Genomic DNA, 115,343 nt, shown 5'->3' on the forward strand with positions numbered 1-115,343 from the left:
AGGCCTGGATATGTTCAACGGGTTAACGCACATGCACCGCCCGGTTGTTCTCGGGCCGCTGGTCGGCCTGATTCTGGGCGATCTGCATACCGGTATTTTAACAGGTGGTACGCTGGAACTGGTGTGGATGGGTCTGGCCCCGCTGGCTGGAGCTCAGCCGCCAAACGTGATTATCGGCACTATCGTGGGAACCACGTTTGCCATAACGACCGGAGTGAAACCCGAAGTTGCCGTAGGTGTGGCGGTACCGTTCGCCGTAGCAGTACAAATGGGGATTACCTTCCTGTTCTCTGTGATGTCCGGGGTGATGGCTCGCTGCGATCGCATGGCAGCAAATGCCGATACAGCCGGGATTGAGCGGGTCAACTATCTGGCGTTGCTCGCGCTGGGGACCTTCTACTTTTTATGCGCGTTCCTGCCAATTTACTTTGGCGCGGAACATGCCAAAACCGCGATAGATGTTCTGCCGACGCGTCTGATTGACGGCCTCGGCGTGGCAGGCGGCATCATGCCAGCTATCGGCTTCGCTGTACTGCTGAAAATCATGATGAAAAACGTCTATATCCCCTACTTCATCCTGGGTTTTGTGGCAGCAGCCTGGCTCAAACTCCCGGTGCTAGCGATTGCCGCAGCTGCACTAGCCATGGCGCTGATCGATTTTCTGCGTAAATCACCTGAACCTACAGCTCCCGCAGCACAAAAAGAGGAATTCGAAGATGGCATCTAATCAAACGGCTCTGCCGAACGTTTCCGAAACCGAAGAAACGCTGCTGTCCGGCACCAATGAAAACGTCTACGAAGACCAGAATATCGGTGCCGAGCTGACGAAAAAAGATATCAACCGTGTTGCCTGGCGTTCAATGCTGTTGCAGGCCTCTTTTAACTACGAACGTATGCAGGCATCAGGATGGCTGTACGGCCTGTTACCTGCTCTGAAAAAGATCCACACCAATAAGCGCGATTTGGCGCGTTCGATGAAAGGCCATATGGGCTTCTTCAACACGCACCCATTCCTGGTCACGTTTGTTATCGGGATTATCCTGGCGATGGAACGCTCCAAGCAGGATGTGAACAGTATTCAAAGCACCAAGATTGCCGTGGGTGCGCCACTTGGCGGTATCGGTGATGCCATGTTCTGGTTAACGTTACTGCCTATTTGCGGCGGTATCGGGGCCAGCCTGGCGCTGCAAGGCTCTATTCTTGGCGCTGTTGTCTTTATTGTTATGTTCAACGTGGTTCATCTTGGTCTGCGCTTTGGGCTGGCACACTATGCTTATCGAATGGGCGTTGCTGCCATCCCGCTGATTAAAGCTAACACCAAAAAGGTTGGACATGCGGCATCCATCGTTGGGATGACGGTGATCGGCGCGCTGGTAGCGACCTATGTTCGCCTGAGCACTACGCTGGAAATCACTGCTGGCGATGCAGTGGTGAAACTGCAAACAGATGTGATAGACAAGCTGATGCCTGCTTTTTTACCGCTGGTCTACACATTAACCATGTTCTGGCTGGTCCGCCGTGGCTGGAGTCCTCTGCGCCTTATCGCCATTACCGTGGTGCTCGGCGTCGTAGGTAAGTTCTGTCACTTCCTGTAAACATAAGGGGTTGTAGATGTTAGGTATTATTTTGACGGGTCATGGCGGGTTTGCCAGCGGAATGGAAAAAGCGATGAAACAGATTCTGGGTGAACAATCACAGTTCATCGCCATCGACTTTCCGGAAACCTCAACCACCGCCTTACTCACATCGCAGCTTGAACAGGCGGTGAGTGAACTGGATGCGCAGCAAGACATCGTGTTTCTGACAGACCTGTTAGGCGGGACACCATTTCGCGTCGCTTCCACCCTGGCCATGCAAAGGCAAGGCACCGAGGTGATCACCGGCACCAATCTGCAACTACTGCTGGAAATGGTGCTGGAGCGCGATGGCCTGACCAGCGAAGCATTTCGCTTGCAGGCGCTGGAGTGCGGGCACCGTGGTTTAACTAGCCTGGTGGACGAACTGGGACGCTGTCGTGAGGAAAAGCCCGTTGAGGAAGGGATATGAGACAGCTACTTCGCGCCAGACGTCTACTGACCGAACGGGGCTGGCTGGACGATCATCAAATACACATTGAAGACGGCATCATTGCAGAAATAGAGCCAATCCCCTCTGGCGTTATGGTCCACGATGCAGAGCTGCTTTGTCCGGCTTACATTGATATCCACGTGCACGGCGGTGCGGGCGTCGATGTGATGGATGAAGCACCGGATACGCTCGACAAACTGGCGATGCACAAAGCACGTGAAGGGGTAGCCAACTGGCTACCCACTACCGTCACCGCTCCACTACCAGATATTCGCAAGGCGCTTGAGCGTATCGCCCATCGTTACCATTCCGGAGGGCCCGGCGCACAGGTGCTGGGCAGTTATCTTGAAGGCCCGTATTTTACGCCGCAGAACAAAGGGGCGCACCCGCCTGAGCTTTTCAGAGAACTGGAACTCAGTGAACTGGATGAACTGATTGCGATTTCCCAGCAAACATTGCGCGTCGTTGCGCTGGCACCAGAAAAACCCGGTGCATTACAGGCCATCGAACATCTGAAGCAGCGCAACGTACGGGTGATGCTGGGACACAGCGCTGCTACCTGGGAACAAACCCGCGCGGCCTTTGACGCCGGTGCTGACGGACTGGTGCACTGCTATAACGGTATGACCGGCTTACATCATCGGGATCCAGGAATGGTTGGCGCAGGGTTAACCGACCCTCGCGCCTGGCTGGAACTTATCGCTGACGGACACCATGTCCACCCAGCGGCCATGAAGCTCTGCTGCTGTTGCGCCAAAGACAGGCTGGTGCTGATCACCGATGCCATGCAGGCTGCAGGAATGCCAGACGGGCGCTATACGCTCTGCGGTGAGGAAGTGGAAATGCACAGTGGTATTGTGCGTACCGCTTCCGGTGGTCTGGCTGGTAGCACGCTCTCGGTTGATGCCGCCGTACGTAATATGGTCGAGCTCACCGGGATAACGGCAGAAGAGGCAATTCATATGGCCTCTCTCCACCCCGCACGTCTGTTGGGTATCGATCGCCACCTGGGATCGTTAGCAGTGGGAAAACGTGCCGACGCGATCGCGCTTAATAGCGGGCTGCATTTACAACAGATCTGGATTCAGGGTCAGGCTCTCCCCCTTTGACCTTTCATTTTGTCTCGTGTTGGCCTGCGATCTTCGATCGCAAGGCCTTTCTTTTCCTTTCGCTTGAGTAAATACCTAACCATCATTCAACAAGCGTACTTCTTATAGATCAATAAGATAATCGCCCCTTTCGTTCTCACGATCACAAATTTCGTTTTATTTCATTTTGGATCATTGCTCTTTCGATTTCTTTCCTATAGATTTTAATCAATCGACAAGATGAACAAGTGAAACGAAACGAAAGATAGCGACATTCTCGCCAGCGTCTTATGTGGAATTTACAAGACTAAGGACTTAAGTTATGCCAGAAACCTATACCCCTGTTACCGCGGTAACGGGCACCTGGACCGAAGAAGAGATCCGTCAACAACCTGCCAGTTGGATCCGTTCCCTTACGAATATCGACAACATTCGCTCTGCCATTGACAGCTTTCTCGCACCATTACTGCGCAAAAACGATCTGCGGATCATACTGACTGGGGCCGGAACATCAGCATTCATTGGCGACATCATCGCCCCCTGGCTGGCAAGCTATACCGGTAAAAACATCAGCGCTGTGCCAACCACCGATCTGGTCACTAATCCGATGGATTACCTGAATCCCGCACATCCGCTGCTGCTCATTTCTTTCGCTCGCTCAGGAAACAGCCCTGAAAGTGTTGCGGCAGTGGAACTGGCTAATCAGTTTGTACCTGAGTGCTATCACCTGCCAATCACCTGCAACGAAGCAGGTAGCCTCTATCAAAACGCAGTCGCAAGCGACAATGCCTTTGCTCTGTTGATGCCCGCAGAGACACATGACCGTGGTTTCGCCATGACCAGCAGCATTACCACCATGATGGCCAGCTGCCTGGCAGTATTCGCCCCGGAAAAAATCAACAGTCAGACCTTCCGCGACGTGGCCGATCGGTGCCAGGCGATTCTGACTTCACTGGGTGATTTCAGCGACGGCGTATTTGGCAATGAACCCTGGAAACGGATCGTTTACCTCGGTAGCGGTGGATTACAGGGAGCTGCGCGGGAATCGGCACTGAAAGTCCTGGAACTGACAGCAGGCAAACTGGCCGCATTCTATGACTCCCCTACAGGCTTTCGTCACGGTCCAAAGTCGCTGGTTGATAATGAAACGCTGGTAGTGGTCTTTGTTTCCAGCCATCCCTATACACGTCAATACGATCTCGATCTGCTGGCAGAGTTACGCCGCGATCGGCAGGCATTGCGGGTTGTCGCGATTGCAGCACAAACCCATGAGGCGATTGAAGCTGGCCCACATATTCTGCTGCCACCAGCACGCTCTTTCATCGATATGGAATTGGCATTCTGCTTCCTGATCTACGCCCAGGTCTTTGCTTTGACGCAATCCATCAATATCGGCAATACACCGGATACGCCTTCTGCCAGCGGCACTGTGAACCGCGTTGTACAGGGCGTTGTTATTCATCCCTGGAACGCCTAAAAGGATCGTTTTATGAGCATTATTTCCACGAAATACCTCCTGCTGGATGCCCAAAAAAAGGGCTATGCCGTACCCGCCTTTAACATTCATAACGCCGAGACGATCCAGGCGATCCTTGAGGTGTGCTATGAAATGCAATCGCCAGTGATCCTTGCCGGAACACCAGGCACCTTTAAGCATATCGCGCTGGAAGAGATCTACGCGCTGTGCAGCGCTTATTCCACCAGCTACGGTATACCGCTGGCGCTGCACCTCGATCACCATGAGTCGCTGGACGATATCCGTCGTAAAGTGAATGCAGGAGTGCGCAGCGCAATGATTGACGGCAGCCACTTTCCATTTGAAGAAAACGTGAAGCTGGTGAAATCCGTTGTGGATTTTTGCCATGCCAAAGATTGCAGCGTGGAAGCTGAGCTGGGTCGCCTCGGTGGCGTAGAAGATGATATGAGCGTGGATGCAGAAAGCGCCTTCCTCACCGATCCCCAAGAAGCTAAACGGTTTGTTGAGCGTACTGGCGTAGATAGCCTTGCTGTTGCCATCGGCACAGCACACGGTTTATATACCAAAACGCCCAAAATCGATTTCCAACGGCTGGGTGAAATTCGTGAAGTGGTGGATATTCCGCTGGTACTACATGGCGCAAGCGATGTTCCTGACGAATACGTCCGCCGCACGATCGAGCTTGGCGTGTGCAAAGTTAACGTCGCTACTGAACTGAAAATCGCTTTTGCCGATGCGGTCAAAGCGTGGTTTGCGGAAAATCCGCAGGGCAACGATCCTCGCTATTACATGCGGGTCGGTATGGATGCGATGAAAGAAGTCGTGCGAAGTAAAATCACTGTATGCGGGTCAGCAAACCGCTTATTAATCAGTGAAACTGCCGCTCAGTCTTAAGCTCTGTGTTAGCTTATGGCCATACCCTTGTCGGTTTGGCCATCAACAATCGGGCTTACTCTCCCTGTTGTTCCAGTGCGTGCTTATACAGCGCATTCTTTTTCACGCCGTGGATTTCAGCGGCCAGCGCGGCGGCCTTTTTCAGCGGCAGTTCTGCCTGTAATAAAGCCAACGTACGCAGCGCATCGGCAGGGAGATCGTCTTCCTGCGCTTTATGCCCTTCGACAATCAGCACCATTTCACCTTTACGACGGTTTTCATCTTCCTTGACCCACGCAAGCAGTTCGCCGACCGGTGCGCCGTGAATGGTTTCCCAGGTTTTGGTCAGCTCGCGCGCCAGCACCACGTAACGGGATTCGCCCCAGACGGCAACCATGTCTTCCAGGCTATCCAGCAAGCGGTGGGTAGATTCATAAAAAATAAGCGTACGCGGCTCTGCCTCAATGGCTTTCATCGCATCACGACGCCCTTTCGATTTGGCAGGCAGAAAACCTTCATAGCAAAAGCGGTCTGAAGGCAAACCAGCAGCGCTCAGGGCAGCAATCGCCGCGCAAGGGCCCGGCAGAGGAACAACGCGGATCCCCGCTTCGCGACAGGTGCGCACCAGATGGTAGCCAGGATCGTTAATCAGCGGCGTTCCGGCATCGGAAACCAGCGCAATGTTTTGCCCTTCTTTGAGTTTCGCCACCAGCGTTTCCGCTTTTTGTTGCTCATTGTGATCGTGTAACGCGAACAAACGGGCGTTAATCGCGAAATGTTGTAACAATAATCCTGTATGACGAGTGTCTTCAGCGGCAATCAAATCAACGGCTTGTAAAACTTCGAGCGCTCGTTGGGTAATATCAGCCAAATTTCCTATAGGAGTAGGTACAATAAAGAGTTGGCCTTGAGAATTATCCGCCGATTCGTGTTGTTTCATTGTGTCGTCCGTATTGCCGATTTAATATTGAGCATTGAGTAAAAAAATATCACTGGATACAGTATGGTACCCTCAACATTTTCTCGTTTGAAAGCCGCGCGCGCGCTACCAGTCATTCTGGCAGCACTGATTTTCGCAGGCTGTGGCACCCAGGCGCCAGACCAGAGTGCAGCCCATATGCAGGGCACTGCACAGGCTGATTCCGGCTTTTATCTGCAACAAATGCAGCAAAGCTCAGATGATAGCAAGACCAACTGGCAATTACTCGCCATTCGTGCACTGCTGAAAGAAGGCAAGAGCCAGCAGGCTAGCGAGCTGTTCAACCAGCTGCCGCAGAAACTAAACGACACTCAGCGTCGTGAGCAGTCTCTGCTGGCCGTCGAGATCAAGCTCGCACAGAAAGATATCGCTGGCGCTCAGGCCCTGCTGGATAAACTCACTCCTGCCGATTTCGATCAAAACCAGCAGGCCAGATACTGGCAGGCGCAAATCGACGTCAACCAGGGTCGCCCATCGTTGACACTACTGCGCGCCCTGATCGCTCAGGAACCGCTGCTGTCCGCGAATGCTAAGCAGAAAAACATCGATGCCACCTGGCAGGCGCTGTCATCCATGACCCAGGAGCAAGCACAGGCACTGGTCATCAATGCGGATGAAAACGTGCTGCAAGGCTGGTTGGATCTCCAGCGCGTCTGGTTCGATAACCGTAACGATCCAGACATGATGAAAGCCGGTATTGCGGACTGGCAGAAACGTTATCCGCAAAACCCGGGCGCAAAAATACTGCCAACGCAGTTGGTTAACGTCCAGAGCTTTAAGCCCGCCTCCACCAGCAAAATTGCGCTGCTGCTGCCGCTGAACGGTCAGGCCGCTGTATTTGGCCGGACTATTCAGCAAGGCTTTGAAGCGGCAAAAAATATGGGTACTGAACCCGTAGCGGCCCCTGCTGTAGCTGCGCCTGCGGTGGATACAACATCTGCGACGACCACAGAACAGCCGCAAACGACTGACGGCGTTGCCAGCCCTTCTCAGGCGTCAGTAAGCGATCTGACCAACGAGACGCCAGCACAGCCAGAAACACCTGCTGCGCAGCCCGCAGCACCCGCTCAGCCAACAACCGCCAGCGCACCGGCGAATCCATCAGCAGAGCTGAAAATCTACGACACTTCATCACAGCCTCTGAACCAAATTCTGACTCAGGTTCAACAGGATGGCGCCAGCATCGTGGTTGGCCCACTGCTGAAGAACAATGTTGAAGAGCTGATGAAAAGCAATACGCCATTAAACGTGCTGGCACTTAATCAGCCGGAGTCGGTGAAAAACCTGCCGAACGTCTGCTACTTCGCTTTGTCGCCAGAAGATGAAGCGCGCGACGCCGCGCGTCACATCCGCGATCAAGGAAAACAGACGCCGCTGTTGTTGATCCCTCGGAGTTCATTAGGCGATCGCGTTGCCAACGCCTTTGCACAGGAATGGCAAAAGCTGGGCGGCGGCGTAGTGTTGCAGCAGAAGTTTGGCTCCACCGTCGAGCTGAAAATGGGCGTAAACGGCGGCTCGGGAATTTCCCTGACGGGCAGCCCGGTAGCCTCCTCTGTACCTGCGCAACCTGGCGTGACGATTGGCGGCCTGACGATTCCGGCTGCGCCCACCGATGCGCAGATCACCGGCGGCAGCGGCCGTGTTGATGCCGTGTATATTCTGGCGACGCCGGAAGAAATTGCCTTTATTAAGCCGATGATCGCTATGCGTAACGGCAGCCAGAGCGGAGCGACGCTGTACGCCAGCTCCCGTAGCGCGCAGGGAACTGCTGGCCCGGATTTCCGTCTGGAGATGGAAGGCTTGCAGTACAGCGAAATACCGATGCTTGCAGGTGCTAACGCTCCTCTCATGCAGCAGGCGCTTGGCGCGGTTCGTAACGACTACTCACTGGCACGTATGTATGCGATGGGCGTCGATGCCTGGTCACTTGCCAACCACTTCTCGCAAATGCGTCAGGTACAGGGTTTCGAAATTAACGGCAACACCGGGGCCTTAACCGCAACGCCGGATTGTGTGATTAACAGGAAGTTATCATGGCTCAAATACCAGCAAGGACAAGTCGTCCCCGCCAGTTAACGAGTAAACAGACCGGTGACGCGTGGGAATCCACCGCGCGTGACTGGCTGCAAAGCAAGGGACTGCATTTTATCGCCGCCAACGTGCGTGAACGTGGCGGCGAAATCGACCTGATAATGCGTGAAGGCAGCACCACCGTCTTTGTTGAAGTCCGCTATCGGCGCTCGGCCCAGTTTGGCGGCGCAGCGGCGAGTGTGACCCGGAGCAAACAACACAAATTATTACAGACCGCCCGCTTGTGGCTTGCGCGCCACAATGGGAGTTTTGATACTGTGGATTGCCGGTTCGATGTGTTAGCCTTCACCGGAAATGATGTTGAGTGGTTTAAGGACGCGTTCAACGACCGCTCATAGTTGAAGATTCAGAGCCTGGTTCTTAAGGATTAGCGTGTTAGATAGAATTAAAGTCTGCTTTACAGAAAGCATTCAAACTCAGATAGCTGCGGCTGAAGCACTTCCGGATGCGATCTCCCGTGCCGCCATGACGCTGGTTCAGTCCCTGCTCAATGGCAACAAAATTCTCTGTTGTGGTAATGGGACGTCCGCTGCCAACGCACAGCATTTTGCTGCCAGCATGATCAATCGTTTTGAAACAGAACGCCCAAGTTTACCTGCGATTGCACTAAACACTGATAATGTGGTCTTAACTGCGATTGCCAACGATCGCCTGCACGACGAAGTTTATGCAAAACAAGTCCGTGCGCTGGGACATGCAGGAGATGTTCTGCTGGCAATCTCTACGCGTGGTAATAGCCGCGATATCGTAAAAGCCGTTGAAGCCGCAGTGACACGCGACATGACAATCGTCGCGCTGACCGGGTATGACGGAGGGGAACTGGCCGGATTACTGGGGCCGCAGGATGTTGAAATCCGTATCCCCTCACACCACAGCGCCCGCGTTCAGGAAATGCACATGCTGACGGTCAACTGCCTTTGCGATCTCATCGATAACACGCTTTTCCCTCACCAGGATGATTAAGGAGTACACATGAAGGCATTTTCGCCGCTTGCTGTGATTATCGCTGCACTGCTGCTGCAAGGCTGTGTCGCTGCTGCCGTTGTCGGAACTGCTGCTGTCGGCACCAAAGCCGCGACGGATCCTCGCAGCGTCGGCACCCAGGTAGATGATGGAACCCTGGAATTACGCGTCAATACGGCGTTGTCGAAAGATGCCCAGATCAAGAAAGAAGCGCGAATCAACGTGAGCGCATATCAGGGTAAAGTGCTGCTGGTCGGTCAGTCGCCAAATAGCGAACTGTCTGCACGAGCAAAACAGATTGCGATGGGCGTAGAAGGTACGACTGAGGTCTTTAATGAGATCCGTCAGGGCCAGCCAATCGGTCTGGGCGATGCGTCCAACGATACCTGGATAACCACCAAAGTACGTTCCCAGTTACTGACCAGCGATCAGGTGAAATCCTCTAACGTGAAAGTCACGACCGAGAATGGAGAAGTGTTCCTGTTAGGTCTGGTGACCGAACGCGAAGCGAAGGCGGCGGCAGACATCGCCAGCCGGGTAAGCGGCGTGAAACGCGTCACGACGGCCTTTACGTTTATTAAGTAATACTGATGCCGGATAGCGACGCCTGAGCGTCTCATCCGGCCTACAGGACGTTATCGTTTGTAGGTCGGATAAGCGTCAGCGCCATCCGGCATTTTATTTAGCCCTTTCGCGTAACTCGGAAGAGGTCAGGATCGAAACCCCTTCATGCCCAGGCGCCAGCGCTTCTGCCAACATTGCCCGTGCAACATCGCGCGCTTCAATCGACTTCCAGTTACCCGGCAGCAGCCTGAACAACGGCGCTAAAAACATCTCATTCGCCCGCTGTTTGTCCCTATCACCCAGTAGCATTGAAGGCCGGGCAATGGTCAGCCGAGGCCAATTCTGCGCGATCAGCGCCTGCTCCATTTCACCTTTCACCCGGTTATAAAAAAACGGTGAATTGGCATTAGCGCCCATCGAACTCACCACCAGCATATGCTGTGCCCCCAGCCGACGCCCCGTCAGAGCTGTATCCACTACCAGCGTATAGTCAGCGTGGATAAATGCTTCTTTGCTGCCCGCTTCACGTCGGGTCGTTCCCAGACAACAAAAGACAATATCGACCGGATCGGTAACCTGCGCCAGAGCATCGGTTAGCTGCGGATCGTGGGGATTATAGATGCCAACCGTATCAGCCAGCGGTCGACGCGTCGGCGCCGTAATGGCATTGATCCGGGGTTCATTCAGTAGCATCCGCAATAAATGTCCACCCACAAGACCCGTTGCACCGGTTATTAACACCTGACTCATCGTTTATTTTCCCCTGACGCTTCAATCACTCTTTTAACTATAGATCACGTAGCCAGTGCATCTTTTTACCGAAGCCCAGCGTGTTGTCCGTGAATTTGACTTCATCCAGTCGAATCTCCCACACGGGCGCTGGCAACATTCTGGCGACGGGGAAACGGCGGTTGTAGGCGTTACGCGCGGCTTCACTCTCCTGCCCTTCAAGACGGCGAATCTCCCCCTTAAACTGCACGCCACGAATCAGGGCGACCGTTTTGGGCTGACCATTTACCGTGCCGGCAATCGGTGCACACGGTCCCGACATCTGCGCATGGCGCGTTTTATCTTCGGTCAGCACATAGAATGCCATCTTCTGCGCATCAAACAGGTAAAACGCATTGGCGCACCACAATTCACCTTCGTGGTGTACGCACCAGGTCACGACGTGCTGTTTTGCCAGCCAGCGAGACACTGCAGTCAGTGTTTCCATTTCTGTTCTCTTTTATACTGTAGGCCTGAAAATTATCATGTCGATGGTGACAATGACACCCTGGTATCTGTACCTGATCCGTACCGCTGACAACGCCTTATACACCGGAATAACCACCGATGTGCAGCGCCGCTATAAGCAGCATCAAAGTGGGAAAGGCGCGAAGGCGCTACGTGGAAAGGGGGAACTCACGTTGGCATTTGCGGCGCAGATTGGCGACCGTTCGCTGGCCCTGCGCATAGAGTATCGCGTCAAACAGCTCACAAAGCGTCAGAAAGAGCGCCTTGTAGAAGGCGAAGGGCTTGAGGCTCTACTGAGCAGCCTGCAAGCCCCGGATGTTAAAAACGATTGAAGTGGTCGTGGTATTCCACCAGGCCCGTCACGCCCTCCAGCGCATCGTCCGCCAGGCGATGAACCTGGAACGCGCTTTCGGTGCCCGGCCAGCGGCAACGCAGGTCATGATGCGCCGCCAGCTCAAAGCCAAAGCGGCTATACAGTGCCGGATCGCCCAGCGTAACCACCGCGGCGTAGCCAAACTCGTTCAGGGAATCGAGTCCTTCATAGACCAGTTGACGCGCCAGGCCCTGCCCCCGGTAGTTTTCATCCACCGCAAGCGGCGCCATGCCGACCCATTGCAGATCTTCACCCTGAACATCGACAGGGCTGAACGCGACGTAACCCACTACCTGACCTTCATCATCGGTAGCAACCAAACCCAACGTTAAGAAACCATCTTCACGCAGGTCGTGGACTAATTTTGCTTCCGCATCGCTCTCAAATGAACGGCGCAGCAACGCATCAATACCAGGGGCATCAATGGGAATCTCAACTCGAATCAGCATGGCTCACCTACCGAGGTCTGTTTGGTTTCTGGCGACGTTTTCATCCCCGCCTCAACAAAATCCGCCAACTGCATCAGCATGACGCGCAACGCTTTAGGCATCTGCTCCAGTTCGATGGCATCCATCAGATTTTTTACGTATAGCCCTAATTCTGTATCACCTTCAATCACCAGGCGACGCTGGAAGAAAAGCGTATCCGGATCCTGCTTGCGGGCCACGATCATCAGGAGATCGCTGGCATCGGCGCTAAAACTCACATCCGCATCTGCATTCTGGCTGACGATAAGTTTATCGTTTTCAACAGAGGTATACCATTTGAGGTCAATGTCACGCACATGAATGCTCAGCCAGCGACCTTCGAGAAACTCCAGCTCCCCATCGGCCAGCGCCTGACTAAACTGCCAGCTCAGGACCTGCTCCAGAACCTGGCGCTTCAGCGCAAAGGGCGTCAGTTTAACCGGTACACTCATCAGAGAAGGACCTAAATGTACTAAGCGTGAACGCAGTTTATCCAACACGAGCTTTACTCCCTGTTTCAATAGTCCTGCTATTTTGCCATATCAAATAAACGACATAGCGGCATAAATCAACAATTCGCTACGAAATTGTTACCTCTTTATTGGTGTCACCAATACGACTTTAACTGCCTCAAATCAAAAATTGTCTCAGCAAGGTTAACTAAAATCCCTCTTCGTTAACATTTCTGCGCCCTACATGGCGCAACGTTCAGGATAAATTATGGAGCTGCTCTGCCCTGCCGGAAACCTCCCGGCGCTTAAGGCGGCCATCGAGAACGGCGCTGATGCTGTCTACATCGGGCTGAAAGATGATACCAACGCCCGTCATTTCGCCGGCCTTAATTTTACCGAGAAAAAATTGCAGGAAGCGGTGAGTTTCGTTCATCAACATCGCCGTAAGCTGCACATTGCGATTAACACCTTTGCGCACCCGGATGGTTACGCACGCTGGCAGCGTGCCGTTGATATGGCAGCGCAACTGGGTGCAGACGCGCTGATCCTCGCCGACCTCGCCATGCTTGAGTATGCCGCAGAGCGCTACCCGCATATTGAGCGCCATGTCTCTGTTCAGGCATCTGCAACCAATGAAGAGGCGATTAATTTCTACCATCGCAACTTTGACGTCGCCCGCGTGGTTCTGCCGCGCGTGCTGTCTATTCATCAGGTGAAGCAGCTTGCTCGCGTCACACCAGTTCCCCTGGAAGTGTTCGCCTTTGGCAGCTTGTGCATTATGGCGGAAGGCCGTTGCTATCTTTCGTCTTACCTGACGGGCGAATCTCCTAATACCGTCGGTGCCTGCTCCCCTGCCCGTTTTGTGCGCTGGCAGCAGACCCCACAGGGTCTGGAATCTCGCCTGAACGAAGTGCTGATTGATCGCTACCAGGATGGCGAAAACGCCGGGTATCCAACGCTGTGTAAAGGGCGCTACCTGGTGGATGGCGAGCGCTACCATGCGCTGGAAGAACCCACCAGCCTCAACACGCTCGAACTGCTGCCGGAACTGCTGGCTGCCAATATTGCCTCGGTGAAAATCGAAGGTCGCCAGCGCAGCCCGGCTTACGTTAGCCAGGTGGCGAAAGTGTGGCGTCAGGCAATCGACCGCTGTATGGCCGACCCGCAAAACTACGTCCCGCAGGCCGCGTGGATGGAAACGCTCGGTTCAATGTCCGAAGGCACGCAGACCACGCTTGGCGCGTATCACCGTAAATGGCAGTGAGAAAAGCAATGAAATATTCATTAGGACCCGTGCTCTACTACTGGTCGAAAGAAACGCTGGAAGATTTTTACCAGCAGGCCGCCGCCAGTCATGCTGACGTTATCTATCTTGGCGAAGCAGTATGCAGCAAACGCCGTGCGACCAAAGTGGGCGACTGGTTGGATATGGCGAAGTCTCTCGCCGGTAGCGGTAAGCAGGTGGTGCTGTCGACGCTGGCGCTGGTGCAGGCTTCCTCTGAACTGGGAGAGCTGAAGCGCTATGTCGAAAACGGCGACTTCCTGTTGGAAGCCAGCGATCTCGGCGTGGTGAATATGTGCGCCGAGCGTAAGCTGCCGTTTGTCGCCGGGCACGCGCTCAACTGCTACAACGCCGTCACGCTGCGTATTCTGCTCAAGCAGGGCATGGTGCGCTGGTGTATGCCGGTTGAGCTGTCGCGCGACTGGCTGGTGAACCTGCTCAACCAGTGCGACGAACTGGGTATTCGCGACCAGTTTGAAACCGAAGTGCTGAGTTATGGGCATTTACCGCTGGCCTACTCTGCCCGCTGCTTTACCGCGCGTTCCGAAGATCGTCCAAAAGACGAATGTGAAACCTGCTGCATCAAATACCCGAACGGACGCGATGTGCTGTCGCAGGAGAATCAGCAGGTCTTTGTGCTCAACGGGATCCAGACCATGAGCGGCTATGTCTACAACCTCGGTAACGAGCTGACATCCATGCAGGGGCTGGTTGATATTGTGCGCCTTTCCCCGCTGGGGACAGAGACATTCGCCATGCTTGACGCCTTCCGTGCCAATGAAAATGGCAGTGCTCCATTACCGCTTGCCGCCCACAGTGACTGCAACGGCTACTGGAAGCGACTGGCTGGTCTGGAGCTGCAGGCCTAGCCGGATGGCGGCAAATTGCCTTATCCGGCCTACAAATAGCGATCCCGTAGGCCCGATAAGCGCAGCGCCATCGGGCATTGTTTTTGCCGTCAGTCTCATAAAGCTCACTTTGTTAACAACGGTAATCAAATTTTAATGCAGTATTAAAAGATTAACCGGTAACAAAGTGAGCCGTTATGACTGACAAAACTATTCCGTTCTCGGTGCTGGATCTGGCGCCGATCCCTGAAGGTTCTTCGGCAAAAGAGGCCTTCACGCACTCGCTTGATCTCGCCCGACTGGCCGAAAAGCGCGGCTACCACCGCTACTGGCTGGCTGAACATCACAACATGACCGGCATCGCCAGCGCCGCAACTTCTGTGCTGATTGGCTATCTGGCTGCCAATACCACCACGCTGCATCTCGGGTCTGGCGGCGTGATGCTGCCCAACCATTCGCCGCTGGTGATCGCCGAGCAGTTCGGTACCCTGAATACGCTGTATCCGGGACGCATCGATCTTGGGCTTGGCCGCGCGCCGGGGAGCGATCAGCCAACGATGCGTGCGCTGCGCCGCCATATGAGCGGTGATATCGATAACTTCCCTCGCGACGTCGCTGAACTGGTGGACTGGTTCGACGCCCGCGATCCTAACCCCCATGTACGCCCGGTTCCCGGCTACGGCGAACAGATCCCGGTCTGGTTATTAGGCTCCAGCCTGTACAGCACACAGCTGGCGGCCCAGCTCGGCCTGCCGTTTGCCTTCGCCTCGCATTTTGCTCCGGATATGCTGCATCAGGCGCTGCATCTGTATCGCACCCAGTTCAAACCCTCAGCGCGGCTGGCAAAGCCGTATGCGATGGTGTGCATCAACATCATTGCCGCTGACAGCAATCGCGACGCCGAGTTTCTTTTCACCTCGATGCAGCAGGCGTTTATGAAACTGCGTCGTGGCGAAACCGGCCAGCTACCACCGCCGGTAGAGAATATGCATCAGCTGTGGTCCGCTTCTGAACAGTACGGCGTACAACAGGCGCTGAGCATGTCGCTGGTTGGTGATAAGGCAAAAGTGCGTCACGGTCTTGATGCCATTTTGCGTGAAACCCAGGCCGATGAAATTATGGTTAACGGCCAGATTTTTGATCATCAGGCACGTCTTCATTCGTTTGATTTGGCGATGGATGTGAAGCAGGAATTGTTGGGGTAGCGCGCTTTGTGCCGGATGGCGGCTACGCCTTATCCGGCCTACACGATACCATAGGCCCGGTAAGCGCAGCGCCACCGGGCAACGGTTTTACTGATAGACCGGTAACAGATCCACGCTCGACAGAATATGGATGACCGCGTTGCCGATACCGAACACCAGGATCAGCGCAATCATCGGCTTACCGCCCCAGACACGGAATTTCGGGCTACCGAAACGCTCGCGGGATTTACGTGCCAGCAGCGCCGGAACAATGGCAGCCCAGATGGTTGCTGCGAGTCCTGCATAGCCAATGGCGTACAGGAAACCGTTCGGCCATAGCAGGCCACCGATAATTGGCGGGACAAACGTCAGCAATGCCGTTTTGAAACGTCCCATTGCCGAGTCATCAAAGCCAAACAGATCCGCTAGATAGTCAAACAGACCGAGCGTAACGCCGAGGAATGAACTCGCCACCGCAAAGTTGGAGAACACCACCAGCAGCAGATCCAGACTGCGGCTGTTTAGTACGCCGCTCAGCGCCTGTACCAGCACATCAATGTTACCGCCCTGTTGCGCAATACCGATAAACTCTGGACGCGGAATGTTGCCCATCGTTCCCAGCAACCATACGGTATACAGCACCAGCGCCAGCAGCGTGCCGTACACCAGACACTTAACGATGGTCTTCGGATCTTTGCCGTAGTACTTCATCAGGCTCGGGACGTTACCGTGATAGCCGAATGAGGCCAGGCAAAACGGCAGCGTCATCAGCAGATACGGTGTATACGAAGCATTGCTTTGTGCCACGTTAAACAGCGTAGTGGGCGTAACATGTCCCAGCAGACTGCCGAAGGTCAGGAAAAAGGTAATCACCTTTGCGCCCAGCACAATCGCCGTCATGCGGCTAACCGCTTTGGTGCTTAACCACACCACAAATGCCACCAGCAGCGCAAAGCCAAGACCTGCCGCACGCGCCGGAACATTCAGCGACATCTCGGAGAAGGTGTGATGCAGAATCGACCCGCTCGCTGAGATATAGGCGTAAGTCAGGATATAGAGAACGAAGGCGATCGAGATGCCGTTCACTACGTTCCAGCCTTTACCCAGCAGATCTTTCGTGATGGTGTCAAAACTGGAGCCAATGCGGTAATTGAGGTTAGCTTCGAGGATCATCAGCCCGGAATGCAGCATACAGAACCAGGTGAAGATCAGCGCCGCCATTGACCAGAAAAACCACGCCCCGGACATGACCACTGGCAGAGAAAACATCCCCGCGCCAATAATGGTGCCGCCGATAATCACCACGCCGCCGAGCAGCGAAGGTGACGTTTGGGTGGTGGTTAGTGTTGCCATTTAGCCATCTCTCCAGTCATTTATATTGTGACTACATCTCAATGTGCTGCACTGTACCAGTACATGAGTACAAATGAAATAAAAAAAGCCCCGATTGTTGAGATCGGGGCTGTATATATTACTTTACGCAGCGAAACTTATGCGTCACCGCCGAAACGACGACGACCAGCGGAGTCATCACGACGCGGTGCAGAAGAATCGTCACGACGCGGACCACGGTTGCCTTCACGACGTTCGCCGCTAAAACGACGACCATCGCCACGACCGCCTTCACGACGCTCACCGCTAAAGCCACGACCTTCACCGCGACCGCCTTCACGACGCTCACCGCTGAAACGGCCACCGCCACGACGCTCACCACCGGTGTGCGGAACTGCATCGCCAACCAACTGCATGTTCATCGGCTTGTTCAGGATGCGAGTACGGGTAAAGTGCTGCAGCACGTCGCCCGGCATACCTTTCGGCAGCTCGATGGTGGAGTGGGAAGCAAACAGCTTGATGTTACCGATGTAACGGCTGCTGATATCGCCTTCGTTAGCAATCGCGCCAACGATATGACGAACTTCAACACCGTCATCACGGCCCACTTCAATGCGGTACAGCTGCATGTCACCAACGTCACGACGTTCACGACGCGGACGATCTTCACCACCACGGTCATTACGGTCACGAGGGCCACGATCGTTACGATCGCGCGGACCACGGTCATCACGATCGCGGAATTCGCGTTTCGGACGCATTGGTGCATCTGGCGGCAGGATCAGCGGACGTTCGCCCTGAGCCATTTTCAGCAGTGCGGCTGCCAGCGTTTCGATATCCAGCTCTTCTTCCGGCTGCATTTTCGCCAGCAGAGCACGGTACTGATCCAGATCGCTGCTTTCCAACTGCTGCTGTACTTTAGCGGCGAATTTTTCCAGACGGCGTTTGCCCAGCAGTTCTGCGTTCGGCAGTTCTACTTCCGGAATCGTCAGCTTCATGGTGCGTTCGATGTTACGCAGCAGACGACGCTCACGGTTCTCAACGAACAGCAGCGCACGGCCAGCACGACCCGCACGACCGGTACGGCCGATACGGTGAACGTAAGACTCGGAATCCATCGGGATGTCGTAGTTAACAACCAGGCTGATACGCTCAACGTCCAGGCCACGGGCCGCAACGTCGGTAGCAATCAGGATATCCAGGCGGCCATCTTTCAGACGTTCCAGAGTCTGCTCACGCAGGGACTGGTTCATGTCGCCGTTCAGTGCAGCGCTGCTATAACCGCTACGCTCCAGCGCTTCTGCCACTTCCAGGGTCGCATTTTTGGTACGAACGAAGATAATCGCCGCATCAAAATCTTCTGCTTCCAGGAAACGCACCAGCGCTTCATTTTTACGCATGCCCCACACAGTCCAGTAGCTCTGGCTGATGTCAGGACGGGTGGTAACGCTGGACTGAATGCGTACTTCCTGCGGCTCTTTCATAAAGCGACGGGTAATACGACGAATCGCTTCCGGCATGGTTGCAGAGAACAGAGCGGTCTGATGACCTTCCGGGATCTGCGCCATGATGGTTTCAACGTCTTCGATGAAGCCCATACGCAGCATTTCGTCAGCTTCGTCCAGTACCAGACCGCTCAGTTTGGAGAGGTCCAGAGTCCCGCGCTTCAGGTGATCCAGCAGACGGCCCGGCGTACCGACGACGATCTGTGGTCCCTGACGCAGGGCACGTAATTGCACGTCATAACGCTGGCCGCCGTACAGGGCAACCACATTCACGCCGCGCATGTGTTTAGAGAAATCCGTCATGGCTTCTGCTACCTGAACCGCCAGTTCGCGGGTCGGTGCCAGCACCAGAATCTGAGGTGCCTTCAGCTCAGGATCAAGATTGTTGAGCAGCGGTAAAGAGAACGCTGCAGTTTTGCCGCTACCTGTCTGGGCCATACCCAGAACATCGCGGCCGCCCAGCAGATGCGGAATGCACTCTGCCTGGATTGGAGATGGTTTTTCGTAACCCAGATCGTTAAGGGCTTCAAGGATAGGAGCCTTCAGGCCCAGATCTGCAAAAGTGGTTTCGAATTCAGCCATGTAGTACGTGTGCCTCAAAATTAATGGCGGCCAGTCTACATAACTCATCATGAAATTGATCTGCAATTTTCATTGAAAAGTGTGAACCGGCTCAAAGTAGGTGTATTAACGAACAACAACGCCCTCACCCGTGAAGGTGATGGCAATCAAAAAAGATTACGGGCTGATGTGTACGTCAGCTATTGCTGGTCCGATTCTGCCAGGTCATCTTGGTCCTGGCCCAGGAGCGATAATTCCAACAATGCGTATCGGTGCTCAACAAAGTTATGAACGTTGTTAGCCACCGCCAGTTTGAACAATGCCGTAGCGTTGTCCAAATCCCCCAGACTTAGGTAGTACTTACCTAAATAGAAGTTGGTTTCACTGAGATGCTCAGCGAGCGAGGTGTTATCCGTTGCGTCCGCCTTCAGGCGTTCCATCAGCGTTGCTTCGCTAATGTTGCCCAGGTAGAACTCGACAATGTTCCATCCCCATTGCTCTTTATCCGATTTCTCAAAGCGTTGCTTCAACGCTTCTTTAGCCTGCTTCTCATCGAGCTTCTGCTCGGCAAGATAAAGCCACAGACTACGGAAAGGATCATTGGGATCGTCTTGATAAAACGCTAGCAGATCATCTTGCGCTAACTTGTCGCGACCGCCGTAATACAATGCGATACCGCGATTTAAGTGCGCGTAGTTGTAAGTTGGATCAAGCTCAAGTACAGAATCAAACGCTTCATAGGCAGCATCAAAATTGCCTGCCTGCGTTAAATATATACCTAAGTAATTGAATACTTCAGGCATATCTGGTCGGATTGCCAGCGCTTGTGAAAAATCATTTCGCGCCAGTGCCCTCAGACCGAGACTATCATACAACACTCCGCGCTCATATAAAAGCTGTGCGCGTTCGTCATCGGTTAAAGCCCGACTGGCAAGAATTTGTTCCATACGTGCCAGAATCACTTCCTGCTGCAAAGTCGGTTGCAATGGTACTGCGAGGACTTCACTCTTTCGCCAGGCGGAATTACTGCATCCAGCCAGCGTGAGTGCTGTCGCAACGAAACACCAGCGCAAAAAAGGCTTCATTTCCCACTCCCGAAGACAACGATTGAATGAACGTCCAGGTTCCCCGGTTGCTAACAAGGCATCCTGCCGGGTTAAAGGCCCTCCGCTTTCACGGAGGGCAATGGCAACCTTACTCGCCCTGGCTTGCCGGAGCTTCCGGTTCGCCTGCAGGCTGAGACTGCTCAGTTGCTTCTTTAATGCTCAGACGTACACGGCCCTGGCGATCAACTTCCAGAACTTTGACCGGTACTTCCTGGCCCATCTGCAGGTAGTCGGTCACTTTCTCAACGCGCTTATCAGCGATCTGAGAGATGTGTACCAGACCTTCTTTACCGCCACCGATGGCAACGAATGCGCCAAAGTCAACGATACGGGTCACTTTACCATTGTAGATACGGCCTACTTCGATCTCTGCGGTGATCTCTTCGATACGACGGATAGCATATTTCGCTTTTTCGCCGTCGGTCGCAGCAATCTTCACGGTACCATCATCTTCGATTTCAATGGTGGTGCCGGTTTCTTCGGTCAGAGCACGGATAACAGAACCGCCTTTACCGATAACGTCTTTGATCTTGTCCGGGCTGATCTTGATGGTGTGGATACGCGGAGCAAATTCAGAGATATCGCCACGCGGTGCGTTGATCGCTTGTTCCATCACACCCAGGATGTGCAGACGCGCACCTTTAGCCTGGTTCAGAGCAACCTGCATGATCTCTTTGGTGATACCTTCAATTTTGATATCCATCTGCAGTGCAGAGATACCGTCGCGGGAACCCGCCACTTTGAAGTCCATATCGCCCAGGTGGTCTTCGTCGCCCAGGATGTCAGACAGAACAACAAAGTTGTCGCCTTCTTTCACCAGACCCATCGCGATACCCGCAACAGCGGCTTTGATCGGCACGCCTGCGTCCATCAGCGCCAGGGAAGCACCACATACGGAAGCCATGGAAGAAGAACCGTTAGATTCGGTGATTTCAGAAACCACACGCACGGTGTACGGGAATTTATCCAGTTCCGGCATTACTGCCAGTACGCCACGTTTCGCCAGACGGCCGTGACCAATCTCACGACGCTTCGGAGAACCGACCATACCGGTTTCACCTACGCAGTACGGAGGGAAGTTGTAGTGGAACAGGAAGTTGTCAGTGCGCTCGCCCATCAGTTCGTCAAGGTTCTGCGCATCACGAGTGGTGCCCAGGGTCGCAGTAACCAGCGCCTGAGTTTCGCCACGGGTGAACAGTGCGGAGCCGTGGGTACGCGGCAGAACGCCAGTACGCACGTCCAGACCACGGATCATGTCTTTTTCACGGCCATCGATGCGCGGCTCGCCTGCCAGTACGCGGCTACGAACAACGTTTTTCTCGATAGCGTGCAGAATTTCACCCAGTTCGTTAGCGTCCAGGGTTTCGTCTTCAGCCACCAGAGTCGCGATGGTTTCAGATTTGATTACGTCAACCTGAGCATAACGCTCTTGTTTGTCGGTGATGCGGTAAGCATCGCTCAGGCGAGCTTCTGCCAGTGCGGCAACGCGTGCGTTCAGCGCTTCGTTGACGGCTTCTGGCTGCCAGTCCCAACGCGGTTTGCCTGCTTCTTTCGCCAGCTCGTTGATAGCCTGAATCACAACCTGCTGCTGTTCGTGACCGAACACAACAGCACCCAGCATCTGATCTTCGCTCAGCAGTTCTGCTTCGGATTCAACCATCAGTACGGCTGCTTCAGTACCCGCAACAACCAGGTCCAGCTTGCTTTCTTTCAGTTCGTCCTGAGTCGGGTTCAGTACGTACTGGTCATTGATGTAACCAACACGTGCAGCACCGATCGGGCCGTTGAATGGAATACCAGACAGAGTCAGCGCAGCAGATGCACCAATCATTGCCACGATGTCCGGGTTAACCTGCGGGTTAACGGAAACAACGGTCGCGATAACCTGAACTTCGTTAACGAAGCCTTCCGGGAACAGCGGGCGAACTGGGCGGTCAATCAGACGCGCGATCAGGGTTTCGCCTTCGCTCGGACGGCCTTCACGACGGAAGAAGCTACCCGGGATACGGCCAGCAGCGTAGGTACGCTCCTGATAGTTAACGGTCAGCGGGAAAAAGTCCTGGCCTGGTTTCGCTTTTTTCTGGCCAACAACGGTAACGAATACCGCGGTGTCATCCATGCTAACCATAACAGCGGCAGTCGCCTGACGCGCCATCATGCCGGTTTCCAGCGTAACGGTATGCTGACCGTACTGGAATTTACGAACGATCGGATTAAGCAAAATAATATCCTTTCTCTATTTTTTTGACGGCACATTTTGCGCCATCGTTAATACCCGATCTTCTGCGCATCCTCGCGACTAATGACAACCCTAACCCATAAGCATGAGTAAAGCCTCTCATTAGCCGCGCGAACCTCTGCAACGGAAGATCATTCATAGCAACAATACATTAGTTTCCAGCGAATTGCTGCCATCTGCTGGAAAAAAGGGGCCATGAAGGCCCCCTCTTTCTGAAACTCGAAAGAATTAGCGACGCAGACCCAGACGCTCGATCAGCGCGGTGTAACGTGCAACATCTTTACGTTTCAGGTAGTCGAGCAGTTTACGACGCTGAGAAACCATGCGCAGCAGACCACGACGGCTGTGGTGATCTTTTTTGTGCTCTGCAAAGTGGCCCTGCAGGTGGTTAATCTGTGCAGTCAACAGTGCAACCTGAACATCGGTAGAACCGGTGTCGTTTGCATCACGACCAAACTCAGAAACGATTTTAGCGGTAGCTTCAGTACTTAGAGACATTTTAAAACTCCAAAGTGTTAAGAATGAAAGGATGCCGATCTCTAATTCAGCTATCCCAGTGTATACACTTTATCCTTCAAACTGACTCTGCGTTGGCTGCGTCCGCTCACCTCAGTCACTTACCTAAGTAAGCTCCTGAGGATTCTCAGACTTGCCGCCTTGATGCAGCTCGAATGATTTTGTGTATACGTCGCGTAGATTGTTAAACAATTTACGCGACGTTAAGCGGCAGTATTCTACTCGCAGCGCCCTTTTATCGCAAGACAGAGAGCGCTATGCAGGATACTCAACCACCAGGCGACGGGGGGCGACACGACCTTCATCGTCCATCTCCCCCATGCCGATAAACTTGCCGTCATCGCCTTCCGTCACGCGGACCAGCCCTTCCAGCGGCGCGCCTGACGTCCGTACCGGGTTACCATTTTTAAAGTAAACCGAGGATGTTAAAGGCAAATTAACAACAGGATAGTCCGATGCTGGACTGTCCATTGGCATCAGCAAAGGATCAAGCAGCTGTGCCGCCGGAATGTTCTGCTGCTCGGCCTGTTCAACCAGCTCACGCAGATGTTCCAGCGTCACCATTCGATCCACCGGATACTTGCTGACCGTCAAACGACGCAGATACGTGACGTGCGCGCCGCAGCCCAACTTCTCACCCAGATCGTCAACAATGGTGCGAATATAGGTGCCTTTGGAACAGTGAACTTCCAGCTCCAGTTCGTTACCTTCGTGACGGATAAACAGCAGCTCATAGACGGTAATCGGTCGCGCTTCACGCGGCACTTCAATACCCTGACGCGCATATTCGTACAGCTTCTTACCCTGATACTTCAGCGCCGAATACATTGACGGGATCTGCTCGATATCGCCGCGGAAAGTTTCCAGCGCGCTCGCCAGTTGTTCTGCGGTGAAGGTTACCGGACGTTCCTGCACGATTTGCCCATCGGCATCGGAAGTGTCTGTACGCTGGCCCAGACGGGCAACCACGCGATAGCGTTTGTCAGAATCCAGCAAATACTGTGAAAACTTAGTCGCTTCACCGAGGCAGATTGGCAGCATGCCTGTCGCCAGCGGATCCAGTGCGCCGGTATGTCCCGCGCGGTTGGCATTGTAGATGCGCTTTACTTTTTGCAGTACATCATTGCTGGACATGCCCTGCGGCTTATCCAGCAGCAGGACACCGTGAATATCGCGACCACGACGACGAGGACGACTCATCAGTCCTCCTTGCTGTCGTCCGCTGGGTTCACACGACGCTCATCGTCATGTTTCACCACGCTGGTCACCAGATTGGACATGCGCATCCCTTCAACCAACGAGTTGTCGTAGAAGAAGGTCAGCTCAGGCACGATACGCAGACGCATGGCTTTACCCAGCAGAGAGCGGATAAAACCAGAGGCTTCCTGCAGTGCCTTGATGCCGTTTTTCACAGCAGCTTCGTCCTGATCGTTGAGGAAAGTCACGAATACTTTGGCATATGCCAGATCACGAGACATCTCAACACCCGATACGGTGGTCATCATACCAACACGCGGGTCTTTGATTTCGCGTTGCAGGATGAGTGCGATCTCTTTCTGCATCTCTTGCGCGACACGCTGCGGGCGACCAAATTCTTTCGCCATAATAAATTCTCCAGAATAAAGACAAAAAAGGGGCTATCAGCCCCTTTTTAAATTTCTTGCCGGGTGGCGCTTCGCTTACCCGGCCTACACCTAATCATCTTCTAAGGATTTTGGGCTGCAAATTGCGGCCCAAAAGACGACGAAGATTAAGCGATAGTACGTTGGATCTCGATAATCTCGAACACTTCGATCATATCGCCAACGCGAACGTCGTTGTAGTTCTTAACGCCGATACCACACTCCATGCCGTTACGGACTTCGTTAACGTCATCTTTGAAGCGACGCAGGGATTCCAGCTCGCCTTCATAGATAACCACGTTGTCGCGCAGAACGCGGATTGGGTTGTGACGTTTAATCGTGCCTTCGGTAACCATACAGCCTGCGATAGCGCCGAATTTCGGTGATTTGAACACATCACGAACTTCAGCCAGACCAATGATCTGCTGTTTCAGCTCCGGAGACAGCATGCCGCTCATCGCTGCTTTCACTTCGTCGATCAGATGATAGATGACGGAGTAGTAACGCAGATCCAGGCTTTCAGATTCGATAACTTTACGTGCAGAGGCATCAGCACGGACGTTGAAGCCAACCAGAATCGCGTTGGATGCCGCAGCCAGGGTCGCGTCGGTTTCGGTGATACCACCTACGCCAGAACCGATGATCTTCACTTTGACTTCGTCGGTAGACAGTTTCAGTAAAGAGTCGGAAATCGCTTCTACAGAACCCTGAACGTCAGCCTTCAGGACGACGTTCACTTCGTGAACTTCGCCTTCGGTCATGTTAGCGAACATGTTCTCGAGTTTAGATTTCTGCTGACGAGCCAGTTTAACTTCACGGAATTTGCCCTGACGATACAGTGCAACTTCACGGGCTTTCTTCTCGTCACGAACGACAGTAACTTCGTCACCTGCAGCCGGAACACCGGACAGACCGAGGATTTCCACCGGAATGGACGGACCTGCTTCCAGTACTTCCTGACCCAGTTCGTTACGCATAGCACGAACGCGACCGTATTCGAAGCCACACAGTACGATGTCGCCTTTGTGCAGCGTACCTTCACGCACCAGTACGGTAGCAACCGGACCACGACCTTTATCCAGGAAGGATTCGATAACCGCACCGCTCGCCATACCTTTACGCACAGCTTTCAGTTCCAGTACTTCGGCCTGCAGCAGGATAGCGTCCAGCAGCTCGTCGATACCGGTACCCGCTTTCGCAGAAACGTGAACGAATTGGCTCTCGCCGCCCCACTCTTCCGGCATGATGCCGTACTGGGACAGTTCGTTTTTAACGCGATCCGGATCCGCTTCCGGCTTATCGATTTTGTTGACTGCAACCACCACCGGCACACCCGCCGCTTTCGCGTGCTGGATAGCTTCGATGGTCTGTGGCATCACGCCGTCGTCTGCTGCAACAACCAGAACAACGATATCCGTTGCCTGAGCACCACGAGCACGCATGGAGGTAAACGCGGCGTGACCCGGGGTATCCAGGAAGGTGATCATACCGTTGTCAGTTTCAACGTGGTACGCACCGATGTGCTGAGTAATGCCGCCCGCTTCACCAGAAGCCACTTTCGTGGAACGAATGTAGTCCAGCAGGGAGGTTTTACCGTGGTCAACGTGACCCATGATGGTCACAACTGGTGCGCGCGGTTCAGCCGCAGCACCGGTGTCACGGTCGCTCATTACCGCTTCTTCCAGCTCGTTTTCACGACGCAGGATAACTTTGTGGCCCATCTCTTCGGCAACCAGCTGTGCGGTTTCCTGGTCGATGACCTGGTTAATGGTAGCCATTGCGCCCAGCTTCATCATCGCTTTGATGACCTGAGAGCCTTTGACCGCCATTTTGTTCGCCAGATCGCCAACGGTGATGGTTTCGCCGATCACAACGTCACGGTTAACGGCCTGAGCTGGCTTCTGGAAGCCCTGCTGCAGAGCGGAACCTTTACGCTGCTTACCGCCTTTGCCGCCGCGAACCGCTGCACGCGCTTCTTCACGGTCAGCTTTAGATTCAGCGTGTTTGTTGCCTTTCTTCGCCGGACGCGCGGCTTTCGTGCTGCGAGTACGACCACGGCCGCCTTCGACTTCACGATCGTTTTCGTCTTCAGCCTGGCGAGCATGCTGGGAAGTGGTGACGTGATAATCGCTGGTATCTTCAACAGGTTCAGCGTTATTCACACCATTTTTCTCGTTTTCTTCCGCCATACGGCGAGCTTCTTCCGCTACGCGGCGCGCTTCTTCTTCAAGCTTACGACGTGCTTCTTCTTCCGCTTTACGCTTCAGTTCTGCGGCTTCATTTTCACGGCGGGCTTTTTCGGCCTGGGCGGTTTTAGTCATATCGTCGGTCTGTTGATTGCTCACTTTGTCTTTTTCCGCAGCTTCACGTTTCGCTTTATCAGCGGCTTCACGCTTAGCTTGTTCTGCGGCCTCACGTTCGGCTTTTTGTTGCGCCTCGCGTTTGGCAGCTTCTTCTGCCTCACGACGGGCTTGCTCTTCCGCTTCACGCTGCGCCTGCTCTTCCGCGGCAAGGCGTTCAGCCTCTTGCGGATCGCGTTTCACAAAGGTGCGTGTCTTGCGGACTTCGATTTGTACCGATTTGCTTTTTCCACCGGTACCTGGAATATTGAGAGTACTGCGCGTTTTACGCTGCAATGTCAACTTATCCGGCGCTGAGCCGTTTTCACGGTTCAAATGCGCCAGTAAGGTTTGTTTCTCTTGTGCGGACACAGAGTCGTCAGCAGACTTCGGGATACCGGCATCAGCAAATTGCTGTACCAGGCGATCCACGGAAGTCTGTATCTCTGCAGCCAGCGTTTTTACGGTTACATCTGTCATACTGTTCCTTCCTGCTACAGTTTATTACGCTTCGTCGCCGAACCAGCAAATATTACGGGCAGCCATAATCAGCTCACCGGCTTTTTCGTCGGTCAACCCTTCGATATCAGCCAGATCATCAATGCCCTGTTCAGCGAGATCTTCCAGCGTACAAACACCACGGGCCGCCAGTTTGAAGGCCATCTCACGATCCAATCCTTCCAGATTCAGCAGATCGTCAGCCGGTTTGTTATCACCGAGGCTTTCTTCCTGGGCCAGTGCCAGAGTGGTCAGTGCGTTTTTAGCACGCTCGCGCAGCGCTTCAACGGTCTGTTCATCCAGGCCGTCAATTTCCAGCAGCTCTTTCATTGGCACGTAGGCCAGTTCTTCCAGCGTCGCAAAACCTTCTTCCACCAGAACGGTCGCGAAATCTTCATCGATATCGAGATATTTGGTGAAGGTATCGATGGCTGCATGTGCTTCAGCCTGATGCTTCGCCTGCAGGTCATCAACGGTCATCACGTTGAGTTCCCAACCGCTCAGTTGTGAAGCCAGGCGGACGTTCTGACCATTACGTCCAATCGCCTGAGCCAGGTTACCGGCTTCAACCGCGATATCCATGGTGTGCTTGTCTTCATCCACCACGATAGAAGCAACGTCTGCTGGCGCCATTGCGTTAATCACGAACTGCGCCGGGTTATCATCCCACAGGACGATATCGATACGCTCGCCGCCCAGTTCGGTAGAAACCGCCTGAACGCGCGCACCGCGCATACCAACACAGGCGCCGACCGGATCAATACGCTTGTCGTTGGTCTTAACGGCGATTTTCGCACGCGATCCCGGATCACGGGCAGCCGCTTTAATTTCGATAACTTCTTCGCCAATTTCCGGTACTTCAATGCGGAACAGCTCAATCAGCATTTCCGGTTTGGAACGGGTTACAAACAGCTGCGCACCGCGCGCTTCCGGGCGTACAGAGTACAGAACGCCACGAATACGGTCACCTGGGCGGAAGTTTTCACGCGGAAGCATGTCTTCACGCAGGATAACAGCTTCAGCATTGCTGCCCAGATCCAGAGAAATGTTGTCGCGGTTTACTTTCTTTACCACACCGGTGACGATTTCGCCTTCGTGTTCGCGGAACTGATCGACAACCATTGCGCGTTCAGCTTCACGTACTTTCTGTACGATAACCTGTTTCGCGGTCTGGGTGGTGATACGGTCAAAGGTGACAGATTCAATCTGATCTTCAACATATTCGCCCACGTTCAGACTTTCGTCTTCGAAGCGTGCCGCTTCCAGCGTAATTTCTTTGGTCGGCTGAGTAACTTCTTCTACGATTACCCAACGACGGAAGGTATCGAAATCACCGCTTTTACGATCGATTTCTACGCGAACGTCGATCTCTTGCTCATATTTTTTCTTTGTTGCTGTAGCCAGCGCACTTTCCAGTGCTTCAAAAATTTTCTCGCGTGGCAGCGCTTTTTCGTTGGATACGGCTTCAACAACAGCCAAAATTTCTTTGTTCATCGCGGGCTTTTCACCTCAATCCAGACTGTTAAAAGTGGGGAACCAGGTTCGCCTTCTGGATATTACTCAGCGCGAACACTTCATCTTTGCCTTCGACTGTGACCGTGATCATCTCACCGTCCACCGCTTTGATAACGCCCTGCCATTTACGACGGTTTTGTACCGCCATACGAAGAACCAGCGTGACTTCTTCACCCAGGAAACGCACGTAGTGTTCAGCTGTGAACAGAGGACGGTCGAGACCCGGAGAGGAGACTTCCAGGTTATAGGCAACGGTGATTGGGTCTTCGACATCCATCACGGCGCTTACCTGATGGCTCACATCAGCACAATCATCAACATTGATGCCATCTTCACTATCAATATAGATGCGCAGTGTGGATGTGCGACCACGAATAAATTCGATGCCGACCAGTTCGTAGCCCAGGGCTTCAACTGGCGCTGTAATCATCTCTGTTAATTTTTGCTCTAATGTGGACAAGCCCACCCCCAAGACATAAAAAAAGGGCCTAAAGCCCAGTTATTCTGTAGTCAGATAACAAAAAACCCCGATAAATCGGGGCTTTAGATAACTGAACCCTATAACCGCACCTGCGGTTCGGAGAACCTTCCGAAAGAATTTTTTTCAAATCCAGCTACGAAGGCCTAAGTCTTCACAGTATATTTGAAAAAGAACTCTAAGGGAAAGTGGTTGCGGGGGCCGGATTTGAACCGACGACCTTCGGGTTATGAGCCCGACGAGCTACCAGGCTGCTCCACCCCGCGCCTGAAACGTGGCAAATTTTACTCGTTTTGGGTAAAAAATGCAAATACTGCTGGGATTTGGTACCGAGGACGGGACGTAAAATCTGCGCACAGTATATTGATTCACTATGCGTTATGTCAACCTTGTTACGACTATGCAAATCAATGAATGCTGCCCAGCGCCAGCCCAGCAAGATAAATATGCCACCCACGCCGTTATTTAACGAAATTATCACTAAACTCTTCCTGTCATCCAGAAAAGATGATTAAATGAAAACTCATTTATTTTGCATAAAAATGCAATTAGCATAATAAGCGACCTCTTCACCAGTCTATCAAGCAGGGTTTTATTTTATGACGACGATTCTCAAGCATCTCCCGGTAGGTCAACGTATTGGTATCGCTTTTTCCGGCGGCCTGGACACCAGTGCAGCACTGCTGTGGATGCGACAAAAAGGGGCTGTCCCATATGCATATACTGCGAATTTGGGCCAGCCGGATGAGGATGACTATGACGCCATTCCTCGCCGTGCAATGGAATATGGTGCTGAGAATGCTCGCCTGGTAGATTGCCGTAAGCAGCTCGTTGCCGAAGGGATCGCTGCCATTCAGTGCGGTGCATTCCACAACACCACTGGCGGACTGACCTACTTCAATACCACCCCGCTGGGCCGTGCCGTAACCGGCACCATGCTGGTTGCCGCCATGAAAGAAGATGGCGTAAATATCTGGGGTGACGGTAGCACCTATAAAGGTAACGATATTGAACGTTTCTATCGTTACGGTCTGCTGACCAACGCCGAACTGCAGATATATAAACCATGGCTGGATACCGATTTTATCGATGAACTCGGCGGTCGCCATGAGATGTCCGAATTTATGATTGCCTGTGGTTTCGACTACAAGATGTCCGTTGAGAAAGCGTACTCAACAGACTCCAATATGCTCGGGGCGACCCACGAAGCAAAAGATCTGGAATTCCTGAACTCAAGCGTCAAAATCGTCAACCCAATTATGGGCGTGAAGTTCTGGGATGAGAGCGTGAAGATCCCGGCAGAAGAAGTGACTGTGCGTTTTGAACAGGGTCATCCGGTTGCACTGAACGGTAAAACCTTCAGCGACGACGTTGAGATGATGCTGGAAGCCAACCGTATCGGCGGTCGTCACGGTCTGGGTATGAGCGATCAGATTGAAAACCGCATCATTGAAGCGAAGAGCCGTGGCATCTACGAAGCCCCGGGGATGGCATTGTTACATATCGCATACGAGCGTCTGCTGACCGGTATTCACAACGAGGATACCATCGAGCAGTATCACGCACATGGTCGCCAGCTTGGTCGTCTGCTGTATCAGGGCCGCTGGTTCGACTCTCAGGCGCTGATGCTGCGTGACGGTCTGCAGCGTTGGGTTGCCAGCCAGATTACCGGTGAAGTGACGCTGGAACTGCGCCGTGGTAATGACTACTCGATCCTCAACACCGTATCTGACAATCTGACTTATAAACCAGAACGTCTGACGATGGAAAAAGGCGATTCCGTATTCTCTCCGGACGACCGTATCGGTCAGTTGACCATGCGTAATCTGGATATCACCGATACCCGCGAGAAGCTGTTCGGCTATGCGCAGTCTGGTCTGCTGACCGCTTCTTCCACAACCGGCCTGCCGCAGGTTGAGAATCTGGAAAATAAGGCGAAGTAAAGATACACCATCTTAAGGCCGCGAAAGCGGCCTTTTTTATGTGCGGAATGTAGGCCTGATAAGCGTAGCGCCATCAGGCGTTGTAATAATGTCGGATGACGGCGTAAACGCCTTATCCGACCTACAGGACAGCCACAAATAACAGACGAAAAAAAAGACGCTTTGCAGCGTCTTTTTTTTGGAATTTGGTACCGAGGATGGGACTCGAACCCACAAGCCCGTTAGGGCACTACCACCTCAAGGTAGCGTGTCTACCAATTCCACCACCTCGGTACAGAATACTTAGCGTGGGATATCGCTGGTCGGCTGAGCCGGAGCAGCTGGCTGAGTTTGCTCGGTTTTCGCCGGTGCGCTCAGATTTTCCCACTCACTTCCTTTATTGGTCTTGTTGCTGTTCATGTTACCCAGCACCAGACTGATAATGAAGAACAAGGTTCCCAATACAGCTGTCATACGGGTCATGAAGTTACCAGAACCACTTGAACCAAACAGAGTACCAGAAGCGCCTGCGCCAAAAGAGGCTCCCATATCAGCGCCTTTGCCTTGCTGCAGCATGATCAAGCCTACCAGGCCAATTGCCACAATAAGGAAAACTACTAAAAGAGCTTCGTGCATAATCAACCTGTTCCTTGCGGAGTTGCCGCGTACAATGCTTCGACCATTAAAGCGGGAATATTTACTGTTTCCCACTGAAGCGGGTGTGAATACTAACCAAAGCGAATAACCTTCGCAAGGGCAATTTGTTAGCATTGTATCAACTGCAGAAAAAATCGCCATATCAATCAAAAACGCAGCAACTTCTCCCAGCATCTCTGCATGACGGCGCGTTGATCGTCAAGATTCGCCCATACCACAACGGGGATTTCACAAATCAGATCTGCATTTTGTGGCCAGCAGTGAATAATTTGCTGATTCACCAACTCTTCCGCCACCATCGATTCAGGTAACCAGGCCATTCCCATATGGCGCAACACCATTTCTCGTATCGTTTCGCTTAAACCACTCTCAAACACTTTTTTCAACCGTGGTCGCACTCGTTGTTCTGCAAGATCAATAATACGTCTGACAAAGGTATAGTCGCTGTAACATAGCCAGGGGATCGGGGTATGCGGATCGTCAAGCGTATCCACCAACTGTGCAGAAATCACAGGAATAAATCGCTCATACCGCCATAGTGAACGTTTTAACCCTCCGGCAATCTCCAGCCCTGGTTGTGAAGAGGGCAAATCGTAAGTCACCAGCATATCAATTTGCCGGTTTATCAGGGCATTGAAGTGGTTGTCTATCCCCTGGATACTGGCGTTTACCGTAAAGTTTAACTGCGGCTCACTCTGTCGCAGGTAGTTGATCATATCCGGCAGGATATTCACCGACAGCGTATGCAGGCTGACCATCACCAGCGTGTTATCCGTTGCTGGCGTCATCGCCGACAGCTCATGGCGTGCCTCTGTTAACGTACTGAGGACGTGCCGGGCATAAGGTTCAAAGCGTTCACCATAGCGCGTCAGCGTGACGGGGGTCGTTGTCCGATCAAACAAAGGCACGGCCAGCACCTCTTCCAGCGCTTTTATACGCCGACTCAGCGCAGGTTGAGTAATATGCCGCTGCGCCGCGGCCTGAGAGTAGTTTCCATGCTGGCTCAAGGCCAGAAAATCTTCCAGCCACTTACAATCCACGTTGTGCTCTCCGCCATGCCATAACCGCATCCTCCAATAACAAATCGGTAATAGTCATAGTTATAGTAATGGCTTTATGGTGGGCATCATAACAACAATATTCCGTTTCACCTGCCGACTCTCACCTTCGACGTTTGACAGGACCGCTATGTTTACTTTATTGACCAATGCCCGTGTTTTTTCTCCTGAGGATTTAGGCCTCTGCTCCCTGCTCATTCATGCCGACCGAATTGTGGCGGTAGAAAAAGATATTTCATTGTTTGATGGCGTCAACGAGGTCATCGATTGTCGGGGTAAATGGGTTATCCCTGGCATCATCGATCAGCATGTTCATCTTACCGGTGGCGGTGGCGAAGCCGGATTTGCCAGTCGGACACCCGCCGTCAAGCTGCGCGATCTGATTCAAGCGGGTATTACCACGGTGGTTGGCGTGTTAGGCACCGATGCCATTTCTCGTTCGCCCAAAGACCTCTACGCTAAAATGCAGTCTCTCAACCTTGAGGGATTACGCGCGTTTATGCATACGGGAGCCTACGCCGTTCCCAGCCCAACCATTACGCGATCCATCCGCGATGATATGGCCTTTATTCCGGCAATTCTTGGTGTAAAAATCGCCCTCGCCGATCACCGCGGTTCTTACCCCTCTTTCCAGGAGTTGCTGAGGATAGTGAGCGATATTCGCGTCGCTTCCCTGCTGGCAGGGAAAAAGGGCTTGCTGCATGTGCACCTGGGGAATCTGCCGGAAGGGATGTCGCAACTTATTGAGTTGTGTGATGCGGGTATTCCGATTCACCATATTTCACCGACCCATGTTGCAAGAACAGAGCCCTTGTTCGAACAGGCTATTGCTTTCGCCCACCGCGGCGGCCATATCGATGTTACGTCCGGTGGCAGTCGTTTTATGCCTCAGGAGCAAGCGATTCTCCACGCACTCGAAGCACAGGTTCCGGCGGAGCGCATCACGATCAGTTCTGACGGCAATGGCAGCGTTCCGCGCTTTAACGCTCAGGGTATCGTTGAAGGTTTAAGCGCGGCACCGGTCGCAGGCAATCTTAACCTACTTCCTCGCCTGATTAATGTCGGTATTCCGGTGCCGCAGGCCATCGCAATGTTGACGGCAAACGTTGCGCGCTCGCTGGGTATTTCCGGGGGCGTGCTCTGCGCCGGAGAACGTGCCGATATCTGTGTACTCAATGATGACCTCTCGCTGGCCCATCTGTTTGCCGCGGGTAAACCGTTGCTGCGGGATGGCGAGTGCCTGGTTACCGGCAACTTCGAGTAAGGGGGCAAGAATGTCATTACTACTGGCGCTAATCGCCATCATTTTTGCCGGACGTCTGATCCTCAAAAAATATCACCCCCAGTCGGTACTGTTATTGACCGGGATTGTGCTGTTGCTTATCGCGCATTTTAGTGGAATGACCTCACTCAGTGGTCTGGTGAAAAAGAGCACCGGATTTGGCCCCTTTGACGCCTTTGAGTTTATCCGCGATACCCTGAGTGTGCGTCTCGGCGGCCTCGGGCTGCAAATTATGCTGATTGGTGGTTTCGCCACGTACATGTCAGCCATTGGCGCAAGCCAGGTACTGGTTCGGGTAACATCTCGTCCTTTACAACGGCTGAACTCGCCTTATCTGCTGCTGGGACTGGCACTGCTATTAGGCCAATTCCTGTCGCTGTTTATCAGCAGCGCCACCGGATTGGGTCTGCTGTTGATGGCGACGCTTTACCCATTGCTTACCCGTCTTGGCTGTAGCCGCGCCGCAGTTGCCGCAGTTATCGCCAGTACCTGTGCGGTTGAGTTTGGCCCAGGATCCGGCAACTCGGTTCTCGCCGCCAAAACCGCAGGTATTGAGGTGGTGAACTATTTTGTGCAGGATCAGTTGCCGATCGTTGTGCCCGTCATTCTTTTCATCGCCCTGTTGCATATTGTTGTGCAACGCTTTTTTGACCGTCGGGAAAGTGGCGACAATGCAGCTCAGCAGATGCAGACATTAACGGCAACTGATGAAGCCGACGCACCTATCGCCTGGCTGTTTCTGCCTATGCTGCCGCTGGTATTGATGTTGGTGTGTAGCGATTTAGTATTTAGCTCGCTTAAGATTACGCTGGATACCGCCGTACTGATAAGCCTCGCTATTACGCTGGTTTGTGAGTACTACCGTCATCGCAAAGCGCGCGAGGTGATGGCTGGCGTACAAAAGGTTTTCGACAGCATGGGCAGCGTTTTTGCCACCGTCGTGACGCTGATTATCGCCGGTGAAGTTTTTTCCGCCGGGCTGAAAGCCATTGGCGCCGTCGACGCGCTGCTGTCGCTTTCTGGCGAATTTGGCCTCAGCGCCGCCTCTATTATCCTGCTGATGACCCTGATCACCTTCGCTATTTCAGCGCTGATGGGCTCCGGGAATGCGGCATTTTTCTCCTTCGCACCCATGGTGCCGGAGATCAGCCGTCATATCGGTAGCGATATCGCAGTCATGATGTTGCCTATCCAGATATCGGCGGGTATTGGTCGTACGTTATCGCCGATTGCCGGCGTCATCATTGCTATCGCAGGGATTGCAGGCGTCTCGCCTGTGGATATTGTTAAGCGCACCGCGATTCCGATGCTGGGCGGTTGGCTACTGATGATTGCGCTAACCTTTGCCCGGTCTGGGCATTTGCTGGCGGTTCTGCCGTGGCTGGCAGCCCTTGTACTACTGATGGTCGGTGGTTATTTCTGGCAGCGCCGACGTAAACAGCCGCTTGCCGTACAGTAAAAAAAAAGCCGGAGTCTCAGACTCCGGCTCTCACTTTCTTCGGGATTACGCCGCTTTCACAGCATCAGCAATACGGTGGGCGAATTCAGTCACCTGCGCTTCGTCTTCACCTTCAACCATCACACGAATTAACGGTTCGGTACCAGACTTACGCAGCAGGACGCGTCCACGGTTACCCAGCGCCGCTTCCACTTCCGCCATCACCGCTTTCACATTTTCATGTTCCAGCGGATCGCCGCTACCTGCGGTGTAACGTACGTTAACCAGCAGCTGTGGGAACATTTTCATGCCGCTGCACAGGTCGTGCAAACTCATATGGTTGCGCACCATCGCCGCCAGCACCTGCAGGCCCGCCACGATGCCGTCACCAGTGGTGGTTTTGTCCAGCAGGATCACATGACCAGAGTTTTCGGCACCGATACGCCAGCCTTTTTCCTGCATTTTTTCCAGCACATAGCGGTCGCCAACTTTCGCCCGAGCAAAAGGAATACCCAGCTGTTTCAGCGCCAGCTCGAGGCCCATGTTGCTCATCAACGTACCTACCGCACCACCACGCAGCTGTCCCTGACGCAGGGCTTCACGGGCGATGATGTACATGATCTGATCGCCATCGACCTTATTGCCTTCGTGGTCAACCATAATGACGCGGTCGCCATCGCCGTCCAGTGCAATACCCAGATCGGCTTTTTCCGCAATCACGCGCGCCTGCAGGGCACGGACGTCAGTGGCGCCGACTTCTTCATTGATGTTCACACCGTTTGGCTCACAGCCAATGGCAATCACGTTTGCACCCAGCTCACGCAGTACATTTGGTGCAATGTGGTACGTTGCACCGTTAGCGCAATCCACCACAATTTTAAGCTCACTCAGACTCAGTTCGTTCGGGAAGGTGCCTTTGCAAAACTCGATATAGCGACCGGCGGCATCAACGATACGGGTAGCTTTACCCAGTTCAGCCGAGTCCACGCAGGTGATCGCTTTTTCCATTTCGGCTTCGATAGCTTCTTCAACCGCATCCGGCAGTTTGGTCCCATCGATGGAGAAGAATTTAATCCCATTGTCATAGAATGGGTTGTGCGAAGCGGAGATAACAATCCCGGCCTCAGCACGGAAAGCACGCGTCAAATAAGCAACGGCAGGTGTTGGCATTGGCCCTGTGAATGAGGCTGAGAGTCCGGCGGCTGCCAGGCCCGCTTCCAGCGCGGACTCCAGCATATAGCCGGAAATACGCGTATCTTTACCGATAATAATTTTACGTGAACCATGACGAGCCAGCACTTTCCCTGCAGCCCAGCCCAGCTTGAGCACAAAGTCAGGAGTAATTGGGGCATCACCTACGCGACCGCGGATCCCATCAGTGCCAAAATATTTACGATTACTCATAGCGTTTTTTTTCCTTTGCAGACAATGTGGCTTCCACCACACGCATCGCTTCTACGGTTTCTTTGACGTCATGGACACGAACGATCTGCGCCCCCTGCATTGCGGCAATCACCGCGCACGCAAGACTACCGCTCAGGCGTTCAGATGGCCCCACATTCAGTAACTGACCGACCATTGATTTTCGTGACATCCCAACCAGCAGCGGCAGATTAAAATGATGAAACTCCGCCAGACGTGCCAGTAATGTGTAGTTGTGAGTGAGATTTTTACCGAATCCGAACCCGGGGTCGAGCAACAATTTATCTTTTGTGATTCCAGCCCGCTCGCAACGTGCTATTTGCTCAACAAAGTAACGATCTACCTCAGCAAAAACATCCTCATACTTTGGCGCTTCCTGCATGGTTTTCGGCTGCCCCTGCATATGCATCAGGCAAACCGGCAATCCGGTCTCCGCTGCGGCTTCCAACGCTCCAGGCTCCGAGAGTGAGCGAATGTCATTGATGATATGCGCGCCAACTCTGGCGCATTCGCGGATCACTTCGGGCTTTGAGGTATCAACCGAAATCCACACTTCAAAACGCTGAGCAATCGCCTCCACCACAGGGATCACTCGCTGCAACTCTTCTTCCACACTCACATCAGCCGCGCCCGGACGCGTGGACTCACCACCCACATCAATGATAGTCGCCCCGGCGTTAATCATCAGGTTTGCGTGTTTTACCGCCTCAACCAAAGAGTTGTGCGCTCCACCATCGGAAAATGAGTCTGGCGTGACGTTCAAAATCCCCATGACGTGCGGATGGCTGAGATCCAGTGAAGAACCCTGAGCAAAGAGTTTCATAGTTTTATCCCTGGTAAAATCTTGAATATGCAGATAAGAAAAACCCCGGAGCAAGCCCCAGGGTTTTCAATTAAAACACGGTCATCATCTACGATAACTTATTTGTCGCCCAGCTGCTCTGACATAGTGCCAGAGTCCGGCGCACGCGGTTCATCAACCGGACGCGGTGCACTCGGCTTGCCGGTGCTGCCAGAGTTGTTGTTAGAAGAACCCGGTTCTTCCCAACCCGCAGGCGGACGCACATCGCGGCGAGCCATCAGATCGTCAATCTGCGGCGCATCGATAGTCTCATATTTCATGAGCGCATCTTTCATCGAGTGCAGAATGTCCATGTTTTCGTTCAGCAAACGACGTGCACGGTCATAGTTACGCTCAATCAGCAGTTTAACTTCCTGATCGATAATGCGAGCGGTTTCATCGGACATGTGTTTCGCTTTCGCCACAGAACGTCCCAGGAACACTTCGCCTTCTTCTTCAGCGTACAGCAACGGACCGAGTTTATCGGAGAAGCCCCACTGAGTAACCATGTTACGCGCCAGGTTAGTCGCGACTTTAATGTCGTTCGACGCACCGGTAGAAACATGTTCAGCACCGTAGATGATCTCTTCCGCGAGACGGCCACCGTACAATGTGGAGATCTGACTTTCCAGTTTCTGACGGCTGGCGCTGATTGCATCGCCTTCAGGCAGGAAGAAGGTCACACCCAGCGCACGACCGCGCGGGATAATCGTCACTTTGTGCACCGGATCGTGTTCCGGCACCAGGCGACCGATAATCGCGTGGCCTGCTTCGTGATACGCGGTAGATTCTTTCTGCGCTTCCGTCATCACCATGGAGCGACGTTCCGCACCCATCATGATTTTGTCTTTCGCTTTTTCGAACTCAACCATCGACACTACGCGCTTGTTGCCACGAGCAGCAAACAGTGCCGCTTCGTTGACCAGGTTCGCGAGGTCCGCACCGGAGAAGCCAGGCGTACCACGTGCAATGATTGCCGCATCGATATCCGGAGACAGCGGCACGCGACGCATATGCACTTTCAGGATCTGTTCACGACCGCGAACGTCCGGCAGACCAACCACAACCTGACGGTCGAAACGGCCTGGACGAAGCAGCGCAGGGTCAAGAACGTCCGGACGGTTAGTCGCTGCGATAACGATAATACCTTCGTTACCCTCGAAGCCGTCCATCTCAACCAGCATCTGGTTCAGCGTCTGTTCACGTTCATCGTGACCACCGCCCAGACCTGCGCCACGCTGGCGGCCTACGGCGTCGATTTCATCGATGAAGATGATGCACGGTGCCGCTTTTTTGGCTTGTTCGAACATGTCACGCACACGAGATGCACCGACACCCACGAACATTTCCACGAAATCAGAACCGGAAATTGTGAAGAATGGAACCTTCGCTTCACCAGCGATAGCTTTCGCCAGCAGGGTTTTACCCGTACCCGGAGGACCGACCATCAGGACGCCTTTCGGGATTTTACCGCCCAGTTTCTGGAAACGGCTCGGTTCGCGCAGATACTCAACCAGCTCAGCGACTTCTTCTTTTGCTTCGTCACAACCCGCAACGTCAGCAAAAGTCGTTTTGATCTGATCTTCCGTCAGCATGCGCGCTTTGCTCTTGCCGAACGACATGGCACCTTTGCCACCACCGCCCTGCATCTGACGCATGAAGAAGATCCAGACACCAATCAGCAGCAGCATTGGGAACCAGGAAATGAAGATAGAAGCCAGCAGGCTCGGCTCTTCAGGTGGTTCGCCAACAACCTTGACGTTTTTGGTCAGCAGGTTATCAAGCAGCTTCGGATCGTTAACCGGGATGTAGGTCGTGTAACGGTTACTATCTTTCTTGGTAACGTTAATCTCACGTCCGTTGATCTTCGCTTCACGAACCTGGTCCTGATTGACCTCTTGCAGGAAGGTAGAGTAATCAACCTTACGGCCATTAGACTCGCTGGGCCCAAAGCTCTGGAATACTGACATCAGCACAACGGCAATGACCAGCCAGAGAATTAGGTTTTTCGCCATGTCACTCAAGGGATTAACCTCATATTACAACTGTGTTAAAAACAGCGTCAGGATACTCTATATCCAGTTTCTTTCAAACTTTCGTTTGAAATCTGCCGGTTATGGTTTACGCCCGGTCGCTACAATATACACTTCACGCGAACGGGCGCGAGAAGAGTCCGGCTTACGAACTTTGACCTTCGTAAACAGGGAGCGAATCTCTCTTAGATACTCATCGAAGCCTTCGCCCTGGAACACCTTCACTACAAAACTACCACCTGGCGCTAATACATCACGAGCCATTCCAAGCGCCAGCTCTACCAGATACATGGCCCGGGGAATATCCACCGCCGGTGTTCCACACATATTTGGCGCCATATCAGACATGACAACTTGTACTTTACTGTCACCTACGCGTTCAAGTAACGCTTTCAGGACTAATTCATCACGAAAGTCGCCCTGAAGGAAGTCCACACCAACGATTGGATCCATAGGTAAAAGATCGCAAGCGATAATGCGGCCGGTGTTGCCGATCTGCGTAACTGCATATTGCGACCAGCCACCGGGTGCAGCTCCGAGATCAACTATCGTCATCCCCGGTTTAAAAATTTTGTCACTTTGCTGTATTTCATCAAGTTTAAACCAGGCACGGGAACGTAACCCCTTTTTCTGCGCCTGTTGAACATATTTATCGCTAAAGTGTTCCTGAAGCCAGCGACTCGAGCTGGCAGAACGCTTTTTACCTGTCATTTCACATTCCCAAAGGGCAGTTCATCGTAACCAATGGTGTAAATTTCTACACAGCTATTTGGTGATATATGGGAGATGGCGGTAGAATGACCCGTTTTCAATCCCAACGTAAGCAAAAATATACGATGAATCTGAGTACTAAACAAAAACAGCACCTGAAAGGTCTGGCACATCCGCTCAAGCCTGTAGTTATGCTTGGCAACAATGGTTTGACCGAAGGGGTACTGGCCGAGATTGAACAAGCGTTAGAGCACCATGAACTTATCAAGGTGAAAATCGCCTCGGAAGATCGCGATACTAAAACCTTGATCGTGGAAGCTATCGTACGCGAAACCGGCGCCTGTAATGTGCAGGTCATCGGCAAAACGCTGGTACTGTATCGCCCGACTAAAGAACGTAAAATCTCGCTGCCACGCTAAGAATATCCCAAAGTTGAACACGAAGTTTGTGTAAAACGCGGGGTTTTCCGCTAGCAGGAGAGCAAAATGCCACGCTCTCTTCGTTGATAAAAGGCCGCTATGCGGCCTTTTTCCTTTCTTTACAATGTATCAACATCTTAACCAAGATGCGAATTACAGGTATTCTACTTTCGTCACTTCATATTCCACTTCGCCGCCCGGCGTTTTGATAACCACGACGTCATCCTGCTCTTTACCGATAAGGCCACGAGCGATAGGCGAGTTCACTGAAATCAGGTTCTGTTTAAAATCGGCTTCATCATCGCCGACAATACGCCAGGTCTGCTCTTCATCGTTATCAAGATTCAACACAGTAACCGTCGCGCCGAAAACAACGCGGCCATTGTTCGGCATTTTAGTAACGTCGATTACCTGCGCGTTGGACAGTTTAGCCTCGATATCTTTAATGCGTCCTTCGCAGAAACCCTGCTGTTCGCGCGCCGCGTGATACTCCGCGTTCTCTTTCAGGTCACCGTGCTCACGCGCTTCAGCGATAGCGGCAATAATTTCAGGACGGCGCACAGATTTCAGAAAATCCAGCTCTTCGCGCAGTTTTTCAGCACCACGTAAGGTCATCGGGATAGCTTGCATTTGTTATACCTCTTGAACATTCCTGTAGGGGGCAGTTGCTCTCACCCCGGCTGCTAAGCCCACCCTGGCGAATGTCATGCCAGAGTCAGAAGCAAAAAAATACCGACCCGGGGCTCAAGGTCCCAGGTCAGCTACAATTCTCTATTTGATGATCATTTTACCCTGGAGTTCCTTATGGGTCATCGTTTACTTTTTGGGGCGTTGCGCCGTAGTATGACGGCCTGTTTCCAGGTTGTTAGCGCGAGATTATGCGATTTTCCAGATTTACCATCGGATTGACTGCCAGTATAGCGTTCAGTGTTCAGGCTGCGAACGTCGACGAGTATATCAATCAGCTCCCTGCCGGGGCCAACCTCGCCCTTATGGTACAGAAGGTTGGCGCACCTGCACCCGCTATTGATTTTCATAGCCAGCAGATGGCGCTGCCGGCCAGTACCCAGAAAGTGATCACCGCGCTGGCGGCATTGATTCAGCTCGGGCCTGACTTTCGTTTTACCACTACGCTTGAGACTAAAGGCAACGTGGAAGGCGGCGTATTGAAAGGTGACTTAGTGGCACGATTTGGTGCTGATCCGACGCTAAAACGCCAGGATATTCGCAATATGGTGGCAACCCTGAAAAAATCAGGCGTGACGCAAATTGCCGGAAATGTCCTGATCGACACCTCTATTTTCGCCAGTCATGATAAAGCGCCCGGTTGGCCCTGGAACGACATGACGCAGTGTTTTAGCGCACCGCCCGCAGCGGCTATTGTCGATAGAAACTGTTTCTCGGTTTCACTCTACAGCGCGCAAAAACCCAACGATCTCGCCTTTATTCGCGTGGCATCTTATTACCCGGTCACCATGTTCAGTCAGGTGCGTACTCTCGCCCGAGGTTCTGCGGAAGCGCAATATTGTGAACTGGATGTGGTTCCCGGCGATCTCAACCGCTATACGCTAACCGGATGCCTGCCCCAACGAGCCGATCCGCTGCCGCTGGCGTTCGCCATTCAGGACGGAGCCAGCTATGCCGGGGCGATTATCAAAGATGAGCTAAAACAAGCAGGTATCACCTACAGCGGTACGCTGCTGCGCCAGACGCTGGTCAACGAGCCGGGAACGGTGGTCGCCAGTAAGCAGTCAGCGCCACTGCATGACCTGCTTAAGATTATGCTGAAAAAATCGGACAACATGATTGCCGATACCGTTTTCCGTATGATTGGTCATGTCCGATTTAACGTGCCAGGCACCTGGCGGGCGGGTTCTGATGCCGTACGCCAGATTTTGCGTCAGCAGGCGGGCGTTGATATCGGCAACACCATTATTGCCGACGGTTCAGGCCTCTCCCGGCATAACCTGATTGCCCCGGCGACCATGATGCAGGTGCTGCAATATATCGCTCAACACGATAACGAGCTGAACTTTATCACTATGCTGCCGCTGGCGGGGCACGACGGCTCCCTGCAATACCGTGCGGGTCTGCATCAGGCTGGTGTGGATGGCAAAGTATCGGCGAAGACAGGCTCGCTGCAAGGAGTCTATAACCTTGCTGGCTTCATTACCACGGCAAGCGGCCAACGCATGGCATTCGTGCAGTATTTGTCTGGTTATGCGGTAGAGCCGGCTGACCAGCGTAATCGCCGTATTCCGTTGGTGCGCTTCGAGAGCCGGTTGTACAAAGACATTTATCAGAATAACTAGATTTTGAAGATGCCGGATGGCGCTTACGCTTATCCGGCCTACGCAAACTGGAAACAAAAACCCCGGCAACATGGCCGGGGTTTTTCATGCGATTAACGCTTGTAGATGAACTCGACGCCTTCGTCGTCTTCTTCGTCCCAATCGTCATCCCAGTCATCTTCCGCTTCGTCTTCGACTTCAGCGAGCTGCTGGCGGTGATAATCATCCCACATGAACTCAACTTTCTCTGGCTGTTTCGCTTCTTCAGCCTGAACAATCGGGTTCTCGATGATAAAGGTCATCACATCCCAGCAAAGATCCTTCACGCCCAGTTGGCTGGCGGCAGAGATCAGGTAATATTTACCTTCCCAGCCCAGCGCTTCGGCGATCGCTTTCGCTTTCTCTTCCGCTTCAGCCTTGTCCATCAAATCAATTTTGTTGAACACTAACCAGCGCGGTTTAGATGCCAGATCCTGACTGTATTTTTCCAGTTCGCCAATAATGATACGTGCGTTTTCTACCGGATCGGAACCGTCAATCGGATCGATATCGATGAGGTGCAGCAACACGCGGCAACGTTCCAGATGTTTCAGGAAGCGGATACCCAGGCCTGCGCCTTCAGCCGCACCTTCAATCAGACCCGGAATGTCGGCAACCACGAAGCTCTTTTCGTTGTCCATACGCACCACGCCCAGGCTCGGCACCAGGGTGGTGAACGGATAATCAGCGACTTTCGGCTTCGCCGCAGATACTGCACGGATAAACGTCGATTTCCCAGCATTTGGCATACCCAGCATACCCACGTCTGCCAGCAGCATCAGCTCCAGCATCAGATCGCGCTTATCACCCGGCGTACCCATTGTTTTCTGACGCGGAGTACGGTTAACCGATGATTTGAAACGGGTGTTGCCCAGACCATGCCAGCCGCCTTTAGCGACCATCAGACGCTGACCGTGTTTGGTCATGTCGCCCATGGTTTCGCCCGTGCCCTGATCGATAACACGCGTACCAACAGGCACTTTAATCGTGACGTCTTTGCCACGCTTACCGGTGCAATCACGGCTCGCGCCATTCTGACCACGTTCCGCACGGAATGATTTTTCAAAACGGTAATCGATCAGCGTGTTCAGGTTTTCGTCGGCTTCCAGCCAAACGTCACCACCGTCACCACCATCACCACCGTCCGGACCGCCTTTTGGGATGTACTTTTCGCGGCGGAAGCTGACGCAACCATTACCGCCATCACCTGCAACGACCAGAATCGATGCTTCATCAACAAACTTCATTTTACTCTCCGTAAATCATTCGCCTGAGCGGGGTTGCGAAACCACCGTTTCATGCTTACGTAAACCGCCCCAAATTCGATGACCAATGGCGGAATACATCGCGCCCGCAACCACGATAAACGCACCGAGATAACCTAATAGGTTTAGCATCGGTCTGGCGAAGAAATCGGGCCAGGCCAGTGATAATAAATCTGAAAATAACAACGTAAACAGCGGTGTGAGCGTGATAATAGCGCTCACCTGCGCCGCCTGCCAACGCGCCATCGCTTCCGCAAGAGCGCCGTATCCTACCAGCGTATTCAGGCCGCAGAATATCAGGCATGCCAGCTGCCAGTCGCTGAGCTGCGTGATGACACCGGGTTTAGCCAGCGGCAACAACGCAATCGTACATAAAGTGTACAGTAAAAACAGGATCTGCGGTGATGCCAGGCGGCGCAATAACACCTTTTGTGCGACCCCATAGCTCACCCAGACCATCGCCGCACCGACACCAAAGATAACGCCCCAGGTGTAATCGGTGAGTCGGGTAAAAATTTCGATCAGACTGGTATTAAAAAACAGGACCAGGCCGCTCAGAAGCATAATGGCGCCAATCACCTGCGTGCCGCGCATCTTTTCTTTCAGGATAAAGACGCTAGCGATCATCATACCAACCGGTGACAGCTGACCGATAACCTGCGAAGCCGTTGGGCTCAAATACTGCAAGGATGAACTAAACAGAATGAAGTTACCGAACAGCCCACCGGTTGCGATAGCCAGCAACACCAGCCAACGCGCTTTGCGAAAAATACGCAATGGAGGGAGCTTTTTTTTAACCGCAAGAATAGCGCCAAGGCCAACGCTTGCCATTAAAAAACGGTAGAACACCACGGTAGGAGGCTCCATCACCTCCAGCACTTGCTTCATTGCTATTGGCAAAGCCCCCCAACATACTGCCGTTGTGAGTGCTAACAGAATACCAATGCCTGCCTGTTGCTTCATGCCGTATTCCCTGCAAGGGCTCGTTTCCGGGTTGTCACGGCGTGACGAGCGTATTTACCGGCCGTCGAATGTAAAAAGCCCCGCAACGTGTTGCGGGGCTTTTATCCGTTACCGGGACGCGAAAAACTTATTCAGCAACGATGCTGATGAATTTACGGTTTTTCGGGCCTTTCACTTCAAATTTCACTTTACCGTCTGCTTTAGCAAACAGAGTGTGGTCTTTGCCGCAACCAACGTTAGAGCCAGCGTGGAATTTAGTACCACGTTGACGAACGATGATGCTACCAGCCAGAACTGTTTCACCGCCGAAGCGTTTTACGCCCAGACGTTTAGCTTCTGAATCGCGACCGTTACGAGTCGAGCCGCCAGCCTTTTTATGTGCCATTTAATCTGCTCCCCTTAACTTAAGCGCTGATGCCAGTGATTTTCACATCAGTGAACCACTGACGATGGCCCTGCTGCTTACGGTAGTGTTTACGACGACGAAACTTAACAATTTTAACTTTCTCGCCACGACCGTGAGCAACAACTTCAGCTTTGATAACGCCGCCATCAACGAAAGGAACGCCGATTTTGACTTCTTCACCGTTTGCGATCATCAGAACTTCTGCGAATTCAACAGATTCGCCAGTTGCGATGTCCAGCTTTTCCAGGCGAACGGTCTGACCTTCGCTTACTCGGTGTTGTTTACCACCACTTTGGAAAACCGCGTACATAAAAAACTCCGCTTCCGCGCACACCTTTTTGATGATTCAGAGTGCGCTATAAATATTCACAATAGGGCGCGAATATTACGCAAAACGCGAGCCTTTGACAAGTGCTACCGTCAATACATGAAGAAAAAAAACACAACACGTACGGTAACGTTTATCTACGGCGTTTTTTCAGTACAATCAGCATATATTTATAACCCTAAACCCGACGTTACCTTCTCATACAGTAAGGTAATCGGGGCGAGAAGCCCGGCTTTTGCGATGAATTTAGAAAAAATCAATGAGTTAACCGCGCAAGATATGGCGGGGGTCAATGCGACAATCCTTGAACAGCTCAATTCTGACGTTCAGTTGATCAATCAACTGGGGTACTACATCGTTAGCGGTGGCGGAAAACGCATTCGCCCAATGATCGCCGTCCTCGCAGCGCGGGCCGTTGGTTACCAGGAAAATGCGCACGTTACGATTGCGGCCCTCATCGAGTTTATCCACACAGCGACCCTGCTGCACGATGATGTTGTGGATGAGTCAGACATGCGCCGTGGGAAAGCTACGGCAAATGCGGCGTTTGGTAATGCGGCCAGCGTGCTGGTTGGCGATTTTATCTATACCCGCGCATTTCAGATGATGACCAGCCTTGGCTCGTTGAAAGTGCTGGAAGTCATGTCGAAAGCAGTCAACGTCATCGCCGAAGGTGAAGTCTTGCAGCTGATGAACGTCAACGACCCAGACATCACCGAAGAAAACTATATGCGCGTCATCTACAGTAAGACGGCGCGGTTGTTTGAAGCGGCAGCCCAATGTTCAGGCATTCTGGCTGGCTGTAGCGAAGAACAAGAAAAAGGGTTGCAGGATTATGGCCGTTATCTCGGTACAGCTTTCCAGTTAATTGACGATTTGCTGGATTACAGCGCAGATGGCGAGCAGCTGGGTAAAAACGTCGGTGATGACCTCAACGAGGGTAAACCTACGCTGCCGCTGCTGCATGCCATGCGCCACGGTACTCCAGAACAAGCGCTAATGATCCGCCAGGCCATTGAGCAAGGTAATGGTCGTCACCTTCTGGAGCCGGTTCTGGAAGCGATGAACGCCTGTGGTTCCCTGGAGTGGACGCGCCAACGTGCAGAAGAAGAGGCTGATAAGGCCATCGCTGCGTTGCAGGTGCTGCCTGATACGCCGTGGAGAGAAGCGCTGATTGGTCTGGCACATATCGCCGTACAGCGCGACCGTTAATTCCCTACAGCATCCTCCCTCATCCCGTGCTCTGCACGGGATTTTTTTATAAGTTCTAGTAACCCCCCCACTCTCCTCCGGATAATCACGCAGAACCTTGGCATATTCTGAATATACAGACACTTTACATGAACATTTTAGAACATTCGTTCTTCGGGCGTTATAGTGTCGCCACAACCGATCGTGGAACCGTAAGTCGTTAACCAAAGGAGAGATGAATTTATGGAAAACAAGCTGATTGACTGGCATCCGGCCGACATCATCGCCGGACTGCGCAAGAAAGGGACCTCAATGGCCGCTGAATCACGTAAAAATGGATTGAGTTCATCAACGCTGGCAAATGCGTTAACGAGACCATGGCCAAAAGGTGAGTTGATTATCGCCCGGGCACTGGGAACTGATCCCTGGGTGATTTGGCCGTCACGCTATCACGATGCCAAAACGCATGAGTTCATCGACAGAACGCGGATGATGAGGAGTCGCAGAGAGAAAAAGAATCCGGAATGAACATTGAGCTGTAACCCCCGGCCAACTGAACTGGGGGTTACAAGAGACGTTGACGATTACTCGCCTTTCACGCGCTCAATGTTTGCGCCCAGCGCACGCAGTTTATCTTCGATGCGCTCATAGCCGCGATCGATGTGATAAATACGATCGACCACTGTTGTACCTTCAGCAATACAACCTGCCAGCACTAAACTTGCAGATGCACGCAGATCGGTCGCCATAACCTGTGCGCCTGAGAGTGTTTCCACGCCGTGGCAAATCACGGTATTGCTTTCGATTTCTGCGTGAGCGCCCATACGGCTCAGCTCAGGCACGTGCATAAAGCGGTTCTCAAACACGGTTTCCGTGATGAAGCCGGTCCCTTCTGCCACCAGGTTCAGCAGCGTGAACTGGGCCTGCATATCGGTAGGGAACGCCGGATGCGGCGCAGTACGCACATTAACCGCTTTCGGACGTTTGCCGTGCATATCAAGGCTGATCCAGTCGTCGCCGACTTCGATATCCGCACCCGCATCACGCAGTTTCGCCAGAACGGCATCCAGTGTGTCCGGTTGTGCATTACGGCAGATAATTTTGCCACGAGAAATTGCCGCCGCCACCAGGAAGGTACCGGTTTCGATGCGGTCTGGCAGAACGCGATACACACCGCCGCCGAGACGCTCAACGCCTTCGATCGTAATACGATCGGTGCCCTGGCCAGTGATCTTCGCGCCCAGCGCAATCAGGAAGTTCGCGGTATCCACAATCTCCGGCTCGCGCGCAGCGTTTTCGATGATGGTGGTGCCTTCGGCAAGCGTTGCTGCACACATGATGGTGACAGTCGCACCGACGCTCACTTTGTCCATGACAATATGCGCGCCTTTCAGACGGCCATCAACGGACGCTTTCACATAGCCTTCTTCCAGCTTGATAGTCGCGCCTAACTGCTCCAGACCGGTAATGTGCAGGTCCACCGGACGCGCGCCGATGGTGCAGCCGCCCGGCAGTGAAACCTGGCCCTGACCAAAGCGGGCAACCAGCGGCCCGAGCGCCCAAATGGATGCACGCATGGTTTTCACCAGATCGTACGGCGCACAGAAGACGTTCACATCACGCGCATCAATGTGCACGGAACCATTACGCTCAACTTTCGCACCCAACTGGCTCAACAGCTTCATTGATGTGTCAACGTCCTTCAGTTTCGGGACGTTTTGGATCTCTACAGGTTCTTCAGCCAGCAGCGCCGCAAACAGGATCGGCAGTGCGGCGTTTTTAGCGCCTGAAATTGTGACTTCGCCCTGGAGCTTGGTTGGCCCCTGAACACGAAATTTATCCATTATTCTGTTCTCTGTTTAGAATTTATCTTCGCTACCGGCACATCACCCGTAGCTCAAAAACCGTTAAGTTTGCGATCGCGCGCCCATTCCGCTGGGGTAAACGCCTTAATCGACACGGCATGAATGCGGTTGTCCGCAATGTACTCCATCAACGGGCCATAGACCGATTGCTGCTTCTTGACCCGGCTCATGCCTTCAAACATCTCACCCACGGCAATAACCTGAAAGTGACTGCCGTCGCCAGAAACGTGGACTTCCTGGAGGGAGAGTGCATTCATCAGCACGCTCTGAATTTCATTATTTTCCATGGGCTCTTCATTCGTCAGATAGTGAAAACAGCCCAACATCTTAGAGCAAAGTGGCGCTGTCATAAATAAGCAAAAAGCCTCGCTGATAAATCAGACAAGGCTTTAGTGGCAGATCCCCCTCAGGGGTTTTGCCGGATAGCGGCACAAGACCTTATCCGGCCTGGAAAAATTAACGCGGAAGGACGTCGTCAGGCAAATTGTAAAGCTGCGCCAGCGTGTACACTTTATCGTTAACACCAGTGAGCGAAACGCTGTTTCCCTGCTGCTTGCCTTGATTAATCAGATGCAACAGTAACGCCAGACCGCCGGTATCTACCCGGGATACCTGGTTCAGATCGATGCAGGATACCCCTTTCATCGCCTCAATTCGCGCATCCCATAAGGGATTTAACACGTCCTGATCCAGCTCTCCCACCAGCACCAGCTTGTCGCCTTCGCGCGTCCAGGTGAGTGACTGCGTCATTATTTTTTCTCTTCCAGAGTGATTTTCTGCTGAGAAATAGATTTCAGCTGTGCCGTCAGGCCATCAATACCTTTGGTACGCAGCAGGTCGCTCCACTCATTTTGTTTGGTGGTGATCATACTTACGCCTTCGGCGATCATGTCATACGCCTGCCAGTTACCGGTCTGGGAGTTTTTACGCCACTGGAAATCCAGACGTACCGGAGGACGACCGTTTGGATCGATAATGGTTACGCGGATAGGTACGATGGTCGCATCACCCAACGGCTGCTCAGGGGCAATCTGATAGGTCTGGCCGTGGTACATCGCCAGTGCCTGGCCGTAAGCCTGCTTCAGATATTCACGGAATGCAGCAAAATAGGCTTCACGTTGGGCAGGAGTCGCATCTTTGTAGTAACGGCCCAGCACCAGCGCGCCGGCATACTTAACCTGCACATAAGGCAGCAGTTCCTGATCGACGACCTGACGCAGGTAATCGGGGTTGGAACGGATTTTTGGTTGCTCGTTCTTCAGACGGTCAAAGGTCTTTTGCGCCGCCTCATCCATCAGTTTGTACGGGTTAGTCTGGTCTGCTGCGGTTGCCGCGCTAAGTGGAGCAATCACCAGCATAGCCACCATCATCAATCGTTTAAACATACGTCGATTCTCCTGATATTATTTCGTTGCGCCCGCAGGCGTAGTGGCTTCATTATTGCCTTCAGTTGCGGCTGGCGCATCGCCAGAATTCTTATTGTCATCACCTTTGCTGTTGCTGTTGTAAAGGAACTGACCAATCATATCTTCCAGCACCATCGCGGATTTCGTGTCCTGAATCGTACCACCATCTTTGAGGATAGACGTTCCCAGCTCAGGATCTTCAAAACCCACGTTCAATGCCAGATACTGTTCGCCCAGCAGACCGGAAGTACGGATGCTCAGAGAACTGGTGTCAGGAATATGGTTAAAACGCGATTCGATTTCCAGCGTCACGCGCGGCAGGTACGTTTTCGGATCTAACGAGATGTCCGATACGCGTCCAACTACCACCCCGCCAATCCGCACCGGAGAACGCTCTCTCAGGCCGCCGATATTATCAAAGGTCGCATAAATCGTGTAAGTCGGTTCAGTACGCATTGAGGTAACGTTCGCCGCCTTCAGGCAGACAAACAGCGCAGCCAGCAGCGCAACCAGCAGGAATAACCCGACCCAAATTTCATTTTTTTTCGTTTGCATGAACTCAATTCCCAAACATCAGTGCGGTCAGCACAAAATCCAGCCCCAGAACGGCAAGAGAGGCGTGCACAACGGTGCGTGTCGTTGCCCGGCTAATCCCGGCAGAGGTCGGGATCGCATCATAACCATTGAACAATGCAATCCAGGTGACCGTAATGGCGAACACCACGCTCTTAATCAGACAGTTGACCAGGTCCAGACGCCAGTCGACGGCATTTTGCATAGCCGACCAGAAAAAGCCCGCATCAATACCCTTCCAGCTTACGCCAACCAGTGAACCACCCCAGATCCCCACGGCGACAAATATAATCGTTAGCAGCGGCAATGAAATGACACCGGCCCAAAAACGCGGAGAGATCACCCGGCGCAGTGGATCGACGGCCATCATTTCCAGGCTGGAAAGCTGCTCGGTCGCTCTCATCAGGCCAATCTCTGCAGTTAAGGCCGATCCGGCCCGCCCGGCAAACAGCAGCGCCGCAACAACCGGCCCCAGCTCACGTAACAATGACAGCGCCACCAGCATACCGAGGCTGGTTTCCGCACTGTAGGTCGTCAGCACCAGGTATCCCTGCAATCCCAACACCATACCGATGAATACGCCTGACACAATAATGATCAGCATCGATAAGACACCGACATTATAAAGCTGGCGTATCAGCAGCGGCGCATGTTTGCGAAACTCCGGTTTGCCGACAACCGCATTGAACAACATTAATCCGGCTCGCCCGAACGTCCTGAGGGTTTTTATTCCCCGATGTCCGAGTGATGCCAGCGCATTTAACAACATGGGTGGCTTAACTCCCTGTTTAGAGTAAATCGATATGGTAGTCACCCGCCGGGTAACGGAACGGAACCGGTCCATCGGCAATGCCGTCAAGGAACTGGCGTACGCGCGGATCGGCATTTTCTTGTAGTGCCTGAGCACTACCGTAGGCCACTATTTTTTTGTCCGCCATTATATAGGCGTAATCCGCAATACTCAGTACTTCAGGCACATCATGGGATACCACCACACAGGTGACACCCAGCGCACTGTTCAGTTCTGAAATCAACTTCACCAGCACGCCCATGGTGATGGGATCCTGACCGACGAACGGCTCATCAAACATAATGAGGTCAGGCTCCAGCGCGATAGCACGCGCTAACGCAGCGCGGCGCGCCATCCCGCCGGATAATTCAGAAGGCATTAATTTGGCCGCACCCCGCAGACCGACGGCCTCGAGCTTCATCATCACCGTGCTCTTCAGCAACGGCGCTGGCAACGTCGTATGCTCGCGCAGAGGGTACGCAACGTTGTCAAACACATTCATGTCGGTAAATAGCGCACCTGACTGAAACAGCATACTCATGCGCTTACGCACGGTAAATAAACGCGAACGGGACATGGCCGGGACGTTCTCACCGTCAAACAGAATCTCGCCCTTATCCGGTGAGATCTGTCCGCCAATCAGACGCAACAGCGTCGTTTTGCCGATGCCTGATGGCCCCATGATTGCCGTCACTTTACCGCGCGGTACCGTCAGGGAAATATTATCAAAGATGCAGCGGTCACCCCGGGAAAAGCTGACATCGCGCATATCGACTAGATTCGCCACAGACTGCCCCATTGATTCATCCTTTACTATTGCCTTATTGATCGAAGAGTTTGGCGCTCAATTTAGCCCTGAACTCAACATATTTACAGATTATTGCCTGTCCTGGTTAGCGAAAGCTGGCATTTGTTTTACTTTTTAGCCGCATAAAGTCAAAATTAAGACTTCGTTACGGCTTCCAGAAGATCCTTCAAGAGGACCGGCGAGTATACCTGAAGAAAGGACTTTAGATGCTTTTAGCGACGGCGCTGTTAATAATTGGTTTACTTCTGGTGGTCTACGGTGCCGACCGTCTGGTATTTGCCGCATCCATTTTATGTCGAAACGTCGGTATTCCACCCATTATCATCGGAATGACCGTGGTCAGCATTGGTACGTCGTTACCCGAGATCATTGTCTCCGTTGCCGCATCGATGAATGGGCAACTCGATCTGGCTGTCGGGACCGCCATAGGTTCTAACATCACCAACATTCTGCTTATTTTAGGCCTGTCGGCGCTGATTCATCCTTTTACCGTGCATTCTGATGTTCTGCGTCGTGAATTACCGCTAATGTTGCTGGTAAGTATTTTAGCTGCATCCGTCCTATATGACGGGCAGTTGAGCCGCAGCGACGGTTTCTTTCTTCTGCTCCTGGCCGTGCTATGGCTGCTATTCATTGTTAAAATCGCCCGTCTGGCCGAGCGACAAGGCAATGACAGCCTGACACGCGAGCAGATAGCTGAGCTGCCGCGCGAAGGCGGGTTACCCGTCGCATTTTTGTGGTTGGGTATTGCGCTGATTATTATGCCTATGGCTACGCGTATGGTGGTAGATAACGCTACCGTACTGGCGAACTATTTCGCCATGAGCGAACTCACCATCGGGTTGACGGTGGTCGCCATTGGTACCAGCCTGCCGGAACTGGCAACGGCGATTGCGGGTCTGCGTAAAGGTGAAAACGATATTGCCGTCGGTAACATTATCGGCGCGAACATTTTTAATATTGTTATCGTCCTCGGGCTACCGGCGCTGATTACGCCGGGCGAAGTCAATCCTATGGCCTTCGTCCGGGACTACAGCGTCATGCTGCTGGTGAGCGTTATTTTTGCATTACTCTGCTGGCGACGTCCGCGCCAGATTGGTCGCGGCGCGGGCGCGCTGCTGACCGGCGGTTTTATCATATGGCTGGCGATGCTGTATTGGTTATCGCCACTTCTCGTTGGATAACTGGAAACGCATTATGTCGCACTTAGAGTTGCAACCGGGTTTTGACTTTCAGCAAGCAGGCAAGGAAGTCCTGGCAATTGAACGTGAAGGCCTGGCGGAGCTTGATCAGTACATCAACCAAAATTTTACCCTCGCATGCGAGAAAATATTCAGTTGCCCGGGCAAAGTCGTGGTGATGGGAATGGGGAAATCCGGCCATATCGGGCGGAAAATGGCAGCCACATTTGCCAGCACCGGCACCCCCTCATTTTTTGTACACCCAGGCGAAGCTGCACATGGCGATCTGGGTATGGTCTCGCCGCAGGATGTGGTCATCGCCATCTCTAACTCCGGTGAATCCAATGAGATAGCGGCGCTGATCCCGGTATTAAAACGTCTTCATGTACCGCTTATCTGCATGACCGGTCGTCCGGAAAGCAGTATGGCGCGTGCAGCAGATGTGCATCTGTGTGTTAAAGTGCCCAAGGAAGCTTGTCCGTTAGGCCTGGCGCCGACCAGCAGCACGACAGCAACACTGGTGATGGGCGATGCCCTTGCGGTGGCATTATTAAAAGCGCGCGGCTTTACCGCGGAAGATTTTGCGTTGTCTCATCCCGGTGGGGCACTGGGCCGTAAGCTTTTACTGCGCGTTAACGATATTATGCATACGGGCGACGAGATCCCGCATGTAACCAAAAACGCCAGCCTGCGTGACGCCTTAATTGAGATCACGCGTAAAAATCTCGGCATGACCGTCATTTGCGATGATGCCATGAGGATTGACGGTATTTTCACCGATGGTGATTTACGTCGTGTCTTCGATATGGGCGTTGATGTACGCCAGTTAGGCATTGCCGATGTGATGACCCCTGGAGGCATTCGCGTGCGTCCGGGTATTCTTGCCGTCGATGCCCTGAACTTAATGCAGTCCCGCCATATCACCTCGGTAATGGTTGCTGATGGCGACCAGTTACTCGGTGTGTTACATATGCATGATCTGCTACGTGCAGGTGTAGTGTAAGAAACTCAAGGATAACGAAAATGAGTAAAGCAGGTGCGTCGCTTGCGACCTGTTATGGACCCGTCAGCGCAGACGTTATCACCCGGGCAGAAAACATCCGTTTGCTGATCCTGGATGTGGATGGCGTACTGTCTGATGGTCTGATTTATATGGGCAACAACGGTGAAGAGCTGAAGGCTTTTAACGTCCGCGATGGTTACGGAATTCGCTGTGCGCTCACTTCCGGTATTGAGGTTGCCATTATTACCGGACGAAAGGCTAAACTTGTAGAAGATCGCTGTGCCACTTTGGGGATCACCCACCTGTATCAGGGGCAGCCAGACAAACTGATTGCCTTTGGCGATCTCCTTAGCAAACTGGCGATCGCACCGGAGAATGTCGCCTACGTTGGCGATGACCTGATCGACTGGCCGGTGATGGCACAAGTGGGATTGAGCGTCGCGGTGGCAGATGCCCACCCTTTGCTGATCCCACGGGCCGATTATGTCACCCGTATTAATGGGGGACGTGGCGCTGTGCGTGAAGTCTGCGATTTATTACTCCTGGCGCAGGGCAAACTGGACGAGGCCAAAGGGCAATCGATATGAGCAAAACCAGACGTTGGGTTATCATTCTACTGTCGCTGGCTGTCCTTGTGATGATTGGTATTAATCTGGCAGACAAAGAGGACACCGCTCAGGTCGTCGTCAATAACAACGAGCCAACCTATAAGAGCGAACATACTGATACCGTCGTGTATAGTCCGGAAGGCGCGCTGAGCTATCACTTGATCGCACAACACGTTGAATATTATTCGGAACAAGCGGTTTCGTGGTTTACTCAACCAGTATTAACCACATTTGATAAGGATAAAGTACCGACCTGGACGATCAAGGCCGATAAAGCCAAATTGACCAACGATCGGATGCTGTATCTGTACGGCCATGTTGAGGTTAACGCCCTGGTGCCTGACTCTCAACTACGCAGAATTACGACCGATAACGCGCAGATTAACCTGGTGACACAAGATGTCACTTCCGATGATCTGGTGACGTTGTATGGCACAACATTTAACTCCAGCGGACTGAAGATGCGCGGCAACTTACGCAGCAAGAACGCCGAGCTGATTGAAAAGGTTAGAACCTCATATGAAATCCAAAACAAACAAACTCAGCCTTAATCTTGTACTTGCCAGCTCACTTCTGGTCGCCAGCATTCCGGCATTTGCCGTCACCGGCGATACCGAGCAGCCGATTCACATTGAGTCGGACCAGCAGTCCCTGGATATGCAGGGCAACGTGGTAACGTTTACTGGCAACGTGATTGTGACTCAGGGCACCATCAAAATTAACGCCGATAAAGTCGTCGTGACCCGTCCTGGCGGCGAAGACGGCAAAGAAGTGATTGACGGCTATGGCAATCCAGCGACGTTTTACCAGATGCAGGACAACGGTAAACCGGTTAAAGGCCGCGCCTCGCAGATGCACTATGAACTGGCGAAAGACTTTGTCGTGCTAACCGGCAAGGCGTATCTGGAACAGCTCGATAGCAACATCACGGGCGATAAGATCACCTATCTGGTAAAAGAGCAGAAAATGCAGGCCTTCAGCGATAAAGGCAAACGCGTCACCACCGTTCTGGTTCCGTCGCAGTTGCAGGACAAAAACAAGGCTCCGGCAGAGAAAAAAGGTAACTGATTCGTTATGGCAACATTAACTGCAAAGAACCTTGCAAAAGCCTATAAAGGCCGTCGTGTGGTGGAAGATGTCAGTCTGACCGTCAACTCCGGGGAGATCGTCGGTCTGCTCGGTCCTAACGGTGCAGGCAAGACAACAACCTTTTACATGGTGGTCGGCATTGTCCCGCGCGATGCGGGTAACATTATCATTGATGACGAAGACATCAGCCTGCTGCCTCTGCATGCGCGCGCGCGTCGCGGCATCGGCTACTTACCGCAGGAAGCATCGATTTTCCGTCGCCTGAGCGTGTTTGATAACCTGATGGCGGTACTGCAAATTCGTGACGATCTGACCAGCGAGCAGCGGGAAGATCGCGCCAACGAGCTGATGGAAGAATTCCACATCGAGCACCTGCGTGACAGTATGGGGCAGTCGCTCTCCGGTGGTGAACGACGCCGCGTGGAGATCGCCCGCGCACTGGCCGCTAATCCGAAATTTATCCTGCTGGATGAACCGTTTGCCGGTGTTGACCCGATTTCCGTTATTGATATCAAACGGATCATCGAACACCTGCGCGACAGCGGCCTTGGCGTGCTGATTACCGACCATAACGTCCGCGAAACGCTGGCAGTGTGTGAGCGCGCCTATATCGTGAGTCAGGGGCACCTGATCGCGCACGGCACGCCAACAGAAATACTGCAGGATGAGCACGTTAAGCGCGTATACCTTGGGGAAGACTTCAGACTCTGATAGGGTAGAAGACTTCACGTCACCGCAGGAGAAAACAACTCTGAACATGAAGCAAGGTTTGCAACTCAGGCTTAGCCAACAACTGGCGATGACGCCTCAGCTACAACAGGCTATCCGTCTGTTGCAGCTGTCCACGCTGGAACTTCAGCAAGAACTTCAGCAAGCGCTGGAAAGTAACCCACTGCTCGAGCAAACCGATCTTCACGACGAAATTGATACCCAGGAAAAACAGGACAGCGAAACCCTCGACACCGCCGATGCTCTCGAACAAAAAGAGATGCCTGAGGAGCTGCCACTTGATGCCAGTTGGGATGAAATTTACACCGCCGGGACGCCTTCGGGCACCAGCGGAGATTACATCGACGACGAGCTGCCTGTGTATCAGGGTGAGACCACGCAATCACTACAGGATTACCTGATGTGGCAAGTGGAACTGACCCCGTTCTCGGATACCGATCGCGCCATTGCGACATCCATTGTGGATGCGGTAGACGAAACCGGTTATCTCACCGTGACCCTGGACGATATTCTCGAAAGCATGGGCGATGACGACGTCGGTATGGACGAAATCGAAGCCGTGCTTAAACGCGTTCAGCGCTTTGATCCCGTAGGCGTGGCCGCCAAAGATCTCCGCGACTGCTTACTGATCCAACTTTCGCAGTTTGATAAAGCCACACCGTGGCTGGAAGAAGCGCGCCTGATCATCAGCGATCATCTCGATCTGTTAGCCAACCATGACTTCCGCACGCTGATGCGCGTGACCCGACTGAAAGAAGACGTGCTAAAAGAAGCCGTCAATCTTATTCAGTCACTGGATCCAAGGCCTGGGCAGTCGATCCAGACTGGCGAACCAGAATACGTTATTCCGGATGTGCTGGTGCGTAAGCATAACGATCGCTGGGTGGTCGAACTCAACAGCGACAGCATCCCACGACTGCAGATTAACCAGCACTACGCCGCTATGTGCAATAGCGCGCGCAACGATGCCGACAGTCAGTTTATCCGTAGCAATCTACAGGATGCGAAGTGGCTGATTAAAAGCCTGGAAAGCCGCAATGATACACTGCTGCGCGTAAGTCGTTGCATCGTTGAACAACAGCAAGCCTTCTTTGAGCAAGGCGAAGAGTTTATGAAACCGATGGTGCTGGCGGATATCGCCCAGGCCGTCGAGATGCACGAATCGACCATTTCCCGTGTGACCACGCAAAAGTATCTGCACAGTCCGCGCGGCATTTTTGAATTGAAGTATTTCTTTTCCAGTCACGTTAATACTGAAGGTGGAGGCGAAGCCTCATCCACGGCGATCCGTGCGCTGGTGAAGAAATTAATTGCTGCGGAAAACCCCGCGAAACCACTGAGTGACAGCAAGTTAACCTCTATGCTGTCAGAACAGGGTATCATGGTGGCACGCCGCACCGTTGCGAAGTACCGAGAGTCTTTATCCATTCCGCCGTCTAACCAGCGCAAACAGCTGGTCTGACCCAACCGATAAGGAAGACACTATGCAGCTCAACATCACTGGAAACAACGTCGAAATCACTGAAGCCCTGCGCGATTTTGTTAATACAAAATTTGCCAAGCTTGAACAATATTTCGACCGGATTAATCAGGTCTATATTGTGTTGAAAGTGGAGAAGGTTACACATATCTCGGATGCAACGCTGCATGTGAACGGTGGCGAAATTCATGCCAGCGCGGAAGGTCAGGATATGTACGCAGCCATTGACGGTTTAATTGATAAACTGGCTCGGCAGTTAACAAAACATAAAGATAAACTGAAACAGCACTAACTTGTCCGGGCAGTTAGCGGGTGCAGGACGGCCTGTTGTGTAGCACAACAGGCCATTTGTACAGTTAGCGCTTAGGTGAAATTATGACAAATAACGATACGACTCTACAACTGAGCACTGTTCTTAACCAGGAATGTACACGCGCAGGTGTTCACTGCCAAAGCAAGAAACGCGCACTGGAAATCATTAGTGAACTGGCGGCAAAACAGCTCAGCTTGCCTTCTCAGGTGGTATTTGAGGCCATTCTGACGCGTGAAAAAATGGGCAGTACCGGCATCGGTAATGGTATTGCTATCCCGCATGGAAAGCTGGAAGAAGACACGATGCGCGCGGTTGGTGTGTTTGTGCAACTTGAAACGCCTATCGCCTTCGACGCTATTGATAATCAGCCAGTCGATCTGCTGTTCGCCCTGCTGGTTCCGGCGGACCAAACCAAGACGCATTTGCATACGTTGTCACTGGTCGCAAAACGTCTGGCGGATAAAACCATCTGTCGTCGTCTGCGCGCCGCACAGAGTGACCAGGAGTTGTATCAAATCATCACGGACACCGAAGGTGGACAGGATGAAGCATAACAACCCAATGGCATCCTTTTTTGTCGTTGTGAGGAGAAACAGTACATGGTACTGATGATCGTCAGCGGCCGTTCAGGGTCAGGTAAATCTGTCGCTCTGCGTGCGCTGGAAGATATGGGTTTTTACTGCGTGGATAACCTTCCCGTAGTGCTGTTGCCCGATCTGGCTCGTACTCTGGCCGATCGCCAGATTTCTGCGGCCGTCAGCATTGATGTGCGCAACATGCCTGAGTCCCCGGAGATTTTCGAGCAGGCAATGAACAATCTGCCTGAAGGCTTCTCACCACAGCTGCTGTTCCTTGATGCTGACCGTAACACGCTGATTCGTCGCTACAGTGACACGCGTCGCCTGCACCCACTCTCCAGCAAGAACTTGTCTCTGGAAAGCGCTATCGATAAGGAAAGCGATTTGCTTGAGCCTTTGCGCTCTCGCGCTGACCTGATCGTTGATACCTCCGAAATGTCCGTACACGAACTGGCGGAAATGTTGCGTACCCGACTGTTGGGCAAACGTGAACGTGAATTGACGATGGTTTTCGAATCCTTTGGTTTCAAACACGGTATCCCGATTGACGCGGATTACGTCTTTGACGTGCGCTTCCTGCCTAACCCGCACTGGGATCCGAAGCTGCGCCCAATGACCGGTCTTGACCGCCCCGTCGCCGCGTTCCTCGACAGGCACACAGAAGTACACAATTTTATCTACCAGACGCGCAGCTATCTTGAGCTATGGTTACCCATGCTGGAGACCAACAACCGTAGCTATCTCACCGTAGCCATCGGTTGTACCGGCGGGAAGCACCGTTCGGTGTATATTGCAGAGCAGCTGGCAGACTACTTCCGCTCACGCGGTAAAAACGTGCAGTCACGCCATCGTACGCTGGAAAAACGTAAATCATGACCGTGAAGCAAACCGTTGAAATCACTAATAAGCTGGGCATGCATGCCCGTCCAGCTATGAAACTGTTTGAATTGATGCAGGGTTTCGAAGCAGAAGTTTTGCTGCGTAATGATGAAGGAACGGAAGCCGAGGCCAACAGCGTTATCGCTCTGCTGATGCTGGATTCAGCCAAAGGGCGTCAGATAGAAGTTGAAGCCACGGGTCCGCAGGAAGTTGAAGCCCTTGCCGCAGTGGTTGCCCTGTTTAATTCAGGTTTTGATGAAGATTAGTCAAGTGGTTTTAACACGTAGCCAGTAGGTCGGATAAGGCGTTTACGCCGCATCCGGCAATGCCATTGTGTCGTATTGTGCCTGATGCGCTGCACTTAAATCAGGCCAACAAAAACAGCGACAGTAGCGACTAATACAACTTATTTTCCCGCATAAACGACTCACCGCCTAACTGGCGCATTTGACGCATGATCCACGCCTGGCGGCTACGCACATAACCAGAAGGCGCATTCGCTTTAAAACGCAAAGGATTAGGTAATACCGCCGCCAGCAAGGCCGCTTCAGACAGACTCAACCGACTGGCAGGCTTATGGAAATAGCGCTGCGCCGCCGCCTCCACGCCAAAAATCCCATCGCCAAACTCAGCGATATTCAGGTAAACGGTCAGAATACGTTTCTTGCTCCAGACGGTTTCCATACCCAGCGTTAGCCCGGCTTCAAGACCTTTACGTACCCAGCTACGTCCATCCCACAGAAAGAGGTTTTTCGCCGTCTGTTGCGATAACGTCGACGCCCCGCGAATACGGTTTTCATTGCGTTCATTGTGTGCCAGCGCTTTCTCTATGGCGGAGACATCGAATCCCCAGTGCTCGGGAAACTTCTGGTCCTCCGCGGCAATGACGGCCAGTCCCATCCAAGGTGAAATCTCGTCCATGCTCACCCAGTCTGAGTGCGCCACATAACCAAAATCACCGGACAGCCATGCGCCCAGTTGCCGTTCAACCATCACCGCCGAGAAAGGTACAGGCATCACGCTGAAAAGTGCGATGCCTCCGCCCCAGAATACGCCGAGGACAATGACCGCCCGCAGAAAGATACGTCGCAGAAAGGCGGTAACTCCTGTTCTCATTCAGCCAGCACCAGCACACGCGATACCAGTTTATCGATGCCACTCGCAGCCTGAGCAATGTCCTGCGCCAGCATATAGGCGGGCGTGGTGACGATTTTATTGTCTTCATCGACGACAATGTCATCAACCGGACAAGGCACATGTTCAGCGCCCATCTCTTCCAGCACCTCTGCCGTATCGATATCAGTACCGATGGTCAGACGCAGCGGGAAATCAAAAATTTTAGGTAACATAGCGGGCGCAATGCACATAAATCCCAGCGGCTTACCCGCCTGATGCATGGCCACCGCCAGCGCGGCTAAGTCGCTATCAACCCGGCATTCGCTGCCCTGACTGGCAAAATTGCTCAGATTTTTGGCCGCACCAAACCCGCCCGGCACGATCAACGCATCCAGTTCCGCTGAGACTGCCTGAGCGAGCGGGCGAATTTCACCGCGTGTTATACGTGCGGCTTCAATCAGTACATTACGCGTTTCCAGCATCGGCTCGCCGGTCAGATGGTTAATCACATCCGCTTGCTGTTTATCCGGAGCAAAGCAGACGGCCTGAGCGCCGTTGCGGGCAATGGCCAGAAGCGTGAGAACAGTTTCATGGATCTCTGCACCGTCATACACGCCGCATCCACTGAGCACTACACCCACTTTTTTCATCGTGATACTCCTTTCTCAACTGGCTGAAACATATTAGTTATTATGATTTAAATGCTACGCTTCACACATTTAACTGATTCATGTAACAAATTATTTAAGATTTGCTATCTTAACTGCGTGCGGCCTGAAAATTAGGGCTGCGCCCTTGTAAACAATGATAATAATTTACGGCGCAGCCACGATTTCCCTGGTGTTGGCGCAGTATTCGCGCACCCCGGTCAAGCCGGGGTCATTTTTTTTCCACGCTCGCCACCCAGGCTTTTAATACCGCCACGTCGTGCTGCCACTCCTGCTTCATCTCTTCAATCCATTCAGCAACGTTATCTTCCCAGGCGGGAAGGTCCGGAGACTGGATTTGCTGACCTAACTGTTGCAGGTGACGCAGCCCCACAGAACCTGCTGCGCCTTTAATTTTATGACCTTCCTCAACCACGCCTTTTTTATCCCGTGCGGTCAAGTTTGACTCCAGCACGCTCAAATATCCCGGCATCATCTTCTCAAACACCGCCAGCCCGTCGGTAATTAACTTCGGTCCCACCAGCTCGAGGTATTGTTCCAACATAGGAATATCTAACAGCGCTTGCGATTTACTGCTTTCTTCAGATGTCACAGTGCTCTCCTCTTCGTTTCTGGTATCCCAGTATTTTTTGATCATGGCGGTTAGCGCCGGAACCGACAGCGGCTTACTCAGCACGTCATCCATTCCCGCGTCCAAATACTCTTTTTTATCTTTCAGTACGTTGGCGGTGAGTGCAACTAGCGGCGGAAGGTCCTCACGAGCGTATTTTTGCGTGAGCTCCCGCGAGATATCCAGACCGGTCATATCCGGTAGCTGAATATCCAGCAGCACCAGGTCATATTCACCCGGCGTAAACATTTCCAGCGCGGCTTTCCCGGTCATCGCGACATCCACGCTGTTGCCTAATTTTTCCAGCACGGAACGCGCAACAATAACGTTTAGTTCAATGTCTTCCACCAGCAGCACATTCAGGGCTGGCAGCGGCATGTCATCGTCTTCAAAGGCGTCTTCAATCTCTTCCGCTACCGCAGGCGCATGTACGGTCAGCGTAAAGATGGAGCCTTTACCTGCCTGGCTGGAAACCGTAATATCGCCGCCCATATTTTTCGCCAGACGCTTCGACACGGCCAAACCAATCCCGGTTCCTGTGGCCGGTTTACCGCCGTTGCTGTCCTTCACCTGATAATACATGGCGAAGATTTTATCCTGCTCATCCTGCGGAATGCCGATCCCAGAATCTTCAACCTCGAAATGCAGCATATCGCCTTGGTCATAGCGCGCCCGCACGGTCACCTGTCCCTGCTGAGTGAACTTCACGGCGTTGCTGATCAGATTCCACAGAATCTGGCGCAAACGCGTGCCGTCGGTAATGACCTTATGCGGTAGCGGTAACGTTGGCTCAAGTACAAAACGCAGCCCTTTTTGCTGCGCCTGCAGGCCAGAAAGGTTTTCCAGATCCGCCATAAAGCTGGTGAAATCAACAGGCTGGTTATCGAGCTGGACTTTACGTCGCTCCATCTTATCCATATCTATGATATCGTTGAAAATATTCCCCAGCGTCACGGCAGAGACATGGATGGTTTTCAGGTATTTTTCCTGCTCAGCGGTCAGGTCTGTATCCAACAGGATCCGGCTTAAGCCGACAATGCCGTTAAGCGGAGTGCGCAGCTCGTGGCTGATGGTGGAAATGAAGGTGGTCTTATCACGGCTGGCACGTTCAAGCGCGTCCTGATAGCGCTTACGCTCGGTAATATCGCGCCCAAAACCCATCAGGCCATGTCGCTTACCTACGCGGTCATAGTACGGCACTTTACGAATTTCAAAGCAGGCTTTGCGCCCGTCCGGGTAGTCCAGCCACTGTTCGTAGGTGAGTGAGACGTTATGACGGAATACCTTCTCGTCGGTTTCAATTACCTTTTCAGCCGCTTCAGGAGAGTAAACGTCAGCCGGTTTTAAGTTCACCAGCTGCTTTTCGCTTTTGCCAGTCAGCAGTTCCATGGCACGGTTACAGCCGGAAAATTCTTTATCTTCATTGCGATAAAAAACCAGATCCGGCGAGGCATCAAGGAAAGAGCGTAAAAAGGAAGACTGTTGCTCGAGCTGGATCTGCGCTTCTTCGCGCTCTTTGATTTCAACCTTCAGTTGCTCGAACGTTTCCTGGCGCTCCGCTTCGGCTTTTTCGCGCTCAACAATTTCCTGATTGAGCTGGGCTATATTATCTTTCAATTGCACATTGAGCTTGAGATCGCGCTCGCGCATCTCTTCCAGCTTTTGTACCAGTCGTGACAGGCGTTGCCGGGACTCTTCCAGTTGCTCCACCACCACTGACAGGAAATAGACAGCCCAAGGGGTAATTAACAGACCAAAAAAGATAGAACGGATAACATCAATGCTTTCTACCTGGCCATGCAGCACCATGGTGACAGCCATCTGCACCACAATTGCCAACACGACCAGAGCCAGCGCCAACAGCAGCGAAAAGCGCACCAGACCCAACTTCATCATTAGGTCGACGTAATATTGCGCCAGCATACGGATTTGCTTCATAGAGGGTTCCTTCACGACAACTTGGCACAATAATACTCAATTCTTGGCGTGACGTTTGAGAATGTGCAAGAAATGCGGAGGTTATCAGTGAAATGACCGTAGAAGGTTAATCGTAGGCCTAATAAGCGAAGCGCCATCAGGCAAGCAGGCGCAGATTGCCGGATGTCGGCTTTACCTTATCCGGCCTACGGAGGGTTAGATCCCCGGCTGCACCCATGGCGTACCCAGCGCCGAGCCTTGCACGCCGTGCTCGTTAAGGTACTTATCCAGTTCAACCATCCCAGTCCAGCGATTTTCACACCATAGCGGTGCTAACAGCGTTGGGCGACGCGCGCTGGCGGAAATGCGATGATAAATCACCTCTGGCGGCGTATGGCGGATCATCTCCCCGGCGGTAACCGTATAATCGTCCAGTTCAATTCCGTTCAGCCGCCCGGCTTCCCAGGCTTTCGCCATCGTACTGCCTTTCACAATATGCAGCGGATGCAGCTTAATACCGTCGACACCCGTCTCCACCACACGCTCCATGGTTTGTAGGCATTCTGCCTGCCCTTCTCCCGGCAGACCGACAATCAGGTGCGAACAGACTTTCAGCCCGCGTTCACGCGCCAGTCGCGTGGTGTTCTGGTAGCAGGCAAAATCATGACCGCGGTTAATACGGTGCAGGGTTTTGTCATGTGCGGTTTGCAGACCAAGTTCCAGCCATACCTCATAACCCAGGTCTTTATACTCGCAAAGCAGATCGAGTACCGCATCCGGCACGCAGTCGGGGCGCGTCCCAACGCATAACCCGACGATACTGGCCTGGCTGACCGCCTGCTGATACATCGACCGCAGCACCTGTACTTCAGCAAAGGTGCTGGTATAGGCCTGGAAATAGGCCAGATAGCGTCTGGCGCGATTGACCAATTGCGCCTGATGCTCAAGCTGCTCGGCAATGGAATGATGCTGCTGAGTTTCATCGGCAAACGAGGCGACATTACAGAAAGTACATCCGCCACGTCCGATGGTGCCATCACGATTTGGACAGCTAAAGCCGCCGTGCAGCGTGAGTTTATGAACCTTTTGCCCATAACGGCGAGAAAGATCCCCACCAAACATATTGACTAATTTCTGTAACTGCATAATCTGGTAGACCGCGCCTTGAAAAGAGGCCAAAGCCTGCCATTTTTTGCCCCAGTCGGCGATGACCTGGATCAATCGCCCTGGCGAGCCTTTATTTATTGCATAACAAATCAAAATAATTGAAATTTCATTCACTCAAAATTTAATTACTTTTCCTTATATTCAGCGGTTTTTTTTATCTTCTTATACTCTCAGCGTAAAAACAGTATCTTTAAGACGCCTGAACTCTAAAAACCAGCATAAAATGCCAGTCATCTCGATAAATAAAGGGAGGACGAGGGATATCCAGCCTTTCTGACAGTGAGACAGATCACACTTCCTGGGGGATTCCCCTTAGGTTAAATCAATGTAAAAAATCCTTTTATTTCAATATTTTCATAAAGTTAATTGCCCTATAGCACATTTTTGCATAAATAAGATTGCCATTTGACCTGTGTGTGGATTCCCGATAACTTGGAAATCCGCTGGAAGCTTTCTGGATGAGCAGTCTGCTCATCATATTTATGCAGTAATTGAGATTCCCTCTGAAGCAAGTCCTCAAACTTGTTTGACCTGTGCGAAAAGGATAAAGAGGGCGAATGCGAGGTAAGCGTATGACACGCAAACCCCGTCGCCATGCTCTTGGTGTGCCCGTGCGCAACGGTCCAGATGGGAATCCCTCAGAGCCTGGGGAGGTTCACTGATATGTTGTACGATAAATCCCTTGAGAGGGATAACTGTGGTTTCGGCCTGATCGCCCACATAGAAGGCGAACCTAGCCACAAGGTAGTGCGTACCGCCATACACGCACTGGCCCGTATGCAGCACCGTGGCGCAATTCTTGCCGATGGAAAAACCGGCGATGGTTGCGGCCTGCTGTTACAAAAACCTGACCGCTTTTTCCGCATCGTGGCGCAAGAGCGCGGCTGGCGTTTAGCCAAAAACTACGCCGTCGGCATGATCTTTTTAAATAAAGACCCTGAGCTGGCTGCGGCTTCTCGTCGCATTGTTGAAGAAGAATTACAGCAGGAAACCCTGTCGATTGTCGGCTGGCGCGACGTGCCGACCAACGAAGGTGTTCTCGGTGAAATTGCGCTCTCCTCCCTGCCTCGTATCGAGCAAATTTTTGTTAACGCCCCTGCGGGCTGGCGTCCGCGTGATATGGAGCGTCGCCTGTTCATCGCGCGTCGTCGTATCGAAAAACGCCTCCTGCAAGACAAAGATTTCTACGTCTGTAGCTTGTCGAATCTGGTCAATATCTATAAAGGTCTGTGTATGCCGGCGGATCTGCCGCGCTTCTACCTGGACCTGGCAGACCTGCGTCTGGAATCGGCCATCTGCCTGTTCCACCAGCGCTTCTCCACCAACACCGTACCGCGCTGGCCGCTGGCGCAGCCGTTCCGCTATCTGGCGCACAACGGTGAAATCAACACCATCACCGGCAACCGCCAATGGGCGCGCGCCCGTACCTATAAGTTCCAGACCCCGTTGATCCCGGATCTGCACGACGCCGCGCCGTTTGTTAACGAAACCGGCTCAGACTCCAGTTCGATGGATAACATGCTGGAACTGCTGCTGGCAGGCGGGATGGACATCATCCGCGCCATGCGCTTACTGGTTCCACCGGCATGGCAGAACAACCCGGATATGGATCCGGAGCTGCGCGCGTTCTTTGACTTTAACTCCATGCACATGGAACCGTGGGACGGCCCGGCGGGCATCGTCATGTCCGACGGCCGCTTTGCCGCCTGTAACCTTGACCGTAACGGCTTGCGTCCGGCACGCTACGTCATCACCAAAGACAAGCTGATTACCTGCGCCTCTGAAGTCGGGATCTGGGATTATCAGCCGGATGAAGTGGTAGAGAAAGGCCGCGTCGGCCCTGGCGAGCTGATGGTTATCGATACTCGCAGCGGGCGCATTCTCCACTCCGCCGAAACCGATGATGACCTGAAAAGCCGTCACCCATACAAAGAGTGGATGGAGAAAAACGTCCGCCGTCTGGTGCCGTTCGAAGACCTGGCTGACGATCAGGTCGGCAGCCGTGAACTGGACGATGACACCCTCGCCAGCTATCAGAAACAGTTTAACTACAGCGCTGAAGAGCTGGATTCCGTGATCCGCGTGCTCGGCGAAAATGGCCAGGAAGCGGTCGGTTCAATGGGTGACGATACCCCGTTTGCCGTACTCTCCAGCCAGCCGCGCATCATTTATGACTACTTCCGCCAGCAGTTCGCGCAGGTGACTAACCCGCCGATCGATCCGCTGCGTGAAGCGCACGTTATGTCGCTGGCCACCAGCATCGGTCGTGAGATGAACGTCTTCTGCGAAGCCGAAGGTCAGGCACACCGCCTGAGCTTTAAATCGCCGATCCTGCTGTACTCCGATTTCACCCAGCTTACCACCATGAAAGAGGAGCATTATCGCGCTGACCGTCTGGATATCACCTTCGACGCGACCGAAACTACGCTCGAAGAGACCGTCAAAGCATTGTGCGATAAGGCGGAACAGATGGTGCGCAACGGCACGGTACTGCTGGTACTCTCTGACCGCAACATCGCCAAAAATCGTCTGCCGGTTCCGGCGCCGATGGCCGTGGGCGCAGTGCAAACGCGTCTGGTAGAACAAAGCCTGCGCTGCGACGCCAACATCATCGTTGAAACCGCCAGTGCCCGCGATCCGCACCATTTTGCCGTCCTGCTCGGTTTTGGCGCGACGGCAATCTATCCGTATCTCGCGTATGAAACATTGGGACGTCTGATCGACACTCAGGCGATTGCCAAAGATTACCGGACCGTGATGCTGAACTACCGTAACGGCATCAACAAAGGTCTGTACAAAATCATGTCCAAAATGGGCATCTCGACCATTGCCTCCTACCGCTGCTCGAAGCTGTTTGAAGCCGTTGGTCTGCACGATGATGTGGTTGCGTTGTGCTTCCAGGGCGTGGTCAGCCGTATTAGCGGTGCAGGGTTTACCGACTTCCAGCAGGATCTGCTGAACCTCTCCAAACATGCATGGCTGGCGCGTAAACCTATCAGCCAGGGCGGTTTGCTGAAGTACGTCCACGGCGGCGAATACCACGCCTACAACCCGGACGTGGTACGCACTCTGCAGCAGGCGGTACAAAGCGGCGAGTACAGCGACTATCAGGAATACGCCAAGCTGGTTAATGAGCGTCCGGCGGCCACGCTGCGCGATCTGCTGGCGATTACGCCTGGCGATGAAGCCGTAAGCATTAGCGAAGTAGAACCCGCGACCGAACTGTTTAAACGCTTTGATACCGCCGCCATGTCTATCGGCGCATTAAGCCCCGAAGCACACGAAGCGCTGGCCGAAGCGATGAACAGCATCGGCGGCAACTCGAACTCCGGTGAAGGCGGCGAAGACCCGGCGCGCTACGGCACCAATAAAGTGTCACGCATTAAGCAGGTTGCTTCCGGTCGCTTTGGCGTAACCCCGGCATACCTGGTCAATGCCGATGTCATTCAGATTAAAGTCGCTCAGGGCGCGAAACCTGGCGAAGGCGGTCAGTTACCAGGTGATAAAGTCACCCCGTACATCGCCAAACTACGCTATTCAGTGCCGGGCGTGACGCTGATCTCCCCGCCGCCGCACCACGATATCTACTCTATCGAGGATTTAGCGCAGCTGATTTTCGACCTGAAACAGGTCAACCCGAAGGCGATGATCTCGGTGAAGCTGGTTTCCGAACCAGGCGTTGGTACCATCGCTACTGGCGTAGCGAAAGCCTATGCGGATCTGATCACCATTGCTGGCTACGATGGCGGCACTGGCGCAAGCCCGCTCTCATCAGTGAAATATGCGGGCTGCCCGTGGGAACTCGGCCTGGTGGAAACCCAGCAGGCGCTGGTGGCTAACGGTCTGCGTCACAAGATTCGTCTGCAGGTCGATGGCGGTCTGAAAACCGGCGTCGATATCATTAAAGCGGCAATTCTGGGTGCAGAAAGCTTTGGCTTCGGTACCGGCCCGATGGTGGCGCTGGGCTGTAAATATCTGCGTATTTGCCACCTGAACAACTGCGCAACCGGTGTTGCAACTCAGGATGAGAAACTGCGTAAGAATCACTATCACGGCCTGCCGTTCAAAGTGACCAACTACTTTGAATTTATCGCCCGTGAAGTGCGCGAGCTGATGGCCTCGCTGGGCGTTACCCGCCTGGTGGATCTGATTGGTCGCACCGACCTGCTCAAAGAGCTGGAAGGGTTTACCGCCAAGCAGCAAAAGCTGGAGCTGTCTCGTCTGCTGGAAACCGCCGAACCGCATCCTGGTAAAGCGCTGCATTGCACCGAGAACAACCCGCCGTTTGATAATGGCGTGCTGAACGCCCAGCTGTTACAGCAGGCGAAGCCGTTCGTCGACGAGCGCCAGAGCAAAACCTTCTGGTTCGATATCCGCAACACCGACCGTTCCGTCGGCGCATCGCTGTCGGGCTATATCGCTCAGACGCATGGCGATCAGGGGCTGGCGTCTGACCCGATCAAAGCGCACTTCAGCGGTACTGCAGGCCAGAGCTTTGGCGTGTGGAACGCGGGCGGTGTGGAGCTGTATCTGACCGGCGATGCCAACGACTATGTCGGTAAAGGCATGGCGGGTGGTCTGCTGGCAGTGCGTCCTCCGGTTGGCTCTGCTTTCCGTAGCCATGAAGCGAGCATCATCGGTAACACCTGCCTGTATGGCGCCACCGGTGGTCGCCTGTTTGCTGCGGGTCGTGCGGGTGAGCGCTTTGCAGTGCGTAACTCTGGCGCAATCACCGTGGTTGAAGGTATTGGCGACAACGGCTGTGAATACATGACCGGCGGCATCGTCTGTATTCTCGGCAAAACCGGCGTTAACTTCGGCGCGGGCATGACCGGCGGATTCGCCTACGTACTCGACGAAGACGGTGAATTCCGCAAACGCGTAAACCCGGAACTGGTCGAAGTGCTGAGCGTGGACTCGCTGGCGATCCACGAAGAGCACCTGCGCGGCCTGATTACCGAGCACGTACAGCATACCGGTTCTTCTCACGGCGAAGAGATCCTGGCGAACTGGCCAGCATTCTCGGCGAAATTCGCGCTGGTAAAACCAAAATCCAGTGATGTGAAAGCACTGTTGGGTCACCGTAGTCGTAGCGCAGCAGAGCTGCGTGTGCAGGCGCAGTAAGGGGTAGCAGCAATGAGTCAGAACGTATACCAATTTATCGACCTGCAGCGTGTTGATCCGCCGAAGAAGCCGCTGAAGATCCGTAAGATCGAATTTATCGAGATCTACGAGCCGTTTTCTGAAGGTCAGGCCAAAGCACAGGCAGATCGCTGCCTGTCCTGCGGTAACCCGTACTGCGAGTGGAAGTGTCCGGTGCATAACTACATCCCGAACTGGCTGAAGTTGGCGAATGAGGGACGTATTTTTGAAGCGGCAGAGCTTTCGCACCAGACCAACACCTTGCCGGAAGTCTGTGGCCGTGTATGCCCGCAGGATCGACTGTGTGAAGGATCCTGTACGCTGAACGATGAGTTTGGCGCGGTAACTATCGGCAATATTGAGCGCTATATCAACGATAAAGCGTTTGAGATGGGCTGGCGTCCGGATATGACCGGTGTTCGCCAGACGGACAAGCGCGTCGCCATTATCGGTGCCGGTCCTGCAGGTCTGGCGTGCGCTGATGTGCTGACCCGCAACGGCGTAAAGGCGGTGGTATTTGACCGTCACCCGGAAATCGGCGGCTTGCTGACCTTCGGTATCCCAGCCTTCAAGCTGGAAAAAGAGGTCATGACCCGTCGCCGTGAAATCTTCACCGGCATGGGCATTGAGTTCAAACTCAACGTGGAAGTAGGCCGTGACGTACAGCTCAATGATTTGCTGAAGGATTACGACGCCGTGTTCCTTGGCGTAGGAACCTATCAGTCGATGCGCGGCGGGCTGGAAAACGAAGACGCTGATGGCGTGTTTGATGCCCTGCCGTTCCTGATTGCCAATACCAAACAGTTGATGGGCTTTGGCGAAAGCAGCAATGAGCCATATATCAGCATGGAAGGCAAACGTGTCGTCGTGCTCGGCGGTGGCGATACCGCGATGGACTGCGTGCGCACCTCCGTACGTCAGGAAGCATCGCACGTTATCTGCGCCTATCGTCGCGATGAAGAGAACATGCCGGGTTCGAAACGCGAAGTGAAAAACGCGCGCGAAGAAGGCGTCGAGTTCCAGTTCAACGTCCAGCCTTTAGGTGTGGAAGTGAATGCCAACGGGAAAGTGTGCGGCGTGAAAATGGCGCGCACTGAAATGGGCGAACCGGATGCGAAGGGACGTCGCCGTGCGGAGATCGTCGCTGGCTCCGAGCACGTTGTTCCGGCTGATGCCGTGGTCCTGGCGTTTGGTTTCCGCCCACACAGCATGGAATGGTTGAAAGAGCACAGCGTCGAACTGGATTCACAGGGGCGCATTATTGCCCCGGAACGTAGCGACAACGCTTTCCAGACCAGCAACCCGAAAATCTTCGCCGGTGGCGACATCGTGCGCGGTTCGGATCTGGTGGTCACCGCGATTGCCGAAGGTCGTAAAGCGGCAGACGGGATTCTGAATTACCTGGAAGTGTAATACATCTGGCTCCCCTGACGCTGATAGATGGGGAGCCAATATTCCTCCACTAAATACATGCGGTATCATTTTTCGAAAACCGCTCACAAATACAGCTGTATATTCAGTACATTGAAATTCCGCAGACAGTGTCTGCAGAATCTTACCATTTGGCGCAACTGGCTAAATCTTTCACACTACCCTGGTCGGTGTATGTCCGCCTCTTGTCGGTTAAAAATGCCGATGCCCGAAAATCAACACAATCATCAACACCATAAATAATAACCATGTAAAGATTATACGTAATCGTTTGCTTTATTCTGAGAACTGTATATTATGCGGCGGATTTTTTGGGCAAAATTCATGGAGGCGTTGTGTCGCAGGACAACAATTATAGCCAGGGCCCCGTCCCTCTGGCGGCGCGGAAAGGCGTGGTTCCACTAACATTTGTTATGTTGGGACTTACATTTTTTTCCGCCAGTATGTGGACCGGTGGCACACTCGGTACCGGTCTTTCCTATAATGATTTCTTCCTGGCAGTTCTCTTCGGTAATCTTCTCCTCGGTATTTACACTGCATTTCTCGGTTTTATCGGCGCAAAAACAGGGCTCTCAACCCACCTTCTGGCGCGTTACTCATTTGGTTTGAAAGGTTCATGGCTTCCCTCACTGTTGTTAGGTGGTACGCAGGTAGGCTGGTTTGGCGTGGGTGTGGCTATGTTTGCTATCCCGGTGGGCAAAGCGACGGGAATTGACGTCAATATCCTGATTGCGGTTTCTGGTCTGTTGATGACCCTGACCATCTTTTTTGGCATCTCGGCGCTGACCGTTTTATCTATCATCGCCGTGCCTGCCATCGTCGTTCTTGGCAGCTACTCCGTCTGGCTGGCGGTGAGTGATGTCGGCGGTTTAGACCATTTAAAAGAGATAGTGCCGCAGACGCCGCTGAATTTCTCCACCGCCCTGGCGCTGGTGGTCGGTTCGTTTGTCAGCGCAGGAACATTAACCGCCGACTTCGTTCGCTTTGGTCGCAACGCCAAAGGCGCGGTGCTGATTGCCATGGTGGCGTTTTTCCTTGGCAACTCCTTGATGTTTATCTTCGGCGCTGCGGGCGCGGCTGCGGTTGGACAGGCGGATATCTCTGACGTGATGATTGCCCAGGGACTGCTGCTGCCCGCGATTGTAGTGCTCGGTCTGAACATCTGGACGACTAACGACAATGCGCTGTATGCCTCAGGTCTGGGATTTGCCAATATTACCGGCCTTTCCAGCCGTACGCTGTCGGTGGCTAACGGTATTATCGGCACATTGTGTGCGCTATGGCTTTACAATAACTTTGTCGGTTGGCTGACTTTTCTGTCGGCAGCAATTCCCCCGATTGGCGGGGTGATCATCGCCGACTATCTGCTGAACCATCGTCGCTATGCCGACTTCAGCAAAGCGCAATTTATTTCCGTAAACTGGATAGCGATCCTGTCCGTTGCATTGGGCATTGCCGCAGGTCACTATATTCCCGGTATTGTGCCCGTCAACGCCGTACTTGGCGGCGTATTCAGCTATATCCTGCTGAATCCACTTTTCAATCGCAGCCTTGCTAAATCACCAGAGGTCAGCCATGCAGAATAATAACATCACCCTTCGTCAGGCACGTTTACAGGGACGCGAAGGATTGTGGCAGCTCACGATTGAAAACGGGCGCTTCAGCCGGATTGAGCCACAGGACACCGCCACGTTACCGCAGGGCGAAGTGCTTGATGCCGAAGGCGGCCTGGCCATTCCACCGTTCGTTGAGCCACATATCCATCTGGACACCACGCAAACTGCAGGCGAGCCGAGCTGGAACCAGTCTGGAACGTTATTTGAAGGCATTGAGCGTTGGGCCGAACGTAAGGCAATGCTCACGCACGAAGACGTCAAAGCGCGCGCCATGCAGACGCTGAAGTGGCAGATGGCCAACGGCATCCAGTATGTCCGCACGCACGTTGACGTTTCCGATCCAACGCTGACTGCACTGAAAGCCATGCTGGAGGTGAAGCAAGAAGTCGCGCCGTGGGTAGAGCTGCAAATTGTCGCCTTCCCGCAAGAGGGCATTCTTTCTTACCCCAACGGTGAAGCGCTATTAGAGGAAGCCGTGCGTTTGGGCGCAGACGTCATTGGCGCGATCCCCCACTTTGAATTTACGCGTGAATATGGCGTTGAGTCGCTGCACAAAATTTTCGCTCTGGCGCAGAAATACGATCGGCTTATCGATGTGCACTGCGACGAAATTGACGATGAGCAGTCACGCTTTGTTGAAACCGTCGCGGCGCTGGCGCATCGTGACAATATGGGCGAACGCGTGACCGCCAGCCATACCACAGCAATGCATTCCTATAACGGCGCGTATGCTTCCCGCCTCTTTCGCCTGTTGAAAATGTCCGGCATTAACTTTGTCGCGAACCCACTGGTAAATATTCACCTACAAGGGCGCTTTGATACGTATCCTAAACGTCGCGGCGTAACGCGCGTCAAAGAGATGCTGGAAGCGGAGATCAACGTCTGCTTCGGCCATGATGACGTCTTCGACCCGTGGTATCCGCTGGGCACCGCCAATATGCTGCAGGTACTGCATATGGGATTACATGTGTGTCAGCTGATGGGATACGGACAGATCAACGATGGGCTGAACCTGGTTACCACCCACAGTGCGAAAACCTTGCACCTGCAGGATTACGGTCTGAACGTGGGAAACTCCGGAAATCTGGTGATTTTAGCGGCAGAAAATGGGTTTGACGCGGTTCGTCGCCAGACGCCTGCCCGTTATTCCATTCGTCACGGGCGAGTCATTGCTGAGACAGTGCCAAGCCAGACCACGCTGCATCTGACGCAGCCGGAAGCAGTGACGTTTAAGCGCTAAATTGTTCTATCCAGTGTCGGATGGCACAAGCCTTGCCATCCGACACGGTCTCTCATCGTCAGGCTTGTAATAAGCTGGCGCGCACCTTGATCACGACCTTTTTGATTTCCCCCGGCCCTTCCACCATACAGCCCGGTTTATGCGGCTCGCCCGGCATAAAAATCGCAAATCTTCCCGGCTTCAGTACGATCGCCTGCTCATCGGCAATCTCGCTGCACAGCTGATAGTCATCCTCAACATGCATCTCATCGCACTGGCGAGCAGAATCGGTCATCCCGAACAGAATACGTTCTTCGCCGGACAACAGCACCTGAATATCAATGTACTGCTGATGCAGTTCCGCTTTCTTTTGCTCTGGGCTCTGCGTCGCAAACTGCATGACATTCATAAAAATAGTATCGCCCTGCAACGCGTAGCGCCCTGGGGTCTTCTCCTGAGGATTCGCCGCAATGGCAAGCGTTAATGCCTGCTGCAAGACCGGATGTAATCCGGCAGAAGGCAGTGAACGCAACTCATCTGACATCATAATAAATCTCCCTGGGCCAACAACGCGGCCCCCAGTAATCCAGCATCATGGCGGTAATGCGCTGCCAGTAATTCCACGTGATAGACCAAAGGCTCTTGTGCCAGATAATGTTCCACCAGCGCCAGATACCCTTCAGCCAGCCCAACGCTGCCGCCGATCACCACAATCTGGCAATCGGTCGTGGCCTTCACATCGGCGACAAGCCTTGCCAAAGTACGCGCCGAGCGATGGATCAACCTGCTTGCCTGCTCATCTCCTTGCCCGGCGCTGCTAAAAATGGTTTTGGCATCGCATCCAGCAAGTGTACCTTCGGCTGCAGCCGCGATCCCTCGACCGGAAGCAATCGCCTCGACGCAGCCCACACGCCCGCAGCCGCAGGCCGGTCCATTGAGATCCGCCAGCGTATGTCCTAAGTGTCCAGCCAGACCACCAGACCCGGTGAGTAACTTGCCGTTGCTGATCACGCCGCCGCCGACGCCTGTCGACACGGTGATAAAAACCATGTCGCTTATCTCATCCGCCAGAGCGTGGTATTCCGCCCAGGCCGCTGCCTGTGCGTCATTGACTGCCAGCGTCGGCAGACCGGTGATTTGTTCCAGCGTTTGTGTCAGCGGAAAATGCATCAACCCGCCAAGGTTATGCGGATTCAGCGCCAGTAAAGCCCCCTCACGGATAATCCCCGTCGAGGCGATCGCCACCCGATTAGCACGCCCCTGTAGCGGTGCAACCAGTGCTTGCAGCGCAGCGCGCAGCGCCTCCGGCGTTTTGCTGGCGGGCGTCAGCAATTCACGCCGCTCGCGAATTTGCAGATTACTGTCTAACAGCGCGGCAGCCAGTTTGGTACCGCCGATATCAATTGCCAATGTGGTCATGACACCGCCTTCTGCATCGCGGTGATACGCTTTTTATCCCGTTGCTCAAGTAACGACATACTTCTTCCCTTACGCTAATAGCCCGGTTCAACACCGGGCAATGGGATTAACTTTTGGATTTCACCATGGTGCTTTTGTCACCGCCGAACGGCACAGCCCCGCTAAACGGTCGACCATCAATGGCATCATGCGTACGCAACGCTTCAGGACGCAGCCAGCGCTGTACGCGGGACGGCATATCGAGACCAATCAGCAGGATCACCACAAATGTCAGACCGAAAGAGAGCGATCCCAGCGCCGTGCCCAGATCCAGACGTTGGGCAATCAGCGCGCCGATGATCGGTGCCAGAGCCCCACCCAGTGCGCCCACGTTATAGGTGAAGCCCAGGCCCGCCGCACGCTGGTCGGTATCGAAATAGCCGCCAATCAGTTTTGGTAAGATCCCGGAGATCCCCTGGCCGAGCATTTGCTGGAAAAACAGCAGCAAACCCAGCACCCAGACGTTTGAGCCGCCAATCGCAAATACCGGAATAATCAGCAACTGCGAGGCCAGCAGACTGCAGACATAGGCCTTGCGCGTGCCCAGCCAGTCGCCAAGAAAACCGCCGACGCAACAACCGACCGCCGCGCCAAAACCGCTAAAGAAGAGCACTCTGGCCACAGTGGAAGGATCGTACAGCAGTTCGGTTTTCAGATAGGTTGGCAACAGTGCCTGAATCGGCCACGAGTACAGGAAGGCGAATAGTACGACCACCATCAGCATGACGCCCGTCGGCCAGCGCTTCCCGCTGCTTTGCACCATAAAGCTAATGAAAATAAACGCACATATCAGGCCGAGGACCCCCACGATAGCCGCATTTTGCAGGTCGCCAGCAAAGCAGAACCACAGCGCGGTTGCAGCGGCGATCGTCATCAGAATATTAATTACCCGATGCTCGCCCCGGTAGAGAATATCCACCATCGTGCGCACTGGCGCTTTGCCTTCGTGTTTCTCTTTCCAGTCTTCCGCTTCCGGAATATTTTTACGCAGCCACAGGGCGAAGATAATTGGCAGGATGCCGATGAAGAACAGCGCACGCCACCCCCAGACCGGAACCACCAGGCTGTAGACCTGCGCGGCGATCACCGCGCCAACAGAGAAACCGGAAATCAGGAAGCCACTGGCTTTATTTCGCAGGTGTTTAGGCCAACTTTCAATAACATAGGTTGCACTGGAGCCGTACTCACCCGCCATTCCCATACCAATAACCAGGCGGGCGATAAACATGGTGGTGTAGCCCGGCGCGAAGCCGCAGGCCAGCGTCCCCACGGAGAACAGAATGATGCTGGTGACCATTGCCAGGCGGCGTCCGTAACGGTCGCCCATTGCCCCCAGCATTAACCCGCCAAACCAACGGGAGATAAAGGCGGCCGAGATCAGGCTGGCGGCCTGCACCGTCGTCAGTCCGAATTCGCCCTGCACTTCTGTCAGCACCAGGGCGATTAACACAAAATCGAAACCATCAAGCAAATATCCCAGCCAGGCGGCGGAAAATGCCCGCCATTGTGCCCGATTGAGATGGCGATACCACGGGATGCTCTGGGTAGAAGTACTCATTTTACTCTCCCGACGATCTTTGTTGTTGTGCCGGGTGGTGGCTTTGCCTTACCCGGCTTACGGTCGAAAAATCCAGGCCGGGCAAGCGAAGCGCCCCCGGCGACCCGCGATTACGCCTTTTCCGCCAGCAGTTGGTTTGCCAGCGCTTTCAGTTCCGGCAGATAGCGTTCATCTACCGGAGCAAAGGGTTTACGGCACAGTGGAATAGAAACCACATCCATATAGTGCAGTACTGTTTTCAGGCCGCGGAACACGCCAACCTTAATAAGCAGATCGATAACCTTATTGCACTCGGTTTGCAGCTTTTGCGCCGTGCGGATGTCGCCTTCTTTGAGCGCTTTCACAATTCCCTGATAACGCCATCCCATGATGTTGTAAGTGCTACCGATACCTCCATCTGCGCCTGCTAGCAGTCCAGAAGCGAAGATCTCGTCATAACCGTTATAAAGCACCAGATCGGGATGAGCGCGGCGGATCTGTTCCATCTGATAGAGATCGCCCGAAGTTTGCTTCAGTGCGCCAACGCCCGGCAACGTCACCAGCGTGTTGATCTGATCCAGCGTCAGTTTTACGCCGCTCAGTGCCGGGATGTTATAGACCACCATCGGTAAGCCATCGGCGGAATCAATAATTGCGCGGTAGTGATCGCAGTGCTCTTCAAAGCTGAACGGATAGTAAAACGGCGTGACGGCCGAAACCGCATCAAATCCGTAGCGATGCGCAGCGCTCGCCAGCTGTTGGCTCTCTTCGGTGCTCACCGTGCCAACATGGGCGATCAGCGTCACCTTGCCTTTTGCTTCTTCAGCAACAATTTCCAGAACCTGCTCTCTTTCAGCGCGGTTCTGGACAAAAGCCTCACCCGTTGAGCCACCAACGTAGAGCCCATCGATCCCCTGCCCAATGTTGAAACGCACCAGACGGCGCAGGCTCTCGATGTCCAGTTTCTGTTGGTTATCGAATGGAGTTAATAACGCTGGCATTACGCCTTTTAAATTTCTTGCCATAACGACCTCTGACGATGATTAGTGTTATCTGACTGCATACCTTTATACCTGTTATACCAGATCAAATAAGCAGCAATACAATAGAGAACGCTTATAGTGCGATCTACCTCACTAAACACTTCATCCTTCGAGCCGCCTCTGCGTTGGCTGCGTTCGCTCACCCCTGTCACATAGTTATCTATGCTCCAGGGGACTCGCTCTCTTGCCGCCTTGATGCAACTTGAATGATTTTGGGTTTAAAAGATCGTCAGGATCGCGATTACTTACGCAATTTTTTACTTTTGCTGAAGGCGTGCCAGGTTGCGGAAACGCTATTGAGATGTTCTTGCAGTGCGCGGTCTGCTTCTTCAGGATCGCGCTGACGAATCGCATCGACAATAGCGATATGCTGCTGATAACTCACGTTATTGTGCTCATACAATTCTTGATCGGCAACGGCCGGACGGGCAGCAATTAACCAGTCTAACAGCGCAACATGGATCGCCATAAAGATGGGATTGCCCGGGATCTCCGCCAGTACGCGGTGAAAATCAACGTCCGAACGGATGAACAACGTATTGTCATCGAGCGACTGGCTGTTGATCTCCAACGCTTTCGCCAGCCTGGCGATTTGCTCATCTGTCGCATGTTCGGCGGCGTATCGAACCAGGCTTGATTCAAAGAACAGTCGCAACTGCTCGAAGTGGGCAATGCCGCCGGGATGTGCGAGGAAATCTTTCGCCATACCAGACAGCTCGCTGATGATGGTATCAGCTGAAGGACGCGAAACGCGGGCGCGCTCGCCGTTGTTGATTTGTACCAGACCTTTGCGTTTTAACGCGGCCAGCGCTTCTCGTACAGAAGGACGGCCCACGTTAAAGAAGGCCATCAGCTCCCGCTCAGACGGCAACTGTTCGCCCTCGCCAAATTCCCGACGACGAATCATCTGCTCCAGTTCTTCCTCAACCATTTCAGACAGTTTTTTACGCGCCAGCGGGCGATTGCGTAAGCTACGGCCAATGGTGGATGGAGAGTCTTCAGCTTGCGAATCAAATGCGTTCATAGGGTCCATTCAGCTAAGTCATGGTGACAAACAACAGCGGGTTTATCCTAACACAGGATCGAAAGCAGGGTGAAATGATGGTCGATCCGCCCCCGCTGGCTTATTGATAATATACGTAACAGCAATATTATTTTAAGCGAGTATCTTCCGCCTATTTTTAATTTAATAGTGTTATATCATCTTCATGAAATTTATGAACATTAACGTGATAATTTATCATAACCATCTATTTTATAACGATAAATAATTAAACCCTTGAATTAAAAATAAGATATTCACTCCATAAAAAATGCCCAGAAAAATATAACATCCGTTGGGATAACAGCGTTATTACCGGATTTATCTTCTTCTCTGGCATGGAGTGAAACAATGTTCGGCATCATTATCTCTGTCATCGTTTTATTAACGATGGGTTACCTGATCCTCAAAAACTACAAACCGCAGGTCGTGCTGGCCGCCGCCGGGATCTTCCTGATGATCTGCGGCGTCTGGCTGGGCTACGGCGTGTTGGTCGCTGACGATAAGAGCAGTGGCTATCTACTGGTCGATATTTACAACGAAATTTTGCGTATGCTCTCCAACCGCGCAGCCGGACTGGGGTTATCAATCATGGCAGTGGGTGGTTATGCCCGCTATATGGATAGAATGGGAGCCAGCAGAGCGATGGTTAGCCTGTTAAGCCGCCCGCTCAAGCTAATCCGCTCACCCTATGTTGTGCTTGCCGCCACCTATGTTATTGGTCAGATCATGGCGCAGTTCATTACCAGCGCATCCGGGTTAGGTATGTTGCTGATGGTGACGCTGTTCCCAACGCTGGTCAGTCTTGGCGTGAGCCGTTTATCCGCTGTTGCGGTCATTGCCACTTCGATGTCGATTGAATGGGGCATTCTGGAAACCAATTCTATTTTTGCCGCGCAGGTCGCGGGTATGAAAATCGCCACTTATTTCTTTCAATATCAGTTGCCCGTCGCATCGTGTGTCATTGTCGCCGTCGCCATTGCGCATTTTTTCGTTCAGCGTCAGTTTGATAAAAAAGCCGCACCGGAAAGCAACGGATTTGCTGAACAAAAGATGCTGGAAAACGTACCTCCGCTCTATTACGCCATTCTACCCGTCATGCCGCTGATCCTGATGCTGGGCTCGCTTGCCCTTGCGCAAATGGGACTAATGAAAGCAGAGTTGAATCTGGTGGTGGTGATGTTGATGAGCATGACGCTGACTATGTTTGTTGAATTCCTGCATAAACATAATCTGCGCGAAACGATGGATGATGTGCAGGCTTTTTTTGACGGCATGGGGACGCAGTTTGCCAACGTTGTCACGCTGGTGGTCGCCGGTGAAATCTTTGCGAAAGGGTTGACGACTATCGGGACTGTCGACGCCGTAATAAAAGGCGCAGAGCATTCCGGTCTTGGCGGCATCGGCGTGATGATCATCATGGCGGTGGTCATCGCCGCCTGTGCGATTGTCATGGGGTCAGGCAACGCACCGTTTATGTCTTTTGCCAGCCTCATTCCGGATATTGCCGCCGGGCTGCATATTCCTGCAGTAGTGATGATTATGCCGATGCATTTTGCCACTACGCTTGCCCGCGCGGTGTCACCCATAACCGCTGTAATTGTCGTGACATCAGGTATTGCCGGCGTATCGCCCTTTGAAGTAGTAAAACGTACAGCAATCCCGATGGCAGTAGGATTTGTGGTGAATATGGTAGCCACCATCGCGCTGTTTTACTGATCCCGAAGCCAGAAAACAGAACAGGCCCGAAAGGGCCTGTTTTTTTATTTCACTATTTATTTCACTACGCGCAGCGCCGGACGCCCACCGCGAGGTGGCGGCGGAGTGTCATCAGGATCGTTGTCGTCGCCATTGTCAGGCTTATCGCCATCAATGACCGACATGACTGTTTCACTCTCAAAACCAGACGCGTCGTTGTCGTCATCATTTAAGCTGGCGACATCTTCATCGTAGGCGGCTTCCGGTTCGAACATCGTACCAGCGCCATTTTCACGTGCATAAATTGCCAGAACAGCAGCCAACGGCACAGACACCTGACGCGGCACACCACCGAAGCGCGCGTTAAAGCGCACTTCATCGTTAGCCAGTTCCAGGTTGCCCACCGCACGCGGTGCAATATTCAGAACAATTTGCCCGTCACGCGCATATTCCATTGGAACCTGCACGTCCTGGAGCGTCACATCCACCACCAGATGCGGCGTGAGCTGGTTGTCTAGCAACCACTCATAGAATGCGCGCAGCAGATACGGACGGCGTGGTGTTAGCTGTGGCAAATCCATACAGGTTAACCCCGGCCCAGACGCATTTCACGTTCAGGCTCAGTCAGAGAAGCCAGGAAAGAGTCACGTTCGAAGACGCGAGTCATGTACCCTTTCAGTTCTTTCGAACCTGCACCGTTGAATTCAATACCCAGCTGCGGTAAACGCCACAGCAGCGGCGCCAGGTAGCAGTCTACCAGGCTGAACTCATCGCTCAGGAAGTAAGGTTTCTGGCCAAATACTGGCGCAATTGCCAGCAGTTCTTCGCGCAGACGCTTACGCGCGACTTCGGCTTCAGATGCAGAACCGTTCACGATGACATTCATCAGCGTGTACCAGTCTTTTTCAATACGCTGCATGTACAGGCGGCTTTCACCACGCGCAACCGGGTAAACCGGCATCAGCGGCGGATGCGGGAAGCGCTCATCCAGGTATTCCATAATGATGCGAGATTCCCACAGGGTCAGCTCACGATCCACCAGTGTCGGTACGCTCTGATTCGGGTTGAGGTCGATCAGATCCTGAGGTGGATTGTCCTTCTCCACGTGCTCAATCTCGAAACTAACACCTTTCTCAGCCAGCACAATGCGGACCTGATGGCTATAGATGTCAGTAGGACCAGAAAACAGCGTCATTACCGAACGTTTGTTGGCAGCGACAGCCATGAAAACCTCCAGGTATATTCAGAATTTTTACTGCTACCAGCCACTCAGTGGCCAGCCAGAAGTGATGTCACCCAGACTCGGGAAAGTCATTGCTGTTCAAAATACAAACAAAAAATGAACGATACCGGACATTTGGGCAGAAAATTGGATGATAGTTTACCAGATTTTGTGACCTTTGTGGTGAGTCGATTCTTGAAATGGGGAAAAAGAGGTGGCAATCAGCGGATTACCGTGGATCTGAGGCGAGAAATAACGATAAAAAAACCCGCCAAAGCGGGTTTTTTCGCAAATTGTCGTCTGCCGAAGCAGAGTACAATTAACGTTTGGAGAACTGAGGACGACGACGTGCTTTACGCAGACCGACTTTCTTACGTTCAACCTGACGAGCATCACGGGTAACGAAGCCAGCTTTACGCAGTTCGCCACGCAGGGACTCGTCGTACTCCATCAGAGCGCGGGTGATACCGTGACGGATCGCACCAGCCTGACCAGAGATACCACCACCTTTAACAGTGATGTACAGATCCAGTTTCTCAACCATGTCGACCAGTTCCAGCGGCTGACGAACTACCATGCGGGCAGTTTCACGACCGAAGTACTGTTCCAGAGAACGTTGGTTGATTACGATTTTACCACTGCCCGGTTTGATGAAAACGCGAGCTGCGGAACTTTTGCGGCGACCAGTGCCGTAGTATTGATTTTCAGCCATTGCCTATAATCCCGATTAGATGTCAAGAACTTGCGGTTGCTGTGCCGCGTGGTTGTGCTCGTTGCCAGCGTAAACTTTCAGTTTACGGAACATAGCACGACCCAGCGGGCCTTTTGGCAGCATGCCTTTAACCGCGATTTCAAGCACACGCTCAGGACGGCGAGCAATCATCTCTTCAAAGGTCGCTTGTTTGATACCACCGATGTGGCCGGTGTGGTGATAGTACACTTTGTCAGTACGCTTGTTGCCGGTTACAGCAACTTTGTCAGCGTTCAGAACGATGATGTAATCACCGGTATCTACGTGCGGAGTGTATTCCGCTTTGTGCTTACCGCGCAGGCGCAGAGCCAGTTCGGAAGCCAGACGGCCCAGAGTTTTACCGGTCGCGTCAACAACATACCAGTCGCGTTTTACGGTTTCTGGTTTAGCTGTAAAAGTTTTCATTAAAAGCTTACCCAAATAAATAAGTTACACGTTGGTGAACACCCAAACGTTTTGTCAGTTGAGGTTCACACGACATTGTCCAGCAAACCTACCCCTTCGAATAGCCTATGCCGGCGCATAGAAAGTTTTGGGAAAAAAACTCTCTCGTAACGTGGGGTCGCAAGATTATAGAGAAGTCAGGGTCAAAGATCGACCCCTTTATGTGATTTGCGGCAGGTTTAACCGGCTAAATGTTCCCGCTTCAGATACTCTTCGCTTTGCATCTCCTGCAAACGCGACAAACAGCGCTGAAATTCAAACTTCAGACGCTCGCCCTGATAAATTTCATAGAGTGGCGATGCCGCGCTGACCACCAGCTTGACGTGGCGTTCGTAGAACTCATCCACCAATGCGATAAAGCGCCGCGCTTCACTCTCCATCAGCGGGGTCATGACCGGCACATCAGACAACAGTACCGTGTGAAACAAACGCGACAGCGCAATGTAGTCATGCTGGCTACGCGCATCGACACAGAGCGTGGTAAATGACACCGCCAGCGTTTGGTTTTCGACGGCCAGCGTCTGCATCGGACGATGATTGATCTCCAGCGTCGGCGCATGTTCACCTTTGGTTCCCGCTAATGCCAGCCAGAGTTTATCCATCTGTTGGCGGGTTTCCTCATTCAGTGGCGACAGCCACAAATGCGCCTGCGTTAAGGTGCGCAGACGATAATCGACGCCAGCATCAACATTCATGATGTCGCAATGCTGTTTGATAGCATCAATGGCAGGAAGAAAACGCGCGCGTTGTAAACCGTTGCGATACAGCTCGTCTGGCGGAATATTGGAGGTCGCCACCAGCGTAATGCCACGGGCAAACAGTGCCTTCATCAGGCCGCCGAGTAGCATGGCGTCGGTAATATCAGAAACAAAAAATTCGTCAAAGCACAGCACGTCCGTTTCTGCCTTAAAGCGATCGGCGATGATTTCCAGCGGATCGCTCTGCCCCTGTAAGGCAGTAAGCTCTTCATGCACACGCAGCATAAAACGGTGAAAGTGCAAACGCTGTTTACGTTCGCCCGGCAGACTATGGTAGAACAGATCCATCAGCCAGGTTTTTCCGCGCCCAACTCCGCCCCACATATATAAACCACGCACCGGTGTGTTGATCGGCGACTCACGCTTGCCCAGCAATTTGCCAAAACGCGCCATCAGTCCGCTCTCCTGCGGCGCAGGTCGCGCTGGCGTCGTAAGCGCCTGGAAAATTGTTTCCAGTCGATTCACGGCTTCTTGTTGTACATTGTCGGGCTGATGACTGCCGTCGTTGAGGGCTTGCTGGTAACGCGATGTCGGGGAAAGGCTTTGCATGATGTTATTGTTATTCCTTGAGAATCGATGTGCCGTCGCTCACGGTTGACGAAAAAAAGGCCGTTCTACATTACGTGATATAAACACGGGATTCCACTTCTACGGGATTAGCGGTTATAGTGGCATAATCAGGCGCAGGCATGGAGCCTAAAGCCAACACCCTACGGAAACACAAGACAACGGGAGATGTTCATGACCTGGGAATATGCGCTAATTGGGTTAGTCGTCGGTATCATTATTGGTGCTGTAGCCATGCGTTTTGGTAATCGGAAATTACGCCAACAGCAGGCATTGCAGTACGAACTGGAAAAAAATAAAGCTGAGCTGGAAGAGTACCGTGAAGAACTGGTGAGCCACTTTGCCCGCAGCGCTGAATTGCTGGATAACATGGCGGACGATTATCGTCAGATTTACCAGCATATGGCGAAAAGCTCCAGCAACCTGCTGCCGGGTATGTCGCCGGAAAACAACCCGTTCCGTAATCGTCTGGCAGAGTCTGAAGCAGGCAACGATCAGGCGCCGGTTCAGATGCCACGTGACTATTCTGAAGGGGCATCTGGCCTGCTGCGTAGTGGCGCAAAGCGCGACTAACCGCACATCGTTAAGAAATTTATTGGGCGCAGCAATTGCGCCCTCCGCTTCTCTTCCCGTCCCAGCTATTATTTAGTCGTTAGCCTCATTGTGACCAAACCGAAAATTCAATAACATCAAACTGTTTTGAATCATCTTCCGTTTACTCAAGGTACGAGAGCAGGATCCATGAAAAAACAAACCCAGCTGTTGAGTGCATTAGCGTTAAGTGTCGGGTTAACTCTCTCGGCGCCATTCCCGGCCGTCGCGTCGATTCCCGGCCAGGTTCCCGGTCAGGCTGCGCTCCCCAGCCTCGCCCCGATGCTGGAGAAAGTGTTGCCAGCCGTGGTGAGTGTAAGGGTCGAAGGCACCGCCACTCAGGGGCAGAAAGTCCCGGAAGAGTTCAAAAAGTTTTTTGGTGATGAACTTCCCGATCAACCTTCCCAACCTTTTGAAGGACTGGGTTCAGGTGTCATTATTGATGCCGCCAAAGGCTACGTCCTGACCAATAATCACGTTATTAATCAGGCGCAAAAAATCAGCGTTCAGCTTAATGATGGTCGTGAATTCGACGCAAAGCTTATTGGCAGCGACGATCAGAGCGATATCGCACTGCTACAAATTCAACACCCCAGCAACCTGACGCAAATTGCCATTGCTGACTCTGATAAACTCCGCGTGGGTGATTTCGCGGTGGCTGTGGGTAACCCGTTCGGTTTGGGTCAAACAGCCACCTCCGGGATTGTATCGGCTTTGGGTCGCAGTGGGTTGAACCTGGAAGGTCTGGAAAACTTTATTCAGACTGACGCCTCTATCAACCGCGGTAACTCCGGCGGCGCATTGCTTAACCTCAACGGTGAGCTGATCGGTATTAACACCGCGATTCTGGCCCCCGGTGGCGGCAGCATCGGTATTGGTTTTGCAATCCCGAGCAACATGGCGCGCACGCTGGCACAGCAGCTGATGCAGTTTGGTGAAATCAAACGCGGTCTGTTGGGCATCAAAGGCACCGAGATGACTTCCGATATCGCCAAAGCGTTCAAACTGGACGTACAGCGTGGCGCGTTTGTCAGTGAGGTTCTGCCTAACTCCGGCTCCGCAAAAGCGGGGGTGAAATCAGGTGACGTCATTACCAGTCTCAACGGTAAACCGCTTAACAGCTTCGCCGAACTTCGTTCACGTATTGCGACAACCGAACCAGGGACCAAAGTCAAACTGGGCCTGCTACGTAACGGTAAACCGCTGGAGGTTGAAGTCACCCTCGATACCAGCACATCATCGTCCGCCAGCGCAGAGATGATTGCGCCTGCGTTGCAAGGGGCCACGCTCAGCGACGGTCAGTTAAAAGACGGTACCAAAGGCATCAGAATTGATAACGTTGAAAAAAGCAGCCCTGCCGCACAGGCCGGACTGCATAAAGATGACGTTATTATTGGCGTTAACCGCGATCGCGTAAACTCGATCGCTGAAATGCGTAAAGTGCTGGAAGCGAAACCGTCGATCATTGCCCTGCAGGTGGTGCGCGGTAACGAGAGTATTTACCTGCTCCTGCGTTAACGCATGCAACCGGACATCAGCCCCTCGTGTGATGTCCGGTAAACTCGTGATATGCTGCAGCCGTTCCCTTTATTAATGACGCCGCCATCATGTTTGTGAAGCTTTTACGTTCGGTCGCGATTGGTTTAATCGTCGGCGCTATTCTGCTGGCCGCGATGCCCTCGCTGCGCAAAATTAATACGCTTACCGCACCGCAGTTCGACAGTGCAGATGAAACGCCCGCCAGCTATAACCCGGCGGTTCGCCGTGCAGCACCTGCCGTCGTTAACGTTTATAACCGCAGTATGAACAGCACAGCGCATAACCAGCTTGAGATCCGCACGCTCGGCTCAGGCGTTATCATGGATCAGCGCGGCTACATCATTACCAATAAGCACGTCATTAACGATGCCGACCAAATCATCGTCGCATTGCAGGACGGTCGCGTATTTGAAGCGCTGCTTGTGGGGTCTGATACGTTAACCGACCTTGCGGTGCTGAAAATCAACGCCACTGGTGGACTGCCGACAATTCCAATTAATAACAAACGCGTACCGCACATCGGCGATGTGGTTCTCGCCATCGGGAACCCGTACAACCTCGGGCAAACCATCACTCAGGGGATTATCAGTGCCACCGGTCGTATTGGCCTGAACCCGACGGGGCGGCAAAACTTCCTGCAAACCGATGCCTCCATCAACCACGGTAACTCCGGCGGCGCGCTGGTCAACTCGCTGGGCGAGTTGATGGGTATTAACACCCTGTCATTTGATAAGAGCAACGATGGCGAAACCCCGGAAGGGATCGGCTTTGCTATTCCTTTTCAACTGGCAACCAAAATCATGGATAAGCTGATTCGTGACGGGCGCGTGATTCGCGGCTATATCGGCATCAGCGGCCGAGAAATTGCGCCACTGCACGCCCAGGGCGGCGGGATGGATCAAATTCAGGGGATTGTGGTTAACGAAGTAGCCCCGGACGGTCCGGCAGCGCAGGCAGGTATTCAGGTTAACGATCTGATTATCTCGGTCAATAACAAACCGGCGGTATCTGCACTGGAAACGATGGACCAGGTGGCAGAGATTCGACCAGGTTCAGTTATCTCCGTGGTCGTGATGCGCGATGACAAGCAGTTGACGCTGCAGGTCACGATTCAGGAATATCCGGCGACCAACTAATACGGATATAAAAAAACCGGAGCAAGTGCTCCGGTTTTTTACTTTTGGGCAGTTCGTTACTTAACGAACTCTTCGCCCAGAGTGATATCTTTCTTCAGCGTATCCAGCATACCTTCCAGCGCAGCTTGTTCAAACGCGCTCAGCTTGCCGATAGACTGACGCTCTTCTACGCCGTTTTTGCCCAGCAGCAGCGGCTGAGAGAAGAAGCGAGCATACTGACCATCGCCTTCAACGTAAGCACATTCAACCACACCTTTTTCGCCGCTCAGTGCGCGAACCAGTGACAGTCCGAAACGTGCTGCGGCCTGACCCATAGACAGGGTTGCAGATCCGCCACCGGCTTTAGCTTCCACAACTTCAGTACCCGCATTCTGGATACGTTTGGTCAGGTCAGCTGCTTCTTGCTCGGTGAAGCTTACGCCAGGAATTTGTGACAGCAGCGGCAGAATGGTCACGCCAGAGTGGCCGCCAATAACCGGGACTTCAACGTCGCCAGGCTGCTTGCCTTTCAGTTCCGCAACAAAGGTGTTGGAGCGGATGATGTCCAGCGTGGTCACGCCAAACAGTTTGTTCTTATCGTATACGCCTGCTTTTTTCAGGACTTCTGCAGCGATAGCAACGGTCGTGTTCACCGGGTTGGTGATGATACCGATACATGCTTTCGGACAGGTTTTAGCAACCTGCTGCACCAGATTCTTCACGATACCGGCGTTAACGTTGAACAGGTCGGAACGATCCATACCCGGTTTACGTGCGACGCCCGCGGAGATCAGTACTACATCAGCACCTTCCAGTGCAGGGGTAGCGTCTTCGCCACTGAAGCCTTTGATTTTCACAGCAGTAGGGATATGGCTCAAATCAACGGCCACACCAGGCGTTACTGGAGCGATGTCGTACAGGGAGAGTTCTGAACCTGAAGGCAGTTGGGTTTTTAACAGTAATGCTAGCGCCTGACCGATACCACCAGCAGCGCCGAGGACTGCAACTTTCATCCTAAACTCCTTATTATATTGATAAGCAAAGTGTCTATTGCTCCGCGGCGGCGACCTTAATTCACAAATCCAACGAATACAACAACCACGCGTCAAGAATGCGTAGTCACGCAAATTTGGCTTTTATGCATTTAACTTACGTAAAATAAAACCTAAGTTACGTAATTCAAAACCACCCGCACAGTAGAGCAACTTTCCAACAGGTGCTGACAATATACCCTACCCACCTCTCAAAACAACATCAATTTGATAACATTTAATTTACTTTTAACCTTATTTGCGAGCCGTGACACAGGCATGTTTCTTGATAACGAAATTTGATAAAATTCCGCTCTTTCATAACATTATTTCAGCCTTGAACAAGGCAGACTGTTTGCATAAAAATTCATCTGTATGCACAATAATGTTGTTTCTACCGCCATATTACGGGTGACTTATGCGAAGCTCGGCAAAACAAGAAGAATTAGTAAAGGCGTTTAAAGCGCTGCTTAAAGAAGAAAAGTTCAGCTCTCAAGGCGAAATCGTCCTCGCATTGCAGGATCAGGGCTTTGATAATATCAATCAGTCCAAGGTTTCACGCATGCTGACCAAATTTGGCGCCGTGCGTACCCGCAATGCGAAAATGGAAATGGTGTACTGCCTTCCGGCGGAACTGGGCGTGCCTACAACCTCCAGTCCGCTGAAAAATCTGGTGCTGGATATCGACTATAACGATGCGGTCGTGGTTATTCATACTAGTCCTGGCGCTGCTCAGTTGATTGCACGTCTGCTGGACTCATTGGGGAAAGCGGAAGGTATCCTGGGTACGATTGCCGGTGACGATACCATCTTCACCACCCCAGCTAAGGGTTTTACGGTAAAAGATCTCTACGAAGCCATTCTGGAACTGTTCGAACAAGAACTGTAATACCGCCTCCCCGTCGCCTCGCGGCGGGGGAAAACACTCTCTTTCTACCCCCTTCCGTCTATTTTTAACTGCTATGCATTTAACAAATGGTGCGTTTAACCGTCAAAAACCATTCACATAGTGAATATGAAGGCTTAAAAACGCACATTTTGCAAAAAAACCATATCCAATTGATTTTATTTAATTTATTTCTTTTAAAATGTTCGAAACGCTCTTTTTAATTCCATTTGGTTATAAAAAATATTTTTCTTAACACTTAATACCCACAGAAACAATTAGCGTGGTATTAATTTATCAGGTTATTAGTGTATACTTGATTTTGTGATGAGGGTCACGAAACGCAGACCCCTATAAAAGAATTCGACGAGGTAAATATCATGAAAATCAAAACTACTATTGCAACCTTAAGCCTTCTTTCTGTTCTCTCCTTCGGTGCAAGCGCCGCGGTTACTCAGGTGAACTCACAAGAAGCACAGAATCTGCAATCTATGGGTAGCATCTCCGTATCTCAGATCGGTAGTTCACCAATGGACATGCGTCAGGCCATCGCCGCTAAGGCTGAAAAAGCAGGCGCCAGCAGCTATCGCGTCACCGAACTCCGTGAAGGTGCTCACTGGCACGCTACTGCAGAACTGTACAAATAAACCCTCGTCGTCTAAGTCCGACGACTTGCCCCCGCCTGCCGGGGGCTTTTTTATGTCTTACATTGAGTGACGAACGTTAAAACGCAACTGCCCTTCCAGCTCTTCTTCCGCTTCATCGAACAGTAAAATCAGCGCGCCGTATCGCCTGCGCAGCTTGTCCGGTAAATGGACAAATTCAATCTCCAGCGGCAACGGTAAAACTTCCCCGATAACCACCTCCCACAGAGAATCTAAATCAACCACCTTCTCCCTGGCGAGACCGAACGTGCGCGTAAACTCACGATAGAAATCACCCTGGTCTTCTATCTCGTCAAAATCAAATGTATAGATATTCATCTATAGCCACCATCCCGACGCCAGCCACTCTACAGACCGCCAATATGTAGGGGTCTCTCGCATTTTCAGGTAAGTATAGCCATAAAAAAACCGACGCTTTTAGCGTCGGTTTTCAACTCTTAATTACTGACCAGCGCATGCTGGTATTTGTGCAACATCCCACTGAGTCGTTTTACCGGCTCGGTCACCTGTGGTGGTGCTTGCCAGATGATTAATTTCTCCTGATAGATCTCAAGCTCTTCCAGCAACTGGCTAAAATAGCGTCGACGCTTGTCGTCATTTCCTGCGGAAATCACGCGATCGGCAGTGCGGCGAAGCTGGCGGTGGAATGCGGAGAGATCTTCGTTTACCGGCACCGGCGCATCGCGCAGGCGCTGGTGTGCGATGATCATTGTCAGCGCCAGGCGAAACTTCGCCAGGTCGCCCGGAAATTTGTTCATCAGCAAAAACAGCTGCTGATAAAGCGCCGGGAGGTGGTTTTCTTTACGACGTACCACGTTGGTGGTCATCGCTGAAACCGCCGCCGAGACAAACTGGTTGAGCAACACACGACCCGTTCTGTCACGAGAGTTATCACGCACCAGCAGAATGACGATAAACGCCAACATGCAGCCAACAATCTGCCCCAGTGCACTGTCAAGGAACTGGCTAAAGTGGAAGGTCATCGGGTTATCCAGCACGATGATATTAATGGTGCTGGCCAGCGCCCCCATCGAACCCAGCCGTCGTTTCTGTACTTCAATCCCCAGAAAGAATCCCAGCACTGCCAGGCTCAGGCACAGCAACAACATGCTTTGCTGCGTATTAGGGATAATCACCAAGAAATAGAGTGCCCCGAGCGGTAACGCCGCCAACGTACCGTAGATAAAGTCTATCGCCACCATGCGCGGGTTGGGCAAACGCATTGCCAGCGAGGTGACGACCGCAATCATCACCATTGCGCCGCTGCCGGATGTCCAGCCGGTCCACAGCCAGAATAAGGTTCCCAGCACACAAGAAAGCGTGGTGCGCCAAAAGTTAACCATCGCATGGTGACGCTCGGCAGATTCCACTTTCACCACCGGTTCACCTTGCAGGATCTCTTCTTCGATTGCGCTAATTTTGGTGTTGCTGACAACTCCACGTTTAAGTAACAGATAGCGCGTTGCCGCCCCGGCCCAGGTGTAAATTGTGACAGGTGTGTCACGTTCACCGGTCCATGCAATCACCCGACGCATCCGCTTCAGCTGTTTATGGACATCCTGTACCGTTTCAACCGGCGTATCGAACAACTCGCGGAAGGTATCGGTGATCAGTTCTGGTCGGGTATTCTGAATAAGATAGGTTTCGCAGGATTGTGTGATAAGCGTAAGCGACAGCGTATTCAATGCCTTGAGTCTGCGGTTAGCCCGCACCCAGCGCGAGGACTCCATATTCAGGTTACTACGCATCCCTTCCAGCGCCGCCGTACGCCGGACTAAATCTCCCCAGGCTTTGTCTACTTCTTCACTGTCGCCATGCTTAATGCACAGCTGCATAAGCTGATATTGCGCCACCAGCAGGCTATCCAGTTCGACATCAATCTCCTGTTTCACCGAACGGGGCGAAAAGAGCAGGTCGGCAACAATGGCACAGACAATACCCATCACAATTTCACTACAGCGTTCGAGCGCAAATTGCGGCGTCAGCAGCGGTTCAGCCTGGATAGTAATGACGATGATCAGCGCCGTATAGCCTGAAAGCCCCCAGGCATAAGAGTTTTCGATCTTCACTAACGACGAGATCCAGGTACAAAAACCGGCCCAGATACAACACACCAGGATCATCAATAGCGGGGCGCGGATCATGCTGATGATAATGATCAGGGCGGCAATACAGCCGATAAATGTCCCGACAATACGCAACATGCCTCGATAGCGGATAGCACCTGAATAAGGTTCTCCGCCAGCGGCAAAGGCTGGACCTGCCGCCACAATGGCCGCGGTCAGCACCGCCCAGCGCGGGGTCTCAAGCTGGAAGTGAAAGCCAACGAACAGCGCCAGTACAATCGCGCAGGCCAGTTTTACCGCAAAGCGGATATGCTGGTTGGCAATGGAGAAAATACTCATCGCGATTAACCAAACTCGCGCAGGCGGTGCGCCATTTTACGGAAGAAAGATTCCTGACTGGCATCGCGATCCTGCTTGCCGGTAATGACGACGGTCGCAGTCGTCCCGGCAGGCCACAAGGTTCCCTGCTGCTCATCAAGACGAATTCGCACCGGCACACGCTGCGCCAGACGCACCCATTCAAGATTGGAATCAATGGTCGCCATACCCTTGGCGTCCCGCGTGCTGCTGGCATTCGTTACGCCAGCCGCCACACTATCAACCGTGCCCTTCAGCACATTATTACTGCCAAGCGGGGTGATTTCAGCGCGATACCCAGGGCGGACGCCTTCCAGTTTGGTTTCTTCCATATACGCCAGCACATAGAAAGAATGCTGTTTGACCAACGCCACCGCCGTGGAACCGCGCGTGATAAATTCGCCGCTATAGACGTTCAGGTTAGTCACCCAGCCGTCTGCTGGCGCGCGAATAACGGTACGTTCCAGATCTAATTTCGCCAGGTCGCGGGTCGCTTGTGCCTTCGCAAGCTGGTGTAATACGGTTTGCAGGACGTTGTTTGATTGGTCAATCTCTTCACGAGACATAGCCTGCACGCCCAGTCGGTTACGACGACCGGCCTCCTGGCGTTTTTCCTGCGCCAGTACCTGATAATAGGCCACGTCAGCTTCGGCCTGCTCGAGGGCTTTCTTATAGCGTGGCTGGTCGATAGTGAACAGGATCTGATCCTTTTTCACCAGTTGGTTATCATGGATGTTAACGTTGGTAATAAGGCCCGCAACATCCGGCGCAATCGCGACGACATCGGCGCTGAAACGCGCATCACGCGTCCACGGCGACTCGGTGTAGAACACCCATGCGCGAAAAATAGCGATGAAGGCCAGAATGACCAGTATCACGGTAATGGCCGTGCGGGAGAGTTTTCTTGTTAGTGTTTTCACTTCAACCTCAAACGAACAGGCGCGTTATTAAATAGAACAGACAGCAATACAGCGCGGTGTTAAACAGAGCCGGATGCCAGACAAAATCATAGATGCCAGTCGGAACAAGCACCCGACGCACCAGCCAGAAAATCGCCAGTGACAAAAGTAATTCGAAAAAAATCGGTGGGAAGGACAGACCAAACACCACGATAACGGGAAACAGACTCATGTTGACCTTGGTAACGTAAGAGAGTGCAGATGATAGATTTTCTAGCGTATGTCACCGCAGAGAAGGGCAAGGATGAGCCAGGCGAGAGCGACATAGCCGTTATTTGAATAATAATATATTAACGTAACTGTTATGCTGTTATCTATATTATGTGATCTAAATCACTTTTAAGCCAGAGTGAACAATGGAACGATTAAAACGTATGTCGGTGTTCGCCAAAGTTGTCGAAATGGGCTCCTTCACTGCCGCCGCAAGACAGCTACAAATGAGCGTTTCATCGATAAGCCAGACGGTCTCAAAACTGGAAGATGAGCTACAGGTCAAGCTGCTAAACCGCAGCACGCGTAGCATTGGGCTAACTGAAGCCGGTAAAATATATTATCAGGGCTGCCGGAGAATGCTGCACGAAGCGCAGGATGTTCACGAGCAACTCTATGCCTTTAACAACACGCCCATCGGCACTCTGCGCATTGGCTGTTCTTCAACTATGGCACAAAATGTCCTCGCCGGATTAACCGCCACGATGCTGAAAGAGTATCCGGGATTGACGGTAAATCTGGTGACCGGCATCCCGGCCCCGGATTTAATCGCTGATGGTCTGGACGTGGTTATCCGCGTCGGCGCGTTGCAGGACTCCAGCCTGTTTTCACGCCGTTTGGGGGCTATGCCGATGGTGGTCTGCGCGGCGAAAAGCTATCTCGCACAGTTTGGCACCCCGGAGAAACCTGCCGATCTCAGCAACCACTCGTGGCTGGAATACAGCGTGCGCCCGGATAATGAATTCGAGCTTATCGCTCCGGAAGGAATTTCCACCCGCCTGATCCCAGAGGGTCGTTTTGTGACTAACGATCCGATGACATTGGTGCGCTGGCTGGCCGCAGGCGCGGGCATTGCCTATGTACCGCTGATGTGGGTGATCAATGAGATCAATCGTGGCGAAGTGGAGATTCTGCTTCCCCGCTACCAGTCGGATCCGCGTCCGGTCTATGCGCTGTATACCGAAAAAGACAAATTGCCGCTCAAGGTGCAGGTGGTGATTAACTATCTGACAGACTATTTTGTCGATGTAGCGCAGCTGTTTCAGGGAATGTACGGTCGGGGAAAAGAGAAATAAAAAAAGTGTAGGCCGGATAAGGCATTGACGCCGCATCCGGAAAGATGCCCGATGGCACTGGTGCTTATCGGGCATACATCATGATGTTATGCGGTGCCACCCACGGTCAGGTTATCCACCTTCAGCGTCGGCTGGCCCACGCCCACCGGCAGGCTCTGCCCTTCTTTACCGCACACGCCAACCCCGTTATCCAGTTTCAGGTCGTTACCCACCATCGAAATCTGCTGCATCGCTTCGATACCAGACCCAATCAGCGTCGCGCCTTTCACCGGTTTGGTGACTTTACCGTTTTCAATCAGATATGCTTCAGACGTAGAGAACACAAATTTCCCGGAGGTGATATCCACCTGGCCGCCGCCGAAGTTAGGCGCATAAATACCGTATTCAACGGATTCGATGATTTCCTGCGGCGTAGATTTCCCCGGCAGCATATAGGTGTTGGTCATACGTGGCATCGGCAGGTGCGCGTAAGATTCGCGGCGACCGTTACCCGTTGGCGCAACGCCCATCAGGCGCGCATTCAGTTTGTCCTGCATGTAGCCTTTCAGAATACCGTTTTCGATCAGCACGTTGTACTGACCCGGTGTGCCTTCATCATCAATAGCCACAGAGCCACGACGGTCCGCCATTGTGCCGTCATCCACCACGGTGCACAGTTCTGACGCTACCAGCTCCCCCATGTGACCGCTGAATACCGAGGTACCACGGCGGTTAAAGTCGCCTTCCAGACCATGACCGACCGCTTCATGCAGCAGAACGCCAGGCCAGCCAGCGCCGAGTACTACTGGCAGCGTACCAGCAGGCGCAGCTACCGCAGAGAGATTAACCAACGCCATGCGTACGGCTTCTTTCGCCCATGCGTCAGCACGAACTTCACCATCAAGGTCGCCCAGGAAATAGTCATAGCCAAAACGACCGCCGCCACCGCTGGCGCCGCGCTCGCGCTTACCGTCCTCTTCCACCTGTACGCTTACGGACAGGCGTACCAGCGGGCGAACGTCAGCGGCCAGCGTACCGTCGGTCGCTGCTACCAGGATCAGTTCATAAACACCGGTCAGGCTGGCGGTTACTTCCTGGACGCGCTTGTCGGCGGCACGCGCCACGCTGTCTACGCGGCGCAGAATATCCAGTTTCTCTTCGCGGCTCATGCTCTGCAGGGGATCAACCGAGGTGTAAAGCGCCTGATGCTCCACAGCTCCCAGCGTTTTTACTTTGCCGTCACCGCTGTCACGCACGATAGTACGGGCAGCATGAGCACTCTGCTCCAGCGCCAGCAGGCTAATCTGGTCTGCATAGGCAAACCCTGTTTTTTCGCCGCTGATGGCGCGCACGCCAACGCCCTGATCGATATTGTAAGAACCATCTTTAATGATGCGGTCTTCTAAAACCCAGGATTCGTGATAGCTCGACTGAAAATAGAGATCGCCGTAATCAAGACGGCGTTCGGCCAGTTGGCCCAGGATGGCAAACAGATCCTGATGTTTCAGGCCATTTGCCGCTAGCAATTGTTCACTTACCAGGTTCAGACTCATCGTTTTGCTACTCATTAGTTACTGTTGTAGGCCTGATAAAACGCGCCAGCGTCGCCATCAGGCACTTCAATGCCGGATGGCGGCGTGAACGCCTTATCCGGCCTACGGACTGCGGTAGAGGATCTATGTTGAGATTGGGGCAATTACTCGCCCCCGTCAAATTATTGCTGGCTTTCTTTGCGCGGCTGACGCAGAACTTCGTTAATCTGCGGCTTATCGACCGGACCGGTGATGCGATAGCGCAGAATCGACACTTTGCTCCACAATGGTCCCAGAACCTTACTGGCAGCAAACACCGCCGCGCCGACAATCGGATTGACAGCAAACGCAGCGGCAACGCCTACGGTGGCAGAAATTTCCGGCGCGACAATGGCTTCCATATCCAGCTCCCGGCGTACCAGGTTCACCGAGCCTTTCATCGCAATGTCTGCCTCCAGACCGTCCACCAGCGTGTCATCGGTATGCATCACGCCATCTTTGATCCAGGCCGTGCTGCGAATCGAGTCGAAATAGAAACCTTCGCTGAAAGTATCGCTAAAATCAAAACGCAGTTTACGCAGCAACGCATCAAAGCTCAGCAGTCGCAAGAGTTGCCCCGCATGTCCAGTGCTGAGTTCAGTAAGCTCACCTTTGCCCAACCGGGTACGCAAAATCCCATTCAGCGAAGCTTCATCTGGATCCCATGGCGGGTTACGCCAGTGCAGGTCATACTCCACGTTGAACGAAGAGTTACGAATCGGGGTCGATACGCCAAAGAAACTGGCAGCGGAGTCAATTTTACTGCCGCTCAGTTTACCCTTCAGTGACGTTCGTTCTTTGCCCGGCGCGTTCACCCACACACCATCGGTGGTCAGTCTGGCAAAGCCTGTATCCAACAGACCGTTACTCAGCGTTAGCGTGTCGCCTTTAATCGCCACATCGGCATCAATACGCCCATATTTCTGTCCCCACATCCAGCACTCGGCACAGCGTAACTGAACATCCGGCCAGCCGCGGAAGCTGACGTTGTCCACGGCGGAAAACGGCGAGGCTGGAGTACTATTCAGTGGTGCTTTCGTCGGCGACGCTTTCGCCGCGCTGGGGTTGTAATAAAGATACTTAATATTGGCCAGCCACGGCGCATTATTGCGCATAGCCAGCGTGGCATTAATTTCACGTCCCTGCGCCTGCACGATGGAGCCATTGCTCGCAGGCTCAGACACGATACTCAAGTTATTCCACTGCTGACCGCCCAGGGATAACGATGGCGTACGCACCGTGATGCGCTGCGGGAAGTTGGCGTTGGTGCCAACGTTATCTGCTGCGCCTTTCTGGAACAACGCCAGCCATTGCGCGCCATCCATAGGGGGAAGGTTAAGCTCAATGCCTTGCTGATCGGGTAACGCGGGCACGGTGCGGCTTTCCGACGTCCAGATTGCGCGGTCAAGCGTCAGTTTCTGATTCAGCAGCCAGCGGCTGTTAAAGTGGTTCTTACTGCCCGCGTTGCCGGTCAGTTCAAAACTGCGCAGATTGCCGTTGGCCTTAACGTTCACCGGTAACGCCTCACCGGCTGCCTTATTCAGCGGAGCAGGTAAGTGACTACTTACATTCTTCAGGTCGCCTTTAAGCTCAATGTCGTAGGTCGGTCCGGCATGATACGGAAGATCGATACCCACCTTGCCATTCCACGCCATGCTGCCGCTTAAGGCATCGTTGACCTGCGCTGGTAAAATCCCCATGCGGGTTGGCTGCCAGTCGCCTTGCAGGTTCACGGCTACCTGATAGGCTTTCGCCCCTTCGGTGGTGGAGAAGTCGACGTTCAGCGGCTGATTAAACCAGTTCGCCGTCATCGGCTCGCTCTTCAGATCGCCGTTGATAAAGCTGAATTTACCATTCAAATTCTTCAGCGTGCTGTCGAGCGGTTTAATAAACAGGCTGTTATTACGCAGGTTGACATCGCCTTTGGCGGTAACCAGCGAGCCGTCTAGCGGAATATCCAGATGTAAGCGAGCATTCACATCGCCGTCAATCTGCAACTGCTCAAGCGTAGCGCCGAGGGAGTCCTTCAACGGCGTCTCATCAAAATAAGGTCCGACCGCCTTGCCCGGCCCGTTGATATCGGCATCAATCAGCAGTTTTTCTTTAGCATAGTCGGGAATATTAGCCGTCAGGTTACTGGCCTTCACGCCGCCTAAATTGACGCTATCCGTCTTCATCCACAGACCATCGTTAATGAAGTTCAGTTCAATATTGAGATCGGTTAGCGCAGGCCAGTCGGGCTGGAAAGCAAATTTCGCCTTACGTAGCGGCACCAGAACCTGAAATTGCCCTTCGTTGTGCAGATACGGGAACAGATGCGGGTTACCGCCATACACCAGCGTGGCGTTATCCGCTTCGCCGCCCTGAATAGCGCCGCTGAGGTAGTCAACCAGCTCTTTGCCCATCAAGTTTTCCGGGAAATAGCGCCAGGCCTGAGAGCCGTCGTCGGTGCTAATGCCAGCCAGAATGCCTAACCACGGTTCATCTCCAGTGGGCTGCAGATAGCGAAAACCACCGCGCGCGCGTACCGCTTTCGCTTTAACATCGATGTTGCGCCCATCTAACTGAAAACCTTTATCATTTTTCAGCCAGCTTAGCGTCGCCACGCCGTTCTCTATTTCCAGCGGCGCGCGGAAGACAGTTTCATACGGCATTTTGGCTTGCTTCATGGAGGCGGTGAGCGCCCCATTTTCAACACTGCCCGCAAGCGTACCGGAGAAATGCTCAGCCCCCGGTAACAACTTCCACTGTTTCCAGGCCAGATTGGTCCACGATGACAGGATGCGGGTTTTTTCTGTCGCCTGTAACGGGATATCCAGCGCCAGCACATCTATTTTGCCGCTCGGCTGCGTGGCGCGCCAAATATCACCCAGCGCAGGCGATAACCGGGACGCCATCGGGCGCAGACCTTCTAATCCGGCCAGATCCAGATTGCTGGCACGAATGCGAAGCTCGTCGCTGCGCTTGTTATTCTCACCACCGACTTCCTGCTCAGGGATCCAGGCCAGCGTTAATGCGCCGCTCGGCCAGGGTTTATCATCCATGGTAATACGAGTATCGGGAATAGAGAATTGCCAGCCCGCCTCTTCACGGCTGATGTGCGCCGTCAGATTATCGACGGAGAGCGTGTGCGTACGATTTTCACCCAGCCAACTTGCTCCACCTTTTTTCAGCCAGACATCGCCACCAGAAACGACGCCTTTGCTGATCGTCATCCATGCTTCCAGACTAAAACGCGCGGTTTGTAGCGCGACATTATCCTGCATCCATTTGCCCAACCACGGTTTGACGTCAATGTCGTCTGCCTGCAACCAGACCCGACCATTATTCAATAGCCCATTATCGTCGCGCAGATCCATCCTCACCTGCATAACGCCGTGCTGTCCGGTCAGGCTGGAGAGGCTGACCTGACCCTCGGCGCGATGCCGATTTTTATTGTTCAGCCAGGTAAGCTGTGGGATCGCCAGTTCAGCACGTTGGCCTGAGAGGGTTATAAAGCTGATATGACTGTCGCGTAGATCGAAATGATCAAACTGACGCAGGAAGAGATTGCTGAGATGGTCGGTTTCAATTCCATCTCCGCCTTCACTACGCTGGATAGGAGTATTGGTGCGCAACTGCAGTTGCCAAAAGGTGAGATCGCGAAACTGCCAACGCATGTGCAGCAAACTTTGCCAGACATCCAGCGCCAGCGTGACGCGTTTTACCGAAAATTCTCCCCCATCTTTTAGCTGCGCTTGGATATTACGCGCTTCAAGCGTAGGACCGAAATTTTGCCAGCTGGCAGAAAGCTGACTGGCGGAAACAGGTAGACCTGTAGCGGATTCAATCTTGCCAAGAATGGCTGGACGCCAGCTATCAAGATGAGGTAACGCAAGGCGCAGTCCACTGACCAGCAGCGCTGCGATGACAACGAATGCGGCTCCAGTGAGCAGTAATATCCCCGGCAATCGCCTCACGCACCTCTCCTTGTCTACCAAAAAATATGACTCACACCCCTTGAGTGAATATTGCCGGATGACGGCGCTTGCGCCTTATCCGGCCTACATGCGCGGGTGCCACTACACGATTTACATCATGACGACGTCGAACTGCTCCTGGTTATACAGCGGTTCGATTTGTACTTTGACCTGTTTGCCGACAAAGATCTCAACCTCCGCCAGCGCATGTGACTCTTCACCTTTCAGGGTTTCAGCCACTGCCGGAGAGGCATAAACCAGGAAACGATCGGAGTCATATGCATGGTGTACCCGCACGATTTCGCGCATGATTTCATAACATACGGTTTCCACCGTTTTCACCGTACCACGCCCATGGCAGGTTGGACACTCGTTGCACAATACATGTTCCACGCTTTCACGTGTGCGTTTGCGCGTCATCTCCACCAGGCCCAGCTGTGAAAAACCGTTAATGCTGGTTTTTACACGATCCTTGCTCAGAGCCTGCTCCAGGGAGTGCAGTACCCGGCGACGGTGATCTTCATTATTCATGTCGATAAAATCGATAATGATAATGCCGCCGAGGTTACGCAGACGCAGCTGACGAGCAATGGCCTGCGTTGCTTCAATATTAGTATTAAAGATAGTGTCGTCGAGATTACGATGCCCAACAAACGCGCCGGTATTGATGTCGACGGTGGTCATCGCTTCAGTTTGATCGATGATCAGATAACCGCCGGACTTCAGCTCAACTTTGCGTTCCAGCGCGCGCTGGATTTCATTCTCTACGTCAAAGAGATCAAAAATAGGCTGACGCCCGCTGTAATGTTCCAGCTTGCTGGTCATCTCGGGGATATATTCCGCCGTAAATTCCAGTAACGCCTCATAGGTCAGACGGGAGTCGACGCGGATGCGGTCAAGCTGCGCATCGGCAAAGTCACGCAACACGCGCTGTGCCAGTGCCAGTTCACCGTACATCTGGTAGCGCGTTTGTGGGCGCTTTTTACGCTCCATGACTTTTGTCCAGACGCGCTTCAGGTAGGCAGCATCCGAGGCCAGATCCTCTTCGCATACGCCTTCTGCCGCCGTGCGAATGATGAAACCACCCTGCTCATCGCAGTAATCCGCCACCACTTTTTTCAGACGTTCGCGTTCCGTTTCGCTTTCGATACGTTGGGATACGCCAACGTGCGAGGCCCCCGGCATAAAAACGAGATAACGGGAAGGAAGCGTGATGTCCGTCGTCAGGCGTGCGCCCTTCGTTCCCAAAGGATCTTTTACCACCTGCACCATCAGATCCTGACCCTGGCGCACCAGTTCAGAAATGTCGCGTACGGTGAACTGTTTTTGTTCTTCACCCGCCACGCATTCGGTGTGCGGCATGATGTCAGAAGCGTGAAGAAATGCGGCTTTATCCAGTCCAATATCTACAAAAGCCGCCTGCATACCCGGAAGTACACGACTTACACGACCTTTGTAGATATTGCCTACGATTCCGCGTCGCGCCTCACGTTCAATATGAATTTCCTGCAGAATACCGCCATCAATGTAAGCCACCCGAGTTTCCGATGGCGTTACGTTTACCAACAATTCAGCCGTCATGTTTATCCCTTTTCTCACGCAGTGCGTTAAAATTGGTCAGCAACTCATACGTTTCTACCAGCGGTAAGCCGACTACGGCGTGATAGCTGCCATTTATCTTCCTGACAAAACAGCCACCCAACCCTTGAATACCGTATGCACCTGCTTTATCCATTGGTTCACCGCTGGCAACATAACCCGCGATGTCCTCATCGGTTAGTGCTCTGAATGTCACTTCCGTCACTACCAGGCAGTCCAGACTGTGCTGGCAATCGGCCAGTGCCACGGCCGTCATAACTTGATGCGTTTTGCCCGACAGTTTGCGCAGCATTGCTGCGGCGTGGGCAGCGTCGTGCGGTTTTTCCAGCACTTCGCCATTAAGGATAACGATGGTATCCGCACCCAATACCGGCAAATCGCGCGGTGCCAGCGCTACACCAGCCTGCGCTTTTTCGCGCGCCAGACGGGAAACGTACTGCTGCGCACTTTCCTGCGGGTGCCGCTGTTCTTCAATCCCAGGGATCAGCCGTTCAAACGTAACACCAAGCTGAGCGAGCAACTCCTGACGACGTGGAGAACCTGAAGCAAGATACAGAGTATTCATATCAACCTTATTGCACCGCAAACTGCTGACGGACTTTACGCATCAGTAAGAATAGCCATGGCCAAAGCACGCCATTCACTACACTACTCCAGAACACTTCAGGTCTGAAAGAGACGTTGATCACTAAAAACTCGGCCCAGAAAACAATAATATCCACGACCAGTGATAACAACATGACCACCAGCGCCTGTTGCCAGAGCGCGAGGTTTCGGAATAGCTGGAATTTCAGCGCGACCAGATAAGCAATGATACTCATCGACAATGCGCGCACGCCAAGCGTGGAGCCGCTGATGAGATCCAGTATGGCACCCACCACAAATCCCGTGCCCACATTTACGCGATGCGGCAGCGCCAGGATCCAATACAACAAGATGAGCAGTACCCAGTTTGGCCGGAAAACCAGAATGTCATCCGGCCAGGGCATGACTTGCAGCAACAGTGCAATAAGGAACGAGAGCCAAATAACCCAACGTCCCTGGCTACGATAGCTTGCCACTTACTGTCCTCCCGGCTTACGCGGAGCAGGTTGTGGCGGCGTGGTATCCACAGGCGCAGGAGTCACACCTGTTGCAGGAGTTGGCACTGGCGCAGGCGGCCCCATGGCATCTGGTGCTGGCAGAACTTGCGGCATCATTTGCATCAGACGTTCATTGGCAACGCGGTGTACTTCTTCCGGCGTCATCGGGTTCGCGCCATTACGATCGGCACCCCACAACAGCAACAGATAGCGCAAACGCTGCAGACCCGCGGTCGGGCGAGCCTGAATCACGGTATAAGCGCGCTGAGTGTCCAGCTTAACGGAAGAAACAACAGCAACCGGATAACCTTCAGGGAAACGTCCGCCCAGACCCGAGGTGACCAGCACATCGCCAACGCGAATGTCGGTATTGGCCGGCAGGTGTTCGAGCTGAAGATCGTCAGTACAGCCGTTACCCGCAGCGATCACGCGAATATCGTTACGCAGAACCTGAATGGGCAGCGCATGCGTCGCATCGCAAATCAGCAGCACGCGGCTCGTCAGTTTAGCCACCGCCACGACCTGACCCACAACGCCTTTGTCACTAATAACCGGCTGACCTTCGTAGACGCCGTTAACGCTCCCTTTGTCGATCACCACCTGATCGCTGTAAGGGTCATTAACCGTTGAGATGACCTGCGTCACCATCTTTTGTTCGTCCTGACGCAATGGCGATCCCAGCAGCTCGCGCAAACGCGCGTTCTCCTGTTTGTATTGCCCCAGCATCAGCAGTTCGCTATTTTTCAGCAGCAGTTCCTGACGCAATGCCCGGTTTTCAAGTTCGAGTTGGTCACGCGAAGCCAGCGTTTGCGACACGCCGTCAAGTAATTCACGAGGACCATTTGAGATAAAGTAGAAAGGACTGACGGCGGTATCCATGTACGTTCGGATTTGACTAAACGTACCCAAGCGGCTGTCGGCAATAATAACGCCGAGCGCCACCAGCACCGCCAGAATAAGGCGAATCTGTAGCGAAGGGCCACGGCTAAAAATTGGCTTCATAGTCTATGCGTATTCTCGTATCAGAGCGGAAGGGCAACCCGCGGGGGCTACCCAACCTGCATCCGATTACTCTTCGCTGAACAGGTCGCCGCCGTGCATGTCGATCATTTCCAGCGCCTTGCCGCCGCCGCGCGCCACGCAGGTCAGCGGATCTTCAGCAACAACAACTGGAATACCGGTTTCTTCCATTAACAGACGGTCAAGGTTACGCAGCAGCGCACCGCCACCGGTCAGCACCATACCGCGTTCGGAGATGTCAGACGCCAGTTCCGGCGGGCACTGTTCCAGTGCAACCATTACCGCGCTAACGATACCGGTCAGCGGTTCCTGCAGGGCTTCCAGAATCTCGTTGGAGTTCAGGGTAAAGCCGCGCGGAACGCCTTCAGCCAGGTTACGACCGCGAACTTCGATTTCGCGCACTTCGTCGCCCGGATAAGCGGAACCGATCTCGTGTTTAATACGTTCTGCGGTCGCTTCACCGATCAGAGAACCGTAGTTACGACGAACATAATTAATGATGGCTTCATCAAAGCGGTCGCCGCCAATACGAACAGAAGAGGAGTAAACCACGCCGTTCAGGGAGATAACGGCAACTTCAGTGGTACCACCACCGATATCAACAACCATTGAACCGGTTGCTTCAGAAACTGGCAGACCCGCACCGATCGCAGCCGCCATCGGCTCTTCGATCAGGAAGACTTCACGAGCACCTGCGCCCTGAGCTGATTCACGGATCGCACGGCGTTCAACCTGAGTTGCTCCAACCGGTACACACACCAGTACGCGCGGGCTTGGGCGCATGAAGCTATTGCTGTGCACTTGCTTGATAAAGTGCTGGAGCATTTTTTCAGTCACGAAGAAGTCAGCGATAACGCCGTCTTTCATTGGGCGAATTGCAGCGATATTGCCCGGCGTACGACCCAGCATCTGCTTCGCGTCATGACCTACTGCAGCCACGCTTTTCGGCGAACCGGCACGATCCTGACGAATGGCCACAACAGAAGGCTCATTCAATACGATGCCTTGTCCTTTTACATAAATAAGGGTATTCGCGGTACCCAGGTCAATGGACAGGTCATTGGAAAACATGCCACGAAATTTTTTCAACATACTAAGGGATAATCCTGAAAGCTGGGGCGGAAAACAAAATCCGCTTACTTTACCAACCACACGCAGCAGCGACAAGGCGCAAAAATCATCTGCTACGGTGAAAATTAGTGCAGTTCGTTTCCTTTGTTACAAAACCGGCCTGAGTCCATCAGGGCTGAATAAATCAGCAGCACTCCTCGCTTTTGTTTGCAACCTGTCAAAGGTCATTCACCTGCATGTTTGCTGTTACAACCTGGCGAGCAGGCAAGCACACCCCCAGAAGGCACAGCGCGCGTTATTCTACGTGAAAACAAATTAAACGGCAGGTTAAACCGAGTATCTTTGCGAATATTTTTTCACGTTAGTGTCAAGTGGTTGTGATGCAGCAAAAAAATCCCCTTGCCCACCCGCAACTCCGCGTTCTGTCAGCGTATGCCACTCACTACGCGAACGTACGCCCGTAGCGTAAACCTGCGTGGGTGTTCCCGAACAGGCCTCCACCAGGCTTTGAACCAGAAGCTGATTTTCCGTTCGCTTATCAATGTTCCTCACCAGACTTGGATGCAGCTTCAATAACTCAACGTTAAGCTCTTTAATCCAACTGGTGCTCACCAGCGTTAACCCCGCCTGCGTAACGGCAATACGCACGCCCAGCGCATTCATCAATCTGATGACGGGCTGTAACCGGCTGATATGTTGACAGACATCTGCCTCAGCAAGTTCAATAATTATGCGTTTGCGTAATGATTTTTCGCACTGCATCAGCGTATCACGCAGCCAGCGCTGAAAACGTGGGCGAATAAGCGATTCAACCGTTATCTGCATCGCCAGATTTTCCTGCGGCCAGTAACCCAAAAGCAGGGTCAGACGGCTTATCTGCAAACGGTCATACTCTTCAGCCAGGCCAAATTGAAGGACCATCGGCATATATTCCGCCGAAATGACCTCTTCGTTACCATCAAAAATACGGCACATCAGCTCCCGATGGTGCACCCGCCCTTCACGGGTTACTGCAGGCTTTTGATAAATTCTCGGCCCGCCCCGGCTGAGCATCTGTTCGATCAGCGTTCGCCAGCGTACGTTGCCCCGACCTTTTTCCGGCAGCGAGTCATCATAGACCGACCAGCTATTTCCGCCCTGCAATACCGAATTCCGCGTGGCTGCTTCAGCATGATCCATCACTTGCTCCGGCGACTGACCGCTGCGGCAAACGCAAATGCCAATATGAACCATATCGGCACGATCGATCATTTTATTAGTCGGAAGTGCATCTACCGCTTTTAATAATTGCCCGGCAATACTTTCCGCCTCTTTCAACGTGCGGTGTGGCAGCAGGATGGCAAAATCGCTACGGTGGTAACGCGCAAGCAACGCGCCCGGATAGCGCGTCATAAAAGTCGACAACAAATTGATCAGCGTCGAGATTTGTTCTTCCGCGAGGGTGATTCCCCAGCTATCGCGCAGCAGCGTAAAGTCCGGCAGGCGTACCATCATCACGACGCCATGCGAGCCTACTTTTTCCTGATCTTCCAGCAGCGTGGCCAGTTGGTTATCAAAGAACAGGCGGTTGCTTAGCCCAGTTTTTGTGTCCTGCGCGACATAGGAACGAATCAGCGTATCCAGGCGGCTGCGTTGCTCGCGAGCATTTTGAATTTCAGTCAGCAGCATATCGAGCGCACTGCTGGTGCGCGCAGGCCATTCATAGACCGTTCCCCGCACGTTCGGCCCACGTTCGCCGTTCAGAATACGTGTGGAACGAATCTCCAGCAGCTCCTGACCCGAAAGCTGGCGCTGAAGCCAGCGCACAGACAAAAAGAGCATCAGAATAATGAAAGCAATGGCTATCGTGAGCGGTGCGGTGGTCAGTAGCGAATGGAAATAGTTACCCATCGGATCCTGATAAACCAGACGCAATGACATGCCCGGATGCTTGACCAACGGTACGGTGATCTCGCGGTAGAGATTGTTCGTCCCTGCCGGTCGGTAGCTACTGGTGCGCGAGTGGTCATACACCACGTGTTCGCCCTGCAACAGTTCGATGCGCACGATATCAACAGAAACCATCAGCTCATCGATTTGCGGGGTTAACGCAACGACATCTCTGGAGACCAGATGCGTATCAATCGCCGTCGCGACCGCCTGCACGCGCGTGGTGAACTTATATTGAATAGCGTTATAGAAACTCAGCGAACAGCCGATCAGAGTCACGAAGATCGTTAACCCAGTAAGCAGCGTGACAAAAGCTGAAAATTTCGTCGTTAATCGCATCCTTGTGTTAACTCCGACAGTTATGAAACAGGCCTGAAAGTGATAAAGCGACCCAAAAATGCAAAACTGAACGCAAAATCCGTCCATTTATACATACAGTGTGGGCATACTACCAAATCAGGTATATCTGGCAATTTATTGCGCAGAATCGGCATCATGTTTTGATTAGCGAGTATAGTCTTCATTAATAATTTTCCAATCCACTATACGAATTGAGGACAGGTTATGCAGGCTTTGATCTTAGAACAGCAGGACGGAAAAACCCTCGCATCCGTTCAACCCCTCGACGAAAATCAGCTACCTGAAGGCGATGTTACGGTGGATATCCACTGGTCAAGCCTGAACTATAAAGATGCTCTGGCTATCACTGGCAAGGGTAAAATCATTCGTAATTTTCCGATGATTCCTGGTATCGATTTCGCCGGTACCGTGCGTGCAAGCGAAGATCCCCGTTTTCATGCGGGTCAGGAAGTGTTACTGACCGGCTGGGGCGTGGGTGAAAATCATTGGGGTGGACTGGCAGAGCGCGCACGCGTGAAAGGCGACTGGCTGGTTGCGCTGCCAAAAGGACTGGATGGGCGTAAAGCCATGGTCATCGGTACCGCCGGCTTTACCGCTATGCTGTGCGTAATGGCGCTTGAAGATGCAGGTATTCGCCCGCAAGACGGTGAAATTGTCGTCACCGGCGCCAGCGGCGGCGTGGGCAGCACAGCCGTTGCGTTACTGCATAAGCTGGGTTATCAGGTTGCGGCGGTTTCGGGCCGTGAAAGCACCCACGACTACCTGAAAAGCCTGGGCGCTAACCGTATTCTTGGCCGCGATGAGTTTGCCGAGTCTCGTCCGCTGGAAAAACAGCTGTGGGCTGGCGCGGTGGATACCGTTGGCGACAAAGTTCTGGCAAAAGTTCTGGCGCAGATGAACTACGGTGGCTGCGTTGCCGCCTGCGGCCTGGCGGGTGGTTTCGCTCTGCCGACCACGGTGATGCCATTCATTCTGCGTAACGTTCGTTTGCAAGGAGTGGACTCGGTGATGACCCCGCCGGCACGCCGTGCAGAGGCCTGGGCGCGTCTGGTTAAGGATCTGCCGGAATCTTTCTATGCTCAGGCGGCAACGGAAATTACGCTGGCTGATGCGCCGAAGTTCGCCGATGCCATCATCAATAACCAGGTGAAAGGCCGTACGCTGGTGAAGGTGAAGTAACAGGCCCTGGCGCAGAAATTTACACTTAATTAACCAAATTTCGCGGCACATCTACAGACTCCCTGCCATATTAACTACGCGTCCCCTGTCAGTTATGACGCGTAAGCCGGGAGTCTGTTATGAAGAAATTACGTCCATTTACAGAAGCCGACGTCACTGATGAGTCGGCTTTTTTTATGCAGCGCCGCCAGGTACTAAAAGCATTAGGGATCAGCGCTGCCGCCTTGTCTTTGCCCCTCTCTGCACAGGCCGATCTTCTGAGCTGGTTTAAGGGCAACGATCGCCCGCCCGCTCCTGCAGGTAAGCCGCTTGATTTCAGTAAGCCCTCCGCCTGGCAAAATTCACTTCCTTTAACGCCTGCGGATAAGGTTTCTGGCTACAACAACTTCTACGAGTTCGGTCTCGATAAAGCGGATCCGGCAGCCAATGCAGGCAGCCTGAAAACCGATCCGTGGACGTTGCAAATCAGTGGCGAGGTGGCAAAACCACTCACCCTCGATCACGATTCGCTGACCACCCGTTTCCCGCTGGAAGAACGGATTTATCGGATGCGCTGCGTGGAAGCCTGGTCAATGGTCGTGCCGTGGATCGGCTTTCCGTTACATAAACTGCTGGCGCAGGTTGAACCCACCAGCAACGCAAAGTATGTCGCGTTCGAAACGCTGTACGCACCGGATGATATGCCGGGACAGAAAGATCGCTTTATTGGCGGCGGGCTAAAATATCCCTATGTTGAAGGACTGCGTCTGGATGAAGCAATGCACCCACTCACACTGCTTACTGTGGGGGTTTATGGTAAGGCCCTTCCGCCACAAAATGGCGCGCCCATTCGCTTAATTGTGCCGTGGAAATATGGATTTAAAGGCATTAAGTCGATCGTGAGTATCAAACTCACGCGCGAACGCCCTCCGACAACCTGGAATCTGGCCGCGCCCAATGAATACGGATTTTATGCCAACGTGAATCCGCATGTCGATCACCCCCGCTGGTCCCAGGCCACTGAGCGTTTTATTGGCGCAGGCGGTATCCTGGACGTACAGCGTCAGCCCACGCTGATGTTTAACGGCTATGCCGAAGAGGTTGCATCACTGTATCGCGGACTCAATTTGCAGGAGAATTTTTAAGTGCGTCTGACCGCAAAGCACATTATCGGGCTGAAAGTTTGCCTGCATCTTGCCGGTTTATTGCCGTTTGTCTGGCTATTTTGGGCGGTAAATCACGGCGGCCTGAGCGCCGATCCGGTCAAAGATATCCAGCACTTTACCGGTAGGACAGCTCTGAAATTCTTGCTGGCGACCTTGCTGGTCTCTCCACTCACGCGCTACGCTAAACAGCCATTATTGATACGCACACGTCGTCTGTTAGGGCTATGGTGTTTCGCTTGGGCAACGCTGCATTTAACCAGCTACGCACTACTGGAGCTGGGCATTAATAATCTGGCGTTATTAGGGCGGGAATTACTTACGCGACCTTATTTAACATTGGGCGTTGCTAGCTGGGTCATATTATTCGCCCTCACCTTAACGTCTACGCAAGCTGCACAGAGAATGCTGGGTAAAAAATGGCAGTATCTGCACAACTTCGTCTATCTTGTGGCGATCCTGGCACCCATACATTATTTGTGGTCGGTAAAAATTATCTCCCCTCAACCGATTATTTATGCAGCGCTCGCGGCGGTGCTGTTAGCGTGCCGTTACAAGAAGTTTCGCCAGTGGTGGCGGTAGTTTCACGTTATGTGCAGTGCGTTGCAAAACACGGACGATCCGATTTTCTTTACATGTTAACGGTTGATTATCTTCCCTGATAAGACCAGTATTTAGCTGCCAATTGCTACGAAATAGTTATAATGTGCGACTTTGCTATCCCCGGTAGCGTTTTTAAAGCGCTGAAAGGGTGACAATCGCATATTGAAGGTATATTTTGTCTTTTACCCGAAAATGGCAGAAGATAGCCGCACAATGACTAACAAGTCTGGCAATCTCATTTAATGGCAGCAGCACCCAGTGCAGCGCCTGAGATGCGTGGCATCTTGTCACTCACTGTTATAAAAATGCTATACAGACGGCGGTAAAACGCTTGTCACAATCTCACTAAACAAAGAGTACGGAACCCACTCATGGATATTCGTAAGATTAAAAAACTGATCGAGCTGGTTGAAGAATCAGGCATCTCCGAACTGGAAATTTCTGAAGGCGAAGAATCTGTACGCATCAGCCGTGCAGCGCCAGCTGCAAGTTTTCCGATGATGCAACAGGCTTATGCTGCACCAGTGATGCAGCAGCCAGCTCTGTCTAACGCTGTCGCACAAACTGCCTCTCCAAGTATGGAAGCTCCGGCAGCAGCGGAAATCAGTGGTCACATCGTACGCTCCCCAATGGTTGGTACGTTCTACCGCACCCCGAGCCCGGATGCGAAAGCGTTCATCGAAATCGGCCAGAAAGTGAATGCGGGCGATACCCTGTGCATCGTTGAAGCCATGAAAATGATGAACCAGATCGAAGCCGACAAATCCGGCGTAGTTAAAGCGATTCTGGTAGAAAGCGGTCAACCGGTAGAATTTGACGAGCCGCTGGTCGTCATCGAATAACGAGGCGAACATGTTGGATAAAATTGTTATCGCCAACCGCGGCGAGATTGCCTTGCGTATTCTTCGTGCCTGTAAAGAACTGGGCATCAAGACTGTCGCGGTGCATTCAAGCGCGGATCGCGATTTAAAACACGTATTGCTGGCGGATGAGACGGTCTGTATTGGCCCGGCAGCATCCGTAAAAAGCTATCTGAACATCCCGGCTATCATTAGCGCTGCTGAAATCACTGGCGCGGTGGCAATTCACCCGGGTTATGGCTTCCTCTCTGAGAACGCCAACTTTGCTGAACAGGTAGAACGTTCCGGCTTTATCTTCATCGGCCCGAAAGCCGACACCATCCGCCTGATGGGTGACAAAGTGTCCGCAATCACCGCGATGAAGAAAGCAGGTGTACCAACAGTCCCAGGCTCTGACGGCCCGCTGGGTGATGACATGGACGCTAACCGCGCTCATGCTAAACGCATCGGTTATCCGGTTATCATCAAAGCCTCCGGCGGCGGCGGCGGTCGCGGTATGCGCGTCGTGCGCAGCGATGCCGAACTGGCACAATCCATCTCCATGACCAAAGCGGAAGCGAAAGCGGCTTTCAACAACGACATGGTTTACATGGAGAAGTACCTGGAAAACCCACGCCACATTGAGATTCAGGTGCTGGCAGACGGTCAGGGTAACGCAATTTATCTGGCAGAGCGTGACTGCTCCATGCAGCGTCGTCACCAGAAAGTTGTCGAAGAAGCACCAGCACCGGGCATTACTCCGGAACTGCGTCGCTACATCGGCGAGCGTTGCGCCAAAGCCTGTGTTGATATCGGCTATCGCGGGGCGGGTACTTTCGAGTTCCTGTTCGAAAACGGCGAGTTCTACTTCATTGAGATGAACACCCGTATTCAGGTTGAACACCCGGTAACCGAAATGATCACCGGCGTTGACCTGATCAAAGAGCAACTGCGCATCGCAGCGGGTCAACCGCTGTCCATCAAGCAGGACGAAGTTGTGGTTAAAGGCCATGCGGTAGAATGCCGTATCAATGCCGAAGACCCGAACACCTTCCTGCCAAGCCCGGGTAAAATCACGCGTTTCCACGCGCCGGGTGGTTTTGGTGTGCGTTGGGAGTCTCATATTTACGCAGGCTACACCGTACCTCCGTACTATGACTCAATGATCGGTAAGCTGATCTGCTATGGCGAAAACCGCGACGTCGCTATCGCCCGTATGAAAAACGCCTTGCAGGAACTGATCATCGACGGTATCAAAACCAACGTTGACCTGCAGATCCGTATCATGAATGACGAGCACTTCCAGCACGGTGGAACCAATATCCACTATCTGGAGAAAAAACTCGGACTTCAGGAAAAGTAAGCGTGCGTTAACCAAAAAGGCCGGAAATTCCGGCCTTTTGTTTTTCTCCCCTCCCGCACGTGCCATAAGGTACAATCCCCGCTTTCTTTATCCACAAGGGACAAAAAATGGACGCTCGTTTTGTTCAGGCCCATAAAGAGGCGCGCTGGGCGCTGTGGCTAACCCTTTTATATCTGGTTACATGGTTAGTGACCGCTTACTTACCTGATTCAACGCTGGGTTTTACCGGCTTACCGCACTGGTTCGAAATGGCCTGCCTGCTAACGCCGCTGGTTTTCATCGTGCTGTGCTGGGCGATGGTGAAGTTTATCTATCGCGACATTTCGTTGGAGGATGACGATGCAGCTTGAAGTTATTTTACCGCTGGTCGCCTATCTTCTGGTGGTCTTCGGTCTTTCTGTTTACGCCATGCGTAAGAGAGTGACCGGTACCTTCCTGAATGAATATTTCCTTGGCAGCCGTTCCATGGGCGGGGTCGTGTTAGCGATGACGCTAACGGCAACCTACATTAGCGCCAGCTCGT

Annotated in this window: 111 protein-coding genes, 2 tRNA genes and 1 pseudogene (2 of these 114 only partly in view); 51 read left to right on the forward strand and 63 right to left on the reverse strand. The window is 52.9% G+C overall.

What is annotated here, in order from left to right; genetic code table 11:
- From agaW to kbaY, 6 genes are all read left to right on the forward strand, one after another.
- Positions 1-727, forward strand: the 3' portion of a protein-coding gene (gene agaW, locus G4551_RS20965; protein WP_003839998.1) for a PTS N-acetylgalactosamine transporter subunit IIC. Its footprint begins 53 nt before the window's first position; only the last 727 of its 780 coding nucleotides appear in the window; its start codon lies beyond the left edge, outside the window; the stop codon is at positions 725-727.
- On the forward strand, positions 717-1,595 hold the full coding sequence (agaE, locus tag G4551_RS20970; RefSeq protein WP_003024929.1) for a PTS N-acetylgalactosamine transporter subunit IID: 879 nt from the start codon (positions 717-719) through the stop codon (positions 1,593-1,595). The genes agaW and agaE overlap by 11 nt, the downstream gene beginning before the upstream one ends.
- 16 nt (positions 1,596-1,611) lie before the next feature.
- Positions 1,612-2,046 carry a PTS galactosamine/N-acetylgalactosamine transporter subunit IIA gene (agaF, locus tag G4551_RS20975; RefSeq protein ID WP_003024930.1) on the forward strand — a complete coding sequence of 145 codons (435 nt, stop codon included), beginning with the start codon at positions 1,612-1,614 and terminating at the stop codon, positions 2,044-2,046.
- The gene (nagA, locus tag G4551_RS20980; protein ID WP_003839995.1) at positions 2,043-3,176 is read left to right on the forward strand and encodes an N-acetylglucosamine-6-phosphate deacetylase; all 1,134 of its coding nucleotides are present in this window, start codon (positions 2,043-2,045) and stop codon (positions 3,174-3,176) included. Before agaF ends, nagA begins: the two co-directional genes overlap by 4 nt.
- A gap of 301 nt (positions 3,177-3,477) precedes the next feature.
- Complete coding sequence (locus G4551_RS20985; protein WP_003839993.1) at positions 3,478-4,632, forward strand: AgaS family sugar isomerase; 1,155 nt, start codon at positions 3,478-3,480, stop codon at positions 4,630-4,632.
- 12 nt (positions 4,633-4,644) lie between these two features.
- A complete protein-coding gene (gene kbaY, locus G4551_RS20990; RefSeq protein ID WP_003839989.1) occupies positions 4,645-5,526 on the forward strand; it encodes a tagatose-bisphosphate aldolase subunit KbaY in 882 nt (293 codons plus the stop codon).
- A gap of 55 nt (positions 5,527-5,581) precedes the next feature.
- Here kbaY and rsmI read toward each other — a convergent pair whose 3' ends face one another.
- Positions 5,582-6,445 carry a 16S rRNA (cytidine(1402)-2'-O)-methyltransferase gene (rsmI, locus tag G4551_RS20995; RefSeq protein ID WP_003024942.1) on the reverse strand — a complete coding sequence of 288 codons (864 nt, stop codon included), beginning with the start codon at positions 6,443-6,445 and terminating at the stop codon, positions 5,582-5,584.
- Between the two features lie 63 nt (positions 6,446-6,508).
- Between rsmI and G4551_RS21000 the strand changes: the two genes are divergently transcribed.
- From G4551_RS21000 to dolP, 4 genes are read left to right on the forward strand one after another with little or no spacing between them, the layout of a single operon-like run.
- Positions 6,509-8,560 (forward strand): penicillin-binding protein activator, encoded by a 2,052-nt coding sequence (locus G4551_RS21000; RefSeq protein ID WP_003839987.1) that lies wholly within the window; start codon positions 6,509-6,511, stop codon positions 8,558-8,560.
- Positions 8,518-8,913 carry a YraN family protein gene (locus G4551_RS21005; RefSeq protein ID WP_003024946.1) on the forward strand — a complete coding sequence of 132 codons (396 nt, stop codon included), beginning with the start codon at positions 8,518-8,520 and terminating at the stop codon, positions 8,911-8,913. The genes G4551_RS21000 and G4551_RS21005 overlap by 43 nt, the downstream gene beginning before the upstream one ends.
- A 34-nt stretch (positions 8,914-8,947) precedes the next feature.
- The gene (diaA, locus tag G4551_RS21010; protein WP_003024948.1) at positions 8,948-9,538 is read left to right on the forward strand and encodes a DnaA initiator-associating protein DiaA; all 591 of its coding nucleotides are present in this window, start codon (positions 8,948-8,950) and stop codon (positions 9,536-9,538) included.
- 9 nt (positions 9,539-9,547) lie between these two features.
- A complete protein-coding gene (gene dolP, locus G4551_RS21015) occupies positions 9,548-10,123 on the forward strand; it encodes a division/outer membrane stress-associated lipid-binding lipoprotein (RefSeq protein ID WP_003024954.1) in 576 nt (191 codons plus the stop codon).
- Between the two features lie 93 nt (positions 10,124-10,216).
- Here dolP and G4551_RS21020 read toward each other — a convergent pair whose 3' ends face one another.
- Together G4551_RS21020 and G4551_RS21025 are read right to left on the reverse strand one after the other, a co-directional pair.
- Complete coding sequence (locus G4551_RS21020; protein ID WP_003024957.1) at positions 10,217-10,852, reverse strand: NAD(P)H-binding protein; 636 nt, start codon at positions 10,850-10,852, stop codon at positions 10,217-10,219.
- A 37-nt stretch (positions 10,853-10,889) separates the two neighbouring features.
- Positions 10,890-11,318, reverse strand: coding sequence for a YhbP family protein (locus G4551_RS21025; RefSeq protein ID WP_003839984.1), 429 nt, complete (start codon positions 11,316-11,318; stop codon positions 10,890-10,892).
- 37 nt (positions 11,319-11,355) lie between these two features.
- Here G4551_RS21025 and G4551_RS21030 point away from each other — a divergent pair, with 37 nt between their 5' ends.
- The gene (locus tag G4551_RS21030; RefSeq protein ID WP_085951587.1) at positions 11,356-11,670 is read left to right on the forward strand and encodes a GIY-YIG nuclease family protein; all 315 of its coding nucleotides are present in this window, start codon (positions 11,356-11,358) and stop codon (positions 11,668-11,670) included.
- Here G4551_RS21030 and G4551_RS21035 read toward each other — a convergent pair.
- Both G4551_RS21035 and ubiT read right to left on the reverse strand, forming a co-directional pair.
- The gene (locus tag G4551_RS21035; RefSeq protein WP_003024966.1) at positions 11,657-12,160 is read right to left on the reverse strand and encodes a GNAT family N-acetyltransferase; all 504 of its coding nucleotides are present in this window, start codon (positions 12,158-12,160) and stop codon (positions 11,657-11,659) included. The two genes, G4551_RS21030 and G4551_RS21035, sit on opposite strands and share 14 nt — an antisense overlap.
- Positions 12,154-12,678 (reverse strand): ubiquinone anaerobic biosynthesis accessory factor UbiT, encoded by a 525-nt coding sequence (ubiT, locus tag G4551_RS21040; protein ID WP_003024968.1) that lies wholly within the window; start codon positions 12,676-12,678, stop codon positions 12,154-12,156. The genes G4551_RS21035 and ubiT overlap by 7 nt, the downstream gene beginning before the upstream one ends.
- 220 nt (positions 12,679-12,898) lie before the next feature.
- On the opposite strand from ubiT, the gene ubiU reads away from it, so the two are divergent.
- The 3 genes from ubiU to G4551_RS21055 all read left to right on the forward strand — a co-directional run bounded on the left by ubiU (position 12,899) and on the right by G4551_RS21055 (position 15,965).
- Complete coding sequence (gene ubiU, locus G4551_RS21045) at positions 12,899-13,894, forward strand: ubiquinone anaerobic biosynthesis protein UbiU (RefSeq protein WP_003839981.1); 996 nt, start codon at positions 12,899-12,901, stop codon at positions 13,892-13,894.
- 8 nt (positions 13,895-13,902) lie between these two features.
- Positions 13,903-14,781, forward strand: a complete 879-nt coding sequence (locus G4551_RS21050) for a U32 family peptidase (RefSeq protein WP_003839978.1) — start codon at positions 13,903-13,905, stop codon at positions 14,779-14,781.
- Between the two features lie 176 nt (positions 14,782-14,957).
- Positions 14,958-15,965, forward strand: coding sequence for a luciferase-like monooxygenase (locus tag G4551_RS21055; RefSeq protein WP_003839976.1), 1,008 nt, complete (start codon positions 14,958-14,960; stop codon positions 15,963-15,965).
- A gap of 87 nt (positions 15,966-16,052) precedes the next feature.
- Here the strand turns inward: G4551_RS21055 and mtr are convergent, their stop codons facing one another.
- From mtr to G4551_RS21115, 12 genes are all read right to left on the reverse strand, one after another.
- A complete protein-coding gene (gene mtr, locus G4551_RS21060; protein WP_003839973.1) occupies positions 16,053-17,297 on the reverse strand; it encodes a tryptophan permease in 1,245 nt (414 codons plus the stop codon).
- Between the two features lie 137 nt (positions 17,298-17,434).
- Positions 17,435-19,363 carry a DEAD/DEAH family ATP-dependent RNA helicase gene (locus tag G4551_RS21065; protein ID WP_003839970.1) on the reverse strand — a complete coding sequence of 643 codons (1,929 nt, stop codon included), beginning with the start codon at positions 19,361-19,363 and terminating at the stop codon, positions 17,435-17,437.
- Positions 19,356-19,436: a protein YrbN gene (gene yrbN / locus G4551_RS21070; protein ID WP_010723222.1), complete on the reverse strand. Its 81-nt coding sequence runs from the start codon at positions 19,434-19,436 to the stop codon at positions 19,356-19,358. The genes G4551_RS21065 and yrbN overlap by 8 nt, the downstream gene beginning before the upstream one ends.
- Before the next feature lie 106 nt (positions 19,437-19,542).
- Positions 19,543-20,427 (reverse strand): lipoprotein NlpI, encoded by an 885-nt coding sequence (gene nlpI, locus G4551_RS21075; RefSeq protein ID WP_003024982.1) that lies wholly within the window; start codon positions 20,425-20,427, stop codon positions 19,543-19,545.
- Between the two features lie 109 nt (positions 20,428-20,536).
- Positions 20,537-22,669: a polyribonucleotide nucleotidyltransferase gene (gene pnp / locus G4551_RS21080; protein WP_003024984.1), complete on the reverse strand. Its 2,133-nt coding sequence runs from the start codon at positions 22,667-22,669 to the stop codon at positions 20,537-20,539.
- A gap of 246 nt (positions 22,670-22,915) precedes the next feature.
- Positions 22,916-23,185 (reverse strand): 30S ribosomal protein S15, encoded by a 270-nt coding sequence (gene rpsO / locus G4551_RS21085; RefSeq protein ID WP_000059465.1) that lies wholly within the window; start codon positions 23,183-23,185, stop codon positions 22,916-22,918.
- Between the two features lie 273 nt (positions 23,186-23,458).
- Positions 23,459-24,403, reverse strand: coding sequence for a tRNA pseudouridine(55) synthase TruB (gene truB / locus G4551_RS21090; protein WP_003024986.1), 945 nt, complete (start codon positions 24,401-24,403; stop codon positions 23,459-23,461).
- Positions 24,403-24,807, reverse strand: coding sequence for a 30S ribosome-binding factor RbfA (gene rbfA / locus G4551_RS21095; protein ID WP_003024988.1), 405 nt, complete (start codon positions 24,805-24,807; stop codon positions 24,403-24,405). The genes truB and rbfA overlap by 1 nt, the downstream gene beginning before the upstream one ends.
- 146 nt (positions 24,808-24,953) lie before the next feature.
- On the reverse strand, positions 24,954-27,644 hold the full coding sequence (gene infB / locus G4551_RS21100) for a translation initiation factor IF-2 (protein ID WP_003024990.1): 2,691 nt from the start codon (positions 27,642-27,644) through the stop codon (positions 24,954-24,956).
- Between the two features lie 24 nt (positions 27,645-27,668).
- On the reverse strand, positions 27,669-29,156 hold the full coding sequence (gene nusA / locus G4551_RS21105) for a transcription termination factor NusA (protein WP_003024992.1): 1,488 nt from the start codon (positions 29,154-29,156) through the stop codon (positions 27,669-27,671).
- Between the two features lie 28 nt (positions 29,157-29,184).
- Complete coding sequence (rimP, locus tag G4551_RS21110; protein ID WP_003024996.1) at positions 29,185-29,637, reverse strand: ribosome maturation factor RimP; 453 nt, start codon at positions 29,635-29,637, stop codon at positions 29,185-29,187.
- Positions 29,638-29,844: 207 nt separating this feature from the next.
- Positions 29,845-29,921: transfer RNA gene (locus G4551_RS21115), tRNA-Met, on the reverse strand.
- Positions 29,922-30,254: 333 nt separating this feature from the next.
- On the opposite strand from G4551_RS21115, the gene argG reads away from it, so the two are divergent.
- Positions 30,255-31,598, forward strand: coding sequence for an argininosuccinate synthase (argG, locus tag G4551_RS21120; protein WP_003024998.1), 1,344 nt, complete (start codon positions 30,255-30,257; stop codon positions 31,596-31,598).
- Between the two features lie 186 nt (positions 31,599-31,784).
- On the opposite strand, the gene G4551_RS21125 is transcribed toward argG, so the two are convergent.
- The 3 genes from G4551_RS21125 to G4551_RS21135 all read right to left on the reverse strand — a co-directional run bounded on the left by G4551_RS21125 (position 31,785) and on the right by G4551_RS21135 (position 33,274).
- Positions 31,785-31,871 (reverse strand) — tRNA-Leu (locus G4551_RS21125).
- Between the two features lie 9 nt (positions 31,872-31,880).
- Entirely contained in the window at positions 31,881-32,213 is a 333-nt protein-coding gene (gene secG, locus G4551_RS21130) for a preprotein translocase subunit SecG (RefSeq protein ID WP_003025000.1), read from the reverse strand.
- A gap of 167 nt (positions 32,214-32,380) precedes the next feature.
- On the reverse strand, positions 32,381-33,274 hold the full coding sequence (locus tag G4551_RS21135; protein WP_032941118.1) for a LysR family transcriptional regulator: 894 nt from the start codon (positions 33,272-33,274) through the stop codon (positions 32,381-32,383).
- Between the two features lie 148 nt (positions 33,275-33,422).
- Here G4551_RS21135 and iadA point away from each other — a divergent pair, with 148 nt between their 5' ends.
- Both iadA and dcuC (G4551_RS21145) read left to right on the forward strand, forming a co-directional pair.
- Positions 33,423-34,556, forward strand: a complete 1,134-nt coding sequence (gene iadA / locus G4551_RS21140) for a beta-aspartyl-peptidase (protein ID WP_003839963.1) — start codon at positions 33,423-33,425, stop codon at positions 34,554-34,556.
- Between the two features lie 10 nt (positions 34,557-34,566).
- Positions 34,567-36,033, forward strand: a complete 1,467-nt coding sequence (gene dcuC / locus G4551_RS21145; RefSeq protein WP_003839962.1) for a C4-dicarboxylate transporter DcuC — start codon at positions 34,567-34,569, stop codon at positions 36,031-36,033.
- A gap of 45 nt (positions 36,034-36,078) precedes the next feature.
- Here the strand turns inward: dcuC (G4551_RS21145) and glmM are convergent, their stop codons facing one another.
- From glmM to rlmE, 4 genes are all read right to left on the reverse strand, one after another.
- Positions 36,079-37,416, reverse strand: coding sequence for a phosphoglucosamine mutase (glmM, locus tag G4551_RS21150; protein WP_003025008.1), 1,338 nt, complete (start codon positions 37,414-37,416; stop codon positions 36,079-36,081).
- Positions 37,409-38,257: a dihydropteroate synthase gene (folP, locus tag G4551_RS21155; protein WP_003025010.1), complete on the reverse strand. Its 849-nt coding sequence runs from the start codon at positions 38,255-38,257 to the stop codon at positions 37,409-37,411. Before folP ends, glmM begins: the two co-directional genes overlap by 8 nt.
- Positions 38,258-38,355: 98 nt before the next feature.
- The gene (gene ftsH / locus G4551_RS21160; RefSeq protein WP_003025013.1) at positions 38,356-40,290 is read right to left on the reverse strand and encodes an ATP-dependent zinc metalloprotease FtsH; all 1,935 of its coding nucleotides are present in this window, start codon (positions 40,288-40,290) and stop codon (positions 38,356-38,358) included.
- Between the two features lie 99 nt (positions 40,291-40,389).
- On the reverse strand, positions 40,390-41,019 hold the full coding sequence (gene rlmE, locus G4551_RS21165; protein ID WP_003025015.1) for a 23S rRNA (uridine(2552)-2'-O)-methyltransferase RlmE: 630 nt from the start codon (positions 41,017-41,019) through the stop codon (positions 40,390-40,392).
- Between the two features lie 125 nt (positions 41,020-41,144).
- Between rlmE and yhbY the strand changes: the two genes are divergently transcribed.
- Complete coding sequence (yhbY, locus tag G4551_RS21170; protein WP_003025016.1) at positions 41,145-41,438, forward strand: ribosome assembly RNA-binding protein YhbY; 294 nt, start codon at positions 41,145-41,147, stop codon at positions 41,436-41,438.
- Between the two features lie 153 nt (positions 41,439-41,591).
- On the opposite strand, the gene greA is transcribed toward yhbY, so the two are convergent.
- Positions 41,592-42,068, reverse strand: a complete 477-nt coding sequence (greA, locus tag G4551_RS21175) for a transcription elongation factor GreA (RefSeq protein WP_003025019.1) — start codon at positions 42,066-42,068, stop codon at positions 41,592-41,594.
- 248 nt (positions 42,069-42,316) lie between these two features.
- Here greA and dacB point away from each other — a divergent pair, with 248 nt between their 5' ends.
- Entirely contained in the window at positions 42,317-43,750 is a 1,434-nt protein-coding gene (dacB, locus tag G4551_RS21180) for a serine-type D-Ala-D-Ala carboxypeptidase (protein WP_003839958.1), read from the forward strand.
- Between the two features lie 92 nt (positions 43,751-43,842).
- Here the strand turns inward: dacB and cgtA are convergent, their stop codons facing one another.
- From cgtA to rplU, 4 genes are all read right to left on the reverse strand, one after another.
- Positions 43,843-45,015 carry an Obg family GTPase CgtA gene (cgtA, locus tag G4551_RS21185; RefSeq protein WP_003025024.1) on the reverse strand — a complete coding sequence of 391 codons (1,173 nt, stop codon included), beginning with the start codon at positions 45,013-45,015 and terminating at the stop codon, positions 43,843-43,845.
- Between the two features lie 15 nt (positions 45,016-45,030).
- The gene (locus G4551_RS21190; RefSeq protein ID WP_003839955.1) at positions 45,031-45,996 is read right to left on the reverse strand and encodes a DMT family transporter; all 966 of its coding nucleotides are present in this window, start codon (positions 45,994-45,996) and stop codon (positions 45,031-45,033) included.
- Positions 45,997-46,123: 127 nt separating this feature from the next.
- Positions 46,124-46,381 carry a 50S ribosomal protein L27 gene (gene rpmA, locus G4551_RS21195; RefSeq protein ID WP_003025030.1) on the reverse strand — a complete coding sequence of 86 codons (258 nt, stop codon included), beginning with the start codon at positions 46,379-46,381 and terminating at the stop codon, positions 46,124-46,126.
- A 19-nt stretch (positions 46,382-46,400) separates the two neighbouring features.
- Positions 46,401-46,712: a 50S ribosomal protein L21 gene (gene rplU / locus G4551_RS21200; RefSeq protein ID WP_003025032.1), complete on the reverse strand. Its 312-nt coding sequence runs from the start codon at positions 46,710-46,712 to the stop codon at positions 46,401-46,403.
- A gap of 258 nt (positions 46,713-46,970) precedes the next feature.
- Between rplU and ispB the strand changes: the two genes are divergently transcribed.
- Together ispB and sfsB are read left to right on the forward strand one after the other, a co-directional pair.
- On the forward strand, positions 46,971-47,942 hold the full coding sequence (gene ispB, locus G4551_RS21205; protein ID WP_003839953.1) for an octaprenyl diphosphate synthase: 972 nt from the start codon (positions 46,971-46,973) through the stop codon (positions 47,940-47,942).
- 222 nt (positions 47,943-48,164) lie between these two features.
- A complete protein-coding gene (gene sfsB / locus G4551_RS21210; RefSeq protein WP_003839952.1) occupies positions 48,165-48,449 on the forward strand; it encodes a DNA-binding transcriptional regulator SfsB in 285 nt (94 codons plus the stop codon).
- A gap of 56 nt (positions 48,450-48,505) precedes the next feature.
- On the opposite strand, the gene murA is transcribed toward sfsB, so the two are convergent.
- The 7 genes from murA to mlaF all read right to left on the reverse strand — a co-directional run bounded on the left by murA (position 48,506) and on the right by mlaF (position 53,354).
- Complete coding sequence (gene murA / locus G4551_RS21215) at positions 48,506-49,765, reverse strand: UDP-N-acetylglucosamine 1-carboxyvinyltransferase (protein WP_003839949.1); 1,260 nt, start codon at positions 49,763-49,765, stop codon at positions 48,506-48,508.
- Positions 49,766-49,818: 53 nt separating this feature from the next.
- Complete coding sequence (gene ibaG / locus G4551_RS21220) at positions 49,819-50,073, reverse strand: BolA family iron metabolism protein IbaG (RefSeq protein WP_003025040.1); 255 nt, start codon at positions 50,071-50,073, stop codon at positions 49,819-49,821.
- Between the two features lie 169 nt (positions 50,074-50,242).
- Entirely contained in the window at positions 50,243-50,536 is a 294-nt protein-coding gene (gene mlaB, locus G4551_RS21225; RefSeq protein WP_003025045.1) for a lipid asymmetry maintenance protein MlaB, read from the reverse strand.
- The gene (gene mlaC, locus G4551_RS21230; RefSeq protein ID WP_003025047.1) at positions 50,536-51,171 is read right to left on the reverse strand and encodes a phospholipid-binding protein MlaC; all 636 of its coding nucleotides are present in this window, start codon (positions 51,169-51,171) and stop codon (positions 50,536-50,538) included. The genes mlaB and mlaC overlap by 1 nt, the downstream gene beginning before the upstream one ends.
- A gap of 18 nt (positions 51,172-51,189) precedes the next feature.
- Positions 51,190-51,747: an outer membrane lipid asymmetry maintenance protein MlaD gene (gene mlaD, locus G4551_RS21235; protein ID WP_003025050.1), complete on the reverse strand. Its 558-nt coding sequence runs from the start codon at positions 51,745-51,747 to the stop codon at positions 51,190-51,192.
- Positions 51,748-51,751: 4 nt separating this feature from the next.
- Positions 51,752-52,534: a lipid asymmetry maintenance ABC transporter permease subunit MlaE gene (mlaE, locus tag G4551_RS21240; RefSeq protein WP_003025053.1), complete on the reverse strand. Its 783-nt coding sequence runs from the start codon at positions 52,532-52,534 to the stop codon at positions 51,752-51,754.
- A gap of 19 nt (positions 52,535-52,553) precedes the next feature.
- Positions 52,554-53,354 carry a phospholipid ABC transporter ATP-binding protein MlaF gene (mlaF, locus tag G4551_RS21245; protein WP_003025057.1) on the reverse strand — a complete coding sequence of 267 codons (801 nt, stop codon included), beginning with the start codon at positions 53,352-53,354 and terminating at the stop codon, positions 52,554-52,556.
- A 215-nt stretch (positions 53,355-53,569) separates the two neighbouring features.
- On the opposite strand from mlaF, the gene G4551_RS21250 reads away from it, so the two are divergent.
- The 11 genes from G4551_RS21250 to npr all read left to right on the forward strand — a co-directional run bounded on the left by G4551_RS21250 (position 53,570) and on the right by npr (position 61,489).
- The gene (locus tag G4551_RS21250) at positions 53,570-54,547 is read left to right on the forward strand and encodes a calcium/sodium antiporter (RefSeq protein ID WP_003839941.1); all 978 of its coding nucleotides are present in this window, start codon (positions 53,570-53,572) and stop codon (positions 54,545-54,547) included.
- A 13-nt stretch (positions 54,548-54,560) separates the two neighbouring features.
- Positions 54,561-55,547: an arabinose-5-phosphate isomerase KdsD gene (gene kdsD, locus G4551_RS21255; RefSeq protein ID WP_003839938.1), complete on the forward strand. Its 987-nt coding sequence runs from the start codon at positions 54,561-54,563 to the stop codon at positions 55,545-55,547.
- 20 nt (positions 55,548-55,567) lie between these two features.
- Positions 55,568-56,134 carry a 3-deoxy-manno-octulosonate-8-phosphatase KdsC gene (gene kdsC / locus G4551_RS21260; protein ID WP_003839936.1) on the forward strand — a complete coding sequence of 189 codons (567 nt, stop codon included), beginning with the start codon at positions 55,568-55,570 and terminating at the stop codon, positions 56,132-56,134.
- Positions 56,131-56,706, forward strand: a complete 576-nt coding sequence (gene lptC, locus G4551_RS21265) for an LPS export ABC transporter periplasmic protein LptC (protein WP_003025068.1) — start codon at positions 56,131-56,133, stop codon at positions 56,704-56,706. Before kdsC ends, lptC begins: the two co-directional genes overlap by 4 nt.
- Positions 56,675-57,223: a lipopolysaccharide ABC transporter substrate-binding protein LptA gene (gene lptA / locus G4551_RS21270; RefSeq protein WP_003839932.1), complete on the forward strand. Its 549-nt coding sequence runs from the start codon at positions 56,675-56,677 to the stop codon at positions 57,221-57,223. The genes lptC and lptA overlap by 32 nt, the downstream gene beginning before the upstream one ends.
- A gap of 6 nt (positions 57,224-57,229) precedes the next feature.
- Positions 57,230-57,955, forward strand: a complete 726-nt coding sequence (gene lptB, locus G4551_RS21275; RefSeq protein WP_003025073.1) for an LPS export ABC transporter ATP-binding protein — start codon at positions 57,230-57,232, stop codon at positions 57,953-57,955.
- 46 nt (positions 57,956-58,001) lie between these two features.
- Positions 58,002-59,435 (forward strand): RNA polymerase factor sigma-54, encoded by a 1,434-nt coding sequence (gene rpoN, locus G4551_RS21280; protein ID WP_003025074.1) that lies wholly within the window; start codon positions 58,002-58,004, stop codon positions 59,433-59,435.
- Between the two features lie 22 nt (positions 59,436-59,457).
- Positions 59,458-59,745, forward strand: coding sequence for a ribosome hibernation promoting factor (gene hpf / locus G4551_RS21285; RefSeq protein WP_003025078.1), 288 nt, complete (start codon positions 59,458-59,460; stop codon positions 59,743-59,745).
- Between the two features lie 83 nt (positions 59,746-59,828).
- Entirely contained in the window at positions 59,829-60,320 is a 492-nt protein-coding gene (gene ptsN / locus G4551_RS21290; RefSeq protein ID WP_003025083.1) for a PTS IIA-like nitrogen regulatory protein PtsN, read from the forward strand.
- A gap of 45 nt (positions 60,321-60,365) precedes the next feature.
- On the forward strand, positions 60,366-61,220 hold the full coding sequence (rapZ, locus tag G4551_RS21295) for an RNase adapter RapZ (RefSeq protein WP_003025085.1): 855 nt from the start codon (positions 60,366-60,368) through the stop codon (positions 61,218-61,220).
- Positions 61,217-61,489, forward strand: coding sequence for a PTS phosphocarrier protein NPr (npr, locus tag G4551_RS21300; protein WP_003025086.1), 273 nt, complete (start codon positions 61,217-61,219; stop codon positions 61,487-61,489). The genes rapZ and npr overlap by 4 nt, the downstream gene beginning before the upstream one ends.
- Before the next feature lie 130 nt (positions 61,490-61,619).
- Here the strand turns inward: npr and mtgA are convergent, their stop codons facing one another.
- From mtgA to mnmL, 4 genes are all read right to left on the reverse strand, one after another.
- Entirely contained in the window at positions 61,620-62,339 is a 720-nt protein-coding gene (gene mtgA, locus G4551_RS21305) for a monofunctional biosynthetic peptidoglycan transglycosylase (RefSeq protein WP_003839927.1), read from the reverse strand.
- Positions 62,336-62,989 (reverse strand): isoprenoid biosynthesis glyoxalase ElbB, encoded by a 654-nt coding sequence (elbB, locus tag G4551_RS21310; RefSeq protein WP_003839926.1) that lies wholly within the window; start codon positions 62,987-62,989, stop codon positions 62,336-62,338. Before elbB ends, mtgA begins: the two co-directional genes overlap by 4 nt.
- Positions 62,990-63,218: 229 nt before the next feature.
- Positions 63,219-65,555, reverse strand: coding sequence for an aerobic respiration two-component sensor histidine kinase ArcB (arcB, locus tag G4551_RS21315; protein ID WP_003025089.1), 2,337 nt, complete (start codon positions 65,553-65,555; stop codon positions 63,219-63,221).
- Between the two features lie 195 nt (positions 65,556-65,750).
- Positions 65,751-66,680, reverse strand: a complete 930-nt coding sequence (mnmL, locus tag G4551_RS21320; RefSeq protein ID WP_003839924.1) for a tRNA modification radical SAM protein MnmL/YtqA — start codon at positions 66,678-66,680, stop codon at positions 65,751-65,753.
- Between the two features lie 684 nt (positions 66,681-67,364).
- On the opposite strand from mnmL, the gene gltB reads away from it, so the two are divergent.
- From gltB to G4551_RS21340, 5 genes and pseudogenes are all read left to right on the forward strand, one after another.
- Complete coding sequence (gltB, locus tag G4551_RS21325) at positions 67,365-71,825, forward strand: glutamate synthase large subunit (RefSeq protein ID WP_003839922.1); 4,461 nt, start codon at positions 67,365-67,367, stop codon at positions 71,823-71,825.
- Between the two features lie 12 nt (positions 71,826-71,837).
- A complete protein-coding gene (locus G4551_RS21330) occupies positions 71,838-73,256 on the forward strand; it encodes a glutamate synthase small subunit (RefSeq protein ID WP_003025096.1) in 1,419 nt (472 codons plus the stop codon).
- 95 nt (positions 73,257-73,351) lie between these two features.
- Positions 73,352-73,507 (forward strand): annotated as a pseudogene (locus G4551_RS23915) (DUF1016 domain-containing protein); the annotation flags it as partial.
- A gap of 102 nt (positions 73,508-73,609) precedes the next feature.
- Positions 73,610-74,860, forward strand: a complete 1,251-nt coding sequence (codB, locus tag G4551_RS21335; RefSeq protein ID WP_003839920.1) for a cytosine permease — start codon at positions 73,610-73,612, stop codon at positions 74,858-74,860.
- Positions 74,850-76,130, forward strand: a complete 1,281-nt coding sequence (locus G4551_RS21340) for a cytosine deaminase (protein WP_003839918.1) — start codon at positions 74,850-74,852, stop codon at positions 76,128-76,130. The genes codB and G4551_RS21340 overlap by 11 nt, the downstream gene beginning before the upstream one ends.
- 58 nt (positions 76,131-76,188) lie before the next feature.
- Here G4551_RS21340 and nanQ read toward each other — a convergent pair whose 3' ends face one another.
- The 5 genes from nanQ to nanR form a co-directional block, all read right to left on the reverse strand.
- Positions 76,189-76,656, reverse strand: a complete 468-nt coding sequence (gene nanQ / locus G4551_RS21345; RefSeq protein ID WP_003839916.1) for an N-acetylneuraminate anomerase — start codon at positions 76,654-76,656, stop codon at positions 76,189-76,191.
- On the reverse strand, positions 76,653-77,528 hold the full coding sequence (gene nanK / locus G4551_RS21350; protein ID WP_003839914.1) for an N-acetylmannosamine kinase: 876 nt from the start codon (positions 77,526-77,528) through the stop codon (positions 76,653-76,655). Before nanK ends, nanQ begins: the two co-directional genes overlap by 4 nt.
- 106 nt (positions 77,529-77,634) lie before the next feature.
- Positions 77,635-79,125 carry an MFS transporter gene (locus tag G4551_RS21355; RefSeq protein WP_003839911.1) on the reverse strand — a complete coding sequence of 497 codons (1,491 nt, stop codon included), beginning with the start codon at positions 79,123-79,125 and terminating at the stop codon, positions 77,635-77,637.
- Positions 79,126-79,235: 110 nt separating this feature from the next.
- A complete protein-coding gene (gene nanA, locus G4551_RS21360) occupies positions 79,236-80,129 on the reverse strand; it encodes an N-acetylneuraminate lyase (RefSeq protein WP_003839909.1) in 894 nt (297 codons plus the stop codon).
- A gap of 259 nt (positions 80,130-80,388) precedes the next feature.
- Complete coding sequence (gene nanR / locus G4551_RS21365; protein ID WP_003839907.1) at positions 80,389-81,180, reverse strand: transcriptional regulator NanR; 792 nt, start codon at positions 81,178-81,180, stop codon at positions 80,389-80,391.
- Between the two features lie 360 nt (positions 81,181-81,540).
- Between nanR and dcuC (G4551_RS21370) the strand changes: the two genes are divergently transcribed.
- Complete coding sequence (dcuC, locus tag G4551_RS21370) at positions 81,541-82,908, forward strand: anaerobic C4-dicarboxylate transporter DcuC (protein ID WP_003839905.1); 1,368 nt, start codon at positions 81,541-81,543, stop codon at positions 82,906-82,908.
- Between the two features lie 56 nt (positions 82,909-82,964).
- Here the strand turns inward: dcuC (G4551_RS21370) and sspB are convergent, their stop codons facing one another.
- The 5 genes from sspB to zapE all read right to left on the reverse strand — a co-directional run bounded on the left by sspB (position 82,965) and on the right by zapE (position 86,611).
- Positions 82,965-83,468 (reverse strand): ClpXP protease specificity-enhancing factor, encoded by a 504-nt coding sequence (gene sspB / locus G4551_RS21375; protein ID WP_003025130.1) that lies wholly within the window; start codon positions 83,466-83,468, stop codon positions 82,965-82,967.
- Positions 83,469-83,473: 5 nt separating this feature from the next.
- Positions 83,474-84,112: a stringent starvation protein SspA gene (sspA, locus tag G4551_RS21380; protein ID WP_003025132.1), complete on the reverse strand. Its 639-nt coding sequence runs from the start codon at positions 84,110-84,112 to the stop codon at positions 83,474-83,476.
- Positions 84,113-84,428: 316 nt separating this feature from the next.
- Entirely contained in the window at positions 84,429-84,821 is a 393-nt protein-coding gene (rpsI, locus tag G4551_RS21385; protein WP_003025138.1) for a 30S ribosomal protein S9, read from the reverse strand.
- Positions 84,822-84,836: 15 nt separating this feature from the next.
- The gene (rplM, locus tag G4551_RS21390; protein ID WP_003025141.1) at positions 84,837-85,265 is read right to left on the reverse strand and encodes a 50S ribosomal protein L13; all 429 of its coding nucleotides are present in this window, start codon (positions 85,263-85,265) and stop codon (positions 84,837-84,839) included.
- A gap of 218 nt (positions 85,266-85,483) precedes the next feature.
- Entirely contained in the window at positions 85,484-86,611 is a 1,128-nt protein-coding gene (zapE, locus tag G4551_RS21395) for a cell division protein ZapE (protein ID WP_003839902.1), read from the reverse strand.
- A gap of 192 nt (positions 86,612-86,803) precedes the next feature.
- Here zapE and zapG point away from each other — a divergent pair, with 192 nt between their 5' ends.
- The 3 genes from zapG (at position 86,804) to degS (ending at position 89,895) form a co-directional block, all read left to right on the forward strand.
- Positions 86,804-87,202 carry a Z-ring associated protein ZapG gene (zapG, locus tag G4551_RS21400; protein ID WP_003025147.1) on the forward strand — a complete coding sequence of 133 codons (399 nt, stop codon included), beginning with the start codon at positions 86,804-86,806 and terminating at the stop codon, positions 87,200-87,202.
- 168 nt (positions 87,203-87,370) lie between these two features.
- On the forward strand, positions 87,371-88,738 hold the full coding sequence (gene degQ / locus G4551_RS21405) for a serine endoprotease DegQ (protein ID WP_003025151.1): 1,368 nt from the start codon (positions 87,371-87,373) through the stop codon (positions 88,736-88,738).
- 89 nt (positions 88,739-88,827) lie between these two features.
- A complete protein-coding gene (gene degS, locus G4551_RS21410) occupies positions 88,828-89,895 on the forward strand; it encodes an outer membrane-stress sensor serine endopeptidase DegS (protein ID WP_003025154.1) in 1,068 nt (355 codons plus the stop codon).
- Positions 89,896-89,951: 56 nt separating this feature from the next.
- Here degS and mdh read toward each other — a convergent pair whose 3' ends face one another.
- Positions 89,952-90,887 (reverse strand): malate dehydrogenase, encoded by a 936-nt coding sequence (mdh, locus tag G4551_RS21415; RefSeq protein ID WP_003025158.1) that lies wholly within the window; start codon positions 90,885-90,887, stop codon positions 89,952-89,954.
- 436 nt (positions 90,888-91,323) lie between these two features.
- Here mdh and argR point away from each other — a divergent pair, with 436 nt between their 5' ends.
- Positions 91,324-91,794 (forward strand): transcriptional regulator ArgR, encoded by a 471-nt coding sequence (gene argR, locus G4551_RS21420; protein ID WP_003025162.1) that lies wholly within the window; start codon positions 91,324-91,326, stop codon positions 91,792-91,794.
- 377 nt (positions 91,795-92,171) lie between these two features.
- Positions 92,172-92,438: a peroxide/acid stress response protein YhcN gene (gene yhcN, locus G4551_RS21425; protein WP_003025165.1), complete on the forward strand. Its 267-nt coding sequence runs from the start codon at positions 92,172-92,174 to the stop codon at positions 92,436-92,438.
- A 57-nt stretch (positions 92,439-92,495) separates the two neighbouring features.
- On the opposite strand, the gene G4551_RS21430 is transcribed toward yhcN, so the two are convergent.
- From G4551_RS21430 to aaeX, 4 genes are all read right to left on the reverse strand, one after another.
- Complete coding sequence (locus G4551_RS21430; protein ID WP_003025168.1) at positions 92,496-92,774, reverse strand: barstar family protein; 279 nt, start codon at positions 92,772-92,774, stop codon at positions 92,496-92,498.
- Positions 92,775-92,893: 119 nt separating this feature from the next.
- A complete protein-coding gene (aaeB, locus tag G4551_RS21435; protein WP_003839898.1) occupies positions 92,894-94,861 on the reverse strand; it encodes a p-hydroxybenzoic acid efflux pump subunit AaeB in 1,968 nt (655 codons plus the stop codon).
- Positions 94,862-94,866: 5 nt separating this feature from the next.
- Positions 94,867-95,799: a p-hydroxybenzoic acid efflux pump subunit AaeA gene (gene aaeA / locus G4551_RS21440; protein WP_003025174.1), complete on the reverse strand. Its 933-nt coding sequence runs from the start codon at positions 95,797-95,799 to the stop codon at positions 94,867-94,869.
- Between the two features lie 7 nt (positions 95,800-95,806).
- On the reverse strand, positions 95,807-96,010 hold the full coding sequence (aaeX, locus tag G4551_RS21445) for a p-hydroxybenzoic acid efflux pump operon protein AaeX (RefSeq protein ID WP_003025177.1): 204 nt from the start codon (positions 96,008-96,010) through the stop codon (positions 95,807-95,809).
- Between the two features lie 184 nt (positions 96,011-96,194).
- Between aaeX and aaeR the strand changes: the two genes are divergently transcribed.
- Positions 96,195-97,124, forward strand: a complete 930-nt coding sequence (aaeR, locus tag G4551_RS21450; RefSeq protein ID WP_003839896.1) for an HTH-type transcriptional activator AaeR — start codon at positions 96,195-96,197, stop codon at positions 97,122-97,124.
- Between the two features lie 86 nt (positions 97,125-97,210).
- Here aaeR and tldD read toward each other — a convergent pair whose 3' ends face one another.
- From tldD to csrD, 8 genes are all read right to left on the reverse strand, one after another.
- Positions 97,211-98,656, reverse strand: a complete 1,446-nt coding sequence (tldD, locus tag G4551_RS21455; RefSeq protein WP_003025183.1) for a metalloprotease TldD — start codon at positions 98,654-98,656, stop codon at positions 97,211-97,213.
- A 161-nt stretch (positions 98,657-98,817) separates the two neighbouring features.
- Positions 98,818-102,633 (reverse strand): AsmA2 domain-containing protein YhdP, encoded by a 3,816-nt coding sequence (gene yhdP / locus G4551_RS21460; protein ID WP_003839893.1) that lies wholly within the window; start codon positions 102,631-102,633, stop codon positions 98,818-98,820.
- A 111-nt stretch (positions 102,634-102,744) separates the two neighbouring features.
- Positions 102,745-104,214, reverse strand: coding sequence for a ribonuclease G (rng, locus tag G4551_RS21465; protein WP_003025190.1), 1,470 nt, complete (start codon positions 104,212-104,214; stop codon positions 102,745-102,747).
- On the reverse strand, positions 104,204-104,797 hold the full coding sequence (locus tag G4551_RS21470; RefSeq protein WP_003839891.1) for a Maf family protein: 594 nt from the start codon (positions 104,795-104,797) through the stop codon (positions 104,204-104,206). The genes rng and G4551_RS21470 overlap by 11 nt, the downstream gene beginning before the upstream one ends.
- A 7-nt stretch (positions 104,798-104,804) precedes the next feature.
- Positions 104,805-105,293, reverse strand: coding sequence for a rod shape-determining protein MreD (mreD, locus tag G4551_RS21475; protein WP_003025196.1), 489 nt, complete (start codon positions 105,291-105,293; stop codon positions 104,805-104,807).
- A complete protein-coding gene (mreC, locus tag G4551_RS21480; protein ID WP_003025198.1) occupies positions 105,294-106,316 on the reverse strand; it encodes a rod shape-determining protein MreC in 1,023 nt (340 codons plus the stop codon). It lies immediately after the preceding gene.
- 66 nt (positions 106,317-106,382) lie between these two features.
- Positions 106,383-107,426 carry a rod shape-determining protein MreB gene (mreB, locus tag G4551_RS21485; protein WP_000913396.1) on the reverse strand — a complete coding sequence of 348 codons (1,044 nt, stop codon included), beginning with the start codon at positions 107,424-107,426 and terminating at the stop codon, positions 106,383-106,385.
- Positions 107,427-107,732: 306 nt separating this feature from the next.
- The gene (csrD, locus tag G4551_RS21490; protein ID WP_003839888.1) at positions 107,733-109,673 is read right to left on the reverse strand and encodes an RNase E specificity factor CsrD; all 1,941 of its coding nucleotides are present in this window, start codon (positions 109,671-109,673) and stop codon (positions 107,733-107,735) included.
- Between the two features lie 225 nt (positions 109,674-109,898).
- On the opposite strand from csrD, the gene acuI reads away from it, so the two are divergent.
- The 7 genes from acuI to panF all read left to right on the forward strand — a co-directional run.
- Complete coding sequence (acuI, locus tag G4551_RS21495) at positions 109,899-110,873, forward strand: acrylyl-CoA reductase (NADPH) (protein WP_003839886.1); 975 nt, start codon at positions 109,899-109,901, stop codon at positions 110,871-110,873.
- A gap of 119 nt (positions 110,874-110,992) precedes the next feature.
- Positions 110,993-111,997: a protein-methionine-sulfoxide reductase catalytic subunit MsrP gene (msrP, locus tag G4551_RS21500; RefSeq protein ID WP_003839884.1), complete on the forward strand. Its 1,005-nt coding sequence runs from the start codon at positions 110,993-110,995 to the stop codon at positions 111,995-111,997.
- Complete coding sequence (msrQ, locus tag G4551_RS21505; RefSeq protein ID WP_003839882.1) at positions 111,998-112,597, forward strand: protein-methionine-sulfoxide reductase heme-binding subunit MsrQ; 600 nt, start codon at positions 111,998-112,000, stop codon at positions 112,595-112,597. It abuts the gene before it with no gap.
- A 392-nt stretch (positions 112,598-112,989) separates the two neighbouring features.
- Positions 112,990-113,460, forward strand: a complete 471-nt coding sequence (accB, locus tag G4551_RS21510; RefSeq protein WP_003025210.1) for an acetyl-CoA carboxylase biotin carboxyl carrier protein — start codon at positions 112,990-112,992, stop codon at positions 113,458-113,460.
- 10 nt (positions 113,461-113,470) lie between these two features.
- Positions 113,471-114,820 carry an acetyl-CoA carboxylase biotin carboxylase subunit gene (gene accC, locus G4551_RS21515; protein WP_003025213.1) on the forward strand — a complete coding sequence of 450 codons (1,350 nt, stop codon included), beginning with the start codon at positions 113,471-113,473 and terminating at the stop codon, positions 114,818-114,820.
- A 107-nt stretch (positions 114,821-114,927) separates the two neighbouring features.
- Positions 114,928-115,170: a YhdT family protein gene (locus G4551_RS21520; protein WP_003025216.1), complete on the forward strand. Its 243-nt coding sequence runs from the start codon at positions 114,928-114,930 to the stop codon at positions 115,168-115,170.
- Positions 115,160-115,343, forward strand: the 5' end (the start) of a protein-coding gene (gene panF, locus G4551_RS21525; RefSeq protein WP_003839880.1) for a sodium/pantothenate symporter. Its footprint extends 1,268 nt past the window's final position; 184 of the gene's 1,452 nt are visible here — the first part of the coding sequence; its start codon is at positions 115,160-115,162; the stop codon falls past the right edge of the window. The genes G4551_RS21520 and panF overlap by 11 nt, the downstream gene beginning before the upstream one ends.

Origin of the sequence: Citrobacter freundii ATCC 8090 = MTCC 1658 = NBRC 12681 (genome assembly GCF_011064845.1) — a bacterium.
In the GTDB taxonomy this organism is placed as follows: domain Bacteria; phylum Pseudomonadota; class Gammaproteobacteria; order Enterobacterales; family Enterobacteriaceae; genus Citrobacter; species Citrobacter freundii.

Excerpts from the sequence above, each read along its gene's own strand:
- nusA (WP_003024992.1), bottom strand. The coding sequence starts at position 29,156 with ATGAACAAAGAAATTTTGGCTGTTGTTGAAGCCGTATCCAACGAAAAA.
- nanK (WP_003839914.1), bottom strand. The coding sequence starts at position 77,528 with ATGACCACATTGGCAATTGATATCGGCGGTACCAAACTGGCTGCCGCG.
- gltB (WP_003839922.1), top strand. The coding sequence starts at position 67,365 with ATGTTGTACGATAAATCCCTTGAGAGGGATAACTGTGGTTTCGGCCTG.
- argR (WP_003025162.1), top strand. The coding sequence starts at position 91,324 with ATGCGAAGCTCGGCAAAACAAGAAGAATTAGTAAAGGCGTTTAAAGCG.
- hpf (WP_003025078.1), top strand. The coding sequence starts at position 59,458 with ATGCAGCTCAACATCACTGGAAACAACGTCGAAATCACTGAAGCCCTG.
- G4551_RS21005 (WP_003024946.1), top strand. The coding sequence starts at position 8,518 with ATGGCTCAAATACCAGCAAGGACAAGTCGTCCCCGCCAGTTAACGAGT.
- glmM (WP_003025008.1), bottom strand. The coding sequence starts at position 37,416 with ATGAGTAATCGTAAATATTTTGGCACTGATGGGATCCGCGGTCGCGTA.
- dcuC (WP_003839962.1), top strand. The coding sequence starts at position 34,567 with ATGTCATTACTACTGGCGCTAATCGCCATCATTTTTGCCGGACGTCTG.
- lptA (WP_003839932.1), top strand. The coding sequence starts at position 56,675 with ATGAAATCCAAAACAAACAAACTCAGCCTTAATCTTGTACTTGCCAGC.
- kdsC (WP_003839936.1), top strand. The coding sequence starts at position 55,568 with ATGAGTAAAGCAGGTGCGTCGCTTGCGACCTGTTATGGACCCGTCAGC.
- nagA (WP_003839995.1), top strand. The coding sequence starts at position 2,043 with ATGAGACAGCTACTTCGCGCCAGACGTCTACTGACCGAACGGGGCTGG.
- rplU (WP_003025032.1), bottom strand. The coding sequence starts at position 46,712 with ATGTACGCGGTTTTCCAAAGTGGTGGTAAACAACACCGAGTAAGCGAA.
- mtr (WP_003839973.1), bottom strand. The coding sequence starts at position 17,297 with ATGGCAACACTAACCACCACCCAAACGTCACCTTCGCTGCTCGGCGGC.
- acuI (WP_003839886.1), top strand. The coding sequence starts at position 109,899 with ATGCAGGCTTTGATCTTAGAACAGCAGGACGGAAAAACCCTCGCATCC.
- G4551_RS21025 (WP_003839984.1), bottom strand. The coding sequence starts at position 11,318 with ATGGAAACACTGACTGCAGTGTCTCGCTGGCTGGCAAAACAGCACGTC.
- G4551_RS21470 (WP_003839891.1), bottom strand. The coding sequence starts at position 104,797 with ATGAATACTCTGTATCTTGCTTCAGGTTCTCCACGTCGTCAGGAGTTG.
- dolP (WP_003024954.1), top strand. The coding sequence starts at position 9,548 with ATGAAGGCATTTTCGCCGCTTGCTGTGATTATCGCTGCACTGCTGCTG.
- greA (WP_003025019.1), bottom strand. The coding sequence starts at position 42,068 with ATGCAAGCTATCCCGATGACCTTACGTGGTGCTGAAAAACTGCGCGAA.
- G4551_RS21250 (WP_003839941.1), top strand. The coding sequence starts at position 53,570 with ATGCTTTTAGCGACGGCGCTGTTAATAATTGGTTTACTTCTGGTGGTC.
- folP (WP_003025010.1), bottom strand. The coding sequence starts at position 38,257 with ATGAAACTCTTTGCTCAGGGTTCTTCACTGGATCTCAGCCATCCGCAC.
- yrbN (WP_010723222.1), bottom strand. The coding sequence starts at position 19,436 with ATGAAAATTGCAGATCAATTTCATGATGAGTTATGTAGACTGGCCGCC.
- G4551_RS21355 (WP_003839911.1), bottom strand. The coding sequence starts at position 79,125 with ATGAGTACTTCTACCCAGAGCATCCCGTGGTATCGCCATCTCAATCGG.
- rbfA (WP_003024988.1), bottom strand. The coding sequence starts at position 24,807 with ATGGCGAAAGAATTTGGTCGCCCGCAGCGTGTCGCGCAAGAGATGCAG.
- mreC (WP_003025198.1), bottom strand. The coding sequence starts at position 106,316 with ATGAAGCCAATTTTTAGCCGTGGCCCTTCGCTACAGATTCGCCTTATT.
- ubiU (WP_003839981.1), top strand. The coding sequence starts at position 12,899 with ATGGAGCTGCTCTGCCCTGCCGGAAACCTCCCGGCGCTTAAGGCGGCC.
- zapG (WP_003025147.1), top strand. The coding sequence starts at position 86,804 with ATGACCTGGGAATATGCGCTAATTGGGTTAGTCGTCGGTATCATTATT.
- G4551_RS21430 (WP_003025168.1), bottom strand. The coding sequence starts at position 92,774 with ATGAATATCTATACATTTGATTTTGACGAGATAGAAGACCAGGGTGAT.
- mlaF (WP_003025057.1), bottom strand. The coding sequence starts at position 53,354 with ATGGGGCAGTCTGTGGCGAATCTAGTCGATATGCGCGATGTCAGCTTT.
- rng (WP_003025190.1), bottom strand. The coding sequence starts at position 104,214 with ATGACGGCTGAATTGTTGGTAAACGTAACGCCATCGGAAACTCGGGTG.
- aaeB (WP_003839898.1), bottom strand. The coding sequence starts at position 94,861 with ATGAGTATTTTCTCCATTGCCAACCAGCATATCCGCTTTGCGGTAAAA.
- mlaE (WP_003025053.1), bottom strand. The coding sequence starts at position 52,534 with ATGTTGTTAAATGCGCTGGCATCACTCGGACATCGGGGAATAAAAACC.
- rpsO (WP_000059465.1), bottom strand. The coding sequence starts at position 23,185 with ATGTCTCTAAGTACTGAAGCTACCGCTAAAATCGTTTCTGAGTTTGGT.
- infB (WP_003024990.1), bottom strand. The coding sequence starts at position 27,644 with ATGACAGATGTAACCGTAAAAACGCTGGCTGCAGAGATACAGACTTCC.
- accC (WP_003025213.1), top strand. The coding sequence starts at position 113,471 with ATGTTGGATAAAATTGTTATCGCCAACCGCGGCGAGATTGCCTTGCGT.
- truB (WP_003024986.1), bottom strand. The coding sequence starts at position 24,403 with ATGAGTCGTCCTCGTCGTCGTGGTCGCGATATTCACGGTGTCCTGCTG.
- G4551_RS21330 (WP_003025096.1), top strand. The coding sequence starts at position 71,838 with ATGAGTCAGAACGTATACCAATTTATCGACCTGCAGCGTGTTGATCCG.
- yhcN (WP_003025165.1), top strand. The coding sequence starts at position 92,172 with ATGAAAATCAAAACTACTATTGCAACCTTAAGCCTTCTTTCTGTTCTC.
- nanA (WP_003839909.1), bottom strand. The coding sequence starts at position 80,129 with ATGGCAAGAAATTTAAAAGGCGTAATGCCAGCGTTATTAACTCCATTC.
- rlmE (WP_003025015.1), bottom strand. The coding sequence starts at position 41,019 with ATGACAGGTAAAAAGCGTTCTGCCAGCTCGAGTCGCTGGCTTCAGGAA.
- mlaB (WP_003025045.1), bottom strand. The coding sequence starts at position 50,536 with ATGACGCAGTCACTCACCTGGACGCGCGAAGGCGACAAGCTGGTGCTG.
- iadA (WP_003839963.1), top strand. The coding sequence starts at position 33,423 with ATGTTTACTTTATTGACCAATGCCCGTGTTTTTTCTCCTGAGGATTTA.
- rpmA (WP_003025030.1), bottom strand. The coding sequence starts at position 46,381 with ATGGCACATAAAAAGGCTGGCGGCTCGACTCGTAACGGTCGCGATTCA.
- G4551_RS21340 (WP_003839918.1), top strand. The coding sequence starts at position 74,850 with ATGCAGAATAATAACATCACCCTTCGTCAGGCACGTTTACAGGGACGC.
- nanR (WP_003839907.1), bottom strand. The coding sequence starts at position 81,180 with ATGGACCCTATGAACGCATTTGATTCGCAAGCTGAAGACTCTCCATCC.
- ptsN (WP_003025083.1), top strand. The coding sequence starts at position 59,829 with ATGACAAATAACGATACGACTCTACAACTGAGCACTGTTCTTAACCAG.
- kbaY (WP_003839989.1), top strand. The coding sequence starts at position 4,645 with ATGAGCATTATTTCCACGAAATACCTCCTGCTGGATGCCCAAAAAAAG.
- lptB (WP_003025073.1), top strand. The coding sequence starts at position 57,230 with ATGGCAACATTAACTGCAAAGAACCTTGCAAAAGCCTATAAAGGCCGT.
- arcB (WP_003025089.1), bottom strand. The coding sequence starts at position 65,555 with ATGAAGCAAATCCGTATGCTGGCGCAATATTACGTCGACCTAATGATG.
- sspB (WP_003025130.1), bottom strand. The coding sequence starts at position 83,468 with ATGGATTTGCCACAGCTAACACCACGCCGTCCGTATCTGCTGCGCGCA.
- G4551_RS21035 (WP_003024966.1), bottom strand. The coding sequence starts at position 12,160 with ATGCTGATTCGAGTTGAGATTCCCATTGATGCCCCTGGTATTGATGCG.
- G4551_RS21000 (WP_003839987.1), top strand. The coding sequence starts at position 6,509 with ATGGTACCCTCAACATTTTCTCGTTTGAAAGCCGCGCGCGCGCTACCA.
- secG (WP_003025000.1), bottom strand. The coding sequence starts at position 32,213 with ATGCACGAAGCTCTTTTAGTAGTTTTCCTTATTGTGGCAATTGGCCTG.
- degQ (WP_003025151.1), top strand. The coding sequence starts at position 87,371 with ATGAAAAAACAAACCCAGCTGTTGAGTGCATTAGCGTTAAGTGTCGGG.
- ibaG (WP_003025040.1), bottom strand. The coding sequence starts at position 50,073 with ATGGAAAATAATGAAATTCAGAGCGTGCTGATGAATGCACTCTCCCTC.
- tldD (WP_003025183.1), bottom strand. The coding sequence starts at position 98,656 with ATGAGTCTGAACCTGGTAAGTGAACAATTGCTAGCGGCAAATGGCCTG.
- murA (WP_003839949.1), bottom strand. The coding sequence starts at position 49,765 with ATGGATAAATTTCGTGTTCAGGGGCCAACCAAGCTCCAGGGCGAAGTC.
- nlpI (WP_003024982.1), bottom strand. The coding sequence starts at position 20,427 with ATGAAGCCTTTTTTGCGCTGGTGTTTCGTTGCGACAGCACTCACGCTG.
- mreB (WP_000913396.1), bottom strand. The coding sequence starts at position 107,426 with ATGTTGAAAAAATTTCGTGGCATGTTTTCCAATGACCTGTCCATTGAC.
- G4551_RS21030 (WP_085951587.1), top strand. The coding sequence starts at position 11,356 with ATGTCGATGGTGACAATGACACCCTGGTATCTGTACCTGATCCGTACC.
- dacB (WP_003839958.1), top strand. The coding sequence starts at position 42,317 with ATGCGATTTTCCAGATTTACCATCGGATTGACTGCCAGTATAGCGTTC.
- ftsH (WP_003025013.1), bottom strand. The coding sequence starts at position 40,290 with ATGGCGAAAAACCTAATTCTCTGGCTGGTCATTGCCGTTGTGCTGATG.
- rplM (WP_003025141.1), bottom strand. The coding sequence starts at position 85,265 with ATGAAAACTTTTACAGCTAAACCAGAAACCGTAAAACGCGACTGGTAT.
- mnmL (WP_003839924.1), bottom strand. The coding sequence starts at position 66,680 with ATGCAGTTACAGAAATTAGTCAATATGTTTGGTGGGGATCTTTCTCGC.
- rpsI (WP_003025138.1), bottom strand. The coding sequence starts at position 84,821 with ATGGCTGAAAATCAATACTACGGCACTGGTCGCCGCAAAAGTTCCGCA.
- msrP (WP_003839884.1), top strand. The coding sequence starts at position 110,993 with ATGAAGAAATTACGTCCATTTACAGAAGCCGACGTCACTGATGAGTCG.
- G4551_RS21065 (WP_003839970.1), bottom strand. The coding sequence starts at position 19,363 with ATGGCTGAATTCGAAACCACTTTTGCAGATCTGGGCCTGAAGGCTCCT.
- argG (WP_003024998.1), top strand. The coding sequence starts at position 30,255 with ATGACGACGATTCTCAAGCATCTCCCGGTAGGTCAACGTATTGGTATC.
- mlaC (WP_003025047.1), bottom strand. The coding sequence starts at position 51,171 with ATGTTTAAACGATTGATGATGGTGGCTATGCTGGTGATTGCTCCACTT.
- mtgA (WP_003839927.1), bottom strand. The coding sequence starts at position 62,339 with ATGAGAACAGGAGTTACCGCCTTTCTGCGACGTATCTTTCTGCGGGCG.
- G4551_RS20985 (WP_003839993.1), top strand. The coding sequence starts at position 3,478 with ATGCCAGAAACCTATACCCCTGTTACCGCGGTAACGGGCACCTGGACC.
- ispB (WP_003839953.1), top strand. The coding sequence starts at position 46,971 with ATGAATTTAGAAAAAATCAATGAGTTAACCGCGCAAGATATGGCGGGG.
- nanQ (WP_003839916.1), bottom strand. The coding sequence starts at position 76,656 with ATGATGTCAGATGAGTTGCGTTCACTGCCTTCTGCCGGATTACATCCG.
- csrD (WP_003839888.1), bottom strand. The coding sequence starts at position 109,673 with ATGCGATTAACGACGAAATTTTCAGCTTTTGTCACGCTGCTTACTGGG.
- elbB (WP_003839926.1), bottom strand. The coding sequence starts at position 62,989 with ATGAAAAAAGTGGGTGTAGTGCTCAGTGGATGCGGCGTGTATGACGGT.
- rapZ (WP_003025085.1), top strand. The coding sequence starts at position 60,366 with ATGGTACTGATGATCGTCAGCGGCCGTTCAGGGTCAGGTAAATCTGTC.
- rsmI (WP_003024942.1), bottom strand. The coding sequence starts at position 6,445 with ATGAAACAACACGAATCGGCGGATAATTCTCAAGGCCAACTCTTTATT.
- yhbY (WP_003025016.1), top strand. The coding sequence starts at position 41,145 with ATGAATCTGAGTACTAAACAAAAACAGCACCTGAAAGGTCTGGCACAT.
- G4551_RS21520 (WP_003025216.1), top strand. The coding sequence starts at position 114,928 with ATGGACGCTCGTTTTGTTCAGGCCCATAAAGAGGCGCGCTGGGCGCTG.
- npr (WP_003025086.1), top strand. The coding sequence starts at position 61,217 with ATGACCGTGAAGCAAACCGTTGAAATCACTAATAAGCTGGGCATGCAT.
- dcuC (WP_003839905.1), top strand. The coding sequence starts at position 81,541 with ATGTTCGGCATCATTATCTCTGTCATCGTTTTATTAACGATGGGTTAC.
- G4551_RS21020 (WP_003024957.1), bottom strand. The coding sequence starts at position 10,852 with ATGAGTCAGGTGTTAATAACCGGTGCAACGGGTCTTGTGGGTGGACAT.
- G4551_RS21050 (WP_003839978.1), top strand. The coding sequence starts at position 13,903 with ATGAAATATTCATTAGGACCCGTGCTCTACTACTGGTCGAAAGAAACG.
- agaF (WP_003024930.1), top strand. The coding sequence starts at position 1,612 with ATGTTAGGTATTATTTTGACGGGTCATGGCGGGTTTGCCAGCGGAATG.
- sfsB (WP_003839952.1), top strand. The coding sequence starts at position 48,165 with ATGGAAAACAAGCTGATTGACTGGCATCCGGCCGACATCATCGCCGGA.
- G4551_RS21055 (WP_003839976.1), top strand. The coding sequence starts at position 14,958 with ATGACTGACAAAACTATTCCGTTCTCGGTGCTGGATCTGGCGCCGATC.
- mlaD (WP_003025050.1), bottom strand. The coding sequence starts at position 51,747 with ATGCAAACGAAAAAAAATGAAATTTGGGTCGGGTTATTCCTGCTGGTT.
- mdh (WP_003025158.1), bottom strand. The coding sequence starts at position 90,887 with ATGAAAGTTGCAGTCCTCGGCGCTGCTGGTGGTATCGGTCAGGCGCTA.
- sspA (WP_003025132.1), bottom strand. The coding sequence starts at position 84,112 with ATGGCTGTCGCTGCCAACAAACGTTCGGTAATGACGCTGTTTTCTGGT.
- aaeR (WP_003839896.1), top strand. The coding sequence starts at position 96,195 with ATGGAACGATTAAAACGTATGTCGGTGTTCGCCAAAGTTGTCGAAATG.
- degS (WP_003025154.1), top strand. The coding sequence starts at position 88,828 with ATGTTTGTGAAGCTTTTACGTTCGGTCGCGATTGGTTTAATCGTCGGC.
- kdsD (WP_003839938.1), top strand. The coding sequence starts at position 54,561 with ATGTCGCACTTAGAGTTGCAACCGGGTTTTGACTTTCAGCAAGCAGGC.
- agaE (WP_003024929.1), top strand. The coding sequence starts at position 717 with ATGGCATCTAATCAAACGGCTCTGCCGAACGTTTCCGAAACCGAAGAA.
- zapE (WP_003839902.1), bottom strand. The coding sequence starts at position 86,611 with ATGCAAAGCCTTTCCCCGACATCGCGTTACCAGCAAGCCCTCAACGAC.
- G4551_RS21190 (WP_003839955.1), bottom strand. The coding sequence starts at position 45,996 with ATGAAGCAACAGGCAGGCATTGGTATTCTGTTAGCACTCACAACGGCA.
- accB (WP_003025210.1), top strand. The coding sequence starts at position 112,990 with ATGGATATTCGTAAGATTAAAAAACTGATCGAGCTGGTTGAAGAATCA.
- cgtA (WP_003025024.1), bottom strand. The coding sequence starts at position 45,015 with ATGAAGTTTGTTGATGAAGCATCGATTCTGGTCGTTGCAGGTGATGGC.
- lptC (WP_003025068.1), top strand. The coding sequence starts at position 56,131 with ATGAGCAAAACCAGACGTTGGGTTATCATTCTACTGTCGCTGGCTGTC.
- aaeX (WP_003025177.1), bottom strand. The coding sequence starts at position 96,010 with ATGAGTCTGTTTCCCGTTATCGTGGTGTTTGGTCTGTCCTTCCCACCG.
- rpoN (WP_003025074.1), top strand. The coding sequence starts at position 58,002 with ATGAAGCAAGGTTTGCAACTCAGGCTTAGCCAACAACTGGCGATGACG.